Annotated in this window: 92 protein-coding genes, 1 tRNA gene and 1 riboswitch; of the genes, 46 read left to right on the top strand and 47 right to left on the bottom strand. The window is 75.2% G+C overall.

The genetic code is table 11. The annotated features are described in order from the left end of the window. Positions 1 to 198: 198 nt before the first annotated feature. The 7 genes from pknB to ACI79P_RS16725 form a co-directional block, all read right to left on the bottom strand. Complete coding sequence (gene pknB / locus ACI79P_RS16755) at positions 199 to 2,112, bottom strand: Stk1 family PASTA domain-containing Ser/Thr kinase (RefSeq protein WP_456582189.1); 1,914 nt, start codon at positions 2,110 to 2,112, stop codon at positions 199 to 201. A 145-nt stretch (positions 2,113 to 2,257) separates the two neighbouring features. Next, positions 2,258 to 3,952: a protein kinase domain-containing protein gene (locus ACI79P_RS16750; RefSeq protein ID WP_456582188.1), complete on the bottom strand. Its 1,695-nt coding sequence runs from the start codon at positions 3,950 to 3,952 to the stop codon at positions 2,258 to 2,260. After that, positions 3,952 to 5,397, bottom strand: a complete 1,446-nt coding sequence (locus ACI79P_RS16745) for a peptidoglycan D,D-transpeptidase FtsI family protein (RefSeq protein ID WP_456582187.1) — start codon at positions 5,395 to 5,397, stop codon at positions 3,952 to 3,954. Before ACI79P_RS16745 ends, ACI79P_RS16750 begins: the two co-directional genes overlap by 1 nt. Then, entirely contained in the window at positions 5,394 to 6,800 is a 1,407-nt protein-coding gene (locus tag ACI79P_RS16740) for an FtsW/RodA/SpoVE family cell cycle protein (protein WP_456582186.1), read from the bottom strand. Before ACI79P_RS16740 ends, ACI79P_RS16745 begins: the two co-directional genes overlap by 4 nt. A gap of 40 nt (positions 6,801 to 6,840) precedes the next feature. Continuing rightward, entirely contained in the window at positions 6,841 to 8,250 is a 1,410-nt protein-coding gene (locus tag ACI79P_RS16735; protein WP_456582185.1) for a protein phosphatase 2C domain-containing protein, read from the bottom strand. Then, entirely contained in the window at positions 8,247 to 8,705 is a 459-nt protein-coding gene (locus ACI79P_RS16730; RefSeq protein WP_456582184.1) for an FHA domain-containing protein FhaB/FipA, read from the bottom strand. The genes ACI79P_RS16735 and ACI79P_RS16730 overlap by 4 nt, the downstream gene beginning before the upstream one ends. Before the next feature lie 85 nt (positions 8,706 to 8,790). Next, positions 8,791 to 9,609 carry an FhaA domain-containing protein gene (locus ACI79P_RS16725; protein WP_456582183.1) on the bottom strand — a complete coding sequence of 273 codons (819 nt, stop codon included), beginning with the start codon at positions 9,607 to 9,609 and terminating at the stop codon, positions 8,791 to 8,793. Positions 9,610 to 9,784: 175 nt separating this feature from the next. Between ACI79P_RS16725 and ACI79P_RS16720 the strand changes: the two genes are divergently transcribed. Then, positions 9,785 to 9,870: transfer RNA gene (locus ACI79P_RS16720), tRNA-Leu, on the top strand. 64 nt (positions 9,871 to 9,934) lie between these two features. On the opposite strand, the gene ACI79P_RS16715 is transcribed toward ACI79P_RS16720, so the two are convergent. The 5 genes from ACI79P_RS16715 to ACI79P_RS16695 all read right to left on the bottom strand — a co-directional run bounded on the left by ACI79P_RS16715 (position 9,935) and on the right by ACI79P_RS16695 (position 16,112). Beyond that, positions 9,935 to 12,823 (bottom strand): putative bifunctional diguanylate cyclase/phosphodiesterase, encoded by a 2,889-nt coding sequence (locus ACI79P_RS16715; RefSeq protein ID WP_456582182.1) that lies wholly within the window; start codon positions 12,821 to 12,823, stop codon positions 9,935 to 9,937. A gap of 259 nt (positions 12,824 to 13,082) precedes the next feature. Continuing rightward, positions 13,083 to 13,736 (bottom strand): GGDEF domain-containing protein, encoded by a 654-nt coding sequence (locus ACI79P_RS16710; RefSeq protein ID WP_456582181.1) that lies wholly within the window; start codon positions 13,734 to 13,736, stop codon positions 13,083 to 13,085. Then, complete coding sequence (locus ACI79P_RS16705) at positions 13,733 to 14,248, bottom strand: GAF domain-containing protein (RefSeq protein WP_456582180.1); 516 nt, start codon at positions 14,246 to 14,248, stop codon at positions 13,733 to 13,735. The genes ACI79P_RS16710 and ACI79P_RS16705 overlap by 4 nt, the downstream gene beginning before the upstream one ends. A 147-nt stretch (positions 14,249 to 14,395) precedes the next feature. Beyond that, the gene (locus ACI79P_RS16700; RefSeq protein WP_456582179.1) at positions 14,396 to 14,860 is read right to left on the bottom strand and encodes a DUF1707 SHOCT-like domain-containing protein; all 465 of its coding nucleotides are present in this window, start codon (positions 14,858 to 14,860) and stop codon (positions 14,396 to 14,398) included. Positions 14,861 to 14,948: 88 nt separating this feature from the next. Then, on the bottom strand, positions 14,949 to 16,112 hold the full coding sequence (locus tag ACI79P_RS16695) for an acyl-CoA dehydrogenase family protein (protein WP_456582178.1): 1,164 nt from the start codon (positions 16,110 to 16,112) through the stop codon (positions 14,949 to 14,951). A gap of 76 nt (positions 16,113 to 16,188) precedes the next feature. On the opposite strand from ACI79P_RS16695, the gene ACI79P_RS16690 reads away from it, so the two are divergent. From ACI79P_RS16690 to ACI79P_RS16660, 7 genes are all read left to right on the top strand, one after another. Then, the gene (locus ACI79P_RS16690) at positions 16,189 to 16,659 is read left to right on the top strand and encodes a GNAT family N-acetyltransferase (protein WP_456582177.1); all 471 of its coding nucleotides are present in this window, start codon (positions 16,189 to 16,191) and stop codon (positions 16,657 to 16,659) included. Between the two features lie 89 nt (positions 16,660 to 16,748). Beyond that, positions 16,749 to 17,105, top strand: coding sequence for a hypothetical protein (locus tag ACI79P_RS16685; protein ID WP_456582176.1), 357 nt, complete (start codon positions 16,749 to 16,751; stop codon positions 17,103 to 17,105). A 221-nt stretch (positions 17,106 to 17,326) separates the two neighbouring features. Continuing rightward, complete coding sequence (locus ACI79P_RS16680; RefSeq protein WP_456582175.1) at positions 17,327 to 18,244, top strand: aldose 1-epimerase family protein; 918 nt, start codon at positions 17,327 to 17,329, stop codon at positions 18,242 to 18,244. Between the two features lie 7 nt (positions 18,245 to 18,251). Further along, positions 18,252 to 18,971, top strand: coding sequence for an MOSC domain-containing protein (locus ACI79P_RS16675; RefSeq protein ID WP_456582174.1), 720 nt, complete (start codon positions 18,252 to 18,254; stop codon positions 18,969 to 18,971). Positions 18,972 to 18,976: 5 nt separating this feature from the next. Continuing rightward, positions 18,977 to 19,192, top strand: a complete 216-nt coding sequence (locus ACI79P_RS16670) for an RNA-binding S4 domain-containing protein (RefSeq protein ID WP_456582173.1) — start codon at positions 18,977 to 18,979, stop codon at positions 19,190 to 19,192. 36 nt (positions 19,193 to 19,228) lie between these two features. Next, positions 19,229 to 20,410, top strand: a complete 1,182-nt coding sequence (locus tag ACI79P_RS16665) for a pyridoxal phosphate-dependent aminotransferase (RefSeq protein WP_456582172.1) — start codon at positions 19,229 to 19,231, stop codon at positions 20,408 to 20,410. Further along, positions 20,407 to 21,168, top strand: coding sequence for a nitrilase-related carbon-nitrogen hydrolase (locus tag ACI79P_RS16660; protein ID WP_456582171.1), 762 nt, complete (start codon positions 20,407 to 20,409; stop codon positions 21,166 to 21,168). The genes ACI79P_RS16665 and ACI79P_RS16660 overlap by 4 nt, the downstream gene beginning before the upstream one ends. Positions 21,169 to 21,177: 9 nt before the next feature. Here ACI79P_RS16660 and ACI79P_RS16655 read toward each other — a convergent pair whose 3' ends face one another. Both ACI79P_RS16655 and ACI79P_RS16650 read right to left on the bottom strand, forming a co-directional pair. Then, the gene (locus ACI79P_RS16655) at positions 21,178 to 21,969 is read right to left on the bottom strand and encodes a DUF2382 domain-containing protein (RefSeq protein WP_456582170.1); all 792 of its coding nucleotides are present in this window, start codon (positions 21,967 to 21,969) and stop codon (positions 21,178 to 21,180) included. Positions 21,970 to 22,063: 94 nt separating this feature from the next. Continuing rightward, positions 22,064 to 23,029: an endonuclease/exonuclease/phosphatase family protein gene (locus tag ACI79P_RS16650; protein WP_456582169.1), complete on the bottom strand. Its 966-nt coding sequence runs from the start codon at positions 23,027 to 23,029 to the stop codon at positions 22,064 to 22,066. A gap of 62 nt (positions 23,030 to 23,091) precedes the next feature. Between ACI79P_RS16650 and ACI79P_RS16645 the strand changes: the two genes are divergently transcribed. Then, a complete protein-coding gene (locus ACI79P_RS16645) occupies positions 23,092 to 23,718 on the top strand; it encodes a CYTH domain-containing protein (RefSeq protein ID WP_456582168.1) in 627 nt (208 codons plus the stop codon). A 70-nt stretch (positions 23,719 to 23,788) separates the two neighbouring features. Further along, on the top strand, positions 23,789 to 25,168 hold the full coding sequence (locus tag ACI79P_RS16640) for a metallophosphoesterase (protein WP_456582167.1): 1,380 nt from the start codon (positions 23,789 to 23,791) through the stop codon (positions 25,166 to 25,168). 7 nt (positions 25,169 to 25,175) lie between these two features. On the opposite strand, the gene ACI79P_RS16635 is transcribed toward ACI79P_RS16640, so the two are convergent. Beyond that, a complete protein-coding gene (locus tag ACI79P_RS16635; protein ID WP_456582166.1) occupies positions 25,176 to 25,748 on the bottom strand; it encodes a TetR/AcrR family transcriptional regulator in 573 nt (190 codons plus the stop codon). 148 nt (positions 25,749 to 25,896) lie between these two features. Here ACI79P_RS16635 and ACI79P_RS16630 point away from each other — a divergent pair, with 148 nt between their 5' ends. The 3 genes from ACI79P_RS16630 (at position 25,897) to ACI79P_RS16620 (ending at position 27,523) form a co-directional block, all read left to right on the top strand. Beyond that, complete coding sequence (locus ACI79P_RS16630) at positions 25,897 to 26,637, top strand: GntR family transcriptional regulator (RefSeq protein WP_456582165.1); 741 nt, start codon at positions 25,897 to 25,899, stop codon at positions 26,635 to 26,637. Between the two features lie 52 nt (positions 26,638 to 26,689). After that, on the top strand, positions 26,690 to 27,118 hold the full coding sequence (locus tag ACI79P_RS16625; RefSeq protein WP_456582164.1) for an SRPBCC family protein: 429 nt from the start codon (positions 26,690 to 26,692) through the stop codon (positions 27,116 to 27,118). Positions 27,119 to 27,247: 129 nt separating this feature from the next. Beyond that, positions 27,248 to 27,523 (top strand): GlsB/YeaQ/YmgE family stress response membrane protein, encoded by a 276-nt coding sequence (locus ACI79P_RS16620; RefSeq protein ID WP_456582163.1) that lies wholly within the window; start codon positions 27,248 to 27,250, stop codon positions 27,521 to 27,523. Between the two features lie 25 nt (positions 27,524 to 27,548). Here the strand turns inward: ACI79P_RS16620 and ACI79P_RS16615 are convergent, their stop codons facing one another. Beyond that, positions 27,549 to 28,187, bottom strand: a complete 639-nt coding sequence (locus ACI79P_RS16615) for an MBL fold metallo-hydrolase (RefSeq protein WP_456582162.1) — start codon at positions 28,185 to 28,187, stop codon at positions 27,549 to 27,551. Between the two features lie 98 nt (positions 28,188 to 28,285). Here ACI79P_RS16615 and ACI79P_RS16610 point away from each other — a divergent pair, with 98 nt between their 5' ends. Further along, positions 28,286 to 28,504, top strand: a complete 219-nt coding sequence (locus tag ACI79P_RS16610) for a hypothetical protein (RefSeq protein ID WP_456582161.1) — start codon at positions 28,286 to 28,288, stop codon at positions 28,502 to 28,504. A 96-nt stretch (positions 28,505 to 28,600) separates the two neighbouring features. Here ACI79P_RS16610 and ACI79P_RS16605 read toward each other — a convergent pair whose 3' ends face one another. After that, positions 28,601 to 29,377 (bottom strand): enoyl-CoA hydratase-related protein, encoded by a 777-nt coding sequence (locus ACI79P_RS16605; RefSeq protein WP_456582160.1) that lies wholly within the window; start codon positions 29,375 to 29,377, stop codon positions 28,601 to 28,603. A 352-nt stretch (positions 29,378 to 29,729) separates the two neighbouring features. On the opposite strand from ACI79P_RS16605, the gene ACI79P_RS16600 reads away from it, so the two are divergent. Both ACI79P_RS16600 and ACI79P_RS16595 read left to right on the top strand, forming a co-directional pair. Beyond that, the gene (locus ACI79P_RS16600) at positions 29,730 to 31,376 is read left to right on the top strand and encodes a protein kinase domain-containing protein (RefSeq protein ID WP_456582159.1); all 1,647 of its coding nucleotides are present in this window, start codon (positions 29,730 to 29,732) and stop codon (positions 31,374 to 31,376) included. Then, positions 31,373 to 32,860, top strand: a complete 1,488-nt coding sequence (locus ACI79P_RS16595; protein ID WP_456582158.1) for a protein kinase domain-containing protein — start codon at positions 31,373 to 31,375, stop codon at positions 32,858 to 32,860. Before ACI79P_RS16600 ends, ACI79P_RS16595 begins: the two co-directional genes overlap by 4 nt. 4 nt (positions 32,861 to 32,864) lie before the next feature. Here ACI79P_RS16595 and ACI79P_RS16590 read toward each other — a convergent pair whose 3' ends face one another. Then, complete coding sequence (locus ACI79P_RS16590) at positions 32,865 to 33,542, bottom strand: hypothetical protein (protein ID WP_456582157.1); 678 nt, start codon at positions 33,540 to 33,542, stop codon at positions 32,865 to 32,867. Between the two features lie 148 nt (positions 33,543 to 33,690). On the opposite strand from ACI79P_RS16590, the gene ACI79P_RS16585 reads away from it, so the two are divergent. The 9 genes from ACI79P_RS16585 to ACI79P_RS16545 all read left to right on the top strand — a co-directional run bounded on the left by ACI79P_RS16585 (position 33,691) and on the right by ACI79P_RS16545 (position 45,625). Continuing rightward, the gene (locus ACI79P_RS16585) at positions 33,691 to 34,974 is read left to right on the top strand and encodes a competence/damage-inducible protein A (RefSeq protein ID WP_456582156.1); all 1,284 of its coding nucleotides are present in this window, start codon (positions 33,691 to 33,693) and stop codon (positions 34,972 to 34,974) included. Between the two features lie 44 nt (positions 34,975 to 35,018). Then, complete coding sequence (locus tag ACI79P_RS16580) at positions 35,019 to 35,408, top strand: SRPBCC family protein (RefSeq protein WP_456582155.1); 390 nt, start codon at positions 35,019 to 35,021, stop codon at positions 35,406 to 35,408. Between the two features lie 60 nt (positions 35,409 to 35,468). After that, on the top strand, positions 35,469 to 37,088 hold the full coding sequence (locus tag ACI79P_RS16575) for an acyl-CoA dehydrogenase family protein (protein WP_456582154.1): 1,620 nt from the start codon (positions 35,469 to 35,471) through the stop codon (positions 37,086 to 37,088). A gap of 127 nt (positions 37,089 to 37,215) precedes the next feature. Then, positions 37,216 to 39,330, top strand: a complete 2,115-nt coding sequence (locus ACI79P_RS16570) for a putative bifunctional diguanylate cyclase/phosphodiesterase (protein ID WP_456582153.1) — start codon at positions 37,216 to 37,218, stop codon at positions 39,328 to 39,330. Between the two features lie 113 nt (positions 39,331 to 39,443). Continuing rightward, positions 39,444 to 40,148 carry an NYN domain-containing protein gene (locus ACI79P_RS16565; protein WP_456582152.1) on the top strand — a complete coding sequence of 235 codons (705 nt, stop codon included), beginning with the start codon at positions 39,444 to 39,446 and terminating at the stop codon, positions 40,146 to 40,148. A 98-nt stretch (positions 40,149 to 40,246) separates the two neighbouring features. After that, positions 40,247 to 41,503, top strand: coding sequence for a diguanylate cyclase (locus tag ACI79P_RS16560; RefSeq protein ID WP_456582151.1), 1,257 nt, complete (start codon positions 40,247 to 40,249; stop codon positions 41,501 to 41,503). A 126-nt stretch (positions 41,504 to 41,629) separates the two neighbouring features. Continuing rightward, the gene (locus ACI79P_RS16555; RefSeq protein ID WP_456582150.1) at positions 41,630 to 42,268 is read left to right on the top strand and encodes a PilZ domain-containing protein; all 639 of its coding nucleotides are present in this window, start codon (positions 41,630 to 41,632) and stop codon (positions 42,266 to 42,268) included. Positions 42,269 to 42,320: 52 nt separating this feature from the next. Continuing rightward, the gene (locus ACI79P_RS16550) at positions 42,321 to 44,018 is read left to right on the top strand and encodes an ABC transporter (protein WP_456582149.1); all 1,698 of its coding nucleotides are present in this window, start codon (positions 42,321 to 42,323) and stop codon (positions 44,016 to 44,018) included. Then, positions 44,015 to 45,625, top strand: coding sequence for a GTPase (locus ACI79P_RS16545; protein ID WP_456582148.1), 1,611 nt, complete (start codon positions 44,015 to 44,017; stop codon positions 45,623 to 45,625). Before ACI79P_RS16550 ends, ACI79P_RS16545 begins: the two co-directional genes overlap by 4 nt. 6 nt (positions 45,626 to 45,631) lie before the next feature. Here the strand turns inward: ACI79P_RS16545 and ACI79P_RS16540 are convergent, their stop codons facing one another. Next, on the bottom strand, positions 45,632 to 46,411 hold the full coding sequence (locus ACI79P_RS16540; protein WP_456582147.1) for an HNH endonuclease signature motif containing protein: 780 nt from the start codon (positions 46,409 to 46,411) through the stop codon (positions 45,632 to 45,634). Next, positions 46,381 to 47,154, bottom strand: a complete 774-nt coding sequence (locus ACI79P_RS16535; protein WP_456582146.1) for a DUF222 domain-containing protein — start codon at positions 47,152 to 47,154, stop codon at positions 46,381 to 46,383. Before ACI79P_RS16535 ends, ACI79P_RS16540 begins: the two co-directional genes overlap by 31 nt. A gap of 224 nt (positions 47,155 to 47,378) precedes the next feature. On the opposite strand from ACI79P_RS16535, the gene ACI79P_RS16530 reads away from it, so the two are divergent. Next, entirely contained in the window at positions 47,379 to 47,684 is a 306-nt protein-coding gene (locus ACI79P_RS16530) for an AAA family ATPase (RefSeq protein ID WP_456582145.1), read from the top strand. 234 nt (positions 47,685 to 47,918) lie between these two features. Here the strand turns inward: ACI79P_RS16530 and ACI79P_RS16525 are convergent, their stop codons facing one another. After that, positions 47,919 to 48,428: an ATP-binding protein gene (locus tag ACI79P_RS16525; protein WP_456582144.1), complete on the bottom strand. Its 510-nt coding sequence runs from the start codon at positions 48,426 to 48,428 to the stop codon at positions 47,919 to 47,921. A 127-nt stretch (positions 48,429 to 48,555) separates the two neighbouring features. Here ACI79P_RS16525 and ACI79P_RS16520 point away from each other — a divergent pair, with 127 nt between their 5' ends. Further along, positions 48,556 to 49,242, top strand: coding sequence for an ANTAR domain-containing protein (locus ACI79P_RS16520; RefSeq protein WP_456582143.1), 687 nt, complete (start codon positions 48,556 to 48,558; stop codon positions 49,240 to 49,242). Here the strand turns inward: ACI79P_RS16520 and ACI79P_RS16515 are convergent, their stop codons facing one another. Next, the gene (locus ACI79P_RS16515) at positions 49,243 to 50,187 is read right to left on the bottom strand and encodes a nucleoside hydrolase (protein ID WP_456582142.1); all 945 of its coding nucleotides are present in this window, start codon (positions 50,185 to 50,187) and stop codon (positions 49,243 to 49,245) included. It lies immediately after the preceding gene. A 2,040-nt stretch (positions 50,188 to 52,227) separates the two neighbouring features. Between ACI79P_RS16515 and ACI79P_RS16510 the strand changes: the two genes are divergently transcribed. Further along, a complete protein-coding gene (locus tag ACI79P_RS16510) occupies positions 52,228 to 54,762 on the top strand; it encodes a SpoIIE family protein phosphatase (RefSeq protein WP_456582141.1) in 2,535 nt (844 codons plus the stop codon). A gap of 10 nt (positions 54,763 to 54,772) precedes the next feature. On the opposite strand, the gene ACI79P_RS16505 is transcribed toward ACI79P_RS16510, so the two are convergent. The 6 genes from ACI79P_RS16505 to ACI79P_RS16480 form a co-directional block, all read right to left on the bottom strand. Then, positions 54,773 to 55,195, bottom strand: a complete 423-nt coding sequence (locus tag ACI79P_RS16505) for an ATP-binding protein (RefSeq protein ID WP_456582140.1) — start codon at positions 55,193 to 55,195, stop codon at positions 54,773 to 54,775. Positions 55,196 to 55,301: 106 nt separating this feature from the next. Further along, complete coding sequence (locus ACI79P_RS16500) at positions 55,302 to 56,063, bottom strand: energy-coupling factor transporter transmembrane component T family protein (protein ID WP_456582139.1); 762 nt, start codon at positions 56,061 to 56,063, stop codon at positions 55,302 to 55,304. Further along, a complete protein-coding gene (locus tag ACI79P_RS16495) occupies positions 56,060 to 57,526 on the bottom strand; it encodes an ABC transporter ATP-binding protein (protein ID WP_456582138.1) in 1,467 nt (488 codons plus the stop codon). Before ACI79P_RS16495 ends, ACI79P_RS16500 begins: the two co-directional genes overlap by 4 nt. An 8-nt stretch (positions 57,527 to 57,534) precedes the next feature. After that, positions 57,535 to 58,161 carry an ECF transporter S component gene (locus tag ACI79P_RS16490; RefSeq protein WP_456582137.1) on the bottom strand — a complete coding sequence of 209 codons (627 nt, stop codon included), beginning with the start codon at positions 58,159 to 58,161 and terminating at the stop codon, positions 57,535 to 57,537. Then, positions 58,159 to 58,262, bottom strand: a riboswitch (TPP riboswitch). Its footprint overlaps the gene before it by 3 nt. 100 nt (positions 58,263 to 58,362) lie before the next feature. After that, positions 58,363 to 59,658, bottom strand: coding sequence for an Nramp family divalent metal transporter (locus ACI79P_RS16485; protein WP_456582136.1), 1,296 nt, complete (start codon positions 59,656 to 59,658; stop codon positions 58,363 to 58,365). A gap of 98 nt (positions 59,659 to 59,756) precedes the next feature. Beyond that, complete coding sequence (locus ACI79P_RS16480) at positions 59,757 to 60,476, bottom strand: Mut7-C RNAse domain-containing protein (protein WP_456582135.1); 720 nt, start codon at positions 60,474 to 60,476, stop codon at positions 59,757 to 59,759. Positions 60,477 to 60,585: 109 nt separating this feature from the next. On the opposite strand from ACI79P_RS16480, the gene ACI79P_RS16475 reads away from it, so the two are divergent. Then, on the top strand, positions 60,586 to 61,389 hold the full coding sequence (locus ACI79P_RS16475; RefSeq protein WP_456582134.1) for an SDR family NAD(P)-dependent oxidoreductase: 804 nt from the start codon (positions 60,586 to 60,588) through the stop codon (positions 61,387 to 61,389). Positions 61,390 to 61,581: 192 nt separating this feature from the next. On the opposite strand, the gene ACI79P_RS16470 is transcribed toward ACI79P_RS16475, so the two are convergent. Genes ACI79P_RS16470 through ACI79P_RS16450 form a run of 5 tightly spaced genes read right to left on the bottom strand, consistent with a single transcriptional unit; the run spans position 61,582 to position 64,641 of the window. Next, entirely contained in the window at positions 61,582 to 62,268 is a 687-nt protein-coding gene (locus tag ACI79P_RS16470; protein ID WP_456582133.1) for an alpha/beta hydrolase, read from the bottom strand. Further along, on the bottom strand, positions 62,265 to 62,474 hold the full coding sequence (locus ACI79P_RS16465) for a hypothetical protein (RefSeq protein ID WP_456582132.1): 210 nt from the start codon (positions 62,472 to 62,474) through the stop codon (positions 62,265 to 62,267). Before ACI79P_RS16465 ends, ACI79P_RS16470 begins: the two co-directional genes overlap by 4 nt. Before the next feature lie 40 nt (positions 62,475 to 62,514). After that, on the bottom strand, positions 62,515 to 63,528 hold the full coding sequence (locus tag ACI79P_RS16460; RefSeq protein WP_456582131.1) for an NADP-dependent oxidoreductase: 1,014 nt from the start codon (positions 63,526 to 63,528) through the stop codon (positions 62,515 to 62,517). A gap of 57 nt (positions 63,529 to 63,585) precedes the next feature. Beyond that, entirely contained in the window at positions 63,586 to 63,984 is a 399-nt protein-coding gene (locus ACI79P_RS16455) for an ArsR/SmtB family transcription factor (RefSeq protein ID WP_456582130.1), read from the bottom strand. Beyond that, entirely contained in the window at positions 63,985 to 64,641 is a 657-nt protein-coding gene (locus ACI79P_RS16450; protein WP_456582129.1) for an SRPBCC family protein, read from the bottom strand. 138 nt (positions 64,642 to 64,779) lie between these two features. On the opposite strand from ACI79P_RS16450, the gene msrA reads away from it, so the two are divergent. From msrA to ACI79P_RS16420, 6 genes are all read left to right on the top strand, one after another. Next, positions 64,780 to 65,433: a peptide-methionine (S)-S-oxide reductase MsrA gene (gene msrA, locus ACI79P_RS16445; protein ID WP_456582128.1), complete on the top strand. Its 654-nt coding sequence runs from the start codon at positions 64,780 to 64,782 to the stop codon at positions 65,431 to 65,433. Between the two features lie 97 nt (positions 65,434 to 65,530). Next, positions 65,531 to 66,448: a haloalkane dehalogenase gene (locus ACI79P_RS16440; protein WP_456582127.1), complete on the top strand. Its 918-nt coding sequence runs from the start codon at positions 65,531 to 65,533 to the stop codon at positions 66,446 to 66,448. 8 nt (positions 66,449 to 66,456) lie between these two features. Next, on the top strand, positions 66,457 to 67,587 hold the full coding sequence (locus ACI79P_RS16435) for a class I SAM-dependent methyltransferase (RefSeq protein ID WP_456582126.1): 1,131 nt from the start codon (positions 66,457 to 66,459) through the stop codon (positions 67,585 to 67,587). A 124-nt stretch (positions 67,588 to 67,711) separates the two neighbouring features. Beyond that, complete coding sequence (locus tag ACI79P_RS16430; protein WP_456582125.1) at positions 67,712 to 69,295, top strand: methyl-accepting chemotaxis protein; 1,584 nt, start codon at positions 67,712 to 67,714, stop codon at positions 69,293 to 69,295. 184 nt (positions 69,296 to 69,479) lie between these two features. Continuing rightward, complete coding sequence (locus tag ACI79P_RS16425; RefSeq protein WP_456582124.1) at positions 69,480 to 70,499, top strand: anti-sigma factor RsbA family regulatory protein; 1,020 nt, start codon at positions 69,480 to 69,482, stop codon at positions 70,497 to 70,499. A gap of 46 nt (positions 70,500 to 70,545) precedes the next feature. After that, positions 70,546 to 71,049: a MarR family winged helix-turn-helix transcriptional regulator gene (locus ACI79P_RS16420; RefSeq protein WP_456582123.1), complete on the top strand. Its 504-nt coding sequence runs from the start codon at positions 70,546 to 70,548 to the stop codon at positions 71,047 to 71,049. A gap of 12 nt (positions 71,050 to 71,061) precedes the next feature. Here the strand turns inward: ACI79P_RS16420 and ACI79P_RS16415 are convergent, their stop codons facing one another. The 3 genes from ACI79P_RS16415 to ACI79P_RS16405 all read right to left on the bottom strand — a co-directional run bounded on the left by ACI79P_RS16415 (position 71,062) and on the right by ACI79P_RS16405 (position 74,612). Next, positions 71,062 to 72,903 (bottom strand): diguanylate cyclase domain-containing protein, encoded by a 1,842-nt coding sequence (locus tag ACI79P_RS16415; protein WP_456582122.1) that lies wholly within the window; start codon positions 72,901 to 72,903, stop codon positions 71,062 to 71,064. 68 nt (positions 72,904 to 72,971) lie between these two features. Continuing rightward, positions 72,972 to 73,982 carry an ATP-dependent DNA ligase gene (locus ACI79P_RS16410; RefSeq protein ID WP_456582121.1) on the bottom strand — a complete coding sequence of 337 codons (1,011 nt, stop codon included), beginning with the start codon at positions 73,980 to 73,982 and terminating at the stop codon, positions 72,972 to 72,974. A gap of 108 nt (positions 73,983 to 74,090) precedes the next feature. Beyond that, on the bottom strand, positions 74,091 to 74,612 hold the full coding sequence (locus ACI79P_RS16405; protein ID WP_456582120.1) for an NUDIX domain-containing protein: 522 nt from the start codon (positions 74,610 to 74,612) through the stop codon (positions 74,091 to 74,093). A gap of 38 nt (positions 74,613 to 74,650) precedes the next feature. Here ACI79P_RS16405 and ACI79P_RS16400 point away from each other — a divergent pair, with 38 nt between their 5' ends. Next, the gene (locus ACI79P_RS16400) at positions 74,651 to 75,136 is read left to right on the top strand and encodes a DnaJ family domain-containing protein (protein WP_456582119.1); all 486 of its coding nucleotides are present in this window, start codon (positions 74,651 to 74,653) and stop codon (positions 75,134 to 75,136) included. A 16-nt stretch (positions 75,137 to 75,152) separates the two neighbouring features. Here ACI79P_RS16400 and ACI79P_RS16395 read toward each other — a convergent pair whose 3' ends face one another. Continuing rightward, entirely contained in the window at positions 75,153 to 75,683 is a 531-nt protein-coding gene (locus ACI79P_RS16395) for a hypothetical protein (protein WP_456582118.1), read from the bottom strand. Positions 75,684 to 75,879: 196 nt separating this feature from the next. Here ACI79P_RS16395 and ACI79P_RS16390 point away from each other — a divergent pair, with 196 nt between their 5' ends. Beyond that, on the top strand, positions 75,880 to 76,047 hold the full coding sequence (locus ACI79P_RS16390) for a hypothetical protein (protein WP_456582117.1): 168 nt from the start codon (positions 75,880 to 75,882) through the stop codon (positions 76,045 to 76,047). 54 nt (positions 76,048 to 76,101) lie between these two features. On the opposite strand, the gene ACI79P_RS16385 is transcribed toward ACI79P_RS16390, so the two are convergent. From ACI79P_RS16385 to ACI79P_RS16340, 10 genes are all read right to left on the bottom strand, one after another. Beyond that, positions 76,102 to 77,979 (bottom strand): hydantoinase B/oxoprolinase family protein, encoded by a 1,878-nt coding sequence (locus ACI79P_RS16385; protein ID WP_456582116.1) that lies wholly within the window; start codon positions 77,977 to 77,979, stop codon positions 76,102 to 76,104. Further along, positions 77,976 to 80,048 (bottom strand): hydantoinase/oxoprolinase family protein, encoded by a 2,073-nt coding sequence (locus ACI79P_RS16380; RefSeq protein WP_456582115.1) that lies wholly within the window; start codon positions 80,046 to 80,048, stop codon positions 77,976 to 77,978. The genes ACI79P_RS16385 and ACI79P_RS16380 overlap by 4 nt, the downstream gene beginning before the upstream one ends. Positions 80,049 to 80,190: 142 nt before the next feature. Beyond that, positions 80,191 to 82,524 (bottom strand): transketolase-like TK C-terminal-containing protein, encoded by a 2,334-nt coding sequence (locus ACI79P_RS16375; protein ID WP_456582114.1) that lies wholly within the window; start codon positions 82,522 to 82,524, stop codon positions 80,191 to 80,193. A 96-nt stretch (positions 82,525 to 82,620) separates the two neighbouring features. Beyond that, complete coding sequence (locus ACI79P_RS16370) at positions 82,621 to 83,988, bottom strand: FAD-binding oxidoreductase (protein WP_456582113.1); 1,368 nt, start codon at positions 83,986 to 83,988, stop codon at positions 82,621 to 82,623. Next, positions 83,985 to 85,028 (bottom strand): glycerate kinase family protein, encoded by a 1,044-nt coding sequence (locus ACI79P_RS16365; RefSeq protein ID WP_456582112.1) that lies wholly within the window; start codon positions 85,026 to 85,028, stop codon positions 83,985 to 83,987. The genes ACI79P_RS16370 and ACI79P_RS16365 overlap by 4 nt, the downstream gene beginning before the upstream one ends. Beyond that, positions 85,025 to 85,792 (bottom strand): dihydrodipicolinate synthase family protein, encoded by a 768-nt coding sequence (locus tag ACI79P_RS16360; protein WP_456582111.1) that lies wholly within the window; start codon positions 85,790 to 85,792, stop codon positions 85,025 to 85,027. Before ACI79P_RS16360 ends, ACI79P_RS16365 begins: the two co-directional genes overlap by 4 nt. Before the next feature lie 32 nt (positions 85,793 to 85,824). Continuing rightward, a complete protein-coding gene (locus tag ACI79P_RS16355) occupies positions 85,825 to 86,730 on the bottom strand; it encodes a U32 family peptidase (RefSeq protein ID WP_456582110.1) in 906 nt (301 codons plus the stop codon). Continuing rightward, the gene (locus ACI79P_RS16350; RefSeq protein ID WP_456582109.1) at positions 86,727 to 87,119 is read right to left on the bottom strand and encodes a MaoC/PaaZ C-terminal domain-containing protein; all 393 of its coding nucleotides are present in this window, start codon (positions 87,117 to 87,119) and stop codon (positions 86,727 to 86,729) included. Before ACI79P_RS16350 ends, ACI79P_RS16355 begins: the two co-directional genes overlap by 4 nt. Beyond that, on the bottom strand, positions 87,116 to 87,541 hold the full coding sequence (locus ACI79P_RS16345; protein ID WP_456582108.1) for an FAS1-like dehydratase domain-containing protein: 426 nt from the start codon (positions 87,539 to 87,541) through the stop codon (positions 87,116 to 87,118). The genes ACI79P_RS16350 and ACI79P_RS16345 overlap by 4 nt, the downstream gene beginning before the upstream one ends. Further along, complete coding sequence (locus tag ACI79P_RS16340; protein ID WP_456582107.1) at positions 87,538 to 88,296, bottom strand: GntR family transcriptional regulator; 759 nt, start codon at positions 88,294 to 88,296, stop codon at positions 87,538 to 87,540. The genes ACI79P_RS16345 and ACI79P_RS16340 overlap by 4 nt, the downstream gene beginning before the upstream one ends. A gap of 195 nt (positions 88,297 to 88,491) precedes the next feature. On the opposite strand from ACI79P_RS16340, the gene ACI79P_RS16335 reads away from it, so the two are divergent. The 9 genes from ACI79P_RS16335 to ACI79P_RS16295 are packed head-to-tail and all read left to right on the top strand — an operon-like array spanning position 88,492 to position 96,788. Continuing rightward, positions 88,492 to 89,757 carry a CaiB/BaiF CoA transferase family protein gene (locus ACI79P_RS16335; protein WP_456582106.1) on the top strand — a complete coding sequence of 422 codons (1,266 nt, stop codon included), beginning with the start codon at positions 88,492 to 88,494 and terminating at the stop codon, positions 89,755 to 89,757. A gap of 11 nt (positions 89,758 to 89,768) precedes the next feature. Then, the gene (locus ACI79P_RS16330) at positions 89,769 to 90,176 is read left to right on the top strand and encodes a thioesterase family protein (RefSeq protein ID WP_456582105.1); all 408 of its coding nucleotides are present in this window, start codon (positions 89,769 to 89,771) and stop codon (positions 90,174 to 90,176) included. Positions 90,177 to 90,217: 41 nt separating this feature from the next. Further along, a complete protein-coding gene (locus ACI79P_RS16325) occupies positions 90,218 to 91,198 on the top strand; it encodes a Bug family tripartite tricarboxylate transporter substrate binding protein (protein WP_456582104.1) in 981 nt (326 codons plus the stop codon). Further along, entirely contained in the window at positions 91,195 to 91,851 is a 657-nt protein-coding gene (locus tag ACI79P_RS16320) for a tripartite tricarboxylate transporter TctB family protein (protein WP_456582103.1), read from the top strand. The genes ACI79P_RS16325 and ACI79P_RS16320 overlap by 4 nt, the downstream gene beginning before the upstream one ends. A 1-nt stretch (position 91,852) precedes the next feature. Then, positions 91,853 to 93,496, top strand: coding sequence for a tripartite tricarboxylate transporter permease (locus ACI79P_RS16315; RefSeq protein WP_456582102.1), 1,644 nt, complete (start codon positions 91,853 to 91,855; stop codon positions 93,494 to 93,496). Then, positions 93,483 to 94,259 carry an enoyl-CoA hydratase/isomerase family protein gene (locus ACI79P_RS16310; protein ID WP_456582101.1) on the top strand — a complete coding sequence of 259 codons (777 nt, stop codon included), beginning with the start codon at positions 93,483 to 93,485 and terminating at the stop codon, positions 94,257 to 94,259. Before ACI79P_RS16315 ends, ACI79P_RS16310 begins: the two co-directional genes overlap by 14 nt. After that, positions 94,244 to 94,405, top strand: coding sequence for a hypothetical protein (locus ACI79P_RS16305; protein WP_456582100.1), 162 nt, complete (start codon positions 94,244 to 94,246; stop codon positions 94,403 to 94,405). Before ACI79P_RS16310 ends, ACI79P_RS16305 begins: the two co-directional genes overlap by 16 nt. Beyond that, on the top strand, positions 94,402 to 95,301 hold the full coding sequence (locus ACI79P_RS16300) for a fumarylacetoacetate hydrolase family protein (protein WP_456582099.1): 900 nt from the start codon (positions 94,402 to 94,404) through the stop codon (positions 95,299 to 95,301). The genes ACI79P_RS16305 and ACI79P_RS16300 overlap by 4 nt, the downstream gene beginning before the upstream one ends. Next, positions 95,298 to 96,788, top strand: coding sequence for an aldehyde dehydrogenase (NADP(+)) (locus ACI79P_RS16295; RefSeq protein ID WP_456582098.1), 1,491 nt, complete (start codon positions 95,298 to 95,300; stop codon positions 96,786 to 96,788). Before ACI79P_RS16300 ends, ACI79P_RS16295 begins: the two co-directional genes overlap by 4 nt. The last annotated feature ends 126 nt before the right edge of the window (positions 96,789 to 96,914 follow it).

Genomic DNA, 96,914 nt, shown 5'->3' with positions numbered 1-96,914 from the left:
GTTCTCCTGACCGCCCACGACCGGAGACTCGGAACCCCAAGTCCCGGCCCCCGCACGCCCACCCACCAACATCAAGATCAACAGACCACCGCTCGAGCTGCCGCCCCGAGATCGGTGGATTCAGGCTGAGCGGTACCCCCTGACGGCGAAGGGCTCCTCCCGCGGTGCGGGAGGAGCCCTTCGTCGGGAGACGGCCGGTCAGTCGGCGTCCTGCTCGTCGACCTGCGGGTTCAGCAGGACGGTGATGGGTGTGTCCGGTGCCTGAGCGGTGCCCGCGGCCGGCTCGGTGGCGACCACCTGGTTGGGCCCCACGCCCGGGTCGGCCTCGTCGACGGTGGTGAACTGGAAAGTGGTGAAGCCGGCGGCCCGCAGGTTCGCCTCCGCGGCCTCGGGGGACTGCCCTCGGAGGTTGGGCACGCTGATCTCGGTGACCCCACCGGAGACCTGCAGGACGATCCGCGTGCCGGTGGAGGCCGGGGTCTGCGGTCCCGGAGTCGTGCCGACGACGGTGCCCGCGGGCTGGTCCGAGTCGACTTCCTCGACGTCGATCTGCGCCTCGGTGAAGCCGGCCCCGGTGAGCGTCGCGAGGGCCTGCGCCTGCGGCTGACCGGTGACGTCCGGGAGATCGATCGTGCCGGTCGACAGGCCCAGCGTGACGGTCCCGTCCGCCGGCACCGACTGGCCCACCGCAGGCTCGACGGAGGCGACGGTGTCCTCCTCCTCGAGAGAGTCCTCCTGCCGCGTGTCGATGTTGCCGGTGAAGCCGGCCGCCTCGAGCGCGTTCCGCGCCTGCTCCTCGGTGGCCCCGATCAGGTTGGGCACCGTGACGGCGTCCGGCGCGACGCCGACGACGAGGTCGACCTCGGTGCCCTCCTCCACGACGGCCCCGCCCGCGGGCGACGTCTCGAGCACCGTCCCGACCTGGGCGGGGTCGGTGGTCTGCTCCTCGGTCTCGGTGCCGACCACCAGCCCGGCCTCGGTGATCGCCTGCCGGGCCTGCTCCACCGGCTGGTCGAGCAGCACCGGGACCTCCACCTGCTGGGCGACCGGCGCCACGTCGTCGTCCTGGTTGATCAGGAGGGCGGCGGCGATGGCGCCGCCGAGCAGCAGGACACCGAGGAGCGCCACGATCGCGATGATCCGGCGCTTGCGGCGCCGGTCGCCGTCGTCGTCCCAGTCCTCGTCGCCGTAACCGCTGGCGTAGCCGCCGACGGGCGCGCCGATGATGGCGGTCTTCTCGGCGTCACCCATCACCGGCGTCGCCTCGACCCGCTGCCCGGCGAGCGCCCGGAGCAGGTCGTTGCGCATGTCCGCGGCCGACTGGTAGCGGTTGGCCGGGTTCTTGCTCATCGCCTTGAGCAGGATCGCGTCCAGCTCCGGCGGGACGTCGGGGTTGATCGACGACGGCAGCCGTGGGTCCTCGCGCACGTGCTGGTAGGCCACCGACACCGGCGAGTCACCGGTGAACGGCGGGGCCCCGGTGACCAGCTCGTAGAGGAGGCAGCCCAGCGAGTAGACGTCGGAGCGGGCGTCGACGCCCTCGCCGCGGGCCTGCTCGGGGGAGAGGTACTGGGCGGTCCCTATCACCGCCGCGGTGGAGGTCATCGTGGCCGCGGAGTCCGAGACCGCGCGGGCGATCCCGAAGTCCATGACCTTGACCGTGCCCTGCGGCGTGATCATCACGTTCCCGGGCTTCACGTCCCGGTGCACGATGCCGTTGCGGTGGCTGAAGTCCAGGGCGCCGCAGATGTCGGCGGCCAGGCTCATCGCCCGCTCGATCGGCAGCCGGCCCTCGCGCCGCAGCACGTCGCGCAACGTCTCGCCCTCGACGTACTCCATGACGATGTACGGGGTGGCCCCGCTGGGCGTGCGGTCCTCCCCGGTGTCGTAGACGGCGACGATCGCCGGGTGGTTCAGCGACGCCGATGCCTGCGCCTCGCGGCGGAAGCGCACCTGGAAGGAGGGGTCGCGAGCCAGGTCGTGGCGCAGCACCTTGACCGCGACCTCGCGGCCCAGGCGCAGATCACGTCCGTGGTGGACCTCGGCCATGCCGCCGCGGCCCAGGACTCCGCCGATCTCGTAGCGCTCCCCGAGCACCTGCGGCGTGGTCATCTACGGTCCTCTCGGGCGGTTCCCTGCAGCCTCCGCGGCCCGGTGGTGCGGAGCCTGCCCGCGGCGGTCGCCGCCGCGCGCTGCTGGCCGTCGGCGAGCCTAACCGCACAACCGGCCCCGACCCGGGACCCGAGTGTCGAGCTGCTCACAGCCCGTCATCCTGACCCGGCGTGGCGCTGCCGCTGGCCTCGGGCTCCGGGGGCGGCACGACCGTCGACGATTCCGCCGTCGTCGTCGTCGACGACGACGGGGCGGGGCTGCCCCCGGCGGAGGCCGAGGCCGAGGGGGTGGGCGAGGTCGTCGTCTCCGCCTCGGTGGGCTCGGCCGCCGGGGGAGCCGTGGTCGTCGGCGGTGCCGTGGTGGTGGGGGCCGCCGGCTCGTCCACGTCACCGGCCTCGTCGTCCTCCGGAGGCGCCGGGTCGAAGTCGTCGGGGGCGACGAACAGCGTGATCGGGGTGTCCGGCGCAGCCTCGACACCGGAGGGATCGATGCCCGCGACGTCGCCCTCGTCGAGCGCCTGGCCCACGGCGATCAGCAGACCCTCGCTCGCGTCCTCCCGGGAGATCGAGGTGAACCCCGCCTCCCGCAGCTGCTCCTCCACCTCGTCGGCGTCCCGGCCGACGTACTGCGCCGGATCGAGGAGGATCCCGCCGGGCTCGGCGCTCGTGGGCGGCGCGCTCGTGGTGGACGCCGCGTCGTCCCGGGGGGCCTCACCGAAGCCGTTCAGGGCCAGGAAGGTGGTGCCGGCGACGATCAGGAGCAGCACCAGCGCGGCCGCCGGCCAGAGCCAGCGCCGGGTGCGCCGGGCAGGGGGCTCGTCGCCATCGGCCCAGTCGTCGTCCGGCGGTGCCTGCAGCGGTGGCATCGGACGGCCACCGGTGGCGGGCGACACCGCGGGCATCCCGGCGGCGGGGGTGGCGAAGACCTGGGTGTGCCCGTCGCCGACCTCGACGATCCGGGTCGGGGCGGTCGCCGGTGCCACCACGGGGCCGGCGGCCAGGCCGTCCCCGTTCGCGATGCGGCGGACGGCGTCGGCGAACGCACCGCCGTCGGCGAACCGGTCCGCCGGGTCCTTGGCCAGGGCCCGCTCGACGAGCAGCCGGACGGCCGGGGGGATGTCGCCGGGCAGCGGGGGTGGCGGCCGGTTGATGTGCGCGAGCGCGATGGCGACCTGCGAGGCGCCGTCGAACGGCCGGGCGCCGGAGAGGCACTCGAAGCCGACGACGCCGAGGGAGTACACGTCGGAGGCGGCGTTGACCTCCATGCCCTGGGCCTGCTCCGGGGAGAGGTACTGGGCCGTGCCCACCACCATGCCGGTGCGGGTCAGCGGGGCGGCGTCCCGGGCCTGGGCGATGCCGAAGTCGGTCAGCTTCACGACCCCGTCGGGGCGGACGATGAGGTTGCCCGGCTTGATGTCGCGGTGCACCACGCCGGCCCGGTGGGCGGCGGAGAGCCCGTCGGCGGCCTGGCCGAGGACGTGCAGCGTCCAGTCGACCGGCAGCCGGCCCTCCTCGTGGAGGATGGTGACCAGCGGCTGGCCCTCGACGTACTCCATCACCAGGAACGCCAGGGTCTGCACGCCGCTGTCGTCGGTGGTCTCGCCGTAGTCGTAGACCGAGGCGATGTTGGGGTGGGACAGCGCCGCGGTGTGCCGCGCCTCGTTGCGGAAGCGGGCGAGGAAGCTCGGGTCGTTCGTGTACTCGGTCTTGAGCACCTTCGCCGCGACGATCCGGTCCAGCACCCGGTCGCGCGCCTTCCACACCTCACCCATGCCGCCGGTGGCGATGGGGGCGGTGATCTCGTACCGCCCGGCCAGCATGCTGCCGATCCCCAGCGCCATCAGCCGCCCTGCCCGTCGAAGTACGCCGCCATGACCTCGCGGGCGATCGGGGCGGAGACGTCGCCGCCGGTACCGCCGCCGTTGGCCACGAACACGGCGACGGCGATCTGCGGGTCGTCGGCCGGCGCGAAGCCCATGAACCAGTTGTGGTCGGGCACGCCCTCGCGCACCTGCGCCGTCCCGGTCTTGCCGGCCACCTCGACGCCGTTGAGGCGGGCGGCCCGGCCGGAGCCCCGGGCGACGACGCTGACCATCATCTCGGTGAGCTGGTCGGCGACCTCCTCGGAGATCGGCTCGTTGAGGACCTCCGGGTCGGCGGAGTCGATGACCGTCAGGTCGGGGGCGCGCAGCTCCTCGACCAGGTAGGGCTTCATCTGCACGCCGTCGTTGGCCACCGCGGCGGCGACCATGGCCGCCTGCAGCACGGTCATGCGGACGTCGCGCTGGCCGATCGAGGTCTGGGCCAGGGCGGCGTCGTCGACGATGTCGCCCACGGTGCTCGGCGCCACCTGCAGGGGGATCTCCAGCCCCTCGCCGTCCAGCCCGAACGCCTCGGCCATCTCGCGCACCTGGCCCTCGCCGAGGTCGAGGCCGAGCTGGGCGAAGGCGGTGTTGCAGGAGACGGTCAGCGCGTCGGTGAGCGACTGCTCGCCGCTGGGGTCGCACGCGGAGCCGCCGAAGTTGGGGATCACCCGGGTGCTGTTCGGCAGCGGCAGCTCGCGGGGAGCCGGCACGACGGAGTCGGGGGTCAGCCCCTCCTCGAGCGCGGCGGCCGCGACGATCACCTTGAACAGCGAGCCGGGCGGGAAGTTGTCCTCGATGGTGCGGTTCGCGCGGGGGTCGGGGTCCTGCCCGGTGAGCTGCTCCATGTTCTCGCGGATCGCCGAGGGGTCGTGGCCGGAGACCAGACCGGGGTCGTAGGTCGGCGTGCTCGCCATCCCGAGGATCGCGCCGGTCCGCGGGTCGAGCGCGACCACGCCCCCGGTCACGCCGTCCAGGCCGGCCATGGCGGCGGCCTGGACGCCCGGGTCGAGGGTCAGCACGACGTCCCCACCGGCGGGGTCGCGCCCGGTGAACAGGTCGGCGATGCGGCGGACGAACAGCCGGTCGTCGTCCCCGGAGAGCACGTCGTTCATGACGTCCTCGAGGTACCGGTTGCCGTACACCAGCGAGTGGTACCCGGTGACCGGCGCGTACAACGGCCCCTGCGGGTAGGTGCGCAGGTACTCGAGGCGGCCGTCGGTCGGGACCGAGAGGGCCACCTCGGTGCCCGCCACGATGATCGAGCCGCGTTCGCGGTCGTAGGACTCGGCGATCACGCGGGTGTTGCGGCTGTCCGAGCGGAGGGAGTCCGAGCGGACGACCTGGATGACGTTGACGTTGACGATCAGCAGCGTGAACAGCACGAGCACGCTGATCGCCACCCGCCGCAGTGGTGCGTTCACGGCGTCACCACCTCGGTCGGGGCGTCGCCGAGGCGCACCGGGGCCGCGTGCGGCGTCGCCGGGCGCCGCGCGGCGTCGCTGATGCGGACCAGCAGCGCTACGAGCACGAAGTTGGCCACCAGCGACGAGCCGCCGTAGGCCAGGAACGGGGTGGTCAGGCCGGTCAGCGGGAGGAGCCCGGTGACCCCGCCGAGCACCACGAACACCTGCCAGGCGACGGCGAACGCCAGGCCGGTGGCCAGCAGCTTGCCGAAGGCGTCCCGCACGACGAGCGAGGTGCGCAGCCCGCGCTCGACGAGGATCAGGTAGACGACGATCACGGCGACGAGCCCGAAGAGGCCGAGCTCCTCGCCGACGGCGGCGGCGATGAAGTCGCTCTTGGCCACCGGCACCTGGTCGGGGCGCCCGCCGCCGAGGCCCGCGCCGAACAGCCCGCCGGTCCCGAGGCCGAAGAGCGACTGCATCAGCTGGTAGCCGGCGCCGTCGTAGTACGCCGACGGGTCCAACCAGGTGTCCACGCGCGCCCGCACGTGGCCGAAGATCTGGTACGCGATGAACGCGCCACCGGCGAACAGGCCCAGGCCGATGAACAGCCAGCTGGCCCGTTCGGTGGCGACGTACAGCATCACCACGAAGATGCCGAACAGCAGCAGGGAGCTGCCCAGGTCGCGCTCGAAGACCAGGACGAGGATCGACACCATCCAGGCGAGCAGCACGGGACCGAGGTCGCGGCCGCGCGGCAGCTCCAGCCCGGCAACCTTCTTGCTCGCCAGGGCGAGCACGTCGCGCTTGTCCACCAGGTAGGCGGCGAAGAAGACGACGAGGCAGATCTTGGCGAACTCGCCCGGCTGGATCGAGAAGCCGGCCACCCGGATCCAGATCTTCGCGCCGTTCACCTCCGAGATCGAGGCGGGGAGGACGGCGGGCAGCGCGAGCAGCACCAGCCCGAGCAGCGCCAGCGTGTAGGCGAACCGGGACAGCGTCCGGTGGTCGCGGACGACGACGAGCACCGCCACGAAGAGGGTGACGCCGAGGGTGGCCCACACCAGCTGCACGGGGGCGTCCTCGCGCGTGACCGTGCTGCCGACCTGCTCGGCCGCCAGGTCCAGGCGGTGGATCACCGCCAGCCCGAGGCCGACGAGCAGGGCGACCGACGGCAGCAGCAGCGGGTCGGCGTAGGAGGCCCACCTGCGGACGACGAGGTGGGCCACGACCCAGAGCGCGGTGATCCACACGCTGAAGCCGGCCATCTGCGGGTGCAGCTCACCGGTGACCGTGAGGTCGACGATCACCTGCGCGACGACGGTGATGAGCACGGCGAAGGCGAGCAGCAGCGCCTCGGTGCCCCGCCGGGTGGGCGTCGTGGCCGCGGTGCCGCCGGGGTCGGTGACGGGCCCGGGCATCAACACACCTCCGGTGGGGAACCCGTGCCTGCGGCGCTCACTAGTCGGCCTCCCGGCAGTCCACCCCCGGCGCGGGCGACGAGGCCGTCCGTGCCGACGAGGCGGTGTCCGTCGTCTCCCCGGGCGCGGGCACCTCGGGCAGGGCGGCGTCGCCGGGGGCGGGCTCCTGGGCGGTGGTCGGTGCGGCGACCGGGGGCGTCGGCGAGTCCGGGGACGCCGCGGCGGTGTCGGTCGACCTGCACAGCGGCAGCCGCTGGTCGGCGAGCGCGTCGACGATCCGCTCGGCGTCCTCGGAGTCGTCCGCGGTGATGCTGCCGAGCACCCGGTTGCGGGCGGCCGAGGTCAGGTCGGCCAGCGCGAGGTCGGTGCCCCGGTCCAGCCGGTGGAGGTCCACCCCCAGGAAGGAGACGTCGAGCCCGCGGAAGACGGCGACCTGCTGGTCGTCGCCGGAGCCGTTCACGCCCACGAACCAGTTGTTGAGCGCCCAGACGTACATGCCGATCGCCCCTGCCACCAGCACGGTGAGAAGGGCCCCCGCCACCAGGAGGATGCGCATCGGGCGGCGGCGGGCGGAGGGGCCGCCGCCCGTCGGCAGTGTGGGTGTCGGCGGGGGAGCGGAGGCCTGGTCGGCGAGGGCCGCCCGGCCGGCGGCGGAGCGCGGGTCGACCTCGCGCTGGCCGACGTTGTCGCCCGCGGCGCCGTCCACGACCGGGTCGAACCGGCCGTTGCCACCGGTGTCCTCCAGGACGTCGGCGACGATCACGGTGATGTTGTCCGGCCCACCGCTGCGCAGCGCCAGCTCGACCAGGCGGTCGGCGGTGGCCTCGGGGTCGGGGTTCTGCAGCGCGTCGGCGAGGGTCTCCTCGCTGACGACGCCGGAGAGGCCGTCGGAGCAGAGCAGGTAGCGGTCGCCGGCGCGGGCTTCGCGCATGGAGAGGTCCGGCTCCACCTCCTGCCCGTTGAGGGCGCGCAGCAGCAGGGAGCGCTGCGGGTGGTGGTTGGCCTCCTCCGGCGTGATGCGGCCGTCGTCGATCAGCGTCTGCACGAAGGTGTCGTCGTGCGTGATCTGGCTGAACTCGCCGTCGCGGAGCAGGTAGGCGCGGGAGTCGCCGACGTGGCAGAGCGCGAGCCGGCCGCCGGCGAAGAGGATCGCGGTGAGCGTGGTGCCCATGCCCTCGAGCTGCGGTGACTCGCGGATGACCTCGCGGAGGTGCTCGCTGCCCTCGTGGACCGCGGCGCGCATGGACTGCAGCATGTCGCCGGTCGGGGTGTCGTCGTCGAGGTGCTCGAGGGCGGCGATGACCACCTTGCTCGCGATGTCACCGGCGGCGTGGCCGCCCATGCCGTCGGCCACGGCCAGCAACCGGGGCCCGGCGTAGACCGAGTCCTGGTTGTTGCCGCGGATGAGGCCGCGGTCGGAACGCGCGGCGTAGCGGAGAACCAGCGTCACGAACGCAGCTCCAGTGCGGTCTGGCCGATGCGGATCGGCTGGCCGGGGGTGACCTGCAGCGGGCCCTGCACGCGCTGCTGGTCCAGGTAGGTGCCGTTGGTGGAACCGAGGTCCTCGACGTACCACTGGCCGCCCCGGTTGGTCAGGCGGGCGTGCCGGGAGCTCGCGAAGTCGTCGGTGAGCACCAGGGTCGAGTCGTCGGCCCGGCCGATCAGGATCGGCTGGTCACCCAGGGTGATCTTGGTGCCGGTCAGCGGGCCGGCGGTCACGACCAGGGACTTGGGGCCGCGGTGCCCGCGCTTCTTGGGCGCGGAGGCCCGCGGCGGCACGGTGGCCACCCGGCCGGGACGGCCGCCGAAGAGGTCGGCGCGGACCACGCGGAAGGCGGCGAAGATGAACAACCACAGCAGCAGGAGGAACCCGAAGCGGAAGATCTGGACGACGAGCTCGGTCACGGCCGCACCCCCGCAGGCACCTGCCCGGCACCGCGGCGGAGGGCGTGCTCCCGGATGCCGGAGTGCTGTGACCGCACGGACCCGGTCACGCCCCGTCCTGCCGGTAGACGAGCACCGAGTGGCCGATGCGGATGACGTCGCCGTCGCTGAGCGCCTGGCGGTTGACGCGCCGGCCGTTCACGAGGGTGCCGTTCGTGGAGCCCAGGTCCTCGACCGTCGCGATGTCCCCGTCGAGGACGACGTCGACGTGCTTGCGGCTGACGCCGGTGTCGGGGATGCGGATGTCGGCCTCGGTGCCGCGGCCGATCACGTTGCGCCCGGTGGTCAGCTCGTGGCGCGTGCCCGGGCCGTCGACGAGGAGCACGTGCGTCGTCGACGTGCGCGAGCCGGCGCGGCCGAGCACGGAGGGGTTCTGCTTGCCGGTGTCGGTGGCCATCCGCCCGCGCAGCGCCGGGAGCGGGGGCAGCGGCGGGTGGCCCGGCACCGGCGCGGAGGCCATCGGGGGCGCGTCGGCGCGGGCGTGGGGGCGCGCCGGGTCGGCGACCTGGGAGCTGACCTCGAAGACGCCGGTGGTCAGCGCGTCGTCCCGCTCGAGCTCGACGGTGACCTTGTCGAAGACCTGGTAGCCCTCGTCCTCGATGTGCTCGGTGACCATGTCGGCGAGCTCGCCGGCCAGCTGGTCGGACCACTGGCCCAGGTGCTCGAAGTCGGTCTCGCCGAGGCGGACGACGTAGACGTTGGGCGCGAGCACGCGACCCTCACCGACGATCGAGCGCTGCTCGTCGGCCTCGCGCTGGAGCGCCTTGGCGATCTCGGCCGGGTGCACCTTGCCCTTGAAGAGGCGGGCGAAGGCGAGGCCGACCATCCCCTCGAGCCGGCGCTCGAAGCGCTGCAGCACACCCACAGTCGCTCCTCTGCGCTCGCCGGACGTCCCACTCTGCCATCCGTGATCGTAGCCGGGCCGGAGGCGGCTGACCGCCCAGGAAGGTGCGACGCCCCGCACGTCGTCTCCCGCGTGCCGAGGTCGGAACCCCCTCGGCGGCGGAGCCCCCCGCGGCTGCTACTGTCTTCCCTCGCCAGGGCAAGTGGCGGAATGGCAGACGCGCACGGTTCAGGTCCGTGTGTCCGAAAGGACGTGGGGGTTCAACTCCCCCCTTGCCCACCAGGCGGACGGCAGCGGCCCCCGGGATCTCCCGGGGGCCGCTGCCGTGTCGGGGCGGGTCTTCCGGTCACCGAAGCACGGGGACGCTGCCCGCCTGCTGGAGGAGGAGCTCGCGTACGGCAGCGGGTTCGGCAGGACGGCCGTAGAGGTAGCCCTGGACCCGGTCGCAGGTCATGCCGTGCAGCGCCTCGGACTGGGCGCACGTCTCCACGCCTTCGGCCACGACACGCAGGCCGAGGCCGTGGGCGAGGCCGATGATCCCGGCGACGAGCGGCGAGGAGGGTGCCGACCCGATGAGCTGAGCGGTGAAGGACCGGTCGATCTTCAGCTCGCTCACCGGCAGCCGCTGGAGCTGGGCCAGCGAGGAGTACCCGGTCCCGAAGTCGTCCACGGAGACCCCGACACCGAGGGCGCGGAGGTGCTCCAGGTGGCCGTGGCGGGTGGCCACCTCGGTCAGCACCTGGCTCTCGGTGACCTCCAGTGTCAGCGACCGCGCGGGCAGCCCGGTCTCGGCCAGGACGCCGATCACGGACCCGGCGAAACCGGGATCGGTGAGCTGGACGGTGGAGACGTTGACGGCGACCTCGAGGTCGAGTCCGTCGGCCCGCCAGGCCGCGAGCGTCCGGCACGCTTCGAGCAGGACGTGACCGCCGATTTCCTGGATCTGGCCGCTGGCTTCGGCGAGGGGGACGAAGACGTCGGGCCGGATGCTCCCGAGGACCGGGTGCTGCCACCTCGCCAGCGCCTCGACGGCGACGACGCGACCGCCGGCCAGGTCGATCTGCGGCTGGAAGTGGACGCCGATCTCCCCGCGGGTGACCGCGCCGTGCAGATCGGTCTCCAGGCGCAGGCGCTCCCGGGTCCGCTGCCCGCTCTCCTCCGGCCCCGCGGGACCGGTCCTGCAGCGGTGCATGTCCTCCTCGGCGCGCTGCAGCAGGTCCTGTGCCATGTCGTCGGCGTCGCCGTCGAGCACGCTCCCGGACGACTCCGCCACGGCGACGCCGATGACCAGGTCGACGAACACCTCGTCGTGTCCCACCCGCACCGCGGCCGCCAGGGATCGGTGGACCCGGTCGGCCACCTCCCGGGCGCCGGGCTCGGACGTGCCGGGCAGCAGGACGGCGAACTCGTCGCCGCTGAACCGGGCGACCGTGTCGTGGTCGCGGACCGCTGACCGCAGCCGGTGGGCGACCTCCTGGAGCACCTCGTCACCGGCGCCGTGCCCGAGGCTCTCGTTGACGCGCTTGAGCCGGCGGACGTCGCAGAAGAGCAGGGCGGTGCGGCCGGCGGGGTCACCGGGACGGCTCAGCTCCCTCTTCGTGCGCGCGTGCAGGAGGGCGCGGTTCGGCAGGCCGGTGAGCGGGTCGTGCGCGGCCCGGTGCCGGATCTCGTCGAGCAGGTGCGTGTTGTCCAGGGCCACGCCGGCCAGGCCTGCCAGGCCCCACAGGCGTTCGGTGGTCCCTTCACCCAGGGCGGTCGGCGGAGCGCTGTCGACCCAGTGAGCGAGGACGAGCCCCACCAGCCGGTCGTCGACCTTGATCGGCACCCCGCCCAGAGCCGTGACGCCGAAACGGCCCAGCACCTCGTCGGCCCAGGTCGAGCTCGACCGGTCGACCAGCATGGGCGCCCCGACGGCGATCAGCTCGCACAGCTCGGGGCTCTCCTCCGTGGTGGTCACGTATCCGGCCAGGTGTTCGGCCGGCCCCGGAGGCCAGCCGCTCAGGCCGGCGATCCACACGGCCTGCATCCCGGGGTCCCACAGGGCGACCGCGGAGCGGTCGGCGCCGCAGAGCGCCGGGACGGCGTCGGCGATGGTCTGGGCGACCTCGCGCGCCTCCCGCCGTCCGGCGAGCGACCGCGCGACGCTGAGCAGCAGTCGTGCGGTCTCCTCCTGCTCGCGTGCCTCGGTCAGCGATGCCGTCATCTCGATGGCGGCTGCCGCGTGCCGGGCGTAGGCGGTGAGCAGTTCGACGTCGCCCGGGAAGGGCTCCTGGCCCGGCCAGGCGACGACGGCGAGGACTCCGTAGTCCCGCGTCGCGGAGGTGACCGGCACGGCCAGCACGGAGGTGCCGCCGACCTCCCGGCATCCGACCTCGAGCCGTCGCTCCCCGAGCGCGGCCAGCACCGAGGAGCCCAGGCCACGGGAGCGCACGTGCCGCTTCCCGTGGGGCAGCCGGACGTCGAGCACGTAGCCGGGAGCGTGCACGGCGCGGTCCGCACGTGCGGCGACGCGGTCGAGGGTCTCCTCGAGGGAGTCCCCGCTGAGCAGGTCCGTGGTGGCCTCCTGCAGGTCGTGCAGCCGTTCCGCCGCGTCCGCGACGGGCGCGTGGGGCGCCGGGCGGCGCCGGCGGCCGCGGCCGCCCCACCGGGACGGCAGGGATGGCTCCTGCCAGGTGACCGTGTACTCGCACCGCGGGGCACCGTCGACCTGGCAGGCCCAGTGCTCGACGACCGCCGGCGGGAGGCCGAAGAGCACCGGGGCCTTGCGGAGCACCCCGATGTTGTAGTCGCAGTCCACGCGACCGGGGTGGTGCGGCGGCAGCACCCGCCAGGTCAGCCGTGCCGCGGCGTCCGTGGCGGACTCGCAGCGGAACACCGCGGAGGTGTCGAGGCGGGTGGAGATCCGCGAGACCTGTCGGAGCAGCCCCGCGGTGGTCCCGAAGGTCGTCAGCACGCGCCGCAGCGCCATGACTGCGGGGTCCGACATGGCGGCCTCGCCCAGGGCGAGCCCGATCCGCGGGTCACCGAGTTCCTCGGCGGCTGCGTCGAACAGCCGCAGCTTCTCCGGGTACGACACCCGCCCTCGGAGGCCCTGCAGGAACGTCCGCCGGTCCGCCAGACCTGCGCGCTCGAGCACCCGGTCGACGGCACCCTCGCCGCCCCGCGCCGCCACCACCCGCAGCAGCAGCCGCGTGGTGATCGTGGAGGTCCCCGCCAGTGGTGTCGCCTCGTCCACGGTGCCCTCCCGTCCTCTCCGGCCCGGCGCTGACGGTCAGCCCGGGCTCCGCCCTTCTCAGCCGGTATCGGCCGATCGCGTTCCTGCTTGAGACCCTGAGCCGCAGGCCTCCTCCGCACGGGTGCCGCCGCACGCCGCGGTCATGACGCGCTGCGGGCCGGAGCCCGGTCCCGACCCCGCGGAGCTCCGGCCTCTCCGATCGACGGGGCAGGAGCCGGAGGGCGAGCACCGGGCGTCATCGGGGTGGTCCCGGCTGCCGTCAGAAGCAGCTGACGGTGTGAACGCGTCCCCGGCCGGCGTCCTTTGCCGCGTACATGGCGCTGTCGGCGGCGCGGAGGACGTCGTCGAACGTCGCACGCGGTGCCGCCATCGCCACCCCGATGCTGCACGAGACCAGGACGGTTCTCCGCCCGACCCGGACCTCGTCCCTGAGGACGTGGAGGAGGTCGTCGCCCAGCTGCGTGGCGGCCGCGCGGTCCGTCCCGGGGAGGACCACGGCGAACTCGTCCCCACCGAGGCGGCCGATCACGGCGTCGGGGGCGACGGTCGTCACCCGCTCCCGGAGCGCACCCGCAAGACGGATGAGCAGCTGATCACCGAGGGCGTGGCCGCCGCGGTCGTTGACGTCCTTGAACCGGTCCAGGTCGATGAAGAGCACCGCCCCGCCCCCGGCGAGCGCTGCGGCGCCGGCTTCGGTGAAGCAGTTCCGGTTGGCCAGGCCGGTCAGGGGGTCCTGCCGGGCCATGCGCTCGGTCCTGCTCCGCCACTGGGCGGCTTCGGTGGCGAGGGCGGAGAGCCGGTCGACGGTCCGCCGCAGCACCTGCAGCTGCTGCTGGTCGGCATCCGCGGCGAGATCGCGTGCGGTGGCCGCGAGCAGGTCGAGGGTGGTCGCGAGCGGCCGACCGGTGGTCATCTCTTCCAGGGCACGGCCCTGGGCGGCCAGCAGCAGGCGTTCCAGGCCTGCGCAGCCGCCCGGCGCCGCAGGGAGAGCACGACGCGGACCAGCCCGGAGAGGGTGTGCAGCACGTCGTGGTCGGCGTCGGTGAACGCGCGCGGTCTGTCGTCGAAGACGGCCAGGGCACCGAGGACGAACCCGTCCTCGTCGATCAACGGCACGCCGGCGTAGGCGGCGATGCTCCCGGCCCGGACCAGAGGGTTGGCGGAGAAGAGCGGGTGGACCCGGGCGTCGGGGACCGTCATCGGCGCACGTCCGGCGACGACATGGGCGCAGAAGGAGACCTCGTCACGCACATGGGTGCGCGGCACGCCCACCCCGTGCTCGGCGGGGTAGCACTGCAGGTCGGGACTCACGAGGTTGATCGTCGCGATCGGCACGTCCAGCGCCCGGGCCATGTGCGCGACGAGGGCGTCCAGCTCTGCGACGGCGTCGTGTCCGGCCAGTCGGTAGCTGCTGACCGCGGCCATGCGTGCCGGGTCCGCAACGGGCGCGGATACGGCGGTGGACGTCAGCGAGCTCGGTGGAGCGGACACGGGTGAGCTGTCGGGATCACTCTCGGGGACCTTGAGGGCTCCGGCACCCGGAGGGGTGAGCGGGCTCCCTGGTGCTCCCCGTCAGCGGCCGTGCACCGCGTGCGGGCGCTTCTCGTCGGTGTCGCCGCGACCGCCGGCGAACGCCTGGCCCATCAGCAGGAAGGCGCCCCAGGGCACGATCACCCAGAACGGCCAGAAGTAGAGGAACTCGCCCGACGCCAGCGACGTGATCCCCCAGACGAGCAGCACGATCACCGCGGTGCTGGACCACGACCCCCAGGCGACCTGCTGGTGGCTGCGGCCGTACCCCCGGCTGCCGCACGCGGGTACCGGGTGCGCCGACCGCGCCGCTGCCGGCTGCGGGGCCGGCGCGGGCAGGTCGGTGGTGAGCTCGGCGAGCTCGCCGAACGTGCGGGCCGCGTAGGCCCGGGCGAGCCGCTCGTCGTATTCCGCGACGGTCAGCCGGCCCTCCGACATCGCGCGGCCCAGCTCGGCGGCGACGGCGGCGCGGTCGGAGTCGGCGGCACGCAGGTGAGGCTGGGACACGGTGCTCTCCTCGCTCGGGGACACCAGTCTGGTCCCGGGGCACCGGCCGGGACCACTGACAGCTGTCACCGGTTCCACGTGGAACCCGTCAGCCGGCCGGCGGCACGGCCCCGGCGGTGAGGTGGCGGCCGATGACCATCCGCTGGATCTGGTTGGTGCCCTCGAAGATCTGCATGACCTTCGCCTCGCGCATGTACCGCTCGGCCGGGTGGTCGCGGGTGTAGCCGGCCCCGCCCAGCACCTGGACGGCGTCGGTGGTGACCTTCATGGCGGCGTCGGTGGCCACGAGCTTGGCGATGCTGGCCTGGCGGGAGAACGGCTTGCCGGCGTCCTTGCGGCGTGCGGCGACCAGGTAGGTGGCGCGCGCGGACTCGACGGCGGCGGCCATGTCGGCCAGCAGGAACTGCACGCCCTGGTGCTCGGCGATCGGGCGGCCGAACGCCTCCCGCTCCACGGCGTAGGCGACGGCGACGTCGAGGGCCGACTGCGCGAGCCCCACGGCGACGGCGCTGATGCCCAGCCGCCCGGCGTCCAGCGCGCCCAGCGCGATCGCCATGCCCCGGCCGGGCTCGCCGACCAGCCGGTCGGGCGGGACCGGCACGTCGTCGAGCCGGATGGCGGCGGTGGTGGAGCCGGTGAGCCCCATCTTCTCCTCGGGCCTCGCCGCGCTGAAGCCGGGCAGGTCGGGGGTCAGGTGGAAGCAGGAGATCGCGCGCTCGCCGTCGGCCGGCGTGCGCAGGAACGTGGAGTAGAAGTCGGCGTGCCCGCCGTGGGTCACCCACGCCTTCTCCCCACGCGCGAGCCAGCCGTCCTCGGTCGGCGTCGCGCTGGCGCGCATGGCGGCGACGTCGGAGCCGGCGTGGGCCTCCGACAGCGAGTAGGCGCCGATCAGGGTGCCGCCGACCATCTCGGGCAGCAGGTCGCGGCGCTGGGCCTCGGTGCCGTAGTGCGCGATGGGGGAGCAGGCCAGGGTGTGCACGCTGATCCCCAGCGCCACGCTCGCCCAGCGGGCCGCCAGCTCCTCCAGCACCTGCAGGTAGACGGCGTAGGGCTGCCCGCCGCCGCCGACCTCCTCGGGGAACGGCAACCCCATCAGCCCGGCGTCGCCCAGGAGGCGGAACACCTCCCGCGGGAAGCGCTCCCCGCGCTCGTAGGTCGCCGCCTTCGGGGCGAGCTCGGCGTCGGCGATCTCCCGGGTGAGGACCAGCAGGTCCTCGGCCTCGGACGTGGGCAGTTCGCGGTCGACCGGCACGGTGCTCCTTCGCGGTGGGGCGTCCAGCGGACCGTACCTCCGGGAGCGCCCGCGGGCCGTTGGCAGGATCGGGCCCGTGATCATCGAGGCGGCTACCTGGGACGACCCCGACGTCCGGCGGCTCACCACCGACCAGCAGACCGAGGTCCGGGCCCGCTACGGCGGCAAGGACGAGCCCGGCACGCACCCCTCGGCGGCCGACGTCGCGGTGGTGCTGCTGGCCCGGGACGACGACGGGACGCCGCTGGGCTGCGGCGCGCTCCGCGAGCTCGGCGGCGGCGTGGCCGAGGTCAAGCGCATGTACGTGGTCCCGGCCGCGCGCGGCCGCGGGGTGTCGAAGGCGGTGCTCGCCGCGCTCGAGCAGGCCGCCGGGGCCCGGGGCTGGACGACGCTGCGGCTCGAGACCGGCCCGCAGCAGCCCGAGGCGATCGGGCTGTACTCGGGCGCCGGCTACCGGCCGATCCGGGCCTTCGGCGACTACGTGGGCGACCCGGATGCGGTGGGCTCGCTCTTCTTCGAGCGGTCGGTCCGGACTGCTCCGCGCTGACCCGGGACCGCCGCCGGGTGTGTGAGGGTGGAGCGACGCACCGCCCGCGGTCGGACGCCAGGGTCCTGCTGCTCGACGAAGGGATCCCCATGCGCATCTGCACGCTCGCCGTCGCCGCCACGGTGGCCGCCCTGCCGTTCTCCCTCTCCGGCTGCGGCGGCGGCGCGAGCGTCGAGGACTTCTGCGACCGGTACGCGTCGATCGACGAGCTGGGTGACAGCGACGCCGCCGAGATCAAGGCCGCTCTGGAGGAGCTCGCCGGCACCGTGCCCGACGAGGCCGGCGACGAGGTCGCGCGGGCCGTGGAGACCATGGCGGAGGTCTTCCCGTCGGAGGGCCGGTTCGAGGAGGCCATGGAGAGCGGCGACCTCTCCCTGGAGGAACTGCAGGAGCTCGGGGAGGCCGGCGAGACCGTCTCCGCCTACGCCGAGGAGAACTGCGGCTGAGCGCTGCGCCAGGAGACGCGGCGGACCGGGCCTGCGGCACGGCCGGATCCCCCGATGTGGCGCAGGTCGGGGCGGCGTGAACCGGTTCCGCCGCACCGGTCCGCCGGTCCACCCGCCCAGCCCCCGCGGTGTCTGCACACCCGCCCCCGTCGACGGCCGGATGGGGGCCGGTGTGCAGATCTCGCCAGGGCAGCCGGGCCACGATGTGGTGAGGTGGCGGCATGCCCGACGCCTGGCCCGCCACCGACCGCACCGAGGTGCAGCTCACCGCAGGGGACGCCCGCCTCGCCGTCGACCTGCGCGGCGGCACGCTCCGCCGGCTCGCCGTCCGCGACTGGGAGGTGCTGGACGGCTACCCGGCCGGGCAGGTGCTCCCCGGCTGGCGTGGCGCGACCCTCGTGCCCTGGCCCAACCGGCTCCGGCACGGCCGGTGGGGCTGGCAGGGCAGCGAGCTGCAGCTCGGCGTCCGGTCGCCCGAGGAGCCGCACGCGATCCACGGGCTGGTCACCTGGCAGCCCTGGACGGTGCTCGCGGAGGCCGGTGGTTCCGTCACGGTCGGGACGACGCTCGAGCCGCAGCCGGGCTACCCGTTCCGGCTCGCCGTCGCGGTGGACCACGTCCTCACCGCCGACCGGCTCACCAGCACGCTGCGGGTGCGCAACACCGGCGACGGCCCGGCGCCGTTCGGGGCCGGGTTCCACCCCTACCTCTCGGTGGGGGAGGTGGGCGACGGCGGGATCGGCGAGGCGGAGCTGGCGCTGCCGGCGCGCACCGAGCTGGTGCTGGACGGCGGCCTGCCGACGGGTGAGCGGCGGCCGTACGACGGCGCCGTCGGCCGGATCGGCGACCGGGCGCTGGACACCGCGCTGACCGACCTGGACCGCGACGACGACGGCTGGTGGCACGTGCGGCTGCGGGGGAGCGCCGGCGAGCTCGCCGTCTCCGCCGACGAGGCCTGGCACTGGCTGCAGGTCTACACCGGAGACACCCTCCCCGAGGGCCAGCGGCGACGCAGCCTCGCCGTCGAGCCGATGACCTGCCCGCCGAACGCGCTCGCCGACGACGCCGACCTCGTGGTGCTCGACCCGGGCCGGGAGTGGTCCGGCACCTGGTCGCTGGCCTGGACCCCGGCGGGCTGAGGTGCGCGTGCGGGAGCTCTGGCGCTACCCCGTGAAGTCGCTGCAGGGCGAGCGGCTGACCGAGGCCGAGGTGGGCCCGCTCGGCATCGAGGGCGACCGTCGGTGGGCGCTCTTCGACCGCGACACCGGCTTCGGCCTCACCGCCCGCCGGGTGCCCGAGCTCCTCTTCGGCGCGGCCCGGCTGCGGCGCGGCGGCGGGGTCGAGGTCGTGCTCCCCGACGGCACCACCACCGAGGACGAGGTCGTGCTGTCGCGCTGGCTGGGCCGCCGGGTGGAGCTGCGGGCGGCGCCGGACGACGACGCCGACGTCCCGACCTACGAGTCCGCCGCGGACGAGGACGAGCCCGACCCCGCCGAGTGGCTGCAGTGGGAGGGCGCCCCGGGACCGTTCCACGACAGCCCGCGGATCCGCCTGTCGCTGGTCTCCACCGGCACGCTGGGCGCGTGGGACCGCCGCCGCTTCCGGGCCAACGTCGTCCTCGACGGGGCCGGCGAGGACGCGCTCCGCGGGACGGAGGCCCACCTCGGCGGGGCGCGGCTGCGCTTCGGCACCGGCATCCCCCGCTGCGTGATGACCACCCGCCCCCAGCCGGGCGGCCTCCCCCGGGACACCTCGGTCCTCAAGACGGTGCACCGCGAGCGGGACGGGCTGCTGGCCGTGCGGGCCGCGGTGCTGACCCCCGGGCGGGTCCGGGTCGGGGACGAGCTGCGCCGGACGGCAGACTGAGGCCCGTGCGCACCGTCGACCTGCGTCCCGGCGAGGACAGCATCCGGCTCGGCCAGCTCCTGAAGCTGGTCGACGCCGTCCCCACCGGCGCCCAGGTCAAGGACGTGCTGGTCTCCGGCGCGGTCCTGGTCAACGGTGAGCCCGAGGACCGCCGCGGCCGGCAGCTGCGCTCGGGCGACGTCGTCCGGATCGACGGGCACGAGGACGTCCGCATCAAGTAACCGGTTCCACGTGGAACCACCCCGGGAGGGAGCTGCATGACCGCACAGCTGGCGTCCCGGCTGCGCGGGTTCGGGACGACGATCTTCGCCGAGATGAGCGCGCTCGCCGTCGCCACCGGGGCGGTCAACCTCGGCCAGGGCTTCCCCGACTACCCGGGCCCGCCAGAGGTCCTCGACGTCGCCCGCGACGCCATCGGCACCGGCGCCGACCAGTACCCGCCCGGCCCCGGCATCCCCGAGCTGCGGACCGCCGTCGCCGAGCACCGGCAGCGCTGGACCGGCACGTCCTACGAGCCCGGCACCGAGGTGCTGGTCACCGCCGGGGCCACCGAAGCGCTGGCCGCCGCGATGCTCGCGCTGCTGGAGCCCGGGGACGAGGTGGTGCTCTTCGAGCCGATCTACGACAGCTACAGCGCCTCGGTCGCCATGGCCGGGGGTGTGGTGCGGCCGGTGCCGCTGCACCCGCCGGAGGACGGCGCCGGTCCCTGGACCTTCGACGAGGCCGAGCTGCGCGCCGCGATCACCCCGCGCACCCGGCTGCTGCTGGTCAACTCCCCGCACAACCCCACCGGCACGGTCCTCACCGCCGACGAGCTGGCGGTCCTCGCCGGGCTGGCCCGCGACCACGACCTCACGGTGGTCACCGACGAGGTGTACGAGCACCTGGTGTTCGACGGTGCCCGGCACGTCTCCCTGGCCACGCTGCCGGGCATGCGCGAGCGCACCCTCGTCGTCTCCAGCGCCGGCAAGACCTTCAACGTCACCGGGTGGAAGATCGGCTGGGTCTGCGGGCCGGCGCCGCTGGTGGCCGCCGTCCGCACCGCCAAGCAGTTCCTCACCTACGTCAACGGCGGCCCGTTCCAGCCGGCCGTGGCCGCCGGCCTGCGGCTGCCGGGGGCCTACTTCGACGGGATCGCCCGCGACCTGCAGTACCGCCGCGACGTCCTCGTCGCCGGGCTCCGGGACGCCGGGCTGCCCGTGATCGCGCCGCAGGCGACGTACTTCGCGACCGTCGACGTCCGCGGGGTGCAACCCGACGGCGACGGGCTGGCCTTCTGCCGGGCGCTGCCGGAGCGGGCCGGTGTCGTCGCCATCCCGACCGTGGTCTTCTACACCCCGGAGCACGCCTCCCTGGGGCGGCACCTGGTCCGGTTCGCGTTCTGCAAGAGCGACGCCGTCCTCACCGAGGCGGTCGAGCGGCTGAGGAGGCTGGCATGAAGGTGGCTGCGGTGCAGCACGACATCGTCTGGGAGGACCGCGAGGCCAACTTCGCGCGGCTCGCCCCGCAGGTGGCCCGGGCCGTCGGCGCCGGCGCCGACCTGGTCCTGCTCACCGAGACCTTCTCGACCGGCTTCTCGATGACGCCGGGCATCGGCGAGCCCGAGGACGGGCCGTCGGCGGCGTTCCTCGCCGCGCAGGCCGCCGAGCACGGTGTGTGGGTGGGCGGCAGCTGCCCGGAGATCGCCGAGGGCGCGCAACTGCCCTACAACTGCTTCGTCCTGGCCGGCCCGGACGGCACTACCCACCGCTACCGGAAGCTGCACCCGTTCACCCACGGCGGCGAGCACGAGCGGTTCCGCGCCGGCGACGGGCCGGTCACCGTGGAGGTCGGCGGCCTGCGGATCACCCCGTTCATCTGCTACGACCTGCGCTTCGCCGACGTCTTCTGGCGCGCCGCCCTCGAGACCGACCTGTACGTGGTCGTCGCCAACTGGCCCGCCGCCCGCCGCCGCCACTGGCAGACGCTGCTCCAGGCGCGGGCGATCGAGAACCAGGCCTACGTGGTCGGGGTGAACCGCGTCGGCACCGCCGGGGACGGCACCGAGCACACCGGTGACAGCCGGATCGTCAGCCCGATGGGCGAGCTGCTGGCCACCGCCGCGGGGACCGAGACCCTCGTGCTCGGCGACGTCGACGCCGAGGAGGTCGCGGCCACCCGCGAGAAGCTGCAGTTCCTGCCCGACCGGCGCGGCTGAGCCCCGCGCTCAGCCGCGGGGCGGGGTGTCGTCCCGGTCGACGGAGATCTGCTCACGCAGCACCTGCTCGGTCACCGTCTCGTGGCCGTCGACCACCTCGGTCCGCAGCCGCACCCGCTCCACGGGCACCACCTCGACGCCGAACACCGGCCGCTCGGCGTGCAGCACGATCTCGTCGGGCAGGCCGGTGGCGGGGGCGTCGTCCGGCACCAGCGACTCCCCGGCGGTGGTGTCGCCGGCCGTCGCGGCGCCGTCGAGCGGCACCTCCTCCAGCCGGATCTCCTCCCGGCGGATCGGCACCGTGACCTGGACCTCCTCGGTGACCACGTACTTCACCAGCCGGACCCGGCGGGCGGCGACCTGCTCGGTGCCGACCCGCAGCCGCTCCTCGCTCCGGGTCATGGTGCCGTGCGCCGGCGCCCCCTCCTGGGTCGGCGCCCCGGCGGCGTCCCGCTGCTCGTGGCGACCGCCCGCCGACGTCGGGACCTGCTCACCGGCCAGCCCGTAGTGACGCCGCAACTCCTCCTCGTCGGCCGGGGCGAGGTGGGTGCCCTCCATGGCGGGGGCGCTCGTCACCGCCGACGCGGTGACCGGCAGCCGCAGCCGGCCGTCCTCCCAGGAGGCGTTCCGTGCCGGGACGATCGAGTGGCGGGTGCCGAACAGCCCGGTGGTCACGGCCACCCAGGTGGGCTCCCCGGTCCGGTCGTCGACGAAGAAGTGCTCGACGGTGCCCAGCTTGTCGCCTCCGTCGCCGTACGCGGTGCTGCCGATCGCTGCGGTGACCTCGTGCTCGCTCAACATGGGTCGACTCCCCTCCGTGGGGCGCGCTCGGCCGCGCGCCACCAGGTCAAGGCTGCCCACCGGGCGGGGTCGGTGAACATCGGTGCTGGGCCCGTCAGCTGCCGGGCAGCACCAGGTCCACCACGACCGACCGGTGATCGCTGCCCGGGACCGGCACGAATGCGCATCCGGCGACGGCGAGCCGCGGGTCCACGAGCACGTGGTCCAGGCCCAGCCGCGGCAGCGGGGAGCGCAGCGGGTGCCAGGTCCAGCGGTGCCCCTCGCCGACGGCCCGGGCGGCGTCCAGGTACCCCCGGCGGAGCACCGCCCGGAGCGCCGCGTGGTCGAGCGTGGCGTTGAAGTCGCCCGCCAGCACGCGGAGGACCGCCGGCTCGGGCGCGGGGAGCCCGGCCAGGTCCTCGGCCCAGCCGCGGACGGCGGCCGGGGACGGCGCCGGGGGGCGGCTGTGCACCGCCGTCACCTCGAGCTCGGGCCCCGAGCCCGCGGGCAGCCGCACGGTGGGCTGCTCGAAGCCGCCGGGTGCCGCGCTCCGGTCGCTGACCGGCCACCGGCTCCAGACGGCGCCGGAGGCCGCCGGCACGTTGCCCGGCCGCGCCGGGACGACGTGGGCGTGCGGGAGCAGCTCGGCCAGGCCGGCGGCGGTCAGCCGCCGCTCGGCCTCCGGGGTGAGCTCCTGCACCGCCAGGACGTCGACCCCGTGCCGGCGGACGAGCTCCACGACCGGCTCGGCGGGGATCAGCCCCAGCCGCAGGCTCACGGTGGCGAGCCGCACCCGCAGCCCCTCCGGCGCCGGCTCCACCGGAGGCCGGCCCCGGTGCGAGCGCACCGCGGCGCCGAGCACGGCGGCCGCGGTGGCGGCGAGCAGCGCGGCCCCCCGGGACCGGGCCCGCACCGCCAGCGCCAGGGGCAGCACGGCGGTGGCCGCGGCGTACGGGGTGAACGCCAGCGCCGGCACGAGGGGGAAGCCGCGCTCGGCGCCGGTGCGGCGCAGCACCGCCCACACCGCCCACGGCATGGCCGCCGCGACGGCCCACCGGCGGTCGGCGTGGGTCCGGGCCATGGCCGCCACGCTAGCCAGGGCGCCGGAGGGCCGCCGCCCGGTGGGTGCCCTACGGTCGTGCCGTGGTCGCCGAGCAGCTCGAGATCGAGCGCAAGTTCGACGTCGACGAGGGGTTCACCGTGCCGGCTCTCGCCGGCGTCGACGGCGTCGCGGTCGTCGCCGAGCCGGTCGTGCACGAGCTGGCGGCGGTGTACCACGACACCCCGGACCTCCGGCTCGTGCGCGCCCGGATCACGCTGCGCCGGCGCACCGGTGGGCCGGACGAGGGCTGGCACCTGAAGCTGCCGGCGGGTTCGGCCCGCCGGGAGCTGCACGCGCCGCTCGCCGGCGGCGCCGACGTGGCGCCGGCCGAGCTGCTCGAGGTGATCGGCGGTCTGCTGGCCGGGGAGGTGCCCGCGCCGGTGGTGACGATGCGGACCCGCCGGGTGGTGCGGGAGCTCGGAGACGCGGAGGGCCGGGTGCTGGCCGAGCTCGCCGACGACACGGTGACCGCGACGGTGCCCGCCGAGGCCGCCGGCGGAACGCCCGAGGTGCGCACCTGGCGGGAGCTCGAGGTCGAGCTCGTCGACGGCCCGGAAGCGGTGCTCGCCGCCGTGGGGGAGGCGCTGCTCGCCGCAGGCGCCCGCCCCTCGCCGCGAGCGTCCAAGCTGGCGCACGCCCTGTCCTCCCGGCTCGGCCGCAGCGGCTGACACACCCGGGAACGCCGCACGCCCGTCCGTCGTCCATCCTCTGCAGCGGCGCACCGCCCCCGGTCCCGCCGTGCCGCCCGATCCGCCGGAGGTCGTCCTGTCGCTCATCGGCCTGCTGGGCTTCGGGACCGTCGTCCTGCTGGCCGTGGGGCTCCTGCACACCTACCTGTGGTTCCGGCTGGTCCGCAGCACCACCGCGCCCGGCCGGCTGCGCCGCCGGCTGACCTTGCTCACCGTGGTCCTGGCGGTGCTGCCGGTGGCGGCGGTGCTCTCCCGCGGGGTGCTCCCGATCGACGCGGCCGCGCCGCTGAGCTGGGTCGGGTTCGTCTGGCTCGGTATCGCCCTCTACGCCGTCCTCGCGCTGGTGGTGCTGGAGCCGGTGCGCCTGCTGGGCACCCTCTGGATCCGGCGAACGGAGAGCGAGGTCGTCCCGAGCGGGCCCCGGAGGGGTCCGGGCGGGGACGACGCAGCGGCTCCGCCCGACGGGGGGACGGCACCTGGCCGCGGTGCCGTCCGGGAGGACGGCGATGTGCTCAGCGGTGCCGTCCGGGAGGACGGCGATGTGCTCCGCGGTGTCGTCCTCGCGGACCGCGAGGCCCCGGCGATCGACCGGCGGCGCTTCCTGGCCCGTGGGCTGGCGGTGACCGCCGGCGCGGTGGCGCTCGGCACCGCGGGGACGGGCGCGTACGTCGCCAACTCGGCGCCCGTCGTGCGGCGCGTCCCGGTGACCCTGCGCGGGCTGGACCCGGCGCTGGACGGGCTGCGGATCGTCAGCTTCTCCGACGGCCACCTGTCGGCCACCTACGGCGGCCGGCGCTTCGAGCGGGTGGTGGAGCTGGTCAACCAGCAGCGCCCCGACGTGGTCGCCATCGTGGGTGACCTGGTCGACGGCGGGGTCGACGAGCTGCGCGAGGACGTCGCCCCGCTGGCGGACCTCGTGAGCGAGCAGGGCGTCTACTTCGTCACCGGCAACCACGAGTACTTCGTCGACACCCAGGCGTGGATGCGGCACCTGCCGACCCTCGGCGTGGACGTGCTGCGCAACGAACGGGTGGCGATCCGCCGCGGCGGCGCGTCCTTCGACCTGGCCGGGATCGACGACCGGACGGCGGCGGCCTCGGGGCTGCCCGGCCACGGCGCGGATCTGGACGCGGCGCTGGACGGGCGGGACGAGAGCACCCCCGTGGTCCTGCTGGCCCACCAGCCGGTGCAGGTCCAGCAGGCCGCGGCGGCCGGGGTGGACCTGCAGCTCTCGGGGCACACGCACGGCGGGCAGCTCTGGCCCTTCGACTACGCCGTGCGGCTGGACCAGCCCGCGGTGGAGGGCTGGTCGCGGCACGGCGACACCCAGCTGTACGTGACCTCGGGGGCCGGGTACTGGGGGCCGCCGATGCGCGTCGGGGCCCGCCCGGAGGTCACCGTGGTGGAGCTCCGCGCCCCTGCCCGCTGACCGGGGCTCAGGTCTCGGCGAGGGCGTCGAACGCCTCGACGAGGCAGTCCTCGAGCTCGCGGTCGCCGCCGCTGTCGGCCCAGAGCAGCAGGCCGGTGGTGAATGCGGCCAGGTGGGCGCCGGCGACCACGACGTCGGCCGGCCGGATCTTCCCGTCCCGGGCACTGGCCTCGGCGACCATGATCGCCGTCTTCCGCTCGAACTCGCCCGATCGGTGCCGCAGGGTGGGGTTTCCGGCGACGACCCGCCAACGGGCGTACAGCCGGGAGCGCTCCTCGGCGCCCACGCCGCTCACCAGGTCCATCGCCGCCGAGCGGATGCGCGGGCCCAGCGACAGCTCGGCGGGCTGGCGGGCGATCAGCTCGGCCACCTCCTCGGGCGCCAGCAGCCGCATGACCAGGTGGTCCTTGCTCGGGTAGTGCGCGTAGAAGGTCGGTACCGACACCCCCGCGGCGGCCGCGATGCGCCCGATCGGCACCTGGTCGTACCCCTCGGCGTCGAACAGCGCGAGCGCGGCCTCGAGGATGCGCTCGTGGGTGGCCTCCCACCTGCGCCGACGCCAGTCCGGTGAGCCCGTCACGCGCAGATCATCGTTCGTCGGCGGCATGGCTGCCACCACCGTACGGGATGCCGCCCGGCCCACGATGTGGCACACCCCACGACGTGCAGGAGTGACGTCTCATACGACATGACGACCAGACGTCTCCTCGGGCAGTACCTTCGACCCCGTGGTGAGCCCTGTAGCCGGACCGAAGTACCTGTCGGTCCGCGAGCACCTTCGCCGCCGGGTCGCCGCCCTGCCCGAGCAGACGCTGCTGCCACCGGAACCGGTCCTCTGCGCCGAGTACGGGGTCAGCCGCATCACGCTGCGCCGGGCCGTGGACGGGCTGGTCGCCGACGGGCACCTCGTCCGGGAGCAGGGGCGGGGCACCTACGTGACCCGCCCGGCCATCCGGCACGAGTACCGCGAGAGCTTCGTGCACCGCATCGCGGGCTTCAACTCGGTGATGACCGAGCAGGGGGCCCAGGTCGGCACCACGGTGCTGACCCAGCGCGTGGTGCCCGTGCCGCCGACGGTGGCCACCGAGCTGAAGCTGGAGCCCGCGACCGACGTGGTGGAGCTCGTGCGACTGCGCAGCGTCGACGGCACGCCGAACCACGTCGCGCACAGCTTCCTGCCGGCCGACGCCTACCCGGGGGCGCTCGACGCCGACTTCAGCGAGGGATCCCTCTACGACTACCTGCGCCGGGAGTACTCGGCGGACCTCGCGCACGCCCGCATCGTCGTCGACGTCGGCACCGCGGCGCCCGACGAGGCCGAGGCGCTGGGCGTGGTCGCCGGTTCGCCGTTGCTCGTCGTGCGCACCACGGTGCGCGACAGCGACGGCCGGCCGCAGGTGCACAGCTTCTCGCGGCTGCGGCCCGACGTGAGCCAGGTCGAGTTCGAGGTCTCCGTGGGCGGGCGCTGACGTGCGGACGACGGCGACCGGTACCCGGGAGGTGCCGCAGCCCCGTGCGGAGGTGTGGCGTGCGCTTGCGGTGCTCGAGCCCTACTGCGCCGTCTGCGACGTCTCCTACCTGCTGGACCGCCCCGGTGCGGCTCCCGGCGTCGGCACGACCTTCGTCTGCGCCCCGGGCCGGCTGGACGGCGCCGCGCCCCGCGCCGGCTCGCCGCGCGGCGAGATCCTCACCTGGGAGCCGCTCTCGCGGGTGGCCACCCGCCTGGAACTCACCCCCGAGACGTGGACGACGGAGATCGAGCTGGCCGACACCGCCGACGGCGGCACGCGCATCTCGATCACGATCGGCCACGAGCCCACCGGTGGCAGCCGGGTCGTCCGCCGGCTGACCCGGAGGGCCGTGCGCCGGCTCGTGCAGCGGACCGTCGACGCCGAGCTGGCCAAGGTCCCCGCGCACGTGGCGGCGGCGCATACCTCCGAGAGGCCGTGATCACCACCTCGATCGAGGGAATGACGCATCACCGTAAAGAGCGCGGGTACGGAACGCCTCGTGCTCCGGCGGCACACCCGGCACCCCGCCGGGACCGCGCACGCCGGGCGGATCACTGAGGAGTTGGCTATGGAGATCATCGGGTTGATCATCGCGGGTCTCATCATCGGCCTGCTGGGGAAGTTCGTCGCCCCGGGCACGCGTGACAACACACCCCTCTGGCTGACGCTGCTGTGCGGCATCGGTGGTGTGCTCATCGGCTACTACCTGGCCGGTGCCCTGGGGGTCGACGACACGCGCGGCATCGACTGGATCCGGTGGATCATCTCCATCCTCGTCGCGGCGGTGCTGGTCGTGGCCGCCTCGACGATCACGGGTCGCAACAGCCGCTCCGTCCGCCGCTGACCCCGTCCCGGGGGGTCCGTCGGGCTCAGAGCTCGACGGACTCCCCGGGCGCCAGCCGGCCGAAGGGGGTCGGGGTCCCCGGCCCCCGCTCCCCCAGCAGCCCGCTCAGGACGCCGATCCCGGTCTCGTTGAGCAGCCCGTCGTGCACCGCGAACACCTGGTCGGCCCGCACCTCGCGCACGTAGTCGATGACCTCCGCCGTCCGGGACCAGGGAGCGTGCAGCGGCAGGAGCAGCGTCGGGACCGGCGTCCCGGGCACCGTGAAGGCGTCGCCGGGGTGGAAGACCTGCTCGTCGACGAGGAAGCCGATGTTGGCCACCCGGGGCAGCTCCGGGTGGATCTCGGCGTGCAGCTCGCCGTGCACCTGCACCTCGAAGCCGGCGATCGTCACCGCGTCGCCGGCGCCCACCACGTGCACCCGGCTCCCGGCGCCCTCGAGCGCCGCCGCCACGGAGCGGTTGCTCCACACCTCGAGCGACGGGTCGGCCTCCAGGGCCGCCCGCAGGCGGTCGGCGACGAAGTGGTCGGTGTGCTCGTGTGTGACCAGCACCGCCGTCGCGCCGTCGAGCGCCACCGGGTCGGTGAAGGCGCCCGGGTCGACCACCAGCCGGCGGTCGCCGTCGGAGAGGACCACGCAGGCGTGCCCGTGCTTGGTGAGCTCCATGCCGCGATCCTGCACCCGGGCCGCGCGGCTCACCCTTCCGGGTCAGCCGGTCCACCCTCTCCGTCACCCGCGGCCGCCGGGCTGCCGACCTTCTCCGCATGATGCTGCAGAGGACCGCGTTCGCCGCCGCCCGCAGCCGCGCGCACGGCCCCACCGCCGCGCTGTGGCACGCCGTGGAGCTGCACCGGCCGCCGGCCGAGGTCGACAGCGCCTGCGAGCTCACCGTCTGCGGCTCCCTGGCCCGGGTCACCCCCGAGCAGCCGTGGCCGGTGCAGGCCTCGGACGTCTGCCAGGCCTGCGTCGCGCTCGCCCGGTGACGGCGTCGCCCGGCGACGGCGACCCCCTGAACGCCCTGCCGCCGGCCCCGCCCGCCCGCCCGGCGGCAGGTGCACCCGTCCTGCGACCCGGCCGCCTCAGCGGCCGGTGAACCGCGGCGCGCGCTTCTCCATGAAGGCCTCGACGGCCTCGCGGTGGTCGGCGGACTGCCCCACCTCGGCCTGCAGCCGCCCCTCCAGGGCCAGCGTCTCCTCCAGCGAGTCGGTCGCGGCGGTCGCGAGGACCGTCTTCACGGCCCGGTAGGCGGCGGTCGGGCCCGCGGCCAGCCGGGCCGCCAGCTCCTGTGCCTCGGGCAGCACCTGCTCCGGCGCCACGACGCGGTGCAGCAGCCCCCACTCCGCGGCCGTCTCGGCCAGGAAGGGCTCGGGCAGCAGCAGCAGCTCGGTGGCGCGCGAGCCGCCCACGCAGTGCACGAGCCGGGCCGCCAGCGCCGAGTCGCTCGACAGGCCGATGCCGGTGAACGCGGTGGTGAACTTCGCCCCGGCCGCGGCCACCCGAAGGTCACCGGCGAGGGCCAGGCCCAGGCCCGCCCCCGCGCAGGCGCCGTTGATCCCGACGACCACCGGCACCCGCAGCCCGGCCAGCGCCAGCACCAGCGGGTTGTACTCGCGCTCCACCACGGACAGCGGGGCCTCGGCGCCCCCCTGCATCTCCGCCAGGTGCTCGCCCAGGTCCTGCCCGACGCAGAAGGCGCGGCCGGTCCCGGTGAGCACCACTGCGCGCACCGAGTCGTCCGCCGCGATGTCGTTCACCGCGGCCAGCAGCTCGCCGCGCGAGGCGTGGGTCAGCCCAGGGCGCAGCAGGGTGAGGGTCGCGACGCCGCCGGCGTCCTCCCGGGTCACGGTGTCGGGCATCGGCGCCCCGCCTTCCGGTCGCGGTCGGCCGCACGGCGCGGCCCTGTCGGCGGTCACCTTGCCAGGCGGGGTCCCGCCCGCGTGCGGGGCCGGCCTCGCCGCGCAGCCGCCGTCCTCGTGGTGCGCGGCGACGCGGGCTGCGCACCACGAGGACGAGGACGGCGGAGTCGCCCGCCGGCGTGCCCGGGCAACAGGCCGGGTAGCCCTCCGTGCACGAACTGCAACCGGCACGCCGGTGTGGCGGGTGGGGCACCTGGGGCAGGAGGGGGCATCCTCGGTGGTAGTGGACGATGACCCGGTCGCGCGGCGCCACGGCCCGTGCGCTGGGCCGGACGGACGAGGAGTGACCCCCGTGGTGGAACCAGGACGCAGGCGCCTGGGAGACCGCTACGAACTGCAGCAGCTGATCGCCGCCGGCGGCATGGGGCAGGTCTGGCGCGGGCTCGACGAGGCCCTGCACCGCCCGGTCGCCGTCAAGGTCCTGCGCAGTGAATACACCGGCGACCCGACGTTCGTCGCCCGCTTCCGCGCCGAGGCCCAGCACGCCGCCGCCCTCAACCACCCCGGCATCGCCGCCGTCTACGACTACGGCGAGGAGACCGCCCGGGACGGGTCGGGGGAGACCCTCGCCTACCTGGTGATGGAGCTGGTGGAGGGGGAGCCGCTCTCGGCGCTGCTCCGCCGGGAGGGCCGACTGGGCCCGGAGACGACGCTCTCCCTGCTGGGGCAGACCGCCGCCGCGCTGGCCGAGGCCCACCGGAGCGGGCTGGTGCACCGCGACGTCAAGCCGGGCAACATCCTCGTGCGCCCCGACGGCGCCGTGAAGATCACCGACTTCGGGATCGCCTGGTCGGCGCGCAGCGTCGCGCTCACCCGCACCGGCCAGGTCATCGGCACGCCGCAGTACCTCTCCCCCGAGCAGGCCGAGGGGCGGCACGCCACCCCCGCCAGCGACGTCTACGCGCTCGGGCTCATCGGCTACGAGTGCCTCACCGGGCACCCGGCCTTCGAGGGCGACAACGCCGTCACCATCGCGCTCAAGCAGGTGCAGGAGGACCCCGACCCGCTGCCGGGCGAGCTGCCTCCCGGCGTCCGGACGCTGATCGGCCGCGCGCTGCTCAAGGACCCCGCCGCGCGCTACCCCGACGGCGCCAGCTTCGCCGCCGCCGTCGCCGACGTGCAGGCCGGTCGCCGGCTCGATCCGGGCACGGTCGCCGTCGACGCCGTCCCGCGGCGGCGCCGCGCCGCACCGGGGCGTCCCGCGGGCGGACCGCCCACCGGGGAGCGCCCCGGGTCCCGGGGCGCCCGCCCCCCGGTCGCCCGGCGGCGTGGCCGGCTCGCGGTGGTCCTGCTGCCCCTCATCGGGCTGCTGGCCGGCGCGGGGATCACCGCGACCCTGCTGCAGACGCTGACCCAGGGGGCGCCGCCGAACAGCGCCGCCGCGGCCACAGAGCGCATCGACGGCAGCATCGTGCTGACGGCGGAGGACTACCTCGGCCGGCCGGTGGGAGAGGTGGCCGACCGGCTGGCCGACCTTGGTCTGACCGTCACCGTCCGGGCGGAGGTGCGCGACGACGTCGTCCCCGACCGGGTCACCGGGGTCGAGCCCGCCGGGCGCCCGCTGCGCGCCGGTGACCAGGTGGTCCTCCGCTACGCCACCGCCCCGGAGACGTCGGAGCAGCGCCGTGCGCCGGCGGTGACCGGTGCCGCCGTCGACCAGGAAGTCCCCTCCAGCGCGCCGACGACCGAGGCCCCGGCCCCCGCGACGACGACCGCGGGCACCGGCACCGGCACCGGCACCGGCACCGGTGGCAGCAGCAGCAGCGCGCCGGCCAGCACGACGGCCAGCCTCCCGGGGAGCCCGACCCCGACCCCGACCACCGACCCGTCGCCGACCCCGACCACGTCGCCGACCCCGACGACGACGGAGCCCGGCCGGACCACCGCCAGCACCACGCCCACCACGACGACGTCGTCCAGCGGCACGACCCTGCCGTGAACTCGCGGCACCGGCCGCCGTCGTCGCGCCTGCTGAGCGGTCGCTACGAACTGCTCTCGCTGCTCGCGACCGGCGGCATGGGGCAGGTCTGGCGGTCCCGGGACGTCGTCCTCGGGCGGTCCGTTGCCGTGAAGGTCCTGCGCAGCGAGTACGCCGGCGACCCGACCTTCCTGGCCCGCTTCCGCGCCGAGGCCCGGCACAGCGCCCTGCTCACCCACCGCAACATCGCCGCCCTGTTCGACTACGGCGAGACCACCGACGGCGACGGCGAGGCCCTCGCCTACCTCGTCATGGAGCTCGTCGAGGGGGAGTCGCTGGCCCAGGTGCTGCAGCGGGAGGGCCGGCTCGGTGTCGACCGCACCCTGGACGTGCTGCACCAGACCGCGGCCGGCCTGGCCGCGGCGCACGCCGCGGGCCTGGTGCACCGGGACGTGAAGCCGGGCAACGTGCTGGTCGGCCACGACGGCACCGTGAAGATCACCGACTTCGGCATCGCCTGGTCGGCCGCGAGCGCGCCGCTCACCCAGACCGGCCAGGTCGTGGGCACCGCGCACTACCTCTCCCCGGAGCAGGCCGGTGGCAGCAAGGCCGGCCCGGCCAGCGACGTCTACGCCCTCGGCATGATCGGGTACGAGTGCCTCGCCGGCCATCGTGCCTTCGACGGCGACAACTCGGTGCACATCGCGCTGCGCCAGCTCCGCGAGGAGCCGCCGCCGCTGCCGGCCGACGTCCCGGAGCAGGTGCGCACGCTCGTCGACCGGGCGCTGCTCAAGGACCCGGGCGAGCGCTTCGCCGACGGTGCCGCCTTCCGGGATGCCGTCGACGACGTCCGCGCCGGCCGGCCGCTGGTGCCGGTGCCCCGGCCGGCGGCGACCCATCCGCTCGCCGTCGCGGTCCCGGCGCCGCGGTCGCTCCGGCGGCGCCTCCTCGCGCCCCTGGCCGCCCTCGTGGTCGGGGTCGGGCTCGGCATCGCCGCCCTGCAGGTGTGGGCGGACGCCCCCGCCGACCCCGGGACCGGCACCAGCGAGGCCCCCGAGCCGGTGACCCTCGCGGCCTCCGACTTCGTCGGCCGCCCGGTGGCCGAGGTGGAGGGCGAGCTGGCCGACGCCGGCCTGGGCGTCGAGCTGGTCGGCCGGGAGAGCGCCGCAGTCCCCGCCGACCACGTGCTGGAGCTCTCGCCGGTGGGCGCGGTCGCCCGAGGCGCGGTCGTCACGGTCACCTACGCGATCGCACCACCGCAGCCGGAGCCCGCCCCGGCGCCCGTGGCGCCCGCACCCGAGGCGCCGGTGGTCCCCGTCCCGGTGCCGGTGGGGGACGGCGGCGGTGACGACGACGGCGAGGGCGACGACGGCGAGGGCGAGGACGGGCAGGGCGCGGACGGGCAGGGTGACGACCGGTCCGGGAACGGCAACGGGGGTGGGAACGGGAGCGGCAACGCCGGCGGCAACGGGAACGGCGGGGGCAACGGCCGGGGCCGCGGCTAGCGGGTCAGCCGCGGGGCGCTGCCGCGTCCGCCCGGTCCGTCCCGCCCGCGCCCAGCCAGAGCGCCCCGCCGAGGGCGCCGAGCGCGGCGGTGAGCAGGAAGCCACGGTCGGTCCCGGCACCGGGCAGCACGACCAGCACCCAGAAGACGGCCAGGCCGGTGAGGCCGCCGGCGGCGATCCGCCAGACCGTCCGGGCGCCGAGCCGCCGGGCGGCCGGGACGGCGCCGGCGAACGCGGCCAGGCCCAGCAGGGCGCAGACGGTGGCGAACGCCGACCAGAGCGGGATGGCCGACCACGCGGACTCCGTGCCGAAGCGCAGGGTCAGGCCGAGCTCGAGGAGGACCACGGAGAGCGCCACCAGGCCGACGCCGGCCAGGGCGGTCCGGTCGCGGGGCGCGCGCGGCTGCTCCGCGGGGGCGGCGTCCGGCGGAGGGGTCGAGGTGCCCGCACCGGGCAGGCCGGGGATGAAGTCGACCGGACCGGTCGGCTGGGCCGCGCCGACGGGGGCCGCGGGGCCGGCATCCGTGGACGGGACGGGCTGCGGCGCCGGGGGCCGGACGGGCGCCGAGGGCGGGGGTAGCTGCTGCACCGTCGTCGGCGTGCCGGAGGCCGGCGCGGCCACCGGGAGCTCCTGGGTCGTCGGCTGGGCGGTGGGGGTCTGCTGTTCTGACGACGTGCTCACGGGTGCCTCCAGGCGTGCTCCGGCGGACCACCGGTCGCCGGCGGTGCAGCCAGCACGCTAGCCGCGCCGGGCCCGGTGGTCCGTGCGCCACCCGGAGGAGGGGACGCCCCCGCCTGCCGGACCGGGCGCGCGCCCCTAAGGTCGGGCCGTGGTCACGCGCGCCGGAATCGTCGTCACCGGGACCGAGGTCCTCACCGGCCGGGTGGCCGACCGGAACGGCCCGTGGCTCGCCGAGCAGCTGCGCCGGCTGGGTGTCGACGTCGGGCACGTGGTCGTCGTCGGCGACCGGCCCGAGGACCTCGTGGCCGCGCTCTCCTTCCTGACCGGTACCGGCGCCGACCTGCTGATCACCACCGGCGGTCTGGGACCCACCGCCGACGACCTGACCGCGCAGGTGGTGGGCGAGTTCCAGGGCCGGGCGCTCGCTCTCGACCCGGCGCTGGAGGAGCGGATCGGCCGGATGGTCGAGCGGCTCATGGCCCGCCGGGGCTGGCGCGCCGATCCGGCGTCCACCGCGGCGGGGGTGCGCAAGCAGGCGCTGGTGCCCGAGGGGGCCACCGTGCTCGAGCCGGTCGGCACCGCGCCCGGCCTCGTCGTCCCCCCGGCGGCGGGCCGGACCGGGCCACCGGTGCTCGTGCTCCCCGGGCCCCCGGGGGAGCTGCGCGGCATGTGGTCCGCGGCCACCGCGGCGGCTCCGACCCGCGCCGCGCTGGCGGGCGCTGCGGAGCTGCGGCAGGAGACGCTGCGGCTCTGGGGCACGCTGGAGGCCCAGTTGGCCGCCACCCTGCGCGAGGCCGAGCCGGAGCTCGGCGGCCTGGAGATCACCACCTGCCTCCGCGAGGGCGAGCTCGAGATCGTCACCCGGTTCCCGGCCGCGGCCCAGCCCGCCTACGACCGGCTGGCCGCGCTGCTGGCCGAGCGGTACGCCGGCACGCTCTTCTCCACCGGCCCGACCCTCGACGAGCTGGTCGCGGGCGCGCTCGCCGAGCGGGGGCTGACCATCGCCGCGGGGGAGTCGTGCACCGGTGGGCTCCTCGTCGCCCGGCTCACCGAGCGGCCCGGCTCCTCCGCCGCCGTGCTGGGCGGGGTGACCGCCTACGCCGACGGCGCCAAGGAGGCCCTGCTCGGGGTGCCCGGCGCGCTGCTCGCCGAGCACGGCGCGGTCAGTCCGCAGGTCGCCCGCGCGCTGGCCGACGGGGTCCGCGCCCGGTTCGGGGCCGACATCGGCGTCGGGATCACCGGCATCGCCGGCCCCGGCGGCGGGACCGACGCCAAGCCCGTGGGGACCGTCCACCTGTGCGTCGTCGGGCCCGACCGGGTCGAGGAGTGCTCGCTCGCGGTCCCGGGCAGCCGGACGGCCGTGCGGCAGCGCTCCGTGACGATGGCGATGCACCTCCTGCGGTCGCTGCTGCTGGGCGGCCCCCCGGCCTGACGGCGCAGGGTGTCCGGCGCGGCCGGCCGGGGCACCTCCGGGCGGTGACGACGCTGACCCTGCACGCGACCGGCACCGCCCCGCCCACCGAGGTCTGGGAGCGGTACGCCGTGCCGGCCCGCTGGCCCGGCTGGTCGCCGCAGATCACCGGCGTGGAGCTCCCGGCGGACCGGCTGGCCCCCGGGCTCTCCGGCCGCGTCCTCGGTCCCCTCGGGCTGGCGGTGCCCTTCACCGTGGAGGAGGTCGACGAGGCCGCCCGTCGGTGGTCGTGGCGGGTGGCGGTCGGGCCGCTGCACGTGCGGCTGCTGCACTGGGTCGCCGAGGGGCCCGGCGGCGGGACGACCACCGGGCTGCGGCTCTCCGGGCCGGCTCCGCTGGTCCTGGCGTACGCCCCCGCCGCCCGCCTCGCCCTGGCCCGCCTCGTGCGCGCCTGAACCCCCGCAGGCGGGCGGAACGGGGCCGGAGGGCGCCCCCCGCTCGATTACCGTGCCGTCATGCCCGCCACCCACGAGGTCACCAACCAGGTCCCGCCGCTGGTCGGGCACGACCCGATCGCCGGGGACGCCGCGCTCGCCGACGCCTGCCGCCGGCACGCCGACGAGGCGACGCTCGCGTCGCTGGCCGGGCTGGGCCGGCTCGCGGGCAGCGAGCAGGCGCAGGAGTGGGGCCGGCTGGCGAACGAGAACCCGCCGCGGCTGCGCACCCACGACCGGTACGGCCACCGGGTGGACGAGGTGGAGTTCCACCCCGCCTGGCACGAGCTGATGCGGACGGCGTTCGAGCACGGGCTGGCCGGCGCGCCGTGGGCCGACCCGCGCCCGCACGCGCACGTCCGCCGCGCCGTCGGCTACCTGGGCTGGACGCAGGTCGAGATGGGCCACGGCTGCCCGACGACGATGACCTACGCGGTGGTCCCCGCGCTGCGCCGGGCCCCGGTCCTGGCCGCCCGCTACGAGCCCGGGCTCACCGCGCGGGCCTACCAGTTCGGCCTCGCCGACCCCGCCGCCAAGCGCGGGCTCGTCGCCGGCATGGGCATGACGGAGAAGCAGGGCGGGTCCGACGTCCGCGCGAACACCACCCGGGCCGTGCCGCAGCCCGACGGCACCTACCGGCTCACCGGGCACAAGTGGTTCACCAGCGCGCCGATGAGCGACCTCTTCCTGGTCCTGGCCCAGCTCGAGGAGGGCGTCTCCTGCTTCCTCGTGCCCCGGGTCCTCCCCGACGGCAGCCGCAACGTGTTCCACGTGCAACGTCTCAAGGACAAGCTCGGCGACCGCTCCAACGCCTCCAGCGAGGTCGAGTTCGACGGGACGACGGGGGAGCTGGTCGGCGAGCCCGGGCGGGGCGTCCCCGCGATCATCGAGATGGTCAACATGACCCGGGTGGACTGCGTGCTCGGCTCGGCCGCCACCGTGCGCGCGGCGCTGACCCAGGCCGGCCACCACACCCGGCACCGGCGCGCCTTCGGCGCCCTGCTCGCCGACCAGCCGCTCATGCAGAACGTGCTCGCCGACCTCGCGGTGGAGAGCGAGGCCGCCACGGCGCTGGCGATCCGGCTCGCCGCGGCGGTGGACGACGGCGAGGTCGCGTTCCTGCGCCTCGCGGGGGCGGCGGCGAAGTTCTGGGTGTGCAAGCGCGCCCCCGGTGTCGTGGCGGAGGCGATGGAGGTCCTCGGTGGCAACGGCTACGTCGAGGAGTCCGGCCTGCCGCGCCTCTACCGGCAGGCGCCGCTGAACTCCATCTGGGAGGGCTCGGGCAACGTGATCGCCCTCGACGTCCTCCGGGCGCTGGACCGCAGCTCGGAGTCGCTGGCCGCCGTCACCGCCGAGCTCGAGCTCGCCCGGGGGGCCGACCGCCGCTTCGACGACGCGGTGAAGCGGCTGTCCGCGGAGCTGGGCGACCGGGACGGCCTGCCGTTCCGGGCGCGCCGCATCGCCGGATCGCTCGCGCTCTGCCTGCAGGGCTCGCTGCTGCTCCGCCACGCGCCGACGCCGGTCGCCGACGCCTTCTGCGCCTCCCGCCTGGGCGGGGAGGCCGGCACCGTCCTGGGCACCCTGCCCGCAGGCACCGCCGTGGGGGAGATCGTCCGGCGGTCCGAGGTCGCCGCCCCCTGAGGAATCGGTCGCGGGCTACTACTCTCGGGGACGGCTCAGGTGCTGCCCGTCGTGTTCGCGAGCGGCCCGTGCCCCCCGGCGTCCGCGTGAGCGCGCTGGACGACCCATCTGGACGAGAGCGGGCAGCGTGCAACCAGGCGACGACCGGTCCCCGGAGCGCCGGCCCGACCCGTTGAGCGGTGTCCCCGACGCGGTGTACCGCCTCGACTCGCGAGGTTGCTTCGCCTACCTCAACGAGGCGGCCGAGCGGCTGCTCGGGCACCGGGCCGACGAACTGCTGGGCCGCGACGCACGCGACGCCTTCCCCGCCCTGCGCGGTTCGCTCGCCGAGGAGCAGTACCGCGAACTGCTCGCCGACGGCCGCGCGCGGGAGTTCCACTTCTTCTACGAGCCGCGCTCCCGCTGGTACGAGGTGCGGATGTTCCCCGACCCCGCCGGGGCGGCGGTGCTGTTCCGCGACATCGACGTCCGCCGGCGCACCGACCAGGAGCGCGACGACCAGATCCGCGGGCTCACGGCCGTGCTCGAGGCGCTGCCCTCGCCCACCGTGCTGATCGGCCCCGACGGCCGCATCACGTCCGCCAACCGCGCCTGGTTCCGCAACGGCGAGGAGCTGCTGCCCGAGATCTCCTGGCCCGGCCGCGAGGGCGAGGACTACCTCGAGGTCATGACCCGCGGCCTGGCGCCCGCGGAGCACGCCCGGCTCGCCGAGGGGCTGAGGGCGCTGCTGGACGACACCTCCCGCTCCGACGGGCGGAGCTTCGCCTACGACTACTCGTGCCGGACGCGGCAGGGCATCTCCTGGTTCCACCTGCAGGCGACCCGGGTCGACCGCGAGGGCCGCGTCGTCATCACGCACAACGACGTCACGGAGCAGGTGCGGGCCCGCGAGGACCTGCTCTGGCGGGCGCAGCACGACGACCTGACCGGCCTGCCCAACCGCGCCCGGCTGCTCGAGCTCACCGGTGAGGCGCTGCGCGCCGACCACCGGGGCGGCATCGCGCTGCTCGTCGTCGACCTCGATGCCTTCAAGACCGTCAACGACTCGCTGGGCCACCAGGTCGGCGACGAGCTGCTGCGCCTGGTCGGGGGCAGGCTCTCCGAGCAGCTCCGCCCGGGCGACACCGTGGCGCGCCTGGGCGCCGACCAGTTCGTGGTCCTCGCGCACGGCTGCGACTCCGCCGAGGCCGCGGCCCTCGCCTTCCGGCTGCAGACGGCGTTCGGCCGCCCCTTCGCCGCCGGCGAGATCTCCGTGCCGCTGAGCGCCAGCATCGGCGTGGCGGTGGCCCGGCCCGAGGTCCGGGACGCCCACCACCTGCTCAGCGACGCCGACGCCGCCATGTTCGCCGCGAAGAGCTCGGGCCGGGACCGCGTGCACCTGTTCTCCCCGGCGCTGCGCGAGGCGGCCCGGTGGCGGCTGGAGGTGGCCACCCGCCTGCGCGGGGACGCCATCGACCAGCTGGTGGTGCACTACCAGCCGGTGGTGCGCCTGGACACCGGCCAGATCGACGGCGTGGAGGCGCTGGTGCGCTGGCAGCACCCCGAGCGCGGGCTGCTCTCGCCGGACACCTTCCTCTCCGTGGCCGAGGAGACCGGGCAGATCATCCCGATCACCCGCTGGCTGCTCCGCGAGACCACCCGCAAGGCGGCGGAGTGGGCCGCGGCGGGGCTCTCGCTGCGGATGTCGGTGAACGTCAGCGCCCGGCACTTCTCCACCGAGACGCTGGTGCGCGACGTGCGGCTGGCCCTGCAGGACTCCGGTCTCCCGGCCGACCAGCTCGTGCTCGAGCTCACCGAGACAAGCGTCGCCGAGGACCCGACCCGCGCGGAGGACCAGCTGTCGGTGCTGCGCGGCTTCGGCGTCCGCGTCGCGATCGACGACTTCGGGACCGGCTGGTCGTCCCTGGCGCAGCTGTTCGCGCTCCCCATCGGGACGCTGAAGATCGACCGGTCGCTGCTCGCCGCCGCTGAGCGGGTGGCCGCCGGTGAGACGGGCGCGGTGCTCGCGGCCATCGTCGGGCTCACCCGGACGCTCGGCATCCGCTCGGTGGCCGAGGGGATCGAGACCCCCGACCACCTGCGGATGGTCCGCGAGGCCGGCTGCGACATGGCTCAGGGCTGGCTGCTGGGCCACCCGATGCCGGCCGAGCGGCTGCCCGCCTGGGTGCGCGAGGTGCAGCAGGCCGGCGGGGACCTCTGCGCCCTGGCGATGGCCGGGCGCGCCGTCCCCGCGCTCGGGTGAACCTGCGCCGCCCCGGCCGCCGCGCCACCGCGCCCGCCGGGCCGCCCCGCGCCACCGAGCCCGCCGCGCCGCCCGCGGGGACGACGGTCGGCCCGCCCGGGCAGACTGTCCCCGTGCTGGACATCTCCGAGGCCGCCGCGCCCGAGCCGACCGAGCGGCCGGCCGTCCCCGTCGACGACGGCCGGTCGCGGTCCGCCCTGGACCTGCTCATCTGGGACGCCCCCAACATCGACATGACCCTGTCGACGGTGATCGGCGCCCGGCCGACGGCGGCGTCCCGGCCGCGCTTCGACGCCATCGCGGCCTGGTTCGTCGAGGGCGCGGGCGACCCGGCGTCCACGGATGCCCCCGACGTCGAGGCCTGCGTGTTCGCCAACATCCCCCCGCAGCCCGGCTCGCTGCAGCGGTGGGTCGAGGCGCTGCGCGGTTTCGGCTACTCGGTGTTCGCCCGCCCGAAGAGCCAGCCGGACGACGACATCGACCAGGACATGCTCGACCACATCGCCGTCCGGGCGCACAGCCACCGGCTGCGGCGGCTGGTGGTCTTCTCGGGCGACGGGCGCAACTTCGCCGACCCGCTGGAGGAGCTCGTCCGGCAGGGCACCGAGGTCGTCGTCGTCGCCTTCAGCGAGGTGGCCGGCTACGCGATCGGTTCGGACCTCCTCCAGTTCATCGACATCGAGGACGTCCCGGGCGCCTTCGTCGAGCCGCTGGACCGGGTCCGCCTCGACGCGCTGCCGCCGGACGGCGCCTGGCTGCGCCCGACCCGCAGCCTGCGCGACTTCGTGGCCGGGTTCACCGCGCGCCGCGGCGGCTGACCCCGCCGCTGACCTGGGCGGACGCGGCCGGGTCACCCGGACGGGTGGGAACCCCGGGAACTGCTCAGGGAACCCGGCGCGCTGCCGATCGCAGAACTGTGTCGTTCTCCTTCGCGCAGCGCCTGGTGGCCGCGCTCCGCCGCAGCGACGTGCTGCCGTCACCGGCGCCCGCCGGCGAGGCGGGATCGCGGCCGCGCGGGGGCCGGGTCGCCGAGACGCGACGGCTGGCGCACGCCGTGCCGGGGCTGGCCGAGGAGCGCACCGAGCGGGCCCGCACCGCCGGGCTCCTCGTCGGCTGGGTGGCCCTGGTCACCGTGCCCCTGTGGTCGCTGGTCGACCTGGCCACCGAGAGCCGCGACGCCGCGTCGTTCCTGGTGGTCCGGCTGCTCTGCGAGATCCCGATGCTGGCCGCCCTCGTCGCGCTGTGGCGGCTCCCGCTGGGGCGCCGCCGTCCCGAGCTCCTGACCTTCCTGGTGCTGGCCGTCGTGCAGGCCGAGGTCGCCTGGATGGTCACGCGCTCGGAGGACCCCCGGTACCACCTGCTCGGCTTCACCCTCGCCATCTACGGCAGCGGCTGCGTCCTGGTCGCCCACCCCCGCTGGACCGTCGCGCTGGTCGTCGTCTCCTGGGCCGCCCTGGGCCTGGCGTCGGCCACGGCCGAGGACGGGCTCTCCCCCGGCGACCTCGTGGCGGTGACCGTGTACCTCGCCACCGCCTCGTTGATCGCCGTCCTCGCCCACCTGCGGCGCTACGCCCTCGACAGCCGCGAGCTGCACACGCGGGTCCGGCTGGAGCGCGAGCAGCAGCGGACCGGCGTGCTGCTGGCCCAGCTCGAGCGGCTCAGCCACGAGGACCCCCTCACCGGGGTGGCCAACCGCCGCCGGTGGGACGCCGAGCTCGCCGAGGTCTGCGCCCGGGCCCGGCAGCGGGGGGAGGTGCTGAGCGTGGTGCTGGTCGACCTCGACCACTTCAAGGACGTCAACGACCGGTACGGCCACGCCGGCGGGGACGACGCCCTGCGTGCGGTGTCGGGGCTGCTGTCGTCGCGTGTCCGCGGCGGGGACCTGGTCGCCCGCCTCGGCGGCGACGAGCTGGCCGTCCTCATGCCCGGGGCCGACGGGGCGCGGGCGACGGCGGTGGCCGAGGAGCTCCGGCGGGAGGCGCGGCTGCTGCGACCGCCCGGCTTCGACGCCGCGGAGCTGAGCCTCTCCCTGGGCGTGGCGACGGCGGGCGGGGCCGACGCCTACCCCCTGGAGCTGATGTCCTGGGCCGACGAGCAGCTCTACCGGGCCAAGACCACGCGCAACGCCGTCGGCGCCGGGATCGTGCCGCCGGCGCCCGCTCCGGCGGGCTGAGCGGGACCGGTCCGCCCCGGCGCGTCGGCCGACCGTGCCTCGGCACGCCCGTCGCCGCCGGTTACCGTTCCCGGGCGGACGAGCGGGGAGATCGCCGGCCGAGCACCGGATGAGCGGAAGAGGACCATGAGCAGCGTTCCCGGCGCGGACCACCCGACGGAGCAGACCGAGGCAGAGGTGCGGCTCTCCGGCACCGACGTCGCGGTCAGCGCCCGGGTGGAGGTCGTCCACGAGGGCGTCATCTCCGTGCGCCCCTCCGCGAGCGAGTTCGTGGAGGGCTCGGTCGTCGAGCCCGGCGACGCCGTCGAGGTCCACTGGCGCAGCGAGAACGGCCACCGGATGCTGCCGGCGGAGGTCCTCGACGTGCAGGCGGGTGCCGCCGTGCGCTGGCGGCTGAGCGCGACCGGCCCGGCCGAGCACAGCCAGCGCCGGGCGGCGGTGCGCGGCCGCGTCGTCGTCCCCGTGGAGGCCGACCTGGGCGGGGTGGAGCTCACGGGCGAGACCATGGACGTCAGCGAGGCCGGCCTGCGCGTCCAGTTCGAGGGGTTCGGCATGCTGCCGGACGTCGGGACGACGATGGCGTTGACGATCCGCTTCGAGGACGGCCCGCTCGCCGCCCGGGGCGAGGTCATCCGCGTCCACGCCCGGGGCGCGCGCTGGGTCCTGAGCATCCGCTTCCTCGACGTCCAGGAACGCGAGCAGGACCGGGTGCGGCGCCGGGTGTTCCAGGCCCTCCGCGAGGAACGTGCGCGCCTGGCGAAGTGACCTGCCGGGGATCGGGCGGGTAGCCGACGCCGTCCCGGGGCAGAGCAGCAGCGTGATCCCGTCGCCGCCTCGTCTGACCGAGGCCCTCTCGGTGCTCCGCGACCAGGTCGCGGCCGTCCCCCTGGCGCTCACGACGGCGGGCCGCGACGACGCCGTCCGCACCGCCCGGGGCGTCACCGACCAGATCGACGACTACCTGCTGCCCAGGCTGAGCGACCTGGACGCCCCGCTGCTCACCGTGGTCGGTGGCTCCACCGGCGCCGGCAAGTCCACGCTCGTCAACAGCCTGGTGGGCGCGCCCGTCACCACGGCCGGCGTGCTGCGCCCGACCACCCGCGCCCCGGTGCTGGTGTGCTCCCGCGCGGACGCCGCCAGCTTCTCCGGCGACCGCGTGCTGCCGGGGTTGGCGCGGGTCACCGGCGGCGACGGCGGGCCGGGGACCCTGCAGCTCGTGGTCCGGGACGACGTGCCGGAGGGGCTGGCGGTGCTCGACGCCCCCGACGTCGACTCGGTGGTCACCGCCAACCGGGACCTCGCCGGGCAGCTGCTGGCTGCCGCGGACCTGTGGGTCTTCGTGACGACCGCGGCCCGCTACGCCGACGCGGTGCCGTGGGACCTGCTGCGCACGGCCGAGCAGCGGGGGACGGCGCTGGCCGTCGTCCTGGACCGGGTGCCGCCCGAGGCCGCCGCGGAGATCGCCGCCGACCTCGCGGCCATGCTGCGGGACGCCGGGCTGGCCTCCGCGCGGCTGTTCGTCGTCGAGGAGCGCCCGCTCGAGGACGGCCGGCTGCCCGAGGACCAGGTCGCGCCGCTGCGGGGCTGGCTGCACGGGCTGGCCGCCGACCAGGAGCAGCGCGCGGCCGTCGTCCGCCAGACCCTCGCCGGGGCGCTGGACAGCCTGCAGCAGCGCACCACCGCCGTCGCCGCGGCGGTGGAGGAGCAGCAGGCCGCCGCCGGGGCGCTGCTGGAGGCCGCCGCCGCGGCGTACGACACCGCCCGGGACGGGATCGACCAGGGGGTGCGCAGCGGCAGCCTGCTGCGCGGTGAGGTGCTGGCCCGCTGGCAGGAGTTCGTGGGCACGGGGGAGTGGATGCGGGCGCTGCAGAGCCGGGTCGGCCGAGCGCGGGACCGCGTGGCCGCGGCGCTGACCGGGCGCCCCGCTCCCGACGAGAGCCTGCGCGGGGCGCTGGAGAGCAGCGTCGAGCAGCTGCTGCGCGCCGAGGCCGACCGCGCCGCCGAGCGGACCGTCACGGCCTGGCGCTCGCTGCCGGCCGGTCCGGCGCTCCTGGCGGGCCAGGAGCGCGAGCTCGCCGCCGCCTCCCCCGACTTCCCCGAGGCCGCCGCGGCGCAGGTGCGCGACTGGCAGGGCGCGGTGCTGGACCTGGTGCGCAGCGAGGGCGCAGACAAGCGCTCGCGGGCCCGGCTGCTGTCGTGGGGCGTGAGCGGGACCGGCGCGGTGGTCATGGTCGCGGTCTTCGCGCAGACCGGCGGGCTGCTCGGCGGGGAGGTCGCGGTCGCGGGCGGCACCACCGCCGTCGGCCAGCGGGTGCTGGAGGCCGTGTTCGGCGACGCCGCGGTGCGGGCGCTGGCCGAGCAGGCCCGGGCGGACCTCGACGAGCGGGCGGAGGCGCTGCTGCGCTACGAGCAGGACCGCTTCGACGGGCTGGTGGTCGCCGTGGCGCCCCCGCCCCAGGCCGCCGACGACCTGCGGGCCGCGGCCGGGGCGCTCCTCGAGGCGCGCCGCGCATGAGGGGTTCCGACCGCGGGCTGGCCGACCGGCTGGCCGCGCTGCGGGAGGCGGTCGAGGTGGCCGACGGGCGGCTGGCGGCGCCCGAGGTGGCCCGGGCCCGGGCGGTGCTGGCCAAGGCCGGGGCGCGCGAGGCGCTGGGCGACGCCACCGTCGTCGCGCTCGCCGGCGCCACGGGGAGCGGCAAGTCCACGCTGTTCAACGCGCTGTCGGGCAGCGAGGTCAGCACGCCGGGGGTGCGGCGCCCCACGACCGGCGTCGCGCACGCCACGGTGTGGGGCACCGCCGACGACGGGACCGACCGGCTGCTCGACTGGCTGCAGGTGCCGCGGCGGCACCGGCGCGAACCCGAGCCCGCGCTCGACGGCCTGGTGCTGCTCGACCTCCCCGACCACGACAGCGTCCGGATGGAGCACCGGCTGGAGGTCGACCGGCTGGTCGAGCTCGTCGACGTCCTGGTCTGGGTGCTGGACCCGCAGAAGTACGCCGACGCGGCCGTGCACGAGCGGTACCTCGCGCCGCTGGCCGGTCACGCCGGCGTGCTGCTGGTGGTGCTCAACCAGGTCGACCGGCTCGACGCCGCCGCCGCCCACGCCTGCCTGACCGACCTGCGCGGCCTGCTGGACCGGGAGGGGCTGGCCGCGACCCCGCTGCTGGCGGTCTCCGGCCGCACGGGGGACGGGCTGGCGGAGCTGCGCGGCGAGCTCGCCCGGCGCGTGCGCGCCCGCCGGGCGGCCGCCGAGCGGCTGCTGGCCGACGTCCGCGGGAGCGCGGCGGAGCTGTCGGCGCACTGCCCCGAGGACGGTGCCGGGCGGTCGCGGCGGTGGGGGCGATCGGCCGGGGACGAGCCGGCCCGCGAGCCGGCCGACGACCTCACCGACGCCCTGGCCGCGGCGGCCGGCGTCCCGACCGTGACCGCCGCCGTGGAGCGCTCGACCCGGCGGGAGGGGACCGGCCGCACCGGCTGGCCACCGGTCCGGTGGACGCGCCGGCTGCGCGCGGACCCGCTGGAGCGGCTGCACCTCGGGGACGAGCGCGCCCGCACGTCCCTGCCGGCGGCGGGGGCGGTCGAGCGGGCCCGCATGGCGACCGCCGTCCGCGAGGCGCGCGACGCCGTCGGGGAGGGGCTGGCCCCGGCGTGGCGGGACGAGCTGCGGCGGACGGCGGAGGTCCGCGAGGACCGCCTGGCCGATGCGCTGGACCGCGCGGTGGGGGGCGCGGACCTGGGCCCGGACCGGGTGCCGCTGTGGCAGCGGGCGGCCGCCGGGCTGCAGTGGCTGCTCCTGGCCACCGCGCTGGTCGGCGCGCTGTGGCTGCTGGCCCTGGTCGCGCTCGGGTTCCTCCAGCTCGACGACGTCGTGCCGCTGCCCCGGGTCGAGGGGATCCCCCTGCCCACCCTGCTGCTGGTCGGCGGGCTGCTCGCCGGGCTCCTGCTGGCGCTGCTGAGCAGACCGCTGGTGGCGCTGCGGGCGCGACGGCGGGCCCGTGCGGCGGATCGGCGGTTGCGGGCGGCGGTGCGGGAGGTCGCGGAGGACGAGCTGCTGGGCCCGATGGGCGAGGTCCGGGCCGACGCCGCCCGCTTCTGCGCCGCGGTCGCCCGGGCGAGGTGACGCGGCTCAGCGGCGCTGCGGGTCGGGTGGTGCTCGTTCGTCGAGCCAGGGTGGGTCGGGTTCGGGGTCGTGGCTCCAGCCGGGTGGGCGGGTGGTGCGGGAGACGCCGCTGGGTGTGCGGACGGTGAGGCGCCCGTCTTTGTGCAGGTGGAAGCGCCAGCCGCGGGCGAAGGTCTTGATGCGGTGATGGCGGCGGCACAGGCAGCAGAGGTTCCAGCAGTCGGTGGGGCCGCCCTCGGCATGGGGGGTGCCGTGGTCGATGCCGCAGCGTCCGGGGCGTCGTCGGCAGCCGGGCATGCGGCAGTGCCGGTCGCGGACGTGCAGGAAGCGGCGTTGCGCGGCGGTCGGTGCGTAGGCGGTTGTCGGTGCTGGTGGGCCGAGACCCGGCCCGCTCTCGGGCCGTTCGTCTCCTGCGGTGAACCGGCTGGTCGCGCTCTTCCCGCGCTTGCGGGAGCGGCGGCGGTGCCCGGCGGCCCGGCGGAGCTGGCCGCGGGTGGCGACGGCGACGAGCCGCCCGTCGGCCGGGTTCCCGATGGCCACCTGAACGCACCCGCCAGCCGGTGCAGCACCGACGCCGAGCATGTCCAGTTCGTGCAGGATCTCCCGGCATTGCGCGGCGGTGACGACCTCGCCGGCGACCTCTGCGGCCGGCTGGCTGCTGCCGTCGTCGTCGGGGTCGTGCAACGAGGGCAGCGGGGCGTGGATGGTCAGGACGGCGGTGACCGGAGGCCGCGAGGTGTCCCAGGGGCGCAAGATCAGGTCGGCGGCGACGGCGGCCCGGAGCACGCCGATGGGCGGGAGTCGCCGTCGGCACGCAGCAGCTGGGCGTACTGGTCGATGGCGTCGGCGCAGGCGGCGGCGACGTGGACCGGGAGGTCGGCGACGAGCTGGCTCATCCCGTCGCCGGTGCGGCGGGTGGTGACGTCGGCCCGCTGGGCGGCCTGCTTGCGGCGCTCGTCCAGAGCGTCGGCGTCCAGGCGGGCCAGCGCCCGGCGCACCCGGGCGCGCAGCTGGGCGACGGTGAGCCGGCCGGCGTCGGGCAGCACGCGGCGTTCCACCTCGGCGATGACGTCCGGCGTGGCCGTGGACAGGAGGTCGACCAGGGCGCGCATCCTGCGCACGTCGATGCGGCCGGCGTAGAGGGCGTCCCAGGTGCCCGTCAGCCGGGTGGTGAGCAGGATCGACTCGACGGCCAGCGTTTCGGCCTCGACCTCCGAGCAGTTGCGGATCAGCGCGAGCTCGGACACGAAGGTCTCGCTCACCTGGGCCAGCACCTCGGATCGGCGGAGCCGGCTGTCCAGCCCCGGACCGCCGAGAGGACCGAAGTCGCGGTCGCGGTCGATGGAGCGGCGCCGGGCGAGCGCGGCGATCGCCTCCGCGCGCTCGGCGGCGTGCCGGGCCTCGCGGGCGTCGGCGGCCCAGATGTCGGCGACGAGTTCCAGGTCGCTCAGCCCGGGGGCGTGCGTGTCGGGCACCCAGGGGATCGGGACGCCGTCTTCCGGCGCGCGGGGCGGCTCACCGGGGAACACACCTGCACCGTAGGGGCGGCCACCGACAGTCTCCGCAGCTCAGTCGTAAGGGTTGGTCAGCACGGTGCGGGCCCGGAGGACGTCGAAGGTGACCGGTGGCGCGTTCGGGCGGGAGTGGTTACGACTGTCGAGAGCCGATCGCCCAGCTGCTCCATGGGGCTCGCGTCGAAGCCCATGGACGGCTCGAGCTGGCGACGACCCACCCGACCCGGCACGGTGAGCGGGTGTCGGTCGTCGTCTCCGGGTTGCCGGGCACAGGTAGGTCCGCGGTCGCCGCCGCGCTCGCTGCCCGGATCGGGGCCTCCCACCTCTCCCTCGACCCGATCGAGGATGCGCTCCTGGGCGTCGGGTTCCGACGCGGCTGGAAGACAGGCGTGGCGGCGTGCGAGGTGGCCAGGGTCGTGGCCGAGCAGAACCTCTCGCTCGACACCTCTGTGGTGGTGGACGCGGTGAGCGACAGCGAGCCGGCACGCGAGACCTGGCGGGTGGCGGCAGCCAACGGCGGAGCGGAGCTGTGTTCGTGCTGCTGACCATCGACGACGGGGCTGAGCACCGGCGTCGGCTGGAACGTCGGGTGCGAGGCCTGACGCACGTGCCCGAGCCCTCGTGGGCTGATGCGCTGGCACGTGCGGCGGCCTCCGCGCCGTGGGGGGCCGTGCCTCCGCATCGACGCGGGGCGGGCGGTGGACGAGGTGGTGCTCGAGCTCATCGATCGGCTCCCGCGCCGGTGACGGTGGCCCCGCCTGGCGCCTCGCCGACCGTGCTCAGTCGCGTGTGATGCCCGGGGAGCGCTGCTCGGGGAGCCGCTCGCGCAGCGGCTCGCCCGTCTCCTTGCCGGAGGGCAGCAGCGCCCACACGTGCTTGCGGCCGGGCCGCTGCTCCCACCCGTAGTCGACGGAGAGCTGGGCGACGAGGTGCAGCCCCATGCCGCCGAGGGCGGGGTCGCGGTCGACGGCCGGCACCGGCGGGCGGTCGGGGGCCTCGTCGCTGAGGTCGAGCAGCCAGCCCGCGGGCCCAGCGACCACGAGCGCCCGCACGTCGCCCCCGCCGTGCCGCAGCGCGTTGGACGCCAGCTCCTCGAAGACCAGGAGCAGCCCGTCCCGGGCGTCCTCGGTGGAGGCGGCGGAGACCGACGGGTGGGCGATCCGCGCGCGCAGGTCGGTGCGCACCCGGGACACCACCTGCATGGCCTCGAGCTGCCAGTGCCAGACGTCGCCGGGGACGGAAGGGACGGGCGCGCTCGGCCACGCGTCGTGGGCCAGCTCGTCGGCCATCTCGTCCTCTCGCGTCCGCTCCGCAAGGCGCTCCGGGACCCGTCCCGGACCGCACCATCCTGACCGATGCGGCCCCGGCGCGCGAAGGGGGGCGAGCGTTCCGGCCGCCACCAGGCAGACTGTGCCGGTGGACGACGTGCTGCGCGAACTCAGCCGGGTCACCCTGGGCGGCCGGGAACTGGGCGACGTCCTGGGCGACATCACCGCGATCGCCGCTCGCGCGATCCCCGGCGCCGAGGCGGTCTCGACCACCCTGATCCGCGCCGACAAGCCGTTCACCGCCGCCTACTGCGGTGAGATGGCACTGGTGGCCGACGAGTTCCAGTACGCGGAGGACGGCGGCCCGTGCATCGACGCCGGCCGCGGCGGGGTGGTGCTGCGCGTCGACGACATGGGCACCGAGGAGCGCTGGCCCCGCTACATCACCCGGGTGCGCGAGACGGAGGTGCGCAGCTCCCTGTCGATCCCGCTGCCCTACCAGGGGTCCTGGATCGGCGCGCTCAACATCTACTCGACGCAGCCGGCGGCCTTCGCCACGCCCGAGGCGCTGGCCGCGGGTCTGGAGACGGCGGAGGTCATCGCCGTGGCGGTCGCCAATGCCGATGCGCACGCCCAGCTGGCCGACCAGGCCCGCAACATGCGGCTGGCGATGGAGTCGCGGGCCGTCATCGAGCAGGCCAAGGGCGTGCTCATGGCCCAGCAGCACGTCGACGCCGAGCAGGCGTTCGAGATCCTGCGGCAGGCGTCCCAGCGCTACAACCGCAAGCTGCGCGACATCGCCGTCGGCATCGTCGCGGGCGCGCAGACCCGCTAGTCAGCCGTCCAGCCGCGCCAGCCGGGAGACCAGGAACTCCACGGCGGCGTCGCTGTCGACCGTCTCGGCGACCTCGACCGCGGTGGGCGAGCACGAGACCGCCCGCCGGTCGACCAGGGTCTGGCCCCGCCCCGCGCCCAGCGTGGTGTCGACGACGACGTCGCGCCGCACCGCGCCCAGGGTCCCCGGCGCGATCGCCTCCGTGAGCGCGAGCGCGTCGTGCACCACCACCCCCGCGGTGCCGTACGCGTCGCGGGCGTGGTCGAGGTACTGCTGGAGGATCCCCGCGGCGCTGCGGCCGACGGGGCCGGCGGCGGCGAAGCGGGCGATGCCCTGCTCGCCGAGCACGGTGGGCAGGGTGACGTCCAGCCCCACCAGGACGGTGGGCACCGGGGAGGAGAGGACGGCCTGCGCCGCCTCGGGGTCGGACCAGATGTTGAACTCGGCGGCGGCGGTGACGTTCCCGCCGCGCGCCGCGGACCCGCCCATGACGACGAGCCGGCCGATGCGCTCCGCGGCCTCCGGGTACACGGCGAGCAGCAGCGCGATGTTGGTGAGCGGGCCGATCGCGGCGACCGTCACCGGGGTGGGGGAGGCCAGCAGCAGCTCGGCGAGGGCGACGACGGCGGGGCGGGGGTCCACCGCCGCCGGCGAGGGCGCCAGCTCCACCCCGCCCAGGCCGCCGTGGCCGTGCACGTGCCCGGCCCGCTCCGGCTGGGGGTGCACCAGCGAGGCCCGGGCGCCCGCGGCGACCGACACGTCGGAGCGTCCGGCCAGATGCAGCACCCGCAGGGCGTTCTCGGTGACCTGCGCGAGCTCCACGTTGCCGTGCACCGTGGTGACCAGCTGCAGGTCCACCTCCGGGCTGGCCAGCGCCAGCAGGATGGCGAGGGCGTCGTCGATGCCCGGGTCGGTGTCGATCACCAGCGGCGTGCGGTCGGTCACCGGCGCATCCTCGCAGCCCGGTCAGCCGGCCCCGACACGCCGGGCGCGCCGGAGCCCCGCGGGGTCACCGACGCCCCGCACCGACCTCCCCCACGCTCAGGGAGCACCGTCGAATCGACAAGGACATGCGCCGGAGGAGGGGTCACCGACCGGTGCGGATGGGTTGGGCAACGGTTCGGTCACGCGGCCCGGGAGGGGTGTCGGAGAACCCGGCCGGCGGGCCCGCCGCTCCCTAGTTTTCTCCTTGTCCGCGGCACCTTCCCCTGCTGCGGACACGACTTCGGGAGGCGACATGAGCAGCAGCCGGCAGGCCTTCGGGCCGGCCTCCGTGGCCATGCGCGCCGACCGCTCCCCGCATGAGCCGGCCAGCACGCTGCTGGGCCTGATCGACGTCCTGGACCGGGCGGACGAGGCGCGTCCCCGCCCCCGAACCCGGCCGGTCGCGCACCGGTCGGCCCGGCCGGCCCCGCTGCGGTCGGTCCAGCCGGCACCGCCCGCCCGGGCGGCCGCACCGCCGGTGCTCACCCCGAGGGTCACCGTGGTGCCCGAGCCTCTCCGCGAGCCGCTCGGCGGGCTGCGCGGGCTCAACCGCCGGATGGCGCTGTGGGGCGCGGGTGACCAGGGTCAGCACCTGGCCTGGCGCACCGCCGCACCCCCCGTGCCGGTCCCCGGCCGGCGCCGCGCCGCGCTGCGCGCCTTCACCCGGCGGATGGCGCTGTGGGGCGCCGGCGAGCGGGGTCAGCACCTCGCGTGGGGCCGGCCCGCCGCCCGGGCGCTCCGCCGTCTCGACCCGCCCGTGGTGCTGCGCGAGCTGCCCAGCACCCCCTCGATCCAGCCCGTGGCGTCTTCCCCCGCCGCGGCGCTCCTTCCCGCGGGACCGGCGACGCCGCCGGGGTCGCGAACCGGTACGGCCGCACCTGACGCGACCGCCCGTCCCACTCCCCACCCGGGCTCCACGGACCCCGCGGCACCGAGCCGGTCACGCGCCGGCCGGCGTCCACCGCGGGACTGGCCGTCCCCGGGTCGGTACGGGGCGCGGTCCACGCCGCCGTCCATCCCGGTCCGCGTCCTCGCACCGCTGCCACCGGCCCGCCGGGTGCCGGCACCGCGATCTCCGCAGGGATCCGGTGGAGCCGGGGCGCGGGGTGATCCGGCCCCCGTCTGGGGCTCGCCACGACGAACCGAGCCCGCGAGCGGCTCCTGCCCGGAGCCGTCGACCCCGCGGGCGCCCTCGTCGCACTCCCGCCCGGCGCCCTCCGCGTCAGGCTGACCCTGCAGCGCGACCTCGGCACCAGCCGCGGCACGCCGTCCTCCGCTCTCCCGTCGAGCCCGCCGGCACCGGCCACCCTCTTCCCCGGGTGGTCGCAGACCGTCGACCCGGCCCTCGAGCACGTCCTCCTCGGCCGACCTCGGCCGCACCTGGCCCACTCCCCGACGGTGCCTCCTCCGGGCACCCGCAGACCTCTCCGCTCCACCGATCCGGCCTCGACCCCCCCGCCCGGCTGCTGCTCCCGCACGCAGCGCGCGGACCCTCCAGGGAGGCACGGATCGCGGACGGCGGGGGACCGCGGGTCCTGCGAACCGTCCGGCGCGGTGGACGACAGGCCCCTGCCGGTACCCGGCGGCGCGATCCCTCCGCGACCGCCCGGGTCTCTGACCGGCCGGGACCTGGCCGGCTGCGGCGTGGCGGGCCACCGGCCCTCCCGGCCGGCAAGGGTGCCGACGTCGCCCGGGGTCGCGGTCCCCGGTCCCCGGCCCGGTGCTCCGGACGACGCCCAGGACGACGCCGCGGGAACCGTGGGCACGCGCCGGTGGACGGGTGACGCCGTCCGCTCTCTCCCGCCGGACGGCGGGCGCCCGCACGAGCGGGCCGGACCCCTGACCGGTCCGGTCCCCGCGCGGGTGCCCGCCCCGGCCGCCGGTTCCCGCGAACGGGGTACACGCGTCGGGTGCACCGGTGTGACAGGCTCTCCTCCTCTGCCGTGCCCGGAACCACCGTGTCGTCGGCCACCCGCGGACCGTCTGTGGAGGAGAACCCACGTGACCGCCGCCGAGCTCCCCGACGGGCCGGCCCGCCTCGGTGCGGTGGCCGGCACGGGGAGCCGCGTCGAGCTGGTCCGCCGGCTGGTCCCCGAGGCCCTCGGCTCCCGCAGCCTCCAGCGGCTCACGGACCTCGCGACCCGGCTGCTGGACTGCGCCTCCGTCCAGGTCTCGCTCGTCGGCGAGGTGCAGACGGCGGTCGCCGGCACCGGGCTGCCACCGGGTGGGATCGGGGTCCGGCTGCCGGTCTCCCACTCGCTGTGCGCCGTCGCCGTGGCCGAGGACGACTGCCTCGTCGTGCCGGACGCCGCCCGCGACGAACGGCTGGCCGATCGCAGCCCCGTCCGGTCGGGGAAGGTCGGCGCCTACCTCGGCATCCCGCTGCGGGCCGCGGGTGGCGAGCCGATCGGCGCGCTCTGCGCCTACGAGCCCGGGACGCGGGAGTGGAGCGAGCGCGACATCGCCCTGCTGCGCCAGCTCGCCGACTCGGTCAGCACGGAGCTGCAGCTCATGGCGCTCACGGCCGAGTACGAGGCCCACCGGGTCCGCTTCGAGCTGGCCATCGACGCCGCCGGTATCGGCAGCTTCGACTGGAACCTCTCGACGGGGCGGCTGCTCTGGGACGACCGGATGCTGGACCTGTTCGGCTACGCGCGGCCCGAGTTCGACGAGACGATCGAGGCCTTCGTCTCCCGTGTCCACCCCGACGACCGGGAGCGGACGACCGAGGCCCTCCAGGCGGCCATCGACGGGCGCGGTGACTACGAGGCCGAGTTCCGGGTCGTCCTGCCCACGGGGGGCACCCGCTGGGTGCGGGGTCGGGGCCGGGCGGTCTCCGACGACGGCGGGACCGCGGTGCGGCTGTTGGGCGCCGGGTTCGACACGACGCCGCAACGACAGGAGGACGTCCGGATCGCCCGTCTGCTGGAGGCGATGAAGGCATCCTTCTTCTCGGTGGACCGGCAGTGGCGCTTCACCTACGTCAACGCCGAGGCCGAGCGGGTGCTCGGCGCCTCCCGCGACGAGCTGATCGGAGAGGTGATCTGGGAGCTCTTCCCGGCCGCCCTGGGCAGCGACTTCGAGCGGTACTACCGGGAGGCGGTGGCGACCGGGGAGGAGCAGGTCTTCGAGGCCTACTACCCGCAGCCGCTGGAGGCGTGGTTCGAGGTGCGTGCCTGGCCCACGCCCGACGGGCTGTCGGTCTCCTTCCTCGACGTCACCGAGCGGCGGGCGGCCGAGGAGCACGCCCGACGGAGCGCCACCCGCCTCGCGCTGGTCGCGCACACGACCACGGCCATGTCAGCGTCGCTGGACACCCGGCCACGTGAGGAGGAGGCGCTGCAGCGGGTCGCCGAGCTGCTGGTGCCGGAGCTCGGTGACTGGGCGATCCTCAGCGTCGTCGACGAGGACGGCCGGATGCGCGACGTCGCCAGCTGGCACCGGGACCCGGAGCTCCGGGAGGTCGTCCGCCGCTACGCCGGCCTGCGGCTGGCCTCGATCCCGCCCGACGCCCCGATCCTGCGGGCGCTGGCCTCGGGGCAGGTCCTGGTGGTCCCCGACGTGGGCGCGGCCGTGGGGCAGACCCTTCCCGCCGGCGAGGTCAGCGACGTGTTCTGGCAGCTGGCGCCCCGGTCGGCGATCGCGCTGGCGCTCTCGGCACGGGGGCGGACCCTCGGGGCGCTCAGCGTCTACCGCTCCGCCGATCGGCCGCTGCCGGACCAGGAGGACGTCGCGACGGCGCGGGACGTCGCCGGACGGATGGCGCTGGCGCTGGACAACGCGCGGCTCTACGAGCAGCAGCGCGGGCTGGCGGAGGGGCTGCAGCGCAGCCTGCTCACCGCGCCGCCGCAGCCCGACCACTCCGAGATCGTGGCGCGTTACCACCCGGCGATGGCGGTCGCCGAGGTCGGCGGCGACTGGTACGACGCGTTCCTGCAGCCCTCCGGCGCGACGGTGCTGGTCATCGGCGACGTCGTCGGGCACGACACCGCGGCGGCCGCGGCCATGGGGCAGCTCCGAGGCATGCTGCGCGGCATCGCCTACCGCGACATCGGCCCGGCCGGGGTGCTCACCGACCTCGACTTCGCCATCCGGGGGCTGGGCATGGGGACCCTGGCCACCGCCGCGGTCGTCCGCGTCGAGCAGAGCGACGAGGAGCGGGCCGCGGGCCTGACCCGGCTCCGCTGGTCCAACGCCGGCCACCCGCCGCCGCTGGTGCTGCGGCCGGATGGCCGGATCGAGGAGCTGGCCGGCGAGCGGGCCGAGCTGATGCTCGGGGTGGAGCCGGCCACGCGCCGCACCGAGACCGTCGTGACGGTGCCGCGCGGCACGACGCTGCTCCTGTTCACCGACGGCCTGGTCGAAGGCCGCGACCTCTCGCTCGACGAGGGCACCGCCCGGCTGCGCTCGGCGCTGGCCGAGCTGGCCGGCCGGCCGCTCCCGGAGCTGTGCGACGCCCTGCTGGAGCGGTTGCGCCCCGAGGGGCTGCAGGACGACGTCGCCCTCGTCGCCGTCCGGCTCCACGCGCAGGACTGACCGCGGGCGCTCAGCGCGGCAGCAGCGCCCAGACGTGCTTGGCCTCCGCCTCGACGTACCAGCCGTGCTCGGCGGCGAGCTCGGCGATCAGGTAGAGCCCGAGCCCGCCGCGGCTGGGATCGCGGCCGACGGCCGGCGTGGGCGGGGTCTGCGGGGCCTGGTCGGTGACCTCGAGCAGGTAGCCGTCACCGGCCGTGCGGAGCGCCGCCCGCACCTCACCGCCGCCGTGGCGCAGCGCGTTGGACGCCATCTCGTCGAGCGCGAGGACCAGCCGGTCGACGAGGTCGTCGACGCCGGGGCCGGTGATGCGGGCGCGGACCTGCGCGCGTACCCGGGGCAGCTCGGCGACGTCGCGAAGGCGCCAGGTGAGGACCGGCTCGGCCGCAGGTGGGTATGCCGACGGCCAGATCGTGCCGGCCGCCTGCCCTGTCACGCCTGTGCTCTCCTCGATCGCCGGCCCACCGATCGGGGGAAGGCCTGACCATCACTCATGTGCGCGCGCCGGGTCCGTCAAACCTGGTGTAGCCGAGATCACAGGGTTAGCCGACGAAGATCGGCGACCAGTAACCCGTCCGCACGCTGACCGTGACCGCGAGGGCGCACACCACCACCGCCGCGAGGACGAACCAGGCGTCGCGCCGGTGCAGGCTCGAACCGCGGGCGTTGCTGCGGGGGATGCCGGAGTCGAAGCCGCGCGCGTCCATCGCCGTCGCCAGGCGGGAGCCCCGCCGGACCGCGCCGACGAGCAGCGCGAAGCCGATGCCGGTCAGCAGTCGCACCCGCGCCACCGGGTTGCGCCCGGCCTCCACCCCGCGGGTCCGCCGCGCCAGGCGCAGCGCCTCGAACTCGGCGACCAGCAGCGGCGCCAGCCGCAGCGCCGCGAGCGCGCCGAACGCGAAGCGCGGGGACACCCGCCAGTGCACGGTGAGCGCGTCGGCCAGCCGCACCGGGTCGGTGCTGGCGACCAGCAGCACGCCGGGGAGGGCCAGGCCGACCACCCGCAGCGCGAGGCCGACGCCGGTGACCAGCGAGGCGTCCTCGGCCAGCCAGACGTTGACCAGGCCGACGCCGGCCGCGCCGACGAGCATCGGCCAGGTGCGCACCCAGACGGCGTGGGCGGAGGTGAGCCCGGCCGCGGGGAAGAGGGCCAGCTCGAACAGCACGACGATCGCGGGGGTGACCACGTCCAGGCTGGTGAGCAGCACCAGGGTGACGACGGCCATCGCGGTCAGCTGGGCCACCGGGTTGATGCGGGAGAGCGCGGTGTCCGGCGCCGGCCCGAGCGCGAGCGAGGCGGTCATCCCAGCGCCACCCGGTCGTCGGCGAGCGCGGTCACGAGATCGGCGTCGTGGGTGACGGTCGCGACGGCGCAGCCCCGCGCCCGCTGCTCGGCCAGCAACGTCACCACCTCGCGCCAGGTGCCGGCGTCCTGGCCGAAGGTGGGCTCGTCGAGCACGAGGACCCGCGGCGCGGTCGCCAGGGCGGTCGCCACGGAGAGCCGGCGCTGCTGCCCGCCGGAGAGCGTGTAGGGGTTCGCGTCGGCGAACGCGGTCAGCCCCAGCCGTTCGAGCAGCTCCTCGGCCGTGCGGCGGGCCGCCTCGGCGTGGCCCCCCGAGCGCAGCGGCCCCAGCGCCAGCTCGTCGCGCAACCGGCCGGTCAGGAACTGCTGCTCGGGGTGCTGGAACACGGTGCCGATCCGGCTGACCAGCTCCCCGGCGCGCCACCGGTGCGGGGCCGGTTCGTCCCGGCGGGTGCCGGCGGCCAGCTCCGCGGCGGCGGACACCCGCCCGGTGGTGGGCGCCCGCAGCCCGGCCAGCAGCAGCGCGAGCGTGGACTTCCCGCTCCCGTTCGGGCCGGTGACGGCGGTGACCCGGCCGGCACGCAACGTCAGGTCGGTCGGCGGCAGGGCGGGCCGACCCGCGCCCCGGTAGGTGTAGCCGGCGGTGTCGGCGGTGAGGAGGACCGGTCCGTCCAGCGCGGGCGGCAGCCGCAGCCCGGCCGTCCGCGGGGTGGGCCGCCAGCCCGGACCGTGGGCGACCAGCCCCCCGGGCACCAGCTCCACCACCCGGTCGACCAGCGGCAGCCACGGGGCGGCGTCGTGGTCGACGACCAGCACGGTGGCCGAGCGGTCGGCGGTGGCCCGCGCGACGGCATCGCGGACCAGCGCCGCCCCCTCCGGGTCCAGCTGCGCGGTGGGCTCGTCGAGCAGCAGCAGCCCGGGACGACGGGCCAGCGCCCCGGCCAGCACCAGCCGCTGCTTCTCCCCGCCGGAGAGCGCCTGCGTCGCCCGGTCGCGGCCGTACCGGAAGCCGACGGCGGCCAGCGTCTCGTCGACCCGCCGCCAGATCTCCCCCGGCGGCAGGCCGGCGTTCTCCAGGCCGAAGGCGACGTCGTCGCCGGCGCGGGTCATGACCAGCTGGCTGTCGGGGTCCTGCGCGAGCAGGCCCAGCCGGTCCCGCGCCGAGCGGGGGGAGGTGCCGCCGACCGTCAGCTCACCGGTGACCTCGGTGCCCTCGTCGTCCAGGATCCCGGCGAGCGCGGCGAGCAGCGTGGACTTGCCCGCCCCGGAGGCGCCGGTGAGCAGCACCCGCTCCCCGGGCTCGACGACGAGGTCGACGTCGGTGATCGCCCAGGCCCGGCGGGAGGCGTGCCGGACGCCGAGCCCCCGGGCGACGACCCGCGACGGGCCGTGCGCGTCCGGCGCCCCGCCGCTGCTCCCCGGGGGGAGCAGCGGCAGGGCGTCCCGGGAGGTCCTCCTGGGCACCCGCCGCGTCAGACCCGCTCGCGGCCCGACGCGAAGGCGCCGAGCGCCCCCGTGCGGGCCAGCGCACGCACCAGCAGCAGGCCGACGACGCCGGCCAGCAGCACGCTGGAGAGCACCGTGAAGACGGTGTAGGGCACCTGGAAGGTCAGGAAGCCCAGCTCGCTGTAGTAGAGGACGTTGTCGAGGACCGCCGTCGACAGCCCCGCGGTGACGCCGGCCAGCAGCGCGGTGCCCCAGCCGAAGCTGCGGTAGCGGGTGAGCAGGAAGCCGAGCTCGGCGCCCAGCCCCTGCACCAGGCCGTAGACGACGATGATCCCGCCGTAGGGGGAGCCCATCAGCAGGCTCACCGCGGCAGCGAGCGTGGAGGCGAACGTCGCCGCCCCGGGCTTGCGCACCAGCAGCCCGGCGACCACGCCGGGCATGAGGTAGACGCCGTTGAGGACCGCCGAGAGCGGCGGGAAGAAGTCCAGCGGCTCGGCGAGCACGCCGAACACCAGGTTCCAGGCCCAGAAGACGACGCCGAAGGCGACGCCCAGGACGGCGGTGACGACGATGTCGACGGTGCGCCACCGGACGGCGGGGCGCTCCCGCCCGGTGTTCGCGGCGGACGACGGGCGGACGGCCGGTTCGGCCATGTCTTTCCTCCAGACTCCCTGCGCCGGCATGACCCGGATCAGGTTCGAGGGTCTGCGGTGTCCCGCACTCTCAGCGCCGAAGCGCTCCCCTGCTGTTGATGGGTGTTCAGTTGTGCCACCGAGCGTAGACCACCGCGATCATGGCGCGCAGACCACGGGCGGGCTGGATCCCGTGGTCCCCGCTCCATGATCGCGGAGGGCCTAGCCGAAGAGCAGGCCGCCGATCAGGTGGGCGTTGAGCCCGATGATCAGGACGGCGACGACGCTGCCGGCCACCGTGGTGGTGCGGCGGTTCACCCAGCCGCCCATGAGGTCGCGCCGGCTGGTCAGCCACAGCAGCGGCACCAGGGCGAACGGGATGCCGAACGAGAGCACGACCTGAGACCAGACCAGCGCCGTCGTCGGGTCCCCGCCCAGCACCAGCACGGCGAGCGCCGGGGCGAGGGTGATCAGCCGGCGGGTGAGCACGGGGATGTGCCGCTTGAGGAACCCGGCCATGACGACCTGCCCGGCGTGCGTGCCCACCGAGGAGGAGGCGAAGCCGGAGGCCAGCAGCGCGAGGGCGAAGGCGAGCGCGGCGCCGGTGCCGAGCTGGTCGCCGAGCCCGGCGTGCACGCCCTCGAGGCTGTCGACGCCGCTGTCGCTGGTGAACAGCTGGGCGGCGATGACCAGCATCGCGGCGTTGACCAGCCCGGCCACCCCCATGGCGAGCAGCACGTCGAGCCGCTGGGCGCGCAGCAGCCGGCCCCGGCCCTCCCGCGTGCGGCCGGCGGTCACGGCGTCGCCGTAGCGGCCGGGGGTGAGGGCCGAGTGCACGTAGATCACGTGCGGCATCACGGTGGCGCCCAGGATACCGGTGGCGAGCACCACGCTCTCGGCGCCCTCGAAGGAGGGGACCATGCCGTCGGCCAGCCCGCCGGGGTCCACCCCGGACCCGAGCAGCGTGTAGCCGAAGCCCAGCCCCACCACGAGCAGCAGCCCGGTGATGACCCGCTCGAACGGCCGGTACCCGCGGGACTGCGCGGCCAGCAGCAGGAAGGCGACCGCCGCGGTGATCACCCCGCCGATCGGCAGCGGCACCCCGAAGAGCAGGTACAGCGCCACCGCACCACCGACGATCTCGGCCAGGTCGGTCGCGATGGCCACCGCCTCCGCCTGCAGCCACAGCCCCCAGGTGACCGGCCGGGGGAAGCGCTCACGGCAGAGGGTGGCCAGGTCGCGGCCGGTGGCCAGCCCGAGCTTCGCCGTCAGCGACTGGATGAGCATCGCCATGAGGTTGGCCGCGACGATGACCCACAGCAGCGCGTACCCGAACGCGGCGCCGCTGGAGAAGTTGGTCGCGAAGTTGCCGGGGTCGACGTAGGCGACGGCGGCGACGAAGGCCGGGCCGAGCATCGTCCACAGCCGGCGGCGGGCCGGATCGGTGCGGGGGGTGCGGTGCGCGGGGGCGCGGAGCGTCGTCGGCAGGACGGCGGCCTCGGTCTTCGACAGGTACACGGCGGCCTCGCAGGCTGATCCGGGGCGGGGTGGTCGCCTGCTTCCTGCCCGGCCCGCGTGTCACGCCGGGGCCGACCCGTGGCCCCCCGGGGCCAAGGTCAGGCTTGCCTGTCCCGGCACGTCCGCCGGGCCCGCTCGACGAGGGCGTCGATGCGGGCGGCGTGGGCGCCACGCCAGTACACCCGCCCGCAGGCGGCGCACCGGGAGAACTCGTCCTGGCTGCGGCGGGTCCCCGGCTGCAGCTGCCCGGCCACCTCCTCCTTGGGCACGTGCTGGAGCACGCCGTTGCAGGCCGTGCACCGGGTGAGCGGGGCCGGTGCCGGGGCGAACCGGTCGAGGACGTCGGCGAGCTGGGCGTCGGGCGCGGCGCCGCGCACGAGCGCGCCGTGGGGCAGCGCCCGCCGCATGAGCAGGCCCCGGTCCTGGGTGAGCAGCACCCGGTCCTCGGCCGCCGCCCGCGCGACCAGCCCGGGGTCCTCGGCGTCGTTCGACCACGCGGCGTCGAGCCCGAGCAGCCGCAGCCGCCGGGCGAGGGCGCCCAGCCCGACGTCGAGCAGGAACCCGCCCGGCGGGACGGCGACCGGCCGCGGTACCGGGTCGACCTCGACGACCGCGCCGGGGCCGACGCGTCCGGAGGCCGTCGCCGCCGCGCCGTCCACCCGGATCACCCCGACCTCGGTCAGCGGGATCCCGGCCGCCTGCACCAGGTGGCCCACCGTCGCGTCGGGGTCGAACGGGAGCGGGCGCTCGCCGGCGGAGCGGTACCGCCGGGCCAGCAGCCACCGCAGGTCCGGGGCCGGCCGCACGTGCACCTGCACGGGCGGGGGCTACCCCCGCCGGACCGCTGCCGACACGCGAGAGGAGTGCACCGGGGCGGATCTGGGCACGGAAGGGGCCGCCCGCAGTCCCCGGCCCCGTGGAGGTCCCGTGTCCGACGCAACGCCCCGACCCCTCGCCCTCGTCACCGGTGCGTCCAGCGGCATCGGGCTGGAGCTGGCCAAGCAGTTCGCCGAGCACGGCTTCGACCTCGTGGTCGTCGCCGAGGACTCCGAGCTGGACGCGGCGGCCCTGCAGCTGCGCCAGCGCGGCGCCGCGGTCTCGCCCATCCGGGCCGACCTGACCGTCCGCGGCGAGGTCGAGAAGGTCGTCGCGGCCGTGCGCGGCTCCGGCCGGCCCCTGGGCGCGGCGGCGCTCAACGCGGGCGTCGGCGTCGGCGGGCGGTTCGTCGAGACCGACCTCGACGCCGAGATCGGGATGGTGGAGCTGAACTGCATCTCGACGATGCACCTGGCCAAGCGGGTCGCGCAGGACATGGTGGCCCGCGGGGAGGGGCGGATCCTGTTCACCTCCTCGGTGGCCTCGCAGGCGCCGGAGCCCTTCCAGGCCGTGTACTCCGCGACGAAGGCGTTCGTGCAGTTCCTCGCGCTCGGCCTCCGCGAGGAGCTCACCGACACCGGCGTCACCGTCACCGCCCTGCTCCCCGGCCCCACGGACACCGAGTTCTTCGACCGCGCCGACCTCACCGACACCAAGCTCGGCGCCAGCGACAGCAAGGACGACCCCGCGCTCGTGGCCCGCCAGGGGTTCGAGGGCCTGATGAAGGGCGAGACCTCGGTGTTCGCCGGCTCGGTGAGCAGCAAGCTGATGGGCCGCCTCTCGGCGCTCATGCCCGACTCGATCGCCGGCAAGAGCCACAAGCCGATGACGGCCCCGGGATCCGCGGAGGGGTGAGCCCCCGGGCGCGATGCGCGGCATGATCACGGCGGAACCGCTGCAGCGGTCCGCGCTGCCGGTGGGCGGGCCCGGTACTCGAACCCGCCGGTCATCTCCCGCACCTGGTGGCCCAGCAGCGCCGGCCGGAGCGCCGCGGGTGGCGCCGTTGCGAGGTCCGGTCGTGCCGACGACCGCAGCGGACTGCCGACCTCAGAGCGGGACGGCCAGCCCCTCGGGCGCCGGGCGGTCCAGCGCTCCGGCGAGACCGGGCGGCAGCGGCGCCAGCCCCGTGCCGGCGAGGACGACGTCGCGGGTGAACCCGTGCCAGCGGTGCGCCGAACGCAGCATGCTGTGCCCCCCGGCGATGGTGAACCGCGCGACCCGGGCGCCCGCGTGGTGGGCCCGGACCGCGAACTGCGCCGAGAGCTGGGCGGGGACCCATCGGTCGCCCCGGCCGTGCAGGATCGCGACGGTGCGGTCGCGCAGGTGGCCGACCGGCTCACCGGGCGGCGTCCAGGGCGCGAGGGCGCAGACCGCCGCGACGCCGTCGTGCCCGCCCGCGCGGAGCGCCGCCCGGCCGCCCATCGAGTGCCCGACCAGGACGACGGGCAGGTCGCCGTGCTCGGCGCGGATGCGGTCCAGCGCCCACCGGACGTCGGCGTAGGCGTCGGCGGCGGCCCCGTTCCAGCCGGCCACCCGGTAGCGCAGCAGGCAGGTGGTGAGCCCCCGCTCGGTGCCGGCGGCGGAGACGAACTGCTCCATCGCGCGCATGCGCACCAGCGACAGCGCCCGCTCGCGGGGCGGCTCCACGCTGGCCACCGTCCCGCCGTGGCAGAACAGCGCCACCGCGGCGGGCCGGCCGGTCGCAGGCCGGGTCTCCAGGGCCGGCTCGGTCACGCCCGGCGTGATCGGCGGCCGCCGCCCAGGGTCGCCCGGGCCCGGTCGCCCAGGTCACCGGCCTTCAGCAGGGCGTTGCTCACGGTCGACGGCCCGCGGCGCCGCTCGAGGGCACGGCCCAGCCGGCGCAGCAGGCCGGTGGCCAGCGGCACGAGCACGGTCAGGATCAGCCACATGCGCAGCCGGCGGGTGAGGAAGAGCCACATGCTCCCTGCTCTGCCCCGTCGCGCCCGGCGGGAACCGGCGTCAGTCGGCGAGCTTCACCACCATCTTGCCGGTGTTCCCGCCGCGCAGGAGGTCGAGGAAGGTGTCGACGGCGTTCTCCAGGCCCTCGCGCACCGTCTCGCGGACGACGAGGTCCCCGGAGGTGACCATGCCGGTGACCTTCGTCGTGAACTCGTCCCGCAGGTCGGCGTGGTCGCCGACGATGAACCCGCGCAGGCTGAGCTTCTTGGTGACCATCATGAACATGTTGCGCGGCCCCGGCGCCGGCTCGGTGGCGTTGTAGCCGGAGATCGCGCCGCACAGCGCGCCGCGGCCGAACTCGTTGAACGCGCCGATGGCGGCCTCGAGGTGCTCGCCCCCGACGTTGTCGAAGAACACGTCGATGCCGTCGGGCGCGGCACCGGCGAGCAGCTCGGCCACCGGGCCGTCGTGGTAGTCGAAGGCGCGGGTGAACCCCACTTCCTCGGTCAGCCAGCGCACCTTCTCCGGCGTCCCCGCGCTGCCGATGACCGCCGCGGCGCCGAACAGCTTCGCGAACTGGCCCACCAGGCTCCCGACCGCGCCCGCGGCGCCCGAGACGAAGACGGTGTCGCCCTCCCGGAACTCCGCGAGCCGGAACAGCCCGGCCCAGGCGGTCAGCCCGGGCATCCCCAGCACGCCGAGGTGGTAGCTCGGCGGGATGCCGGGCAGCTCGGGCAGCACCCGGACGTGCGCGGCGTCGAGGACGGCGACGTCGCGCCAGGCGGCGTCGGCGAGCACGAGCGCGCCCTCGGGGACGGCGGGGGAGCGGGAGGCCACGACCCGGCCGACCGCGCCGCCCCTCATCGTCTCGCCGATCTCCCAGCGGGCCGCGTAGGACTTCCCGGCGTTCATCCGGCCGCGCATGTAGGGGTCGACGGACATCACCAGCATGCGGACGACGACCTGCCCCTCGGCCGGGTCGGGGTGCTCGAGCTCCACGAGCCGGAAGTCGTCGGGGGTGGGCTCGCCGTGCGGGCGGGCCGCCAGCTGCCATTCGCGGGTCGTGATCGGCATGCGGCCCATCCTGCCGGGCGGTGGATGCGTGCGCCGACTGCGACGAGGTCGTGGTGATCAGCCCGCCCGGTGGCCACCGGGTTCGTCGCTCTCCGCGGCCCCCGGGTGCCCCGGCGCCGTCCGCCGGGCCCGCTGCCCCCGGGCCACCTCGGTCGCCAGCGCGTCGAGGGGCTGCGCGAAGGCGGCCAGCGGATCGGTCAGCGCCGCCAGCCAGGCCTGGGCCGCCACGACCCCGGCCGGGTCGAGGGCGTACAGCCGGCGGGTGCCCTCGGCGCGCACCGTGACCAGCCCGGCCTCCCGCAGCACGCGCAGGTGCTGTGAGACGGCGGGCTGGGAGATCGGCGCGGTCCGCTGCAGGCCCGAGACGATCGCCCCCGCCGGCTTCTCCCCGGTGGAGAGCAGCTCCAGGATCTGCCGGCGGGTGCGGTCCCCCAGCGCCTCGAAGGTCCCGTTCACTCAGCTCCCGGCGGCATCCTCGGACGGCGGGGTCGTGTAGAACGCCACCGTACGGTCGGCCGCCTCGCGCGCGGCGGCGGGGTCGTCGCCGTCGGCGGCCGCGGCCTCGGCCCACCCGGCGGCCGCCCGGCGGGTGAACTCCGCCCCCTCGGACGTCAGGGTGAACGTCGCCGCGAGCTCGGGGTCGACCGGGCCGCCGCTCTCCAGGTGCAGGCCCAGACCCATGAGCGCCAGGTCCCAGCCCACGCCCACCGCCCCCGGCCCGAACTGCGCCCAGAACTCCGGGTCCACCGGCGTCTCGTGCACCAGCTCGAGGGTGGTGCCGCCGTCGGACGGCGCGAGGTGCACCCGCAGCCAGGAGACCGTCCCGCCGAACTCCCAGGTGACGGCGAAGGACTCGGGCTCCTGGCAGCTCTCGACCACCCCGCCGGCGTTGCCCTCGAGCTGGTAGCGGCCCCCCGGGCGCAGCTCCCCGCTCACCGGCAGGAACCAGCGGGGGAGCCGCTCGGCGTCGGTCAGCGCGCCCCAGACGTCGGCGCGGGCGGCCCGGTAGGTGCGCCGGGCGACGGCGATCCGCGTCGGGGCGCCGCCCCGGGAGCCGGTGCGCACCTCGCGGGTGACCAGGCCGGCCGTCGAGACGGGGTCGATGGTGGTCATGGCGTCCCTCTTTCCATAAGCGTCAACTTATGGAATGACCGTAGCGCCGCACCCGGGCGCCCGGCAAGCCCCGCGCGCGCGGGCGGACGCCCTGCTCGGGGCGGGATCGGTGTTGCACGACCGACCTAGAGTGGGGTCATGCTCTTCTCCCGGTCCAAGACCCAGCCGGTGTCGGCCGAGGACGCGCTGCCCGGCCGCGCGCAGCCGCTGCCCCACGTCCCCGAGACGCACGCCGTCAACGGCAACCGCATCCAGCCGCCCTTCCCCGAGGGCATGCAGACCGCCGTCTTCGGCGCGGGGTGCTTCTGGGGCGTGGAGAAGGTGTTCTGGCAGCTGCCCGGCGTCTACTCGACCGCTGCGGGCTACGCCGGCGGGCACACGCCCAACCCGACCTACGACGAGGTCTGCTCGGCGCGGACCGGGCACACCGAGGTCGTCCTGGTGGTCTTCGACCCGGCGGTGACCTCCTACGAGCAGCTGCTCAAGGCGTTCTGGGAGGACCACGACCCGACCCAGGGCATGCGGCAGGGCAACGACGTCGGCACCCAGTACCGCTCGGCGATCTACTACGCCTCACCAGAGCAGGAGAAGGCGGCCCTGGCCACCCGCGACGCCTACCAGGAGCGGCTGAAGGCGGCCGGGTACGGGGAGATCACCACCGAGATCGCGCCCCTGGGCGAGTTCTTCTACGCCGAGGACTACCACCAGCAGTACCTCTACAAGGTGCCGAACGGCTACTGCCCGGTGCACTCGACCGGCGTCTCCTGCCCGGTGGGCCTGCCCGGCGTCTGACAGAGGACCCCCTGCCCCCCACCGCTCGCAGGCTCGTGGCGGACCCCTGCAGGGGGCCGTTCCAGCACGTCCCCCACCGCCGGTAAAGACTGGGGGTATGGAGACCCTCCGCACGCCCGACGAGCGCTTCGCCGACCTGCCCGACTTCCCGTACGAGCCCCGCTACGTCGAGGTCGACGACGGCGAGGGCGGGCGGCTGCGGGTGGCCTACGTCGACGAGGGCCCGGCCGACGGCGAGACGGTGCTCCTGCTGCACGGCGAGCCGTCCTGGTCGTTCCTCTACCGCCGGATGATCCCGGTGCTCGTCGACGCCGGCCTGCGCGTCGTGGCGCCCGACCTGGTCGGGTTCGGCCGCTCCGACAAGCCGGTCTCCCGCGACGACTACAGCTACGCCCGGCACGTCGGGTGGATGCGGCAGGCGCTGCTCGACGAGCTCGACCTGCGCGACCTCACCCTCGTCTGCCAGGACTGGGGCGGGCTGATCGGGCTGCGGCTGGTCGCCGAGAACCCCGACCGGTTCGCCCGGGTCGTCGTCGCCAACACCGGCCTGCCCACCGGCGACCAGAAGATGAGCGAGGCGTTCCTGGCCTGGCAGCGGTTCTCGCAGGAGAGCCCCGAGTTCCACATCGGCCGCATCGTCGGCAACGGCACCGTCGGCGGGCTCGCCCCCGAGGTGGTCGCGGCCTACGACGCCCCCTTCCCCGACGACCGGTACACCGCCGGCGCCCGGCAGTTCCCCGCGCTGGTGCCGACGTCGCCCGACGACCCGGCGGCCACGGCCAACCGCGCGGCCTGGGAGGTGCTGATGAGCTGGGAGAAGCCGTTCCTCACGGCGTTCTCCGACGGCGACCCGATCACCGGCGGGGGCGAGCGGGTGTTCCAGAAGCTGGTGCCCGGCGCCCGTGGGATGGCGCACACCACGCTGGCCGGCGGCGGTCACTTCCTGCAGGAGGACGTCGGCCCCGAGCTCGCGCGCGTCGTGGCCGACCTGGTCGCCGCCACGCCCCGCCGCTGAGGGCCGGCGTGGCGCTCAGCCCCGACGAGGTCCTCGGCGCGCTCCGGCGCACCCCGGACATCGAGGCCCCCGACCTGGTCGCCGTCGACGCGACCGACCGGCTGCTGCTCGACCTCGCGGCCGACCTCGTCCCCGGCTGCGGTCCCGACGAGGTCGCCGTCGTCGACGACTCCTACGGAGCGCTCGCCCTGGGGCTCGCCGCCCGGCACGGGTTGACCGGCGTGCGGGTGAGCCAGGACCTGCTGGTGGGGGAGCGGGCGCTGGCCGCCAACGCCGAGCGCGTCGGCCTCCCGGGCCGCCACCGCTCGCTGCCGCTGGGTCCCGGGCTGGCGGCGGGCGCCCGGGTGGTGCTGGTCAAGGCCCCCAAGGGGCTCGACGCGCTCCGGGAGATCGCCGAGGTGGTCGCCGGGTCCGCCGCCCCGGACGTCACCGTCCTGGTGGGCGGACGGGTCAAGCACATGACGCACGCGATGAACGACGTCCTCCGGGACTCGTTCGACGAGGTGCAGGCGAGCCTGGCCCGGCAGAAGTCCCGGGTGCTGGTGGCCCGCGGGCCGCGGCCGCGGCCGACGTCCTTCCCCCGGCGCCAGGAGCACCCCGACCTCGGCCTGACCGTCTGCGCGCACGGCGCCGCGTTCGCGGGGACGAAGGTCGACGTCGGCACCCGCGCGCTGCTGCGGGCGCTCCCGGAGATGGCCCCCGACGCGCGGACCGCCGTCGACCTCGGCTGCGGCACCGGCGTGCTGGCCGCGCTGCTGGCGAGGAGCCGGCCGGAGCTCCGGGTCCTGGCCGTGGACCAGTCCTCCGCCGCCGTCGCCTCGGCCGCGGCGACGGCGGTCGCCAACGGGGTCGCCGACCGCATCGAGGTGCGCCGCGACGACGCCGGCGCGACCGTGCCCGACCGCTCGGTGGACCTCGTGGTCTGCAACCCGCCGTTCCACGTGGGCGCGGCGGTGGTCACGACCGCCGCCGACCGGCTGTTCGTGGCGGCGGCCCGGATGCTGCGGCCCGGCGGCGAGCTCTGGACGGTCTACAACTCGGCGCTGCGCTACCGCCCGGCGCTCAACCGGGTGGTCGGGCCGACGCGGGTCACCGGGCGGGACCCGAAGTTCACGGTGACGGTCTCCGTGCGCCGCTGAGCTGAGGCGGGCGGGGCGCGAGTGGTGGCTGGCGTCACGGCTCGGCATCGGTACGCCCCTTCGGGTTGATCCTTCCCCCCGCAGCCCGACCACGGGAGGGAGGGATCCGACCGAAGGAGTTTCGATGACCGGGCGACTGCGCCGCGTGAAGGTGAGCACCCGTCTGATGACGCTGGTGCTCGTTGCGGTGATCGGGATGGCGACGATCGCCGTGATCGGCGCGCTGCACGTGCGCGCGACCATCGAGGAGGAGCAGCGCAACCAGGCCCGGGTGGCGGTGGAGGCCGCGCTGGGCGTCGTCGCCCACTACGGCGAGCAGGAGGCGGCCGGCGAGCTGACCCGTGCGGAGGCCCAGGCGGCGGCCGCCGCCGGGATCCGCGGGCTGCGGTACTCCGGCGAGGAGTACTTCTGGATCAACGACATGACCCCCCGCATGGTCATGCACCCGATCAAGCCCGAGCTCGACGGTCAGGACCTGTCGGCCAACGAGGACCCCGACGGCAAGAAGCTGTTCGTGGAGTTCGTGAAGGTCGTCGAGGCCGAGGGCAGCGGCTTCGTCGACTACCTGTGGCCCAAGCCCGGCGAGGAGGAGCCGCAGCCCAAGATCTCCTTCGTCACCGGCTACGAGCCCTGGGGCTGGGTCATCGGCTCCGGCATCTACGTCGCCGACCTCGACGGCGCGTTCCGCGCGGAGCTGGTCGCCATGGCGCTCTGGGCGGTGCCGGTCAGCGCGCTCATCGTGGCCCTGTCGCTGGTGGTGTCCCGGAGCATCGACCGGCCGCTGCGGGAGATGACCGAGGTGCTGAGCACCGGAGACCTGCAGCGCCGCCTCGACGAGGGCGCCGGCCGGACCGAGCTGGACCAGCTGGCCGGGGCGGTCAACACCACGCTGGGGCGGGTCGCCGGCGTCGTCAGCGAGGTCGGCCAGGCCTCGCAGGTGCTCGAGGAGGCCGCCCGCACCCTGTCGTCGACCAGCGAGTCCATCGCCGGCACGGCCGACCGCTCGCAGGTGCAGGCCGAGGACGTCACCCGCGCCACCCGGGAGGTCAGCAGCGGGATCGAGGCGGTCGCCGCGGGCGCGGAGGAGATGGGTGCGTCCATCCGGGAGATCGCGCACAACGCCGCCGAGGCCGCCCGCATCGCCGGCAGCGCCGTCTCGGCCGCGGAGACGACGACGGCGACCGTGGCGAAACTGGGGGAGTCCTCGGTGGAGATCGGCAACGTGGTGAAGGTGATCACGAGCATCGCCGAGCAGACGAACCTGCTGGCGCTGAACGCCACGATCGAGGCCGCGCGTGCCGGGGAGGCCGGCAAGGGCTTCGCGGTGGTGGCCAACGAGGTGAAGGAGCTGGCGCAGGAGACGGCGAAGGCGACCGAGGACATCGCCAAGCGGGTCGAGGCGATCCAGACCGACACGGGCAGCGCCGTCCGGGCGATCGGCGGTGTCACCGCGATCATCGCGGAGATCAACGACTACCAGACGACGATCGCCTCGGCCGTCGAGGAGCAGACCGCCACCACCAACGAGATGAGCCGGTCCATCGGGGACGCCGCCGAGAGCGGCCGGTCCATCGCCGGCACCGTCGCCGAGGTCGCCCGTGGCGCCCAGGAGACCTCCACGGGGGTCGCCGCCATGCAGGCGGCGGCGGACGACCTGGTCCGCATGTCGGGCGAGCTGCGGAGCGTGGCGGGGGCGTTCCAGAACTGACACCGCCGGGCGGGCGGTGGGGTGCGACCCCCACCGCCACCCGGTGTGCCGGGGGTGCGGCGAGCGACCCCGAGGGGTGAACACGCGGCGTTCGCCGCGCCCTCCTGCAGGACGTGGCCGACGATGTCGCAGAATGCTCAACCAGTCGGCCGGGTCGCTCCGGTCCGAGGCTGCGGGAGACCGGATGGCGCGGGTGATCGGCGAGGGCGTGGCTGCGGCCGCCGCGTCGGCCCAGCCGGCTGCCCGGCCGGGGCCGACGGTCCCTCCCGGCGGCGTCTCGCACGTCGCCGCGCTGGTCGGTTCCGACGACGAGCTGCTGGCCGCGACCCTGCCCTACCTCGAGGAGGGGCTGCGCGCCGACGACCTGGTCGTGCTCTCCTGCCCCCCGGCGACGACGGCGCTGATCAGCGAGGCGCTCGGCGAGCGGGCCGGGGCCGTCGAGCAGGACGCCCGGCTGTGCCTGCTCGAGGCGACCGTGCCCGACGCCGTCGCCGCCAGCCACGATCTCGTGCGGCGGGCGCAGGGCACCGGCTCGGGGCGGCTGCGCTTCGCGGGGCAGGTCCGGTTCGGGCCCGCGCCGCGCAACTGGCGGGAGGGCCTGCGCTACGAGGCCGCCGTGAACCTGCTGCTCGCCGCCCGGCCGGTGTCGGGGCTGTGCCTGTTCGACCGCCGGGAGCTGGCCCCGGAGGTGCTGGCCGGCGCGGCCGCCACGCACCCCTGGCTGCTCACCGGCGGTGGGCTCATCCCGAGCGAGGCCTTCGAGGAGCCTGCCGACTACGCCCGGCGGCTGCCGGTCCCGCGCGAGCCGGTGGAGGACGTCGCCCCCGCACTGGCCGTGGACGACGCCCCGTCCCTCGTCGAGCTCCGCCGGTTGCTGCGGGCGGTGATCCACGCGCACGTGCCCGATCCGGACCAGGCCGCCGACCTGCACTTCGCCGCCAGCGAGATCGCCAGCAACGCCTTCCGGCACGGCGCCCGCCCGGTCTCGGCCCGCGTGTGGGCCGACGGCGAGCGGCTGGTGTGCGCCATCACCGACCAGGGAGGCGGCACCGACGTCCCCTTCCCGGGTTTCCGCCCGGCGCACGGCGTCGACCTCGCCCAGGGCGGCATGGGGCTGTGGCTCACCCGCAAGCTGTGGGACCACGTCGACCTCCTGCCGGGTCCGGAGGGTTTCACCGTCCGGCTGAGCTCCCGGCTGCGGTGATGCGCGCCGGTCCGGCGGAGCGGTCCGGGCGGTTACGGTGAGCGACGTGGAGGACGCCGTCGACCTGATCCTCGAGCAGTGGGCCCGGGAGCGTCCGGACCTCGACTGCTCGCCGATGGGGATCGTCGGGCGCATCACCCAGCTCCAGCGCGAGGTCCACCTCGCCCAGCGGGCCACCTTCGCCCGGCACGGCCTCGACGCGCCGTCCTTCGACGTCCTGGCGGCCCTGCGGCGGGCCGGGGCGCCCTACCAGCTCACGCCGACCGCGCTCATGCGCACGGCGCTGGTCACCTCCGGCGCGATCACCCAGCGGCTGGACCGGCTGGAGGAGCGGGGACTGATCACCCGCGAGCGCAGCGAGGCCGACGGGCGGGCCGTCGTCGTCACGCTGACCGACGTGGGGCGGGCCGCCCTCGACGCGGCGCTGCCCGACCACCTGGAGACCGAGCGGCGGCTGCTGGAGGCGCTGCCGTCGGGCGACCGGGAGCAGCTGGCGGACCTGCTGCGCCGCCTGCTGGTCAACCTGGGCCGGGTGCCGCAGCAGCCCTGACCGCCGCGCGGGTCAGGGCAGCGCCTCCTCCACCGCGCCCAGCAGGGCGCGGGAGTCCTTGCCGGTGCGCTTGGCGGCGTACATCGCGGTGTCGGCGCGGTGCAGCAGCTCCTCGGCCGTGCAGCCGGCGCCCCCGAGCGCGCCGCCGATGCTCGCGGTCACGGTGATCGTGCGGGACCCCACCCGCACCGGCTCGCGCAAGGCGGTCAGCAGGCGGTCGGCGACGTCGCGCAGGCGGCTCCCGTCGGCGTCGGCCAGCAGGAGGGCGAACTCGTCGCCGCCCAGTCGCGCGACCACGTCCTCGCCCCGCACGTCGGCGGAGAGGCGGGCGGCGACGGCCAGGAGCAGCTCGTCCCCGGCGGCGTGGCCCAGGGTGTCGTTCACGGCCTTGAAGTCGTCGACGTCGACGAACAGCACCCCCGGGCAGGCGCCGGGGTCGGCGTCGGCGGTGGCGGCGGCCAGCCGCTCGTTGAAGGCGGTCCGGTTGAGCAGCCCGGTGAGCGGGTCGGTGGTGGCCTGCCGGCGCAGCTCCTCCTCGAAGAGCTTGCGGTCGGTGACCTCGCGGAAGTTGACCACCCAGCCCTCGATGCCGACGGCGTCCACCCGGCCGCTGATGCGCATCTCCACCCAGCGGGTGCCACCCGAGCTGTGCTGCACGCGGATGTCGGTGTCCACGACGCCGGAGCCGCCGCCTGCCGTGCGGCTGGCCGCGGAGACGGCGGCCTGGAGGCGCGGCTGGTCGCGGGGATCAGCCAGTGAGATGGCGTCGCGCCCGACGTAGTCCGCCGGGGGGCGACCGAGCAGCGACTGGACCGCCGGGCTCATGTACGCGACCGCGCCCGCGGCGTCCACGATGGCGATGACGTCGGCGGCGTTCTCGAGCAGGAGCTGGAGGCGCTCCTCGCTCTCGGCCAGCGCCGCCCGGGTGCGCTCCCGCTCCCGGCTCAGGGCGAACAGCCGCCACAGGGCCAGCCCGGTGAGCAGCGTGCTGCCCCCGCCCAGGAGGTGACCGACGACACCGTGGTCCACCGTCCACAGGACCAGCACGGCGGGGTTGACGAGGAGGACGGCGCCCACGGCGACCACCCGGCCGAAGGTGGTGTCCCGGCCGGGGGCGGCGCCGGGGCCGAGGGCGGCGACCGAGGGGTGCCGCCCGGCCAGGCAGAGCGCGGCGAGGGGGAGGAGGGAGACCGGGTCGAGCAGGGCGGAGGCCCGCGGCGTGGAGCCGGTGAGGATGGCGCCGCCGTACGCGGCCACGGCGAACGCGGCTGCGGTGAACAGCGCCGTCGTGGTGACCGTCCGGCCGCGGGTGAGCGCCAGCGGCACGCAGACGATGAGCAGGACGGCGGTGAGCAGCGGCGTCCCGACGTTGACCTCGACCAGGTCGTCCGGGTGCGCGTGCCGGTCCCCCTGCACGGCGAGCAGGATGAGGCCGGCCGCCAGCAGGAGGGTGAGGGTGTCGGTCCAGGACGCCCAGTCGCGGCGCCGTCGGCCGCCGCGGACCACGCCCACGGCCCCCAGGCCGACCGCCACGTAGGCGGCCACGTCGAGGACGGACTCCAGCGGCGTGCTGATGCGGGGGGCCACGCCGGCCAGCGCGGCGACGTCGGCGATGCAGCTCAGCGCGAAGAGGGCGAGCCCGGCCGCCAGGCCCGACCAGGCGACGACGAGGGGGGTCCGGTGCCGCCGCAGGGCGGTCAGCACCCCGGCCAGTCCCAGGGCGTACAGGACGATCTCGGCGGCCGGGCGCCACGGCCCGTCCGGGACGACGGTGACGACCAGCGCGATCACCAGCACGACCAGCGCCGCGTGGACCCAGGCGGCGCGGGCGGTCGGGGTGTCGGGGCCGGTCACGCGAACCCATCGGCACGGGGACCGCGGTCCTTGACGACCCCACCCCCACGAGGGGGGCCCGGTGCAGGTCAGACGCCGGGCAGGTCCTCGGGACGGAGGTCGGGGCGCACCCGGACGAAGCGCAGCGGGTGGCGGAACACCCCGGCCTGCAGGGCCGCGTCGGCGCTCACCTCGACCACGGCGGTCGGCTCGACGCGGGTGAGGGGCACGGCGAGGCGGCCGCCGCCGAAGCGGCCGGTGCCGATGCGCTCGGGCCAGGGGTGGTCCGGGCCGGCGGGGCGCAGGACGGCGGCCAGCTCGGCCGACTGCGCGGGGGAGAGCGGGCTGCTGCGGCCCACGACGACGAGCTCGCCGTCGCGGTAGCGGCCGGCCACCAGCTGGCTCGGCCGCTCGACCGGGCCGATGACGCCGCCGGCCAGCACCTCCGTCGTCTCCCAGCTCTTGACCTTGAGCCACTCGCGGCGGCCGGGGGCGTACCGGCTCGCTGCCCCCTTCACGACCAGGCCCTCGACGCCGGCCGGGCGGTAGTCGTCGAACCACCGCCGCGCCTCGGCGGGGTCGGCGGTCACCGGCGAGAGCTGCATCGGAGGGGCCCAGCGGCCGGCCAACTCCTCCAGGGCGGCCCGGCGGCGGGTGAAGGTCCGGCCGCGGAGGTCCTCCCCGCCGGCGGCGAGCAGGTCGAAGGCGACGTAGGAGGCGGGCGCGGCGGCGACCTGCGCCGCGATGCGCCCGGGGGAGGCCACCATGCGCCGCTGCAAGAGCCCGAAGTCCAGCCGGTCGTCGTGCCACACGACGACCTCCCCGTCGACGACGGTCCCGGCGGGCACCTGGGCGAGCGCGGCGGCGGCGACGTCGGGGAACCGGTCGGTGAGATCACGCCCCTGCTTGGACCACAGCCGCGTGGAGCCGCGGTCGCGCACGACGACCAGCCGGTAGCCGTCCCACTTGGGTTCGTACCGGCACCCACCGCTCAGCGCGGGCGGCGCGGGGATGTCCCGGACGGGCTTGGCCAGCTCCACGGCGACCGGCCCGGCGAGCTCGGGCGGCAGCGCGGGCAGGCCGGGCACGGACAGGGGCACCCGGACAGCCTGCTGGTGGGCGGGGCGCGGCGCACGCCGGCGGGAGCGGGTCACACCCGTTCGAGGGCCGGTCACCACGCTGCGTCGCGGCGCGGGCGCGGCGGGCCTTCAGCGGAGCAGCAGGAGGGCGTAGGCGGCCAGGGAGGGCCCGTCGGTGAAGCGGCCGTCGCGGATCATGGCCCGCAGCTCCTGCTCGGGCACGAACGCCGACACCATGTCGGCCTCGGTCACCTCGCGGGCGGTGGGGCCGGCCGTGAGCTCCGTCGCCAGCCAGACGTCGAACTCCTGGGTGCAGAGCCCCGGCGCCAGGTCCAGGTGCCCCAGGTGGGTCAGGGCGCCGGCGCGGAGCCCCGTCTCCTCGGCGAGCTCCGCCCGGGCCAGCTCCTCGGCCGAGCCCTCGGCGCCGTGCGTCCAGGTGCCCTGCGGGAACTCCCAGGCGCGGCGGCCCAGCGGGTGGCGGTGCTGCTGCACCAGCCAGAAGCCGTCCCGCTCCGCGGGCAGCACGAGGGCGAAGTGTGGCCTCTCCACCACGCCGTAGATGCCACGGGATCCGTCGGCGCGTTCCACGGTGTCCTCCCGCACCCGGATCCACGGGTTGCGGTACACCTCCCGGCTGCTCGTCGTCCGCATGGTGGCGAGCCTGGCAGATGCGTGGACCATGGACGGCGATGACCGAGCGCAAGCCGCCCGGGGTCTCCTTCGAGACCTGGGTGGACACCCAGATCGCCCGCGCGCGGGAGCGCGGTGACTTCGACGGCCTGGACGGCGCGGGCAAGCCGATCGCCGGCCTGGAGCGCGAGACGACCGCGTACGACTGGGCCGTCGCCAAGGCCCGTCGCGAGGGCATCGAGACCGCGGAGATGCTGCCCCCGGGCCTGGCGCTGCGCCGGGAGCGGGACGTGCTCCCCGAGCGCGCCGCCCGGCTGGCCACCGAGGAGGCCGTGCGGGCGCTGGCCGAGGACTACAACGCCCGCGTCGAGGCCTTCTGGCGCACCCCGCAGCCCAGCCGGTGGTCGCCGGTGCCCGGCCTGGCCGACGTCGAGGCGCTGGTGGAGGGCTGGCGGCTCGCCCGACCCGCCCCGGGGCCGGAGCCGGCGGCCGTCGAGCAGGCGGCGCCGGCGGTCCGGCGCCGCTGGTGGCGCCGGAGCGGCTGACCGGCCCGGCACGCGGTCAGCCGGCCCCGACGACCTGGCCGACGGCCTCGGCGACCAGGTACGGCTCGCCCTCGAACTCGGCGAGCGCGTCGTCGTCCAGGTCGACACCGAGGTCCTCCTCGGCCGTCGAGGGGGAGAAGGTGCCCTGGACGGTCCCCGAGACCTCCAGCTCCATGCCCTCCTCCACGCCCTCGGCGCCCTGCGGGGCGAGCACGAGGAGCGGCGGCAGTCCCACGTCGTCGAAGCCGGCGATGGTGAACGCCACGGGGCTGCTGACGGCCTCCACCGACGCGGAGACCACGACGTCCTCGCCGAGGAACTCGTCGATGACGTCGCGGAACCGGGTGTCGTAGGCACCCTCGTAGGCAGGCTCGCGGTCGCCCTCGGTGTAGTCGAAGCCCTGGTCCTCCGCGGACCCCTCCCCGATGGAGGTGCTGGTCTGCTCCTGCTCGGTGGCGTCGTCCCCGCAGGCGGCGAGCGCGAGGGGGGAGAGGGCCAGCGAGGCGGCGGCGGCGACGGTGGTGAGCGGGCGGAGTGGCAGTGACACGGTCGGTCCTCCTGGCCGGTGTTCCGGGGGTGGCTTCCCCTGCGTGCGTCCCCCCAGGCCTTTCCGGAGCGGCTCCGGCTCACGCGCGTCGCGGCGGACCGTCGTCCATTCGTCATGCGGCGTCCGCTCCTGGCGGAACCCGCGTCGCCGGTGCCGGGCCGGGGTAGGGGCCGGACCACCCGACGAGGAGGTCCGCATGACCGAGGTACCAGGCACCGACCGCGACGAGGCCCGTGAGAACGTGGTCGAGGAGACGCCGATCACCCCGGACGGTGTCGAGCAGGACACGTCCACCGGGGGCGACGAGGGCCAGTCCGGTGACCAGGCCAAGCCGGAGGCCGGGACCACCGACCCGGTGACGTGAGCCGGGCGCGTCGCTCTCCGCCCCGCCCGACGGGGCAGAGAGCGACCGTCCCGGCTACCCCTGCAGGACGTCGAACTCGTTGAAGGCCGCGCCGCCGGAGAGGGTGGCGTAGCCGGGCCCGCGGTCGAAGAACGGCTCCTCGCCGGTACGGGCCGCCCGCAGCGAGGCCCGCAGCTCCTCGGTGGCGGCCAGGTCGGCCTCGCCCGAGTCGAGGACGACGACGCCGTAGTCCTCCCGCGCGCCGGCGACCGACACCTTCCGCCAGGAGATGTCGCGCAGCACCTCCTCGACCGGCCGGTCCAGCGGGTCGCCCCAGCCGCCGCCGCCGGTGGTCCGGATGCGGACGACGGTGCCGGCCTTCAGCGGCTCGGCGTCGGCCAGCGCGTCGACCTCGTGCTCGTCGGGGCCGCCCGGGTCGACGGTGATCTGGAACGGCCGGCCGGCCTTGCCGCCCTTGACGCCCCAGCAGGCGAGGATCGAGCGGTCGGCGATCGACATGAAGTGGGCGTCGCGCAGCACCCGGATGTGCTTCTCGTAGCCGCAGCCGCCGCGGTAGCGCCCGGGGCCGCCGGAGTCGACCGCCAGGCCCAGCCGCTCGACCCGCAGCGGGAAGCGGCCCTCGGTGAACTCCGTCGGCAGGTTCCGCGAGTCCGGGACGACGTGGATGGTGTCCTCGCCGTCGGCGTAGTACCGCCCGCCCGAGCCGCCGCCGAGCACCTCGCGCATGAGGTAGGGCTCGCCGTCGAAGTCCGTGCCGTAGACGCCGGTGTACCGGATCGTCTCCTGGTCGGCGGGCATGCGGCCGCCGGTGGCCTTCGCCAGCACGCCGGCGAGGACGCCGAGCAGCCGCAGGATGACGAAGGTCCGGGCGTTGGTGGGCGCCGGGAAGATGGGCGTCAGCAGCGTCCCCTTCTCGGGGAAGCGCATCTCGATCAGCGGGACGACGCCCTCGTTGACGTCGAGCTGCGCCATCCGCTCCGGCGTCTCGGCCAGGTTCCGCAGGATCGGCGCCAGCCACTTCTTGAGGAAGTTGCCGTCGGCGTAGTCCCCGCAGTGGTTGATCGGCCCCTTCGCCTGCGGCCCGGTGCCGGTGAAGTCGATGACCAGCGGGACGTCCTTCGTGGAGTCCATGGTCAGCGTGATCCGCTGCCGGTGCAGCTGCGGCTCCTCGACGCCGTCGTGCTCGGCGTAGTCCTCCCACACGTAGGTGCCGTCGGGGATCTGCGACAGGATCTCCCGCCGGTAGACCTCGGTGGAGCTGTCGAGGATCGCGTCGAACGCCGCCTCCACGGCCTGGACCCCGTACCGCTCGAAGAGCTCGCTCAGCCGGCGGGCGCCGGCGAGGCAGGCCGAGCACTCGGCGTCGAGGTCGGCGGCGAGCGAGTCGGGCATCCGCGAGTTGCGGGTCATGATCTTCAGCGCGCTCTCGTTGGGCACGCCGCGGTCCCACAGCTTGATCGGGGGGACCATCAGCCCCTCCTCGTACACGCTGGTCGCCGCGCTCGGCATCGAGCCGGGCACCGCGCCGCCGATGTCGTCGTGGTGGCCGAAGGCCTGCACGAAGGCGACGACCCTCTCCCCGCCGTCCACGTGCGCGAACACCGGGACGGTGACGCAGAGGTCCGGCAGGTGGCCGATCCCGCCCTCGGAGAGGTAGACGTCGTTGTGGAAGTAGACGTCGCCCGGGTTCATCGAGCCGATCGGGTAGTCCCGCACCACCGGCTGGACCAGCGCCGAGTAGGAGCGGCCGGTGAGCTTGCGCAGCTGCCGGTCGTGGATGCCGGCGCGGAAGTCGTGCGCGTCGCGGATCATCGGCGAGCGCGAGGTGCGGCCGATCGAGGTCTCGACCTCCTTCTCGATCGCGGCCAGCGTGCCGGCCACGATCTCGACGAGGACCGGGTCGGCGGTCACGGCGTCGTCGGTGAGGCTCATCGGCCGGTCTCCTTCGTGAGCAGCAGGTTCCCGTGGGTGTCGACGGTCGCGGCGAAGCCGGGGTGCACGGGGACGGTGGAGCCGAACTCCTCGACGATCGCCGGCCCGGGCACCACGTCGCCGGGGGCCAGGCGGGCGCGGTCGTAGGTGGGCGTCTCGACCCACTCGTCGAAGAAGACGGGGCGGGAGCCCGTGACGGCCCGGTCCGCCCCACCCTCGCCGGGCTCCAGCTCGACCAGGTCGGGCCGCCGGATCGGGCCGATCCCGCTGACCCGCAGGTTCACCCACTCCACGGCCTGGCGCGGGTCGTCGGCGAAGTCGTAGCCGTACAGCTGCCGGTGGGCGGCGTGGAAGGCCTGGGCGACCTCCTCGGCGGCCGCGCGGTCGAGCTCGCCGTCGCCCACCGGGACGCGCACCTCGAACGCCTGGCCGACGTAGCGCAGGTCCGCCGTCCGCTGCATGCGCTGCTGCTCGCGGCCGAAGCCCTCGCCGTCCAGGGCGACCCGGGCCTGCGCCTCCAGGTCGGCGTACACCGTGCGCACGCGGTGCAGGTCGAGGTCGGCGTGCCGGCTGATGACCGTCTGCACGTAGTCGTTGCGGACGTCGACGGTGAGCAGACCGAAGGCGCTGACGTTGCCGGGGTTCGGCGGCACCAGCGTGCGCGGCAGGTTGAGGATGTCCATCAGCCGGCAGGCCAGCAGCGAGCCCGAGCCACCGAACGTGGTCAGGGTGAAGTCGCGGACGTCGAGGCCCTTCGCGACCGTCACCTGGCGCAGCGCGTTGGCCTGGTTCCACGCGGAGATCTCCAGGATCCCGGTCGCGGTGCGCTCGAGGTCCATGTCCAGCTTCGCGCCCAGCTGCTGCAGCCCGTCGCGCGCGGCCTCGACCGACAGCGGGATCTCGCCGCCCAGCAGGTGCGGGGGGATCCGGCCGAGGACGACGTGCGCGTCCGTGACGGTCGGCTGGTCGCCGCCGTGCGGGTAGCAGATCGGGCCGGGGTCGGCGCCGGCCGACTTGGGGCCCACCTTGAGCGTGCCCTCGGGGGAGAGCCAGGCGATCGACCCGCCGCCCGCCCCCACGGTCACGACGTCGATCATCGGGATCTTGGACGGGTAGTCGCCCACCGAGCCCTCGGTGGTGAGCGCGGGCTCCCCGTCGATGACGACGGTGACGTCGGTGGAGGTGCCGCCGCCGTCGCAGGTGAGCACGCGGTCGAACCCGGCGGTGCCGGCGATCAGCGCCGCGCCCAGGGCGCCGGCGGCGGGGCCGGAGAGCATCGTGGTGATCGGCTGGTGCACGACCTCGCCGGCCGACAGCACGCCGCCGTTGCTCTTCATGACGTAGAAGGGCACCCCGGGGGCGATCTCGTCCAGCCGCGTGCGGATGTTGGTGACGTACGCGCCGACCTTGGGCTTCACCGCGGCGTCGACCAGGGTGGTCACCGAGCGCTCGTACTCGCGGTACTCCCGCAGCACCTGCGAGCTGATGCTCACCACGGCGCCCGGGTGCTCCTCGCGGATGACCTGGAGCATCTGCTGCTCGTGGGTGTCGTCGGCGTACGCGTGCAGGAAGCAGACGCCGATCGTGGTGATGCCGGCGTCGCGGAAGAAGCGGGCGGCCGCGCGGGCGTCGTCCTCGTCGAACGGGCGCACCTCGGCGCCGGTGTGGTCCAGCCGGCCGCGCACCGTGCGGACCAGGTCGGCCGGGACGATCCGCGGCGGCTTGACCCAGAAGTAGCTGTTGCCGTAGCCGTCGGGCACCGACTGCCGGGCGATCTCCAGCACCGACTCGTAGCCCTCGGTGGTGATGAAGCCGAGCCGGTCGAGCTTGCCCTCGAGCAGCTGGTTCGTGGCGACCGTCGTCCCGTGGCTGACGGCGGTCACCGCCTCGCCGGTCAGCCCCATGAGGTCCAGGACCTTGCGGACGCCGGTGAGGAAGCCCTCGGCCGGGTCGGCCGGGGTGGACGGCGTCTTGGTGGTGGTCGTCCGCCCGGTCTCCTCGTCCACGGCGACGACGTCGGTGAACGTCCCGCCGGTGTCGATGCCGATGCGGACCCGGCGCTCTCTCATGGAGAGAAACCTTAGCGGTGAGATACCGACCGTGGGAAGCGCTGCCTCCGTGCTGTGACGTCCCCCGCGGTCCCCGGAGCCGACGCGTCCAGCACACGAGGTGCCGGTCCATCGCGCATTCCGGGCACGCTGGCGGCGGCGATCAGTCGACGAGGTCCAGGGCGGCGCCCACGATCGTGTCGGCGTCCAGCCCGTGGTAGCGGTAGACGCTGGCCAGGTCGCCGCTCTGCCCGAAGGTCGTCACCCCCAGGTGGGTCCCCGGCACCCCGTTCACGCCGGTGAGGAAGGCGAGCGTGTGCGGGTGGCCGTCGAGGACGGTGACGACCGGCGTGGCCCGCTCGCGGGGGAAGACTGTGTCCAGGATCCAGGAGTCGGCGTCGTCGAGCCCGCGGCGCGCCTGGAGCGCCCGGAAGAGCAGGCCCGGGCTCGTCACGCACACGACGTCGGCGCCGATCCCCAGCCCCTCGAGCCGCTCCGCCGCCTCCAGCGTCTCGGGGACGACGGCGCCCATGGTCACCAGCGTGGCCACCGGGCGCCCGGCGCGGCGCAGCGCGTACGCCCCGGCGGTGACCTGCCTGCGGCGGCGCTCGCGGGCCGCGGGGTCGGCCGGCACGGCGGCGAGGGTCTGGTCGACCGGGCGGGTGGACAGCCGGAGGTACGCCGAGCTGCCGTCCGGCCGGCCCAGGCGAGCGAGGGAGGCGAGCAGACACCACTCGGTGTCCAGCACGAACGCCGGCTCGTAGGTCAGGCAGCCGGGCTGCTCCAGCCCGATGGACGGCGTCTTGATGGACTGGTGGGCCCCGCCCTCGGCCGCGAGGGTGACGCCGGACGGGGTGCCGACCAGGATCGACTGCCCGCCGGCGTAGATGCCGAACGACCACGGCTCCAGGGCCCGCTCGACGAACGGGTCGTACATGACGCCGATCGGCAGCAGCGGTTGTCCCCACCGGTTCCAGGTGGCCCCGAGCTCCCCCATGAGGCCGACCAGGTTGGTCTCGGCGATGCCGAGCTCGATGTGCTGGCCGCCGGGCTGCTCCCGCCAGTGCAGGATCGTCTCGGCGTCGTCGGCGAACCAGTTCGCCCGCTCCGACGACGACCAGACGCCGACCTTGTTCACCCAGCCGCCCAGATTCGTGCTCGAGCTGACGTCGGGACTGACGGTGACGACCCGGCTGCCCGCCTCCGGGGCGGCGCGGTTGAGGTCGAGCAGCGCCCGCCCCAGGGCGGCCTGCGTCGTCGCCGTCCCCGTGGGCGTACGGCCCAGGTCGACCGGGATCTCCGGCACCGGCACGGGCTCCTCCTCGACGCGGCGCAGCCGGGCGGCGGCGTCGGCGAGCAGCCGCGCCGCGGGGCTGTCGGGCGGGAAGACGGCCCAGGGATCGGTGGCGTCCACGCCGAGGCTGTCGGCGAGCTGGCCGATCTGCGCCTCGTTCAGCAGCGCCGAGTGGTTCTGCGGATGCCCCTCGGTGGCCAGCCCGTAGCCCTTGAGCGTGTAGGCCAGGACGACCGTGGGCCGGGTGTCGTCGATCTGCGCGAACGCCGAGCGCAGCGCGGACAGGTCGTGCCCACCGAGGTTGCGGACGGCGGCCCTGAGGTCGTCGTCGGGCACGTCGGCGATCAGCCGGGCGATCTCCTCCGCCCCGGGACCGTCCCCCGGGAGCGCCTCCCGGAGCTCGTCGGCCGTGCGGCGGAGCATCCGCTGGTACTCCGGGTTGGTCATCTCGTCGATGCGGATGCGCAGGTGCCCCCCGCCGGGCCGGGCGAACAGCTCCTCCAGCAGCCGGCCGTACTTGACGGTCAGCACCTGCCAGCCGGCCGCGGCGAACATCCCCTGCAACCGGGTGGCGCCCATGGTGGGGACGACGCGGTCCAGCGACTGCCGGTTGAGGTCGACGACCCACACGACCTCGCCCAGCTCGGCGACCATCGGGTCCAGGACGGTCTCCCACACCGCGCCCTCGTCGAGCTCGGCGTCGCCGACCAGCGACCACTGCCGGCCGGGGCCTCCGGTGCTGCCCGGGCCGAAGTGGGCGCCGACGTAGCGGCGGGCCAGGGCGCCCCAGATCGGCGCCGTCGCGCCGATGCCGACCGAGCCGGTGGAGTAGTCGGCGGGGACCGGGTCCTTGAGCCGGCTCGGGTAGCTCTGCAGGCCGCCGAACTCCCGGAGCCGGGGCAGGTAGGAGGCGTCCAGCCGGCCCAGCAGGTACTCCAGCGCGTGCAGCACCGGTGAGGCGTGCGGCTTGACCGACACCCGGTCCTGCGCATCGAGCTGCTCCAGCCACAGCGAGGTCATGATCGTGACCATCGAGGCGCTGGAGGCCTGGTGGCCGCCCACCTTCAGCCCCGTGGGGTTGGGTCGCAGCCGGTTGGCGTGGTCGACGATCGAGGTGGCCAGCCACAGCACCCGCTGCTCGATCTCGCGCAGCGGGCCGTCCTCATCGGCGTCCTGCTCCGGCCGTGTCGCCGTCGGACTCACCCCCTGCTCCTGGTTCGTGGCCGGGCGCCCGCCCGCACCCGCCCGGCTCAGCACCCGACGCGCCCGGCCCGCCGACGACGCCGCCATCGCGGGGTCTCAGAGCACCTTGCCGGGGTTGAGGATCCCCAGCGGGTCGAACACCGACTTGATCTCCCGCTGCAGCGCGTAGGACCGCTCACCCAGCTCCTCGCGCAGCCAGGTCTTCTTGAGCAGCCCGACCCCGTGCTCGCCGGTGATCGTGCCGCCGAGCCCCAGGGCCAGCCGCATGATCGCGTCGAAGGCCAGCTGCGCGCGCTCCGCCGCGGACCGGTCCCCCCGGTCGAAGACCACCGTCGGGTGCATGTTCCCGTCGCCGATGTGGCCGGGGCAGACGACGAGGACGTCGTTGTCGGCGGCGATCCGCTCCATGCCCGCCAGCAGGTCCACCAGCCGGGCCCGCGGCACGGCGACGTCGTCGACGAGCGTCGCGCCCAGCTCCTCGACCGCCGGGTTCACCAGCCGCCGTGCCTGCGTGAGCATCGCCGACTCCGCGGCGTCCTCCGCGACGGCGACCTCGCGGGCGCCGAGCTCCTCGCAGATCGTCCCCATGGCCGCCACGTCGGAGGCCGCCCGGTCGCCGCGGTCGGACTGCGCGATGAGCAGGGCCTCGGCGTCCACGGGCAGCCCCATGTCCCGGTAGGCCTGCACGGCGCCGATCGACCGCTTGTCCAGGAACTCCATCATCGACGGGCGCAGGCCCGACGCCATGATCCGCGCGACGGCGGTCATCGAGTCGGCCGTCTTGTCGAAGACCGCCGCCATCGTCAGGGCCGGCTCGGGCGCCGGGCGCAGGCTGAGCGTCGCCCGCGTGATGATCCCCAGCGTCCCCTCCGAGCCGACCAGCAGCCGGGTGAGGTCCAGGCCGGCGACCCCCTTGGCGGTCCGCCGGCCGACCTGCAGCACCTCGCCGTCGGCCAGCACCACCTCGAGACCCCGCACGAAGTCGGCGGTGACGCCGTACTTCACGCAGCACAGCCCGCCGGCATTGGTGGCCAGGTTGCCGCCGATCGTGGACATCTCCCACGAGGAGGGGTCGGGCGGGTAGAACAGCCCGACCTCGGCCACCGCACGGGACAGGTCGGCGTTGATCACGCCGGGCTCCACGACCGCCACCTGGTCGATCTCGTCGATCTCCACGATGCGGTCCATCCGCACCATGGAGACCAGCAGGGCGCCGTCGACCGCGTTGGCGCCGCCCGAGAGACCGGTCCGGGCGCCCTGGGGCACGACCGGCACCCGGTGCGCCGACGCCCAGCGGAGCACTGTCTGCACGTGTTCGGTCGTGGTGGGCCGGACGACGCCCAGCGGCGTGCCCGCGGGGCAGAAGCTGGCGCTGTCGTGCCGGTAGCCGTCGCTGGTGGCCGGATCGGTGACCACGCTACCCTCGGGCAGCCGGGCCACGAGCTCGTCGATGGGTGCCCTCACGGTCCTGCCTCTTCCTTCCCCGGGACCTGGTCCAGCCACGTTCTCGTGGCACGTTCGATGCAGCCCAGCGGATCGCCCCAGGCGGCGTCCGGGCCGAAGGCGTCGAGGAGGGACACCGCGGTCGCCCCGTCGGACACCTCCACCTCGACGGCGCCGGCCACGGCCAGCGCCGGCACGCCGTGCGCCCGCGCCAGCTCCAGGACACCGCCCACGACCTTGCCGTTGAACGACTCGGCGTCCAGCTTGCCCTCGCCGGTGACGACGGCGTCGGCGCTGCGGACCGCCGCCGCGAGCCCCGTGTGCTCGGCGATCAGGCCGAAGCCCGGCAGCAGCCGCGCGCCGAGCGCGGCGAAGGCACCCCCGAGGCCGCCGGCGGCTCCCGATCCCGGGACCTCGGCCAGGTCGACGCCGTAACGCCGCCGGTAGAGGGAGGCGAGCCGGTCCAGACGGGCGGTGAGCTCGACGACCTGCGCGGGGGAGGCGCCCTTCTGCGGGCCGAAGACGATCGCGGCCTCGGTGAACGGCGTCCGCACGTCACAGGCCACGAGCACCTCGGCCCGTCCGTCCCGCCCGTCGAACGGTCCGTGCGCCTCGAGCACCTCGACGGTGTCGAAGCCGCCGTCGGTGGTGGCCGAGCCACCGAGGCTGACGATGACCCGGCGGGCCCCCTCGGCGAGCGCGGCGGCGACGAGCTCGCCGGTCCCGCGGCTGGTCGCCCGAACGGGGTCGTTGCCCTCGGCTCCGCCCGCGAGGTCCAGGCCGGAGGCGCGGGCGCTCTCGACCACCGCCACCCCGTCGTCCCCCATGCGCCAGGACGCGTCGACCGGCGTCCCGAGCGGGCCGGTGACCGTCGTCGTCCGGTTCGCGCCCCCGAACGCGTCCAGGGTGCCCTCACCGCCGTCTGCCAGGGGCAGCCGCACGCAGGCCCAGCCGGCCGACTCGGCCGCGGCCGCGATCGCCGCGGCCACCTCCGGCGCGGTCGCCGAACCCCGGAACTTGTCGGGCGCGGCGAGCAGCGTCCTCGGAGGAGCCGCCGTCACGCACCCACCCGGGCGACCGCCGAGACGCCGAACCGTTCGGCGACCAGGTTCTTGATGCCGGCCGGGAAGCCGACCATCGAGGCGCGGTGCGGCGCGGCGAGCTCCACCTGGGCCTTGCCGTCGCCGGCGAACGCGGCGATGCACCGCTCGGGCTCGGCGTTGGCCAGCACCAGGATCGCTCCGGTGGCGCCGACGGCACCGCCCATCGTCAGCACCGTGGTCGCACCGACGTAGATGTCCCGGTCGAACACCTCGAGCTCGTCGAGCAGCCGCCCGGCGTCGCCGGAGGAGTCCTTGAGCCCGGTGACCGGCAGGTCGGGCAGCACCTCGACCGGGATGCCGGGGGAGGCGGCGAACGGGAAGTGGTAGGCCAGCAGCGGCCGGTCGCCGGCCGCCTGCGCGACCCGGTCGTAGTACGGCCGCGGGTCGGCGACGGCGGGCGGGGAGAGGACCAGAGCGGCGTCGGCACCGGCGTCGTACGCCCGCTCGGTGAGATCGGCGGCCTGCGCCCCGGTGGGGGCGCCGGTGCCGGCGAGGACCGGCACGTCGGCGGGGACGGCGGCGCGGACGGCCTGGATCAGCGCCGTCCGCTCGTCGGCCGAGAGCGACATGGCCTCGCCCGTCGTGCCGGCGAGCAGCACCGAGCGCATGCCGAGCTCGGTCAGCCGGACGGCGAACTCGGCGGTCGCGGCGGTGTCGAGGCGGCGGTCGTCGTCGAACAGCGTGACCAGGGCGACGCCGACACCGGTGAACAGCGGGGGCATGGGGGTTCCTCTCGGGATGCAGGTGGAGTGGGTCAGCCGGCGGCGGGAGCGGGCGTGTCGGCCAGGCGGGGCGCGAGCTCGGCGAGCAGGCGGAGGACCAGTTCGGCGCGACGGACGCGCTCGCGGCCCAGGTTCTCGGCCATGGCGCCGATGTGGCCGCCGACCGGGTAGATGTTCGGGGCGTTGCGCAGGCCCATCTTCAGGTAGACCGGAGCCGCCACCCGGACGACCTCGGGGACGTCGTAGAAGCGAACGGCACCGCCCTGGTCGTCGGGCACCTCGACATACATGTCGATGGGCACCGTGGTCGCGGCCCGGATCTCGGCGATCTGGGCCACGGTCAGGTCGGTGGAGATGTTCAGGCTCGTCGCGCCCACCTGCTCGTACAGGGCGGCGGTGGGGCCGTTCGACAGCGGCATGAGCACCGACGTCTTCAGCACCAGGTCCTCGGGCATGCGGCCGTCCGCCTTCATCCGGCCCAGCAGCGCGAGTACGCCCAGGTCGCCCACCAGCAGGCTCCGGACGCCCAGCCGCACGGCCCGCTCGGCGTCGCACAGCGAGGCGGCGACGGCCGCGTTCCCGCGGGCGGCGGCACCGACGGCGGCGGAGACCTTGGCCTGGCCGCCGATGTCCCAGGAGCTGCGCGGTCCGAGGAAGAGATTCACCTCGACCCCGTGCTCGGCGCCGAGGGCGACCATCCGCTCGACCTCGGCGTCGGTCAGCATCATGACGCCGCTGCCCTGCGAGACGCGGTGCACCGGCACGCCGCGGCGGTCGGCCTCGTCGAGGACGGCGGCCATGACGTCGGGACCTTCGCAGCTCGGGATCTCGACCCTGTACCGGGAGCCGTCCGGGAATCGCCCGGCCGCCTCGGTGCCGTCGGTGAGGACGGGGTGGCCGAGACCGGCGCAGAGCTCGTTGATGCGTTCCAGGGTCACTCCAGGCCCTCCGTCAGCTCGACCTCGGCGGTCCCGATGGTCGTCCTCGTTCCATCCGCGCTCGCGGTCCACACCTCGAGGGCGAGCCGGTCGCCGTCCCGGGAGGTGATCCGCCCCCCGCAGGTGACCGGCTCGTCGCGGAAGTCCATGCCTCGGTAGCTCACGTCCAGGACGGCGATCCGGCCCCGGCCGGTGAACCACTCCTCGACCAGCCGGCCCAGCCAGGCAGTCTTGAGCAGCCCGTGCACGGCGAGTTCACGGTGGCCGCGTGCCTGGGCGAAGGGGATGTCGTAGTGCATCTCGTAGAAATCGCCGCTGGCGCCGGCGTACTGCACCAGCGTGCGCAGCGACGCGGTCTCGACACGGGTCGTCTCCTCGGGCTCGGTCATCGCCGCACCCGCGTCCCGACGTGGCGGACCGCCAGCGTCCCGTCCGGCAGCCGGAAGTCGGTGACGAAGGTGAGCAGGGCGAGGGTGCCCGTGCGGCCCTTCTTCTCCTCCACCCCGGTGAAGGTCAGCTGCGAGGTGACCTCGTCGCCGAGCCGGAGCGGGCGGTGCACCTCGAACCGGTCGCCGCCGTTGATCCACCCCAGTCCGTAGGCGAGCGCCTCGCGCATGGTGGGCGGCTCGGTGAGGAAGCATGCGGTGATCGTGACCGGCACCTCCGTACCGTCCGGGTCCGCACCGATCGCGCGCCGGTAGTCGCGCAGGTGCCGGCGCTCGATGACGTCGACGCGCTCCTCCGCGGTCCAGCCGACGGCGGCCTGCAGGGCCTCCAGCGTCCCGGTGCCGCTCTCGACGGTGTTCGTCATGCCATCGCCTCCTCTTCTTCCTTGCGGATCCGTGCGAACCACGCCCGGGACTCGGGGGAGTGGCCCTCGGCGTCGTCCGCGATGCCGAGCAGGTAGGTGCGCTGGCCGTGGTGGGCCAGCGTGTGCGCCATGCCCTCGACGTCACCGGCCTCGACGAGGTCGAGCAGCGGGCGGTGGCGCTCGGCGTCCTGCCGCGCGGTCTCGATGGGAGCCCGGGCGCGGCGGTTCATGGCCATGCACATGCGCATCTGCAGCGAGAGGGAGCGGTAGACGTCCTCCAGCCGGCGGTGCCCGGCCAGCCCGACGATCGCCAGGTGGAAGGCGAAGCTGGTCTCCACCACCCGTGGTGCGCCGTCCTCCTCCGCGGCGGCCTCGACGTCGGCGAACGCCTGGCGCAGCCGGTCCAGCCGCTCCTGCGAGCGGACCGGCACGCCCAGGCGGACGGCGATCTGCTCGATCTCCTCGCGCAGCGAGACGATCTCGTAGATGTCGTGAGGCGTGACCGGCGCGACGACGGCGCCCTTGCGCGGGGTCTGGACGATCAGCCCCTCCTGCTCGAGGACCCGCATCGCCTCGCGGAGCGGAGGGCGGCTGACCCCGAGCTCCTCGGTGAGCCGGTTCTCGATGACGCGGTCGCCCGGGCGCAGCTCGCCGCTGAGCACCATCTGGCGGAGGGCCTCGGCGGCCAGAGTGGACATGCTCGGCGGCGCCTCGATGCGGCGTGCGGAGGACACGGGTCCCAGCTCTGCGGACACGAGGTGCTCCTCCTCTCTCGGTGCGCTCCGGGGGCGGCGTCCCCCCGGCCTCGACCGGCCCGGGTGTCGACATCTCTTGGTAACGGATTCGCCTGTGAGCCTTGTCATATCGACTTGGCTTTTGTAGACAGTAGTCCACGAGCTGTGAGGCGCACCACCTCAGGCACCGCAAAAAATCGGAACGGAGGCTGCTGGATGGCGGTCGAAACGAACGGTCCGCTGGCCGGCATCACCGTCCTCGAGGTGGGCGCCTTCATGGCCGCCCCCTTCGCCACGATGCAGCTCGCAGACCTGGGGGCCCGGGTCCTCAAGATCGAGAACCCGAGCGGCGGCGACCCCGTGCGCGACACCGGCCCGTTCCTCGACGGTGAGAGCTCCCCGTTCGTCCGCCTGAACCGGAACAAGGAGTCGGTGGCCCTTGACCTGAAGGCGCCGGAGGGAAAGCAGGCGTTCCTGCGGCTGGCCGCGCGGGCCGACGTCCTCGTGGAGAACCTCCGCCCCGGTGCCATGCGCGGTCTGGGCTTCGGCTACGAGGCGATCCGCGAGGTCAACCCCCGCATCGTCTACGCCTCGGCGTCCGGCTGGGGGCAGGACGGGCCGCTGGCCTCGCTGCCGGGTCTGGACATCATGGCCCAGGCCCGTGGCGGGCTGATGAGCATCACGGGGACCCCGGACGGCGACCCGGTGAAGATCGGCGTCCCGATCTGCGACCTGGTCTGCGCCATGTACGTCGCGCTCGGGGTGACCGCGGCCCTCAAGGAGCGGGACAGGTCGGGTGAGGGCCAGTACCTCGACGTGTCACTCCTCGAGAGCGGGGTCTCCTTCGCGATCTGGGAGGCCGGCAAGTACTTCGCGACGGGTGAGGTCGGCCGGCCGCTGGGTTCGGCGCACCAGAGCACGGCGCCCTACCAGGCGGTGCGCACCGCCGACGGCCACGTCACCGTCGGCGCGGTCACCCCGAAGACGTGGAAGGGGATGTGCACGGCGCTCGGCCTGGAGGACCTGCAGGACGACGAGCGCTATCGCGACGCCGCGACGCGGCACGGCCACCGCGACACGCTGATCCCGGCGATCGAGGCCGTGACCACCAGCCGCACCACCGAGGAGGTGGTCACCGCCCTCGACGAGGCCGGGGTGCCCTGCGCGCCGATCGCCGACTACGGCCAGGTGTTCACCGACGACCACCTCAACCAGCGCGGCTACTTCTGGGACGCGCCGCACCCGACCCTGGGCCCGGTCCGGCAGCTGGGGTCGCCGATGCGCCTGTCCCGCACGCCCGCCCGGCAGGACTCCGCCGGCCCGCAGCTCGGCGCGGGCACCCGCGCCGCCCTGCAGTGGGCCGAGATCCCCGCCGACGAGGTCGACGCGCTCATCGAGTCCGGCGTCGCCGCCGACCCGGCGCACGCCGTGGCCGCGCCCCCGGCCGCACCACCCCTGCCCGCCGACGACCGCCCCCTCTGAAGGAGCACACCATGAGCAGCACACTCGAACCCGGCGTCCAGGGTGTCCTGGAACGCACCGTCGAGGCGGAGCACTGCACGCGCCGTGGCGAGTACGACATCTTCTCCACGCCCAACCTGGTCCTCCTGCTCGAGGAGGCGGCGATCGAGGCCCTGGCCCCGCATCTCCGCGGCGACCAGGCCAGCGTCGGCAGCAAGGTCGACGTCGCCCACACGGCGCCCACCCTGCGTGGTCAGACGGTGAAGGCCACGGCCACCGTCACCGAGGTCGACCGGCGGCGGGTGGCCTTCGACATCCGTGTCGAGGACGACACCGAGGTCATCGGCACCGGCACGCACGAGCGGTTCGTCGTCGACCTCCCAGGCTTCGAGTCCCGCCTGGCCGCCAAGGCCGAGCAGGTAGGCGGCGGTACCCGATGAGTTCGCATCTCCGACCCCGCCCCACCTCCAGAGGAGTCCCCGTGAAGCGCACGCGTTCCGTCGTCCTTGCCTCGACGTCCGTCCTGGCCCTGTCCCTGGCCGCCTGCGGCGAGGACTCCGGTGGCGGCTCGGCCGACGCCGGGGCCTTCGAGCCCAGCGGCGACGTCACCATGATCGTGCCGTTCGGCGCCGGTGGCGGCAGCGACCTGGCCGGCCGGGCCACCGGCACGATGCTCGAGGCGGCCGATGAGGACCTCACCGTCTCGGTCGAGAACAGAGAGGGCGGCTCCGGCGCCGTCGGTTACTCCTACTTCCTCGGCGAGAGCGGCAACGAGAACATGCTGCTGGCCACCGAGACGGCGCTGCTGGCCCTGCCGATCTCCGGCGAGGTGGAGTTCGACTACACCGACTTCACCCCGATCATGAAGCTCGGCGACGACTTCACCCTGATGATCGTGCCCGCCGACAGCCCGTACGAGACCTGTGCAGACGTGGTCGAGGCGGCCAAGACCGAGCGGATCACCGCCGGCATCAGCGGGATCACCGGCCTGGACAACATCGTCTTCTCGCTCACCGAGCAGGAGACCGGCGTCGAGTTCGACCGCGTGCCCTTCGAGTCCGGCGGCGAGCTCACCGCGGCGCTGCTCGGCGGCCAGATCGACATCGCCTCGCTCAACCCTGGCGAGATCATCGGCCAGCTCGAGGCCGGCGACGTCAAGGCGCTGTGCGCCTTCGCCGAGGAGCGGTACAGCGACTACCCGGAGCTCGCCGACATCGAGACCGCGGCCGAGCAGGGCATCGACGTCTCCTTCGCCCAGTTCCGCGGGATCCTCGCGCCCGGCGGCATCAGTGACGAGGCGCGCCAGTACTGGATCGACACGGCTGAGGCCGCGGTCGAGACCCCGGAGTACGAGACCTACATCGAGGACAACTACCTGCAGCCGAACACGGCCGCCGGTGACGAGTTCGTCGAGTACCTGGAGGGCAACAACGAGCTGCTGCAGCAGGTGATCGGCGGATGAGCGCGCCCTCCGGCAAGCGGAGCATCGACATCGAGCACGCCATCGCCTACGGGCTGCTCACCGTGATCGGGCTCGCCGCCCTCGTCACCGCGATCGGATACGGCCTCTTCAACGAGGGCGGCCGGGTCGGTCCCGGGCTGGTGCCCGCCGTGGTCGGCGCCGGGATCGTGTTGATCGGCGGCTGGGAGTTCATCGGGATGCTCCGCGGCCGGAGGGACGACCACTCGCACGGGCTGGCGGAGGTCGCGGCCTCCGCCACCGGCCGCACCGCCGCCCCGGCCGCCACGGCCGGAGCGGTGGTGGCCGACACCGCAGGCGGCGGGGGCAGCGCGTCCCCCGGCGCCGGCCATGACGACGACACCGACGACGACACCGACGACGACGTCGACATCTACGGCCGGACGTCGGCGACCCGCGGGCGCCAGCTGTGGACCGTGTTCGGCGCCCTCGTCGTCGCGGTCCTGCTCGTTCCGCTGCTGGGCTTCCTCGGCGCGTTCTTCACGCTCTCCCTGTTCATCTCCGCGGTCGTCGAGCGCCGGGCCTGGCTGCCCTCGGTCGTGATCTCCCTCGTGGCGGTCGTGGTCGTCTGGGCGGTCTTCGCCGTGTTCCTCAACGTGCCGCTGCCCGACGGCCTCATCGGGATCGGGGGCTGACGTGATCGACAACCTCGTCCTCGGGTTCTCCACCGCGTTGAGCCTGGAGAACATCCTCTGGTGCTTCGTGGGTGTCTTCATGGGCACCGTGATCGGGGTGCTCCCGGGCCTCGGCTCGACCACCGGTGTCGCCGTCCTCATGCCCCTCACGCTCGGGCTGGAGCCGGTGACCGGGCTGATCATGCTGGCCGGCATCTACTACGGCTCCCAGTACGGCGGGACCATCACCTCGGTGCTGATCTCGACGCCCGGGGAGGCCGCCACCGTCGTCACCACCCTCGACGGCTACCAGATGGCCCGCCAGGGGCGGGCGGGCGCGGCGCTGGCCATCTCGGCGATCGGCTCGTTCGTCGCCGCGATCATCTCCCTCGGCCTGCTGGTGACCCTCGCGCCGCCGTTCGCCGCGTTCGCGCTGGACTTCGGCCCGCCGGAGATGCTCGCCGTGATGATCCTCGGCCTGGCCACGATCATCAGCTTCGCCGGCGACAACCGGAAGCTCGGCCTGTTGATGGCCCTGGTCGGGCTGCTCATCGCCACGGTCGGCGTCGACGTGGGCAGCGGCACCTCGCGGTTCACCTTCGACTCGATCTACCTGCTGTCGGGCATCCCGTTCGTCGAGGTGATGATCGGGCTCTTCGCGGTGGGCGAGGTGCTCAACCAGATCCGCGAGGGCGCGGCGGCACCGATCCGCGCCGGTTTCCGCGAGCTGATGATCAAGCCGGCGGACCTCAAGCGGTCCGGCTTCCCGATCCTCCGGGGCAGCTTCCTCGGCTTCATCTTCGGCATCCTGCCCGGCGCGGGCTCGACGCTGGCGTCGTTCATGGCGTACGGCATCGAGCGGCGGGTCAGCAAGCGGGGCGACGAGTTCGGCACCGGCGCGATCGAGGGCGTCGCCGCCCCCGAGGCCGCGAACAACGCCGCCGCGAACGCCAACTTCGTGCCCACGCTGACCCTCGGGATCCCCGGTGGGGCGACCACCGCCGTGCTGCTGGGCGCCTTCATGATCTACGGCATCGACCCCGGCCCGCTGCTCTTCGAGCAGCAGCCGACGCTGGTGTGGGGGCTGCTCGCCTCGTTCTTCATCGGCAACGTGATCCTGCTGGTGCTCAACCTGCCGCTGGCCCCGGTCTTCGCCCAGATGCTGCGGGTGCCCTACGGCTACATGTACCCGCTGATCCTGCTGACCAGCCTGGTCGGGGCGTACTCCATCGGGAACAGCATGTACAGCGTCTGGGTGGTCGTGGTCTTCGGGATCATCGGCTACTTCATGAAGCGGCTGGACCTGCCGATGGCCCCGCTGGTCCTCGGCGTCGTCCTCGGCCCGCTGTTCGAGAAGGCGCTGGTGCAGACGTCGGCCATCGGTGACGGCAACATCGGCATCGTCTTCACCCGGCCCCTGGCGCTGGCGATCCTCGGTATCGCCGCCCTGCAGATCGTCGCCCCCTCGCTGATCGCCTACGTCCTGCGCCGCCGCCGGGCGCGCGACGCCGGCCCGTCCGACGGCGGACCGGCGGCGGAGGCTCCGGACGGCCCCCGCCCTGGCCCCTCCACCACCGAGGGCGGGACCCCCGCCCCTCGCCAGCCCACCGGACCGCGCACCGTCGCGGACCCTTCGACCTCCAAGGAGACCCGTGGACGAACCTGAGCTGCTCGTCGACTCCGACGGCGGCGTCCTGACCGTCACCTTCAACCGCCCCCGGCAGCGCAACGCGATGACCTGGGGCATGTACGAGGGCCTCTACGACGCCTGCGAGCGGGCCGACGCCGACGACGAGATCCGGGTGATGGTCCTCCGGGCCGCCGGGGACAAGGCGTTCGTGGCCGGCACCGACATCGGCCAGTTCGCCGACTTCTCCGACGGCGCGGACGGCGTCGCCTACGAGGCGAAGATCGCCCGCATCGTCAACCGGCTCGAGGACGTCGACGTCCCGACGGTGGCAGCCATCCGCGGCTTCTGCGTCGGTGGCGGGCTGGGGATCGCGTCGGTCTGCGACCTCCGGCTGGCCACCCGGTCGGCCCGCTTCGGCATCCCCATCGCCCGCACGCTGGGCAACTGCCTGTCGATGAACAACTACTCGCTCCTGGTCAACCACCTCGGCCCGGCGCGGACGCTGGACATGCTGCTGCGGGCCCGGCTGTTCACGGGAGAGGAGGCCGCTGCGGCCGGCTTCGTGGCCGAGCTCTGCGAGGACGACCAGCTCGAGGCCGCCACCGACGCCACCGTGCAGACGCTGCTCGGGCACGCGCCGCTGAGCATGTGGGCGGCCAAGGAAGCGATCCGCCGCGTCCGGCGGGCGACGATCCCGGACGGCGACGACATCGTCAGCCGGGTCTTCGCCAGCGAGGACTTCCACACCGCGGTCGCGGCGTTCGCGACCAAGCAGCCCGTCGCGTGGCAGGGCCGGTGACGGGGCAGCCCGCATCCGGTCCGCCGTTGCGCCTGGAGGCGCTGGCCGGCGTCCCGGCCGGCCGGCAGGGGCACTCCGCCCCGCCGCTGCTCGGGCAGCACGACCCGGAGATCCTGCGCTGGCTCGAGGAAGGTGAGGACCGATGACGCACGTCGTGCGCTACGAGGACGGCGGAGGGGCGCACGTCGGCGTGCTGGCCGAGGGGCGGCTGCGGCGCGTGCCGGAGGTGGCCGACCTGTCCGGGCTGCTGGCGCAGGGGCTGGCCGAGGCCCGCACACTGGTCGAGCGCGCCTCCGGGGAGACCGCCGTGCCGGTGGCCGGCGTCCGGCTGCTCCCGCCGGTCGACGGGCTGACCGAGGTCTGGGCGTCCGGCGTCACCTACGAGCGCTCCATGGACGCCCGCGTCGAGGAGAGCCAGACCCAGGACGTCTACGCCCGCGTCTACGCCGCCGAGCGGCCGGAGCTGTTCCTCAAGTCCGTGGCCTGGCGGGTGGTGACCGACGGCGAGCCGATCGCGGTGCGGCCCGACTCGGCGGTGACGGTTCCCGAGCCGGAGCTCGCCGCCGTCGTCACCGCCACGGGCGAGGTGTTCGGCTACACCGTCTGCGACGACGTCTCCTCCCGGGACATCGAGGGGGAGAACCCGCTCTACCTGCCGCAGGCCAAGATCTACGCCGGGAGTTGCGCCCTGGCGACCGGCATCCGGCCCGCCTGGGAGGTGCCCGACCCGGCCGCGCTCGGTATCTCGGTGCGCGTGACCCGAGGCGGCGCCACGGTGTTCGAGGGCAGCACCTCGACGGCGCGCATGCGCCGCTCGGTGCCCGACCTCGTCGCGTACCTCGTGCGGGCACAGGAGTTCCCCGCCGGCGCCGTCCTGTCGACCGGGACCGGGATCGTGCCCGGCTTGGACTTCACCCTGCTCGACGGCGACGTCGTGGAGGTGACCGTGGAGGAGGTCGGCACGTTGAGCAACCCGGTCGGCACGCTGGAGGCAGCGCGGGCAGCATCGGCGCTGCGCCTACCCGCGGGGGCCGGTCGATGACCTCCGTGCCCGACACCGACGGCGCGACCCTCGACCGGGTGCTGGGTGGGCTCTCCGACGGCGCCACGGCACTGGCCGACACCGACCGCGGCGCGCGAGCCGCCGCGCTGCGGGCGGTCGCCGACGCCCTCGACGCGGCCGCCGGGGACCTCGTGGCGGTGGCGGCGGCCGAGACGTGGCTGCCCGAGGCCCGGTTGACCGGCGAGGTCGCCCGGACGTCCGGGCAGCTGCGGATGTTCGCCTCCGGGCTGGAGGAGGGTTCCTTCCTGGACGTCGTCATCGACCCGGCCGATCCGTCCGCCGTGCCGGTTCCCCGGCCGGACCTGCGCCGCATCCAGGTGCCGCTCGGCCCGGTGCTCGTCTTCGCCGCCAGCAACTTCCCGTTCGCTTTCAGCGTGGCCGGGGGCGACACCGCGTCGGCGCTGGCGGCCGGCTGCCCCGTCGTCGTCAAGGCCCACCCCGGGCACCCGGAGACGTCGGTGCGCACCGCCGAGGTGGTCCGGGCGGCGTGGGAGGGCGCCGGCATGCCGACGGGGACCTTCGCGCTGATCTGCGGCGAGCAGGCCGGTGTCCAGGCGCTGCGGGACCTCCGGATCACCGCGGCCGGGTTCACCGGCTCCCTGCACGGGGGGACGGCGCTGTACCGGATCGCCGCCGAGCGGGACGCTCCGATCCCCTTCTACGCCGAGATGGGCAGCCTCAACCCGACGTTCGTCACGCCGGGAGCGGTCGCCGCTCGCGGAGCGGAGGTCGCGGTCGGGTTCGTCACCTCCTTCACCCTGGGCGTGGGGCAGTTCTGCACGAAGCCCGGCCTGCTGTTCCTGCCCCAGGGGCACGGGCTGGACGAGGCGCTGATGGGTTCGGTCGGCGCGGTGGCCCCGGCGCGGATGCTGCACGAGCGGATCCGCAGCGGCCACGATGCCGTCCGGGCCGAGCTGGCGGGGCTGCCGGGGATGCGCGTCGTCGCGGCGGTCGACGGAGACCCGGACACCGGCGGGCTGGCTGGGGCGACCCTGCTGGCCACCGACCTCGCGACCCTGCTGGCCGACCAGGAGCGAGTGCTGCCCGAGTGCTTCGGGCCGACGTCGGTGCTGGTCGAGTACACGGGGATGGAGGAGCTGCTGATCGCGGCTCGGGCCTTCGGCGGCAACCTCACGGCCACCGTGCACGCCGAGGAGGACGAGGTCGAGCTGGTCCGCCCCCTGGTGCGCGAGCTGCGCGACCGCGCCGGCCGGATCGTCTGGAACGGCTGGCCCACCGGTGTCGCCGTCTCGTGGGCGATGCACCACGGCGGGCCGTGGCCGGCGACCAGCGCGCCGCTGCACACGTCGGTGGGGATGACGGCGATCCGCCGGTTCCTCCGCCCGGTCACCTACCAGGACGTGCCGGCGGCCCTCCTGGACGAGGCCCTGCAGGACCGTAACCCGGCCGGGATCCCGCGCCGTCTCGACGGCCGGCTGTCGACCGGGGACCTCGACCGGGCCTGAGCCTGAATCCACCGATCTCGGGGCGGCAGCTCGAGCGGTGGTCTGTTGATCTTGATGTTGGTGGGTGGGCGTGCGGGGGCCGGGACTTGGGGTTCCGAGTCTCCGGTCGTGGGCGGTCAGGAGAAC

Source organism: Blastococcus sp. SYSU DS0510, from assembly GCF_054050835.1.
The sequence above is the reverse complement of the archived record's forward strand: the minus strand, read 5'-3'. Positions and strand labels throughout refer to the sequence as shown.

What these genes read in the sequence shown, in the direction of transcription:
- pknB (WP_456582189.1), bottom strand. Translation starts at nt 2,112, where the DNA reads ATGACCACGCCGCAGGTGCTCGGGGAGCGCTACGAGATCGGCGGAGTC.
- ACI79P_RS16750 (WP_456582188.1), bottom strand. Translation starts at nt 3,952, where the DNA reads ATGGCGCTGGGGATCGGCAGCATGCTGGCCGGGCGGTACGAGATCACC.
- ACI79P_RS16740 (WP_456582186.1), bottom strand. Translation starts at nt 6,800, where the DNA reads ATGCCCGGGCCCGTCACCGACCCCGGCGGCACCGCGGCCACGACGCCC.
- ACI79P_RS16710 (WP_456582181.1), bottom strand. Translation starts at nt 13,736, where the DNA reads ATGACCACCGGTCGGCCGCTCGCGACCACCCTCGACCTGCTCGCGGCC.
- ACI79P_RS16705 (WP_456582180.1), bottom strand. Translation starts at nt 14,248, where the DNA reads ATGGCCGCGGTCAGCAGCTACCGACTGGCCGGACACGACGCCGTCGCA.
- ACI79P_RS16685 (WP_456582176.1), top strand. Translation starts at nt 16,749, where the DNA reads ATGCGCATCTGCACGCTCGCCGTCGCCGCCACGGTGGCCGCCCTGCCG.
- ACI79P_RS16680 (WP_456582175.1), top strand. Translation starts at nt 17,327, where the DNA reads ATGCCCGACGCCTGGCCCGCCACCGACCGCACCGAGGTGCAGCTCACC.
- ACI79P_RS16665 (WP_456582172.1), top strand. Translation starts at nt 19,229, where the DNA reads ATGACCGCACAGCTGGCGTCCCGGCTGCGCGGGTTCGGGACGACGATC.
- ACI79P_RS16660 (WP_456582171.1), top strand. Translation starts at nt 20,407, where the DNA reads ATGAAGGTGGCTGCGGTGCAGCACGACATCGTCTGGGAGGACCGCGAG.
- ACI79P_RS16655 (WP_456582170.1), bottom strand. Translation starts at nt 21,969, where the DNA reads ATGTTGAGCGAGCACGAGGTCACCGCAGCGATCGGCAGCACCGCGTAC.
- ACI79P_RS16650 (WP_456582169.1), bottom strand. Translation starts at nt 23,029, where the DNA reads ATGGCCCGGACCCACGCCGACCGCCGGTGGGCCGTCGCGGCGGCCATG.
- ACI79P_RS16620 (WP_456582163.1), top strand. Translation starts at nt 27,248, where the DNA reads ATGGAGATCATCGGGTTGATCATCGCGGGTCTCATCATCGGCCTGCTG.
- ACI79P_RS16615 (WP_456582162.1), bottom strand. Translation starts at nt 28,187, where the DNA reads ATGGAGCTCACCAAGCACGGGCACGCCTGCGTGGTCCTCTCCGACGGC.
- ACI79P_RS16610 (WP_456582161.1), top strand. Translation starts at nt 28,286, where the DNA reads ATGATGCTGCAGAGGACCGCGTTCGCCGCCGCCCGCAGCCGCGCGCAC.
- ACI79P_RS16605 (WP_456582160.1), bottom strand. Translation starts at nt 29,377, where the DNA reads ATGCCCGACACCGTGACCCGGGAGGACGCCGGCGGCGTCGCGACCCTC.
- ACI79P_RS16575 (WP_456582154.1), top strand. Translation starts at nt 35,469, where the DNA reads ATGCCCGCCACCCACGAGGTCACCAACCAGGTCCCGCCGCTGGTCGGG.
- ACI79P_RS16555 (WP_456582150.1), top strand. Translation starts at nt 41,630, where the DNA reads ATGAGCAGCGTTCCCGGCGCGGACCACCCGACGGAGCAGACCGAGGCA.
- ACI79P_RS16545 (WP_456582148.1), top strand. Translation starts at nt 44,015, where the DNA reads ATGAGGGGTTCCGACCGCGGGCTGGCCGACCGGCTGGCCGCGCTGCGG.
- ACI79P_RS16525 (WP_456582144.1), bottom strand. Translation starts at nt 48,428, where the DNA reads ATGGCCGACGAGCTGGCCCACGACGCGTGGCCGAGCGCGCCCGTCCCT.
- ACI79P_RS16500 (WP_456582139.1), bottom strand. Translation starts at nt 56,063, where the DNA reads ATGACCGCCTCGCTCGCGCTCGGGCCGGCGCCGGACACCGCGCTCTCC.
- ACI79P_RS16490 (WP_456582137.1), bottom strand. Translation starts at nt 58,161, where the DNA reads ATGGCCGAACCGGCCGTCCGCCCGTCGTCCGCCGCGAACACCGGGCGG.
- ACI79P_RS16465 (WP_456582132.1), bottom strand. Translation starts at nt 62,474, where the DNA reads ATGTGGCTCTTCCTCACCCGCCGGCTGCGCATGTGGCTGATCCTGACC.
- ACI79P_RS16460 (WP_456582131.1), bottom strand. Translation starts at nt 63,528, where the DNA reads ATGCCGATCACGACCCGCGAATGGCAGCTGGCGGCCCGCCCGCACGGC.
- ACI79P_RS16450 (WP_456582129.1), bottom strand. Translation starts at nt 64,641, where the DNA reads ATGACCACCATCGACCCCGTCTCGACGGCCGGCCTGGTCACCCGCGAG.
- msrA (WP_456582128.1), top strand. Translation starts at nt 64,780, where the DNA reads ATGCTCTTCTCCCGGTCCAAGACCCAGCCGGTGTCGGCCGAGGACGCG.
- ACI79P_RS16440 (WP_456582127.1), top strand. Translation starts at nt 65,531, where the DNA reads ATGGAGACCCTCCGCACGCCCGACGAGCGCTTCGCCGACCTGCCCGAC.
- ACI79P_RS16430 (WP_456582125.1), top strand. Translation starts at nt 67,712, where the DNA reads ATGACCGGGCGACTGCGCCGCGTGAAGGTGAGCACCCGTCTGATGACG.
- ACI79P_RS16425 (WP_456582124.1), top strand. Translation starts at nt 69,480, where the DNA reads ATGGCGCGGGTGATCGGCGAGGGCGTGGCTGCGGCCGCCGCGTCGGCC.
- ACI79P_RS16405 (WP_456582120.1), bottom strand. Translation starts at nt 74,612, where the DNA reads ATGCGGACGACGAGCAGCCGGGAGGTGTACCGCAACCCGTGGATCCGG.
- ACI79P_RS16400 (WP_456582119.1), top strand. Translation starts at nt 74,651, where the DNA reads ATGACCGAGCGCAAGCCGCCCGGGGTCTCCTTCGAGACCTGGGTGGAC.
- ACI79P_RS16390 (WP_456582117.1), top strand. Translation starts at nt 75,880, where the DNA reads ATGACCGAGGTACCAGGCACCGACCGCGACGAGGCCCGTGAGAACGTG.
- ACI79P_RS16385 (WP_456582116.1), bottom strand. Translation starts at nt 77,979, where the DNA reads ATGAGCCTCACCGACGACGCCGTGACCGCCGACCCGGTCCTCGTCGAG.
- ACI79P_RS16380 (WP_456582115.1), bottom strand. Translation starts at nt 80,048, where the DNA reads ATGAGAGAGCGCCGGGTCCGCATCGGCATCGACACCGGCGGGACGTTC.
- ACI79P_RS16360 (WP_456582111.1), bottom strand. Translation starts at nt 85,792, where the DNA reads ATGCCCCCGCTGTTCACCGGTGTCGGCGTCGCCCTGGTCACGCTGTTC.
- ACI79P_RS16350 (WP_456582109.1), bottom strand. Translation starts at nt 87,119, where the DNA reads ATGACCGAGCCCGAGGAGACGACCCGTGTCGAGACCGCGTCGCTGCGC.
- ACI79P_RS16345 (WP_456582108.1), bottom strand. Translation starts at nt 87,541, where the DNA reads ATGACGAACACCGTCGAGAGCGGCACCGGGACGCTGGAGGCCCTGCAG.
- ACI79P_RS16335 (WP_456582106.1), top strand. Translation starts at nt 88,492, where the DNA reads ATGGCGGTCGAAACGAACGGTCCGCTGGCCGGCATCACCGTCCTCGAG.
- ACI79P_RS16330 (WP_456582105.1), top strand. Translation starts at nt 89,769, where the DNA reads ATGAGCAGCACACTCGAACCCGGCGTCCAGGGTGTCCTGGAACGCACC.
- ACI79P_RS16320 (WP_456582103.1), top strand. Translation starts at nt 91,195, where the DNA reads ATGAGCGCGCCCTCCGGCAAGCGGAGCATCGACATCGAGCACGCCATC.
- ACI79P_RS16300 (WP_456582099.1), top strand. Translation starts at nt 94,402, where the DNA reads ATGACGCACGTCGTGCGCTACGAGGACGGCGGAGGGGCGCACGTCGGC.
- ACI79P_RS16295 (WP_456582098.1), top strand. Translation starts at nt 95,298, where the DNA reads ATGACCTCCGTGCCCGACACCGACGGCGCGACCCTCGACCGGGTGCTG.